Source organism: Flavobacterium nackdongense (assembly GCF_004355225.1).
Classification (GTDB): Bacteria; Bacteroidota; Bacteroidia; order Flavobacteriales; family Flavobacteriaceae; genus Flavobacterium; species Flavobacterium nackdongense.
The window spans coordinates 634386-749728 of the sequence record NZ_CP037933.1 but is presented as its reverse complement, the minus strand read 5'-3'; the positions used below and the strand labels follow the sequence as shown (position 1 = coordinate 749728).

100 protein-coding genes (1 of these 100 only partly in view) are annotated in these 115343 nt (G+C 36.1%); 23 read left to right on the top strand and 77 right to left on the bottom strand.

Going from position 1 to position 115343, the window contains the following annotated elements; translation table 11 throughout:
- Positions 1-2146 precede the first annotated feature (2146 nt).
- The 5 genes from E1750_RS03010 to E1750_RS02990 all read right to left on the bottom strand — a co-directional run bounded on the left by E1750_RS03010 (position 2147) and on the right by E1750_RS02990 (position 7779).
- Positions 2147-5557 (bottom strand): transglutaminase family protein, encoded by a 3411-nt coding sequence (locus E1750_RS03010; RefSeq protein WP_133275342.1) that lies wholly within the window; start codon positions 5555-5557, stop codon positions 2147-2149.
- 341 nt (positions 5558-5898) lie between these two features.
- Positions 5899-6114 (bottom strand): Fic family protein, encoded by a 216-nt coding sequence (locus E1750_RS17885; RefSeq protein WP_227873947.1) that lies wholly within the window; start codon positions 6112-6114, stop codon positions 5899-5901.
- Positions 6111-6425, bottom strand: a complete 315-nt coding sequence (locus E1750_RS17880) for a hypothetical protein (RefSeq protein WP_133275340.1) — start codon at positions 6423-6425, stop codon at positions 6111-6113. Before E1750_RS17880 ends, E1750_RS17885 begins: the two co-directional genes overlap by 4 nt.
- Positions 6425-6598: a RhuM family protein gene (gene rhuM, locus E1750_RS02995; RefSeq protein ID WP_133275339.1), complete on the bottom strand. Its 174-nt coding sequence runs from the start codon at positions 6596-6598 to the stop codon at positions 6425-6427. Before rhuM ends, E1750_RS17880 begins: the two co-directional genes overlap by 1 nt.
- A gap of 461 nt (positions 6599-7059) precedes the next feature.
- A complete protein-coding gene (locus E1750_RS02990; RefSeq protein ID WP_133275338.1) occupies positions 7060-7779 on the bottom strand; it encodes a DUF4339 domain-containing protein in 720 nt (239 codons plus the stop codon).
- Between the two features lie 822 nt (positions 7780-8601).
- Here E1750_RS02990 and E1750_RS02985 point away from each other — a divergent pair.
- Positions 8602-9300 (top strand): DUF1826 domain-containing protein, encoded by a 699-nt coding sequence (locus E1750_RS02985; protein ID WP_133275337.1) that lies wholly within the window; start codon positions 8602-8604, stop codon positions 9298-9300.
- A 430-nt stretch (positions 9301-9730) separates the two neighbouring features.
- On the opposite strand, the gene E1750_RS02980 is transcribed toward E1750_RS02985, so the two are convergent.
- The 9 genes from E1750_RS02980 to E1750_RS17705 all read right to left on the bottom strand — a co-directional run bounded on the left by E1750_RS02980 (position 9731) and on the right by E1750_RS17705 (position 17677).
- On the bottom strand, positions 9731-10528 hold the full coding sequence (locus tag E1750_RS02980; protein WP_133275336.1) for an endonuclease/exonuclease/phosphatase family protein: 798 nt from the start codon (positions 10526-10528) through the stop codon (positions 9731-9733).
- Positions 10529-10570: 42 nt separating this feature from the next.
- On the bottom strand, positions 10571-10786 hold the full coding sequence (locus E1750_RS02975) for a hypothetical protein (protein WP_133275335.1): 216 nt from the start codon (positions 10784-10786) through the stop codon (positions 10571-10573).
- A gap of 23 nt (positions 10787-10809) precedes the next feature.
- Positions 10810-11319: a hypothetical protein gene (locus E1750_RS02970; RefSeq protein ID WP_133275334.1), complete on the bottom strand. Its 510-nt coding sequence runs from the start codon at positions 11317-11319 to the stop codon at positions 10810-10812.
- A gap of 1 nt (position 11320) precedes the next feature.
- Positions 11321-13069 (bottom strand): paraquat-inducible protein A, encoded by a 1749-nt coding sequence (locus E1750_RS02965; RefSeq protein WP_133275333.1) that lies wholly within the window; start codon positions 13067-13069, stop codon positions 11321-11323.
- A 9-nt stretch (positions 13070-13078) separates the two neighbouring features.
- Complete coding sequence (locus tag E1750_RS02960) at positions 13079-14626, bottom strand: DUF4407 domain-containing protein (RefSeq protein WP_133275332.1); 1548 nt, start codon at positions 14624-14626, stop codon at positions 13079-13081.
- Positions 14610-15872 (bottom strand): DUF4407 domain-containing protein, encoded by a 1263-nt coding sequence (locus E1750_RS02955; RefSeq protein WP_133275331.1) that lies wholly within the window; start codon positions 15870-15872, stop codon positions 14610-14612. The genes E1750_RS02960 and E1750_RS02955 overlap by 17 nt, the downstream gene beginning before the upstream one ends.
- Positions 15869-16336 (bottom strand): hypothetical protein, encoded by a 468-nt coding sequence (locus E1750_RS02950; protein ID WP_133275330.1) that lies wholly within the window; start codon positions 16334-16336, stop codon positions 15869-15871. Before E1750_RS02950 ends, E1750_RS02955 begins: the two co-directional genes overlap by 4 nt.
- Before the next feature lie 100 nt (positions 16337-16436).
- Positions 16437-16796: a DUF4359 domain-containing protein gene (locus E1750_RS02945; RefSeq protein ID WP_133275329.1), complete on the bottom strand. Its 360-nt coding sequence runs from the start codon at positions 16794-16796 to the stop codon at positions 16437-16439.
- Between the two features lie 722 nt (positions 16797-17518).
- Complete coding sequence (locus E1750_RS17705) at positions 17519-17677, bottom strand: hypothetical protein (RefSeq protein ID WP_165697998.1); 159 nt, start codon at positions 17675-17677, stop codon at positions 17519-17521.
- Positions 17678-18012: 335 nt separating this feature from the next.
- Here E1750_RS17705 and E1750_RS02940 point away from each other — a divergent pair, with 335 nt between their 5' ends.
- A complete protein-coding gene (locus E1750_RS02940) occupies positions 18013-18873 on the top strand; it encodes a hypothetical protein (RefSeq protein ID WP_133275328.1) in 861 nt (286 codons plus the stop codon).
- A 472-nt stretch (positions 18874-19345) separates the two neighbouring features.
- Here the strand turns inward: E1750_RS02940 and tnpA are convergent, their stop codons facing one another.
- The 17 genes from tnpA to E1750_RS02850 all read right to left on the bottom strand — a co-directional run bounded on the left by tnpA (position 19346) and on the right by E1750_RS02850 (position 44467).
- Positions 19346-19786: an IS200/IS605 family transposase gene (gene tnpA / locus E1750_RS02935; RefSeq protein WP_133275327.1), complete on the bottom strand. Its 441-nt coding sequence runs from the start codon at positions 19784-19786 to the stop codon at positions 19346-19348.
- A 181-nt stretch (positions 19787-19967) separates the two neighbouring features.
- Positions 19968-21038, bottom strand: coding sequence for a PorP/SprF family type IX secretion system membrane protein (locus tag E1750_RS02930; protein ID WP_165697997.1), 1071 nt, complete (start codon positions 21036-21038; stop codon positions 19968-19970).
- Positions 21039-21049: 11 nt separating this feature from the next.
- Positions 21050-29311: a PKD-like domain-containing protein gene (locus E1750_RS02925; protein ID WP_133275325.1), complete on the bottom strand. Its 8262-nt coding sequence runs from the start codon at positions 29309-29311 to the stop codon at positions 21050-21052.
- 221 nt (positions 29312-29532) lie between these two features.
- Positions 29533-29937 carry a 5-fold beta-flower protein gene (locus E1750_RS02920; RefSeq protein WP_133275324.1) on the bottom strand — a complete coding sequence of 135 codons (405 nt, stop codon included), beginning with the start codon at positions 29935-29937 and terminating at the stop codon, positions 29533-29535.
- 454 nt (positions 29938-30391) lie between these two features.
- Positions 30392-31210 (bottom strand): DUF7192 family protein, encoded by an 819-nt coding sequence (locus E1750_RS02915; protein WP_133275323.1) that lies wholly within the window; start codon positions 31208-31210, stop codon positions 30392-30394.
- A gap of 1 nt (position 31211) precedes the next feature.
- The gene (locus tag E1750_RS02910) at positions 31212-32282 is read right to left on the bottom strand and encodes an AAA family ATPase (RefSeq protein ID WP_165697996.1); all 1071 of its coding nucleotides are present in this window, start codon (positions 32280-32282) and stop codon (positions 31212-31214) included.
- Between the two features lie 117 nt (positions 32283-32399).
- On the bottom strand, positions 32400-33158 hold the full coding sequence (locus E1750_RS02905; protein ID WP_133275322.1) for a LytR/AlgR family response regulator transcription factor: 759 nt from the start codon (positions 33156-33158) through the stop codon (positions 32400-32402).
- A gap of 149 nt (positions 33159-33307) precedes the next feature.
- A complete protein-coding gene (locus E1750_RS02900; protein WP_133275321.1) occupies positions 33308-34801 on the bottom strand; it encodes a class I SAM-dependent DNA methyltransferase in 1494 nt (497 codons plus the stop codon).
- A gap of 2 nt (positions 34802-34803) precedes the next feature.
- Positions 34804-35808, bottom strand: a complete 1005-nt coding sequence (locus E1750_RS02895; protein WP_133275320.1) for a type II toxin-antitoxin system antitoxin SocA domain-containing protein — start codon at positions 35806-35808, stop codon at positions 34804-34806.
- A gap of 104 nt (positions 35809-35912) precedes the next feature.
- Positions 35913-36263 carry a toxin gene (locus E1750_RS02890; RefSeq protein ID WP_133275319.1) on the bottom strand — a complete coding sequence of 117 codons (351 nt, stop codon included), beginning with the start codon at positions 36261-36263 and terminating at the stop codon, positions 35913-35915.
- Positions 36264-36455: 192 nt separating this feature from the next.
- A complete protein-coding gene (locus tag E1750_RS02885; protein ID WP_133275318.1) occupies positions 36456-37127 on the bottom strand; it encodes a hypothetical protein in 672 nt (223 codons plus the stop codon).
- Between the two features lie 9 nt (positions 37128-37136).
- A complete protein-coding gene (locus E1750_RS17875) occupies positions 37137-38219 on the bottom strand; it encodes a restriction endonuclease subunit S (protein ID WP_227873946.1) in 1083 nt (360 codons plus the stop codon).
- 17 nt (positions 38220-38236) lie between these two features.
- Positions 38237-40201 (bottom strand): AAA family ATPase, encoded by a 1965-nt coding sequence (locus E1750_RS02870; RefSeq protein WP_227873945.1) that lies wholly within the window; start codon positions 40199-40201, stop codon positions 38237-38239.
- Positions 40179-40697 carry an ABC-three component system middle component 5 gene (locus E1750_RS02865; protein ID WP_133275317.1) on the bottom strand — a complete coding sequence of 173 codons (519 nt, stop codon included), beginning with the start codon at positions 40695-40697 and terminating at the stop codon, positions 40179-40181. Before E1750_RS02865 ends, E1750_RS02870 begins: the two co-directional genes overlap by 23 nt.
- A complete protein-coding gene (locus E1750_RS02860) occupies positions 40684-41262 on the bottom strand; it encodes an ABC-three component system protein (RefSeq protein WP_133275316.1) in 579 nt (192 codons plus the stop codon). Before E1750_RS02860 ends, E1750_RS02865 begins: the two co-directional genes overlap by 14 nt.
- Positions 41262-41624 carry a hypothetical protein gene (locus E1750_RS02855; protein ID WP_133275315.1) on the bottom strand — a complete coding sequence of 121 codons (363 nt, stop codon included), beginning with the start codon at positions 41622-41624 and terminating at the stop codon, positions 41262-41264. The genes E1750_RS02860 and E1750_RS02855 overlap by 1 nt, the downstream gene beginning before the upstream one ends.
- Positions 41625-41680: 56 nt before the next feature.
- A complete protein-coding gene (locus E1750_RS02850) occupies positions 41681-44467 on the bottom strand; it encodes a type I restriction endonuclease subunit R (protein ID WP_133275314.1) in 2787 nt (928 codons plus the stop codon).
- 399 nt (positions 44468-44866) lie between these two features.
- On the opposite strand from E1750_RS02850, the gene E1750_RS02845 reads away from it, so the two are divergent.
- Positions 44867-45250: an HU family DNA-binding protein gene (locus E1750_RS02845; RefSeq protein ID WP_133275313.1), complete on the top strand. Its 384-nt coding sequence runs from the start codon at positions 44867-44869 to the stop codon at positions 45248-45250.
- A gap of 6 nt (positions 45251-45256) precedes the next feature.
- On the opposite strand, the gene mnmE is transcribed toward E1750_RS02845, so the two are convergent.
- The gene (mnmE, locus tag E1750_RS02840) at positions 45257-46651 is read right to left on the bottom strand and encodes a tRNA uridine-5-carboxymethylaminomethyl(34) synthesis GTPase MnmE (protein ID WP_133278064.1); all 1395 of its coding nucleotides are present in this window, start codon (positions 46649-46651) and stop codon (positions 45257-45259) included.
- 296 nt (positions 46652-46947) lie between these two features.
- On the opposite strand from mnmE, the gene E1750_RS02835 reads away from it, so the two are divergent.
- Positions 46948-48720 (top strand): MutS-related protein, encoded by a 1773-nt coding sequence (locus E1750_RS02835; protein ID WP_133275312.1) that lies wholly within the window; start codon positions 46948-46950, stop codon positions 48718-48720.
- Positions 48721-49265: 545 nt separating this feature from the next.
- Entirely contained in the window at positions 49266-50096 is an 831-nt protein-coding gene (locus tag E1750_RS02830) for a universal stress protein (RefSeq protein WP_133275311.1), read from the top strand.
- A 244-nt stretch (positions 50097-50340) separates the two neighbouring features.
- Here E1750_RS02830 and dnaN read toward each other — a convergent pair whose 3' ends face one another.
- From dnaN to E1750_RS02795, 6 genes are all read right to left on the bottom strand, one after another.
- Positions 50341-51459 (bottom strand): DNA polymerase III subunit beta, encoded by a 1119-nt coding sequence (gene dnaN / locus E1750_RS02820; RefSeq protein WP_133275310.1) that lies wholly within the window; start codon positions 51457-51459, stop codon positions 50341-50343.
- Between the two features lie 102 nt (positions 51460-51561).
- Positions 51562-53247: a gliding motility-associated ABC transporter substrate-binding protein GldG gene (gldG, locus tag E1750_RS02815; protein WP_133275309.1), complete on the bottom strand. Its 1686-nt coding sequence runs from the start codon at positions 53245-53247 to the stop codon at positions 51562-51564.
- Positions 53247-53972 (bottom strand): gliding motility-associated ABC transporter permease subunit GldF, encoded by a 726-nt coding sequence (gene gldF, locus E1750_RS02810; protein ID WP_133275308.1) that lies wholly within the window; start codon positions 53970-53972, stop codon positions 53247-53249. The genes gldG and gldF overlap by 1 nt, the downstream gene beginning before the upstream one ends.
- A 99-nt stretch (positions 53973-54071) precedes the next feature.
- Complete coding sequence (locus tag E1750_RS02805) at positions 54072-54404, bottom strand: putative quinol monooxygenase (RefSeq protein ID WP_133275307.1); 333 nt, start codon at positions 54402-54404, stop codon at positions 54072-54074.
- Between the two features lie 48 nt (positions 54405-54452).
- Positions 54453-54929: a DUF1493 family protein gene (locus E1750_RS02800; protein ID WP_133275306.1), complete on the bottom strand. Its 477-nt coding sequence runs from the start codon at positions 54927-54929 to the stop codon at positions 54453-54455.
- 60 nt (positions 54930-54989) lie between these two features.
- Positions 54990-55817, bottom strand: coding sequence for an SAM hydrolase/SAM-dependent halogenase family protein (locus tag E1750_RS02795; protein ID WP_133275305.1), 828 nt, complete (start codon positions 55815-55817; stop codon positions 54990-54992).
- Positions 55818-55921: 104 nt separating this feature from the next.
- On the opposite strand from E1750_RS02795, the gene E1750_RS02790 reads away from it, so the two are divergent.
- The 4 genes from E1750_RS02790 (at position 55922) to E1750_RS02775 (ending at position 59884) form a co-directional block, all read left to right on the top strand.
- Positions 55922-56872: a PhoH family protein gene (locus E1750_RS02790; RefSeq protein WP_133275304.1), complete on the top strand. Its 951-nt coding sequence runs from the start codon at positions 55922-55924 to the stop codon at positions 56870-56872.
- A 576-nt stretch (positions 56873-57448) separates the two neighbouring features.
- On the top strand, positions 57449-58258 hold the full coding sequence (locus E1750_RS02785; protein ID WP_133275303.1) for a Cof-type HAD-IIB family hydrolase: 810 nt from the start codon (positions 57449-57451) through the stop codon (positions 58256-58258).
- Between the two features lie 25 nt (positions 58259-58283).
- On the top strand, positions 58284-58862 hold the full coding sequence (locus E1750_RS02780; RefSeq protein ID WP_133275302.1) for a hypothetical protein: 579 nt from the start codon (positions 58284-58286) through the stop codon (positions 58860-58862).
- 71 nt (positions 58863-58933) lie between these two features.
- A complete protein-coding gene (locus E1750_RS02775; protein ID WP_133275301.1) occupies positions 58934-59884 on the top strand; it encodes a phosphoribosylaminoimidazolesuccinocarboxamide synthase in 951 nt (316 codons plus the stop codon).
- 276 nt (positions 59885-60160) lie between these two features.
- On the opposite strand, the gene E1750_RS02770 is transcribed toward E1750_RS02775, so the two are convergent.
- From E1750_RS02770 to E1750_RS02760, 3 genes are all read right to left on the bottom strand, one after another.
- Positions 60161-61486: an ammonium transporter gene (locus tag E1750_RS02770; RefSeq protein WP_133275300.1), complete on the bottom strand. Its 1326-nt coding sequence runs from the start codon at positions 61484-61486 to the stop codon at positions 60161-60163.
- A 184-nt stretch (positions 61487-61670) separates the two neighbouring features.
- Positions 61671-62675 (bottom strand): aminotransferase class I/II-fold pyridoxal phosphate-dependent enzyme, encoded by a 1005-nt coding sequence (locus E1750_RS02765; RefSeq protein WP_133275299.1) that lies wholly within the window; start codon positions 62673-62675, stop codon positions 61671-61673.
- A 3-nt stretch (positions 62676-62678) separates the two neighbouring features.
- On the bottom strand, positions 62679-63692 hold the full coding sequence (locus tag E1750_RS02760) for a dipeptide epimerase (protein ID WP_133275298.1): 1014 nt from the start codon (positions 63690-63692) through the stop codon (positions 62679-62681).
- A 269-nt stretch (positions 63693-63961) separates the two neighbouring features.
- On the opposite strand from E1750_RS02760, the gene E1750_RS02755 reads away from it, so the two are divergent.
- From E1750_RS02755 to E1750_RS02745, 3 genes are all read left to right on the top strand, one after another.
- Positions 63962-64942 (top strand): Gfo/Idh/MocA family protein, encoded by a 981-nt coding sequence (locus E1750_RS02755; RefSeq protein ID WP_133275297.1) that lies wholly within the window; start codon positions 63962-63964, stop codon positions 64940-64942.
- Positions 64943-65032: 90 nt separating this feature from the next.
- Positions 65033-66568: a YifB family Mg chelatase-like AAA ATPase gene (locus E1750_RS02750; protein WP_133275296.1), complete on the top strand. Its 1536-nt coding sequence runs from the start codon at positions 65033-65035 to the stop codon at positions 66566-66568.
- A 691-nt stretch (positions 66569-67259) separates the two neighbouring features.
- Positions 67260-67865 (top strand): REP-associated tyrosine transposase, encoded by a 606-nt coding sequence (locus E1750_RS02745; RefSeq protein WP_133275295.1) that lies wholly within the window; start codon positions 67260-67262, stop codon positions 67863-67865.
- A 58-nt stretch (positions 67866-67923) separates the two neighbouring features.
- Here the strand turns inward: E1750_RS02745 and E1750_RS02740 are convergent, their stop codons facing one another.
- The 13 genes from E1750_RS02740 to panB form a co-directional block, all read right to left on the bottom strand.
- Positions 67924-69213: a DEAD/DEAH box helicase gene (locus E1750_RS02740; RefSeq protein WP_133275294.1), complete on the bottom strand. Its 1290-nt coding sequence runs from the start codon at positions 69211-69213 to the stop codon at positions 67924-67926.
- A 43-nt stretch (positions 69214-69256) separates the two neighbouring features.
- Positions 69257-69412: a hypothetical protein gene (locus E1750_RS17700; RefSeq protein ID WP_165697983.1), complete on the bottom strand. Its 156-nt coding sequence runs from the start codon at positions 69410-69412 to the stop codon at positions 69257-69259.
- On the bottom strand, positions 69393-69899 hold the full coding sequence (locus E1750_RS02735) for a GNAT family N-acetyltransferase (RefSeq protein WP_133275293.1): 507 nt from the start codon (positions 69897-69899) through the stop codon (positions 69393-69395). The genes E1750_RS17700 and E1750_RS02735 overlap by 20 nt, the downstream gene beginning before the upstream one ends.
- A 9-nt stretch (positions 69900-69908) precedes the next feature.
- Positions 69909-70334 (bottom strand): putative toxin-antitoxin system toxin component, PIN family, encoded by a 426-nt coding sequence (locus E1750_RS02730; RefSeq protein WP_133275292.1) that lies wholly within the window; start codon positions 70332-70334, stop codon positions 69909-69911.
- Positions 70321-70536, bottom strand: coding sequence for a hypothetical protein (locus tag E1750_RS02725; RefSeq protein ID WP_133275291.1), 216 nt, complete (start codon positions 70534-70536; stop codon positions 70321-70323). Before E1750_RS02725 ends, E1750_RS02730 begins: the two co-directional genes overlap by 14 nt.
- A gap of 133 nt (positions 70537-70669) precedes the next feature.
- Positions 70670-71143: a hypothetical protein gene (locus E1750_RS02720; RefSeq protein WP_133275290.1), complete on the bottom strand. Its 474-nt coding sequence runs from the start codon at positions 71141-71143 to the stop codon at positions 70670-70672.
- A 73-nt stretch (positions 71144-71216) separates the two neighbouring features.
- Positions 71217-72074, bottom strand: coding sequence for a KPN_02809 family neutral zinc metallopeptidase (gene ypfJ, locus E1750_RS02715; protein ID WP_133275289.1), 858 nt, complete (start codon positions 72072-72074; stop codon positions 71217-71219).
- Positions 72075-72112: 38 nt separating this feature from the next.
- Positions 72113-72919, bottom strand: a complete 807-nt coding sequence (locus tag E1750_RS02710) for a hypothetical protein (RefSeq protein ID WP_133275288.1) — start codon at positions 72917-72919, stop codon at positions 72113-72115.
- Positions 72920-72965: 46 nt separating this feature from the next.
- Entirely contained in the window at positions 72966-74294 is a 1329-nt protein-coding gene (locus tag E1750_RS02705; RefSeq protein WP_133275287.1) for an aldehyde dehydrogenase, read from the bottom strand.
- Positions 74295-74338: 44 nt separating this feature from the next.
- Positions 74339-75028, bottom strand: coding sequence for an RluA family pseudouridine synthase (locus tag E1750_RS02700; RefSeq protein ID WP_133275286.1), 690 nt, complete (start codon positions 75026-75028; stop codon positions 74339-74341).
- Between the two features lie 14 nt (positions 75029-75042).
- The gene (locus tag E1750_RS02695; protein ID WP_133275285.1) at positions 75043-76464 is read right to left on the bottom strand and encodes an ArnT family glycosyltransferase; all 1422 of its coding nucleotides are present in this window, start codon (positions 76462-76464) and stop codon (positions 75043-75045) included.
- On the bottom strand, positions 76464-77237 hold the full coding sequence (locus tag E1750_RS02690; RefSeq protein WP_133275284.1) for a glycosyltransferase: 774 nt from the start codon (positions 77235-77237) through the stop codon (positions 76464-76466). The genes E1750_RS02695 and E1750_RS02690 overlap by 1 nt, the downstream gene beginning before the upstream one ends.
- 44 nt (positions 77238-77281) lie before the next feature.
- Positions 77282-78100: a 3-methyl-2-oxobutanoate hydroxymethyltransferase gene (gene panB / locus E1750_RS02685; protein ID WP_133275283.1), complete on the bottom strand. Its 819-nt coding sequence runs from the start codon at positions 78098-78100 to the stop codon at positions 77282-77284.
- A gap of 155 nt (positions 78101-78255) precedes the next feature.
- On the opposite strand from panB, the gene E1750_RS02680 reads away from it, so the two are divergent.
- From E1750_RS02680 to E1750_RS02670, 3 genes are all read left to right on the top strand, one after another.
- Positions 78256-79368, top strand: a complete 1113-nt coding sequence (locus tag E1750_RS02680) for a sensor histidine kinase (protein ID WP_133275282.1) — start codon at positions 78256-78258, stop codon at positions 79366-79368.
- Positions 79361-80047, top strand: coding sequence for a response regulator (locus E1750_RS02675; RefSeq protein ID WP_133275281.1), 687 nt, complete (start codon positions 79361-79363; stop codon positions 80045-80047). The genes E1750_RS02680 and E1750_RS02675 overlap by 8 nt, the downstream gene beginning before the upstream one ends.
- Positions 80048-80148: 101 nt before the next feature.
- Positions 80149-82083, top strand: coding sequence for a KUP/HAK/KT family potassium transporter (locus E1750_RS02670; protein ID WP_133275280.1), 1935 nt, complete (start codon positions 80149-80151; stop codon positions 82081-82083).
- Positions 82084-82148: 65 nt separating this feature from the next.
- Here E1750_RS02670 and E1750_RS02665 read toward each other — a convergent pair whose 3' ends face one another.
- From E1750_RS02665 to E1750_RS02655, 3 genes are all read right to left on the bottom strand, one after another.
- On the bottom strand, positions 82149-82532 hold the full coding sequence (locus E1750_RS02665; RefSeq protein ID WP_133275279.1) for a ribosomal maturation YjgA family protein: 384 nt from the start codon (positions 82530-82532) through the stop codon (positions 82149-82151).
- A 13-nt stretch (positions 82533-82545) separates the two neighbouring features.
- The gene (locus E1750_RS02660; RefSeq protein ID WP_133275278.1) at positions 82546-83517 is read right to left on the bottom strand and encodes a YeiH family protein; all 972 of its coding nucleotides are present in this window, start codon (positions 83515-83517) and stop codon (positions 82546-82548) included.
- A 104-nt stretch (positions 83518-83621) separates the two neighbouring features.
- Positions 83622-85049, bottom strand: coding sequence for an L-serine ammonia-lyase (locus E1750_RS02655; protein WP_133275277.1), 1428 nt, complete (start codon positions 85047-85049; stop codon positions 83622-83624).
- Positions 85050-85147: 98 nt separating this feature from the next.
- On the opposite strand from E1750_RS02655, the gene E1750_RS02650 reads away from it, so the two are divergent.
- Positions 85148-86215 (top strand): AI-2E family transporter, encoded by a 1068-nt coding sequence (locus tag E1750_RS02650; protein ID WP_133275276.1) that lies wholly within the window; start codon positions 85148-85150, stop codon positions 86213-86215.
- Between the two features lie 267 nt (positions 86216-86482).
- Positions 86483-87268: a sulfite exporter TauE/SafE family protein gene (locus tag E1750_RS02645; RefSeq protein ID WP_176582349.1), complete on the top strand. Its 786-nt coding sequence runs from the start codon at positions 86483-86485 to the stop codon at positions 87266-87268.
- Positions 87269-87474: 206 nt separating this feature from the next.
- Here E1750_RS02645 and E1750_RS02640 read toward each other — a convergent pair whose 3' ends face one another.
- The 10 genes from E1750_RS02640 to E1750_RS02595 form a co-directional block, all read right to left on the bottom strand.
- Entirely contained in the window at positions 87475-89046 is a 1572-nt protein-coding gene (locus tag E1750_RS02640; protein WP_227873944.1) for a SulP family inorganic anion transporter, read from the bottom strand.
- A 156-nt stretch (positions 89047-89202) separates the two neighbouring features.
- Positions 89203-89586: a DUF1398 domain-containing protein gene (locus tag E1750_RS02635; RefSeq protein ID WP_133275275.1), complete on the bottom strand. Its 384-nt coding sequence runs from the start codon at positions 89584-89586 to the stop codon at positions 89203-89205.
- A gap of 232 nt (positions 89587-89818) precedes the next feature.
- Positions 89819-91546, bottom strand: a complete 1728-nt coding sequence (locus E1750_RS02630; RefSeq protein ID WP_133275274.1) for a tetratricopeptide repeat protein — start codon at positions 91544-91546, stop codon at positions 89819-89821.
- 281 nt (positions 91547-91827) lie between these two features.
- Complete coding sequence (locus tag E1750_RS02625) at positions 91828-92040, bottom strand: helix-turn-helix domain-containing protein (protein WP_133275273.1); 213 nt, start codon at positions 92038-92040, stop codon at positions 91828-91830.
- A gap of 2 nt (positions 92041-92042) precedes the next feature.
- Positions 92043-92579 (bottom strand): DUF2975 domain-containing protein, encoded by a 537-nt coding sequence (locus tag E1750_RS02620; RefSeq protein ID WP_133275272.1) that lies wholly within the window; start codon positions 92577-92579, stop codon positions 92043-92045.
- A 251-nt stretch (positions 92580-92830) separates the two neighbouring features.
- A complete protein-coding gene (locus E1750_RS02615) occupies positions 92831-93892 on the bottom strand; it encodes an EFR1 family ferrodoxin (RefSeq protein WP_133275271.1) in 1062 nt (353 codons plus the stop codon).
- A gap of 11 nt (positions 93893-93903) precedes the next feature.
- Complete coding sequence (locus E1750_RS02610; RefSeq protein WP_133275270.1) at positions 93904-94701, bottom strand: DUF6544 family protein; 798 nt, start codon at positions 94699-94701, stop codon at positions 93904-93906.
- Between the two features lie 86 nt (positions 94702-94787).
- Entirely contained in the window at positions 94788-95393 is a 606-nt protein-coding gene (locus E1750_RS02605; protein WP_133275269.1) for a hypothetical protein, read from the bottom strand.
- An 82-nt stretch (positions 95394-95475) separates the two neighbouring features.
- Complete coding sequence (locus E1750_RS02600) at positions 95476-96057, bottom strand: Crp/Fnr family transcriptional regulator (RefSeq protein WP_133275268.1); 582 nt, start codon at positions 96055-96057, stop codon at positions 95476-95478.
- Positions 96058-96480: 423 nt separating this feature from the next.
- The gene (locus tag E1750_RS02595; protein WP_133275267.1) at positions 96481-96864 is read right to left on the bottom strand and encodes an HU family DNA-binding protein; all 384 of its coding nucleotides are present in this window, start codon (positions 96862-96864) and stop codon (positions 96481-96483) included.
- 462 nt (positions 96865-97326) lie between these two features.
- Here E1750_RS02595 and E1750_RS02590 point away from each other — a divergent pair, with 462 nt between their 5' ends.
- Positions 97327-97809, top strand: a complete 483-nt coding sequence (locus E1750_RS02590; RefSeq protein ID WP_133275266.1) for a DNA N-6-adenine-methyltransferase — start codon at positions 97327-97329, stop codon at positions 97807-97809.
- Here the strand turns inward: E1750_RS02590 and E1750_RS02585 are convergent.
- Genes E1750_RS02585 through E1750_RS17695 form a run of 3 tightly spaced genes read right to left on the bottom strand, consistent with a single transcriptional unit; the run spans position 97804 to position 98927 of the window.
- Entirely contained in the window at positions 97804-98007 is a 204-nt protein-coding gene (locus tag E1750_RS02585) for a hypothetical protein (protein ID WP_133275265.1), read from the bottom strand. The two genes, E1750_RS02590 and E1750_RS02585, sit on opposite strands and share 6 nt — an antisense overlap.
- Positions 98008-98025: 18 nt before the next feature.
- Positions 98026-98769: a hypothetical protein gene (locus E1750_RS02580; RefSeq protein ID WP_133275264.1), complete on the bottom strand. Its 744-nt coding sequence runs from the start codon at positions 98767-98769 to the stop codon at positions 98026-98028.
- Positions 98766-98927, bottom strand: a complete 162-nt coding sequence (locus E1750_RS17695; RefSeq protein ID WP_165697982.1) for a hypothetical protein — start codon at positions 98925-98927, stop codon at positions 98766-98768. Before E1750_RS17695 ends, E1750_RS02580 begins: the two co-directional genes overlap by 4 nt.
- Before the next feature lie 486 nt (positions 98928-99413).
- On the opposite strand from E1750_RS17695, the gene dnaK reads away from it, so the two are divergent.
- The 4 genes from dnaK (at position 99414) to E1750_RS02560 (ending at position 106314) form a co-directional block, all read left to right on the top strand.
- Entirely contained in the window at positions 99414-101303 is a 1890-nt protein-coding gene (dnaK, locus tag E1750_RS02575; RefSeq protein ID WP_133275263.1) for a molecular chaperone DnaK, read from the top strand.
- A 500-nt stretch (positions 101304-101803) separates the two neighbouring features.
- Positions 101804-102874, top strand: coding sequence for a magnesium/cobalt transporter CorA (corA, locus tag E1750_RS02570; RefSeq protein ID WP_133275262.1), 1071 nt, complete (start codon positions 101804-101806; stop codon positions 102872-102874).
- Positions 102875-102941: 67 nt separating this feature from the next.
- Positions 102942-105035, top strand: a complete 2094-nt coding sequence (gene pta / locus E1750_RS02565) for a phosphate acetyltransferase (RefSeq protein ID WP_133275261.1) — start codon at positions 102942-102944, stop codon at positions 105033-105035.
- Between the two features lie 94 nt (positions 105036-105129).
- Positions 105130-106314, top strand: a complete 1185-nt coding sequence (locus tag E1750_RS02560) for an acetate/propionate family kinase (RefSeq protein WP_133275260.1) — start codon at positions 105130-105132, stop codon at positions 106312-106314.
- A 113-nt stretch (positions 106315-106427) separates the two neighbouring features.
- Here the strand turns inward: E1750_RS02560 and E1750_RS02555 are convergent, their stop codons facing one another.
- From E1750_RS02555 to E1750_RS02540, 4 genes are all read right to left on the bottom strand, one after another.
- A complete protein-coding gene (locus tag E1750_RS02555; protein ID WP_133275259.1) occupies positions 106428-107519 on the bottom strand; it encodes a DUF6515 family protein in 1092 nt (363 codons plus the stop codon).
- A 12-nt stretch (positions 107520-107531) separates the two neighbouring features.
- Positions 107532-108266, bottom strand: coding sequence for a DUF2092 domain-containing protein (locus tag E1750_RS02550; RefSeq protein ID WP_133275258.1), 735 nt, complete (start codon positions 108264-108266; stop codon positions 107532-107534).
- A 27-nt stretch (positions 108267-108293) separates the two neighbouring features.
- A complete protein-coding gene (locus tag E1750_RS02545; protein ID WP_133275257.1) occupies positions 108294-109613 on the bottom strand; it encodes a metal-dependent hydrolase family protein in 1320 nt (439 codons plus the stop codon).
- A gap of 179 nt (positions 109614-109792) precedes the next feature.
- Positions 109793-111082: a helix-turn-helix domain-containing protein gene (locus tag E1750_RS02540; RefSeq protein WP_133275256.1), complete on the bottom strand. Its 1290-nt coding sequence runs from the start codon at positions 111080-111082 to the stop codon at positions 109793-109795.
- Between the two features lie 198 nt (positions 111083-111280).
- Here E1750_RS02540 and E1750_RS17690 point away from each other — a divergent pair, with 198 nt between their 5' ends.
- Complete coding sequence (locus tag E1750_RS17690; protein ID WP_165697995.1) at positions 111281-111451, top strand: hypothetical protein; 171 nt, start codon at positions 111281-111283, stop codon at positions 111449-111451.
- A 293-nt stretch (positions 111452-111744) separates the two neighbouring features.
- On the opposite strand, the gene E1750_RS02535 is transcribed toward E1750_RS17690, so the two are convergent.
- From E1750_RS02535 to E1750_RS02525, 3 genes are all read right to left on the bottom strand, one after another.
- The gene (locus tag E1750_RS02535; RefSeq protein WP_133275255.1) at positions 111745-113181 is read right to left on the bottom strand and encodes an MFS transporter; all 1437 of its coding nucleotides are present in this window, start codon (positions 113179-113181) and stop codon (positions 111745-111747) included.
- A gap of 390 nt (positions 113182-113571) precedes the next feature.
- On the bottom strand, positions 113572-114963 hold the full coding sequence (locus E1750_RS02530; RefSeq protein ID WP_133275254.1) for a radical SAM protein: 1392 nt from the start codon (positions 114961-114963) through the stop codon (positions 113572-113574).
- A 5-nt stretch (positions 114964-114968) separates the two neighbouring features.
- Positions 114969-115343: the 3' portion of a prolipoprotein diacylglyceryl transferase gene (locus E1750_RS02525; RefSeq protein WP_133275253.1), read on the bottom strand. Its footprint extends 360 nt past the window's final position; 375 of the gene's 735 nt are visible here — the last part of the coding sequence; the start codon falls outside the window, past its right edge — the gene reads right to left on this strand; the stop codon is at positions 114969-114971.

Below are 115343 nucleotides of genomic sequence, written 5' to 3'. Positions count from 1 at the left end.
CTTAACTGCCTTAATGGTTTAAATTGATATGTTTCGTTTCAACCTGTCAGGTCCACCATTCTTCAATCCGTGTCCAAACTTTTTAAACCACTTATAATTGCTCAATTCCAATCTATGTTTTGCTCAAACAAAGTGAAACGCCTTTTCAATAGTTATACAATCTATGTTTCTATGCGTTTCATTTTTTTTAAATTATCTCTAGCGGAATTATACTTTCAATCCGTTTCTATCTGTGCCATCTGTGGCCCAACTTTTTAATTCATTGATAATTGCTCAATTCCAATCTATGTTTTGCTCAAACAAAGTGAAACGCCTTTTCAATAGTTATACAATCTATGTTTCTATGCGTTTCATTTTTTTTAAATTATCTCTAGCGGAATTATACTTTCAATCCGTTTCAATCTGTGCCATCCGTGGCCCAACTTTTTAAACCACTTATAATTGCTCAATTCCAATCTATGTTTTGCTCAAACAAAGTGAAACGCCTTTTCAATAGTTATACAATCTATGTTTCTATGCGTTTCATTTTTTTTAAATTATCTCTAGCGGAATTATACTTTTAATCCGTTTCTATCTGTGCCATCTGTGGCCCAACTTTTTAATTCATTTATAATTGCTCAATTCCAATCTATGTTTTGCTCAAACAAAGTGAAACGCCTTTTCAATAGTTATACAATCTATGTTTCTATGCGTTTCATATTTTTTAAATTATCTCTAGCGGAATTATACTTTTAATCCGTTTCTATCTGTGCCATCCGTGTCCAAACTTTTTAAACCACTTATAATTGCTCAATTCCGATCTATGTTTTGCTCAAACAAAGTGAAACGCCTTTTCAATAGTTATACAATCTATGTTTCTATGCGTTTCATTTTTTTTAAATTATCTCTAGTGGAATTATACTTTTAATCCGTTTCAATCTGTGCCATCTGTGGCCCAACTTTTTAATTCATTGATAATTGCTCAATTCCAATCTATGTTTTGCTCAAACAAAGTGAAACGCCTTTTCAATAGTTATACAATCTATGTTTCTATGCGTTTCATTTTTTTTAAATTATCTCTAGCGGAATTATACTTTTAATCCGTTTCAATCTGTGCCATCTGTGGCCCAACTTTTTAATTCATTGATAATTGCTCAATTCCAATCTATGTTTTGCTCAAAAAAAGTGTAACGCCTTTTCAATAGTTATACAATCTATGTTTCTATGCGTTTCATTTTTTTTAAATTATCTCTAGCGGAATTATACTTTCAATCCGTTTCCATCTGTGCCATCTGTGGCCCAACTTTTTAATTCATTGATAATTGCTCAATTCCAATCTATGTTTTGCTCAAACAAAGTGAAACGCCTTTTCAATAGTTATACAATCTATGTTTCTATGCGTTTCATTTTTTTTAAATTATCTCTAGCGGAATTATACTTTCAATCCGTTTCAATCTGTGCCATCTGCGGCCCAACTTTTTAATTCATTGATAATTGCTCAATTCCAATCTATGTTTTGCTCAAACAAAGTGAAACGCCTTTTCAATAGTTATACAATCTATGTTTCTATGCGTTTCATTTTTTTTAAATTATCTCTAGCGGAATTATACTTTCAATCCGTTTCCATCTGTGCCATCTGTGGCCCAACTTTTTAATTCATTGATAATTGCTCAATTCCAATCTATGTTTTGCTCAAACAAAGTGAAACGCCTTTTCAATAGTTATACAATCTATGTTTCTATGCGTTTCATTTTTTTTAAATTATCTCTAGCGGAATTATACTTTCAATCCGTTTCAATCTGTGCCATCTGTGGCCCAACTTTTTAATTCATTGATAATTGCTCAATTCCAATCTATGTTTTGCTCAAACAAAGTGAAACGCCTTTTCAATAGTTATACAATCTATGTTTCTATGCGTTTCATTTTTTTTAAATTATCTCTAGCGGAATTATACTTTCAATCCGTTTCCATCTGTGCCATCCGTGGCCCAACTTTTTAATTCATTTATAATTGCTCAATTCCAATCTATGTTTTGCTCAAACAAAGTGAAACGCCTTTTCAATAGTTATACAATCTATGTTTCTATGCGTTTCATTTTTTTTAAATTATCTCTAGCGGAATTATACTTTTAATCCGTTTCAATCTGTGCCATCTGTGGCCCAAACAGTTACTTCTTCGCCACCCAATAATGCCTTAAATCCAAAGTATTCGGATATTCTGGATTAACCAATTCTATAGGCGTATCCGGCTTTAAATTGGTTTTATTCTGAGCCACAAACCGCGAAACCGTCGGCGTATCAAAAACAGGCGCAGTTTGTTCTGTGGTAGCAGAAGGCGTATGTCCAAAATCCCAAAAACGACTGATTTTCCGCGACTCGGCTTCATAACTATTCACCGGATAGGTATCGAAACTTCGTCCTCCGGGATGCGAAACAAAATAAGTACAACCCCCAATTACTTTGTTATTCCAAGTATCGACAATATCAAAAACCAAAGGTACATCCACCCCTATATTGGGATGCAAGGCCGAAGGCGGATTCCAGGCTTTATACCGAATGCCGGCTACATATTCGCCTTTGGTTCCCGTACTGCGTAGCGGAATTCTACAGCCTTTGCACAATAAAATATGGCGGTCTGGAATGATGCCCGATACTTTCACTTGCAAACGTTCCAAGGAAGAATCCACAAAACGAGCGGTGCCGTTACTCGATAATTCCTCGCCCAAAACGTGCCAAGGCTCAATACCCAAACGGATTTCCAGTTGAATATTGTCCACCGTAATCCCCCCGTGATGCGGATATCTAAATTCAAAAAACGGGTCAAACCACGAGATGTCAAAATCATAGCCCGCTTCTTTCAAATCATTGACGACATCAATCATATCGAGATAGGCAAAATGAGGCAACAAGAATTTATCGTGCAATTCGGTGCCCCAACGTACTAATTTTTTCTCGTACGGGTTTTTCCAAAACTTGGCGACCAAAGCGCGCACCAATAGGTTTTGCACTAAGTTCATATGTTTGTGAGGCGGCATATCAAAAGCGCGAAGTTCTAAGATGCCCAATCTTCCTGTCGAGGAATCGGGGGAATACAATTTGTCGATGCAAAACTCGGTTCTGTGCGTATTTCCGGTAATGTCGGTGAGTAAATTTCTAAAAATGCGATCCACCATCCAAAAAGGAAGTTCCTTGCCTTTCGGAATTTGTTCAAAGGCAATTTCCATTTCATACAAACGCTCGTCACGACCTTCGTCAATGCGGGGAGCTTGACTCGTAGGCCCAATAAAAGGCCCGGCAAAAAGATAACTCAACACCGGATGATGTTGCCAATAGGTAATCAGACTGCGCAACAAATCGGGTCTTCGCAACAGCGGACTGTCCTCGGGTTTGGCAGCTCCCAAAGTCACATGATTGCCACCACCGGTTCCGGTATGACGGCCATCGACCATAAATTTGTCGGTGCCCAATCGCGACAGAAAAGCTTCTTCATACAAAGCGGTCGTGTGGTCTACAATTTCTTGCCAAGACTTGGCAGGATGCACATTCACCTCGATAACACCGGGGTCTGGAGTCACCATCATTTTCTCGATGCGGTAATCGGATTGGGGTTGGTAACCTTCAATGCGCACAGGCATTTGTAGTTTTTCGGCAGTGGCTTCCACCGAAGCAATCAGGTCGAGATAGGTTTCCAGATAATCGGTGGGCGGCAAGAAAACATAGATAATGCCATCCCGTTCTTCAACACACAATGCCGTCGAAAAGGTATCTACTTCAAATAGTAAAGCTTCCTTTTCTTGCTCTTCTTCTTTTTCGTCTTCTAATTTTGGAGCAACGGTCGCTTTATAAGCTGCTGATGCAGTGCCATAGCGTTCTTCCAAAGATTGATGGTAATCACCCAAAGGAGGTAATTCTTCGAATAAACTTCGGGCAATGGGTTGCTCTCTTTTGTTTTTAGACACTTTGGGCAAGGATTCTAGAGGCAAACGCAAGCCAATAGGGGAGTTCCCAGGTATCAAATAGCATTGCCCTCTTCGGAATTCCCAAACACAGCTCACCCAATGATGGGATTCATGAATCCATTTCAATGGCAACACAAAACCCGAAGGATTGTTCAGGCCTTTTTCCAATAATTTAGCCAACGTATGACGCTGCACCGAATCTTTGAGATTAACTGCTAGCGGGTCTAAATTCACGGGCAATTTTCCTTCTTCCAAAGCCCAGTAAATTGGGTCTTCATAGGTAGGATTGATGTTTTTGGTGTCAATGCCCAAGTATTTGGTGAGTTCAATGGCAAAACGTTCGGCATCGTGAAAAGTATATTTTTTGCCGTCCTCTTTGGCAATCAAACCATCGTTTTTCCACATCGGTAAGCCGTCTTTTCTCCAATACAAAGCATATTGCCAACGCGGAAACAATTCGCCCGGATACCATTTGCCCTGACCAAAATGAAGCAATCCGCCGTGAGCAAAACGACCCTTCAGTCGGAGTGCCAAATCGTAAGCCAATTTGCGTTTCAAAGGCCCATCGGCAGTAGAATTCCACTCGGGAGATTCAAAATCATCGATGGAAACAAAGGTAGGTTCGCCCCCCATTGTCAAACGAACATCGCCTTCGATTAAGTCTTTTTCAACCACATTACCCACCTCCATAATGGCTTCCCATTGCTTTTCGGTATAGGGTTTGGTGACTCTCGGGTCTTCGTGAATCCGAGTGACCGTATTGTCAAATTCAAATGCCACCTGACAGATTTCAGTAGCACCCGTCACGGGAGCAGCACTCTCGTAATCGGGCGTACAGCTCAACGGAATATGACCTTCGCCGGCAAATAGCCCCGAAGTAGGGTCGAGTCCAATCCAGCCCGCTCCGGGCAAATATACTTCGACCCAAGCGTGCAAATCGGTAAAATCATTTTCGGGACCCGACGGCCCATCGAGCGATTTGACATCCGAAGTCAGTTGCACCAAATAACCCGACACAAATCGAGTTGCCAAGCCAATACTGCGCAAGGCCTGCACCAACAACCAAGCAAAATCACGACAGGAACCGCTTTGGAGCGCCAAGGTTTCTTCACTGCTTTGAACACCCACTTCGAGGCGGATATTGTAACTTAAAGTTTGAAATACCAATTGATTGGCGTACACCAAAAAATCGACTGTTTTCAAGTCCTTTAGCTGAGCCAATTGCGCCACAAAAGCATCAAATTTCGTTCCTGTATCTTTTACTTCTAAATAGGGAAATAACTCTTTGAACAAATTATTTTCATAACAAAAAGGAAAGGTTTCGGCGTATTCTTCGACAAAAAAGTCAAACGGATTGATGACTTTCAGCTTGGCAATCACTTCCACTTCCACCCGGAGTTCCGTAGATTTTTCGTTGAAAACGACTCTCGCTTGGTAATTGCCGAAAGGGTCTTGTTGCCAATTGATAAAATGATTTTCGGGATAAATCTTAAAAGAATAGCCTTCGATAACGGTTCTGGAATGGGCGGCTGGACGAAGTCGAAAGAGATGAGGAAACAATTTTACACTTCGATCAAATTTGTAAGCTGTTTTATGTGAAATGGCTATTTTTATGGACATAAGGAAGTGTTTTTTTGATAGTATTTGATAGATACAAATATTGCAAAAAAATCACTAAATATCGAATTTATATAATAATAATTAATTGAATTTAGATGTAAATTAGTCCAAATCGATAAAATCAGGTTTTTATTTTAAGAATAATGTAAATGGTGTATGGTTAATCGGTTAAACGGTTAATCGGTTAACTGAAAACTAACAACAAATAACGGATAACGGGCAACGGCTAACCGACAACAGGTAACCGACAACTAATTAACCCCTAAACTCTTAAACAATTAACCGATTAAACAATTAACCAATTAACCAATTAACCAATTAACCAATTAACCGACACCCCCTTATCTATTGTTAATCAAATTTATTATTACTTTAACCATCATGTCTTTATCATCCGGTTTCGACTCGGCTATCATCAAGGTTAATGCTACTAGGGCATTATCGTCAATTACTTTTTTTCCTTCGTTATACAGCAAAGCATTTCGCTCCAGAAACCAAACAAACAGAAAAGCAGCAATTCGCTTATTTCCATCTGAAAACGAATGGTTTTTGGTCACAAAATACAACAAATGCCCTGCTTTTTCCTGTACTGATATATGATAACATCGAGGTTATAATAATTACTGATTGCTTCTTGAGTTTTTCCTTTTACAGCACCATGTTGAGTGGTATGTGCAAATTTTGCACAGACCACTTTTTCTTCTAATTCACCTTCTTTAAATATATTACGGATATGTTTTGAAACTACAGTTCTATCTTTTTCAAATAACTCTGCTAATTGAGCTTGATTAAGCCAAACAGTTTCTTTTTGAAATAGTACTCGAACTTCAGTAGTATTTTCTTTTGTTTTATAGATTTCGATTTCCATTATCCTGCTATGATATAGTCGCAAAAATACGATTTTAAACCTTGACTTGCCCATTGACGAAATTGCGAACCTCGTTTGGAATTTACAAAGCAACCGACTGAAATAATTGCATCAAGAATATAATGCTTAATTTTTCTTTTAACTTGTCTTTTTCCTTCATTTTGAACTACCAATAAAAATGCGGTAGTGTTTTTATACTAAGAATAATGCAAATTCCATATAACCCCCATAACCCACAACTCTTAATCACTTAACCAATTAACCCACAACCGGGCCGAGCGTTAAAAAACAGTCCAGTGGACTGTTTTAGCGAAGGAGCCAGCCGGCGCACAGGCAAACAATTGTAATTAAAACCAACAACTCACACTATCCACCACAAAATAAATTTGTGCAAATTAGTGTAATTTGTGGTCAAAAACTCATCCTACCACAAACTCCTAATTCCATAAAAGAACCTATAAAGCTACATCTTTAGATGGGGCCAACAATCCGCGTTAATCGTTTCAACACCAACACGATAAAAAAAATCCGTTTTATCTGCGTCTTTACAAAGTAAATCCGTGTCATCCGTGTCCCAACATCGCACAACCCTTAAACAATTAACCGATTAACCGCTTAACCGATTAACCTCTCATCACGGTATTTTCTCCAAATCCAATTTCAACTGATTCGATTCAATTTTGAGTTGGTCAATATCTTTGTAGATGGAATCGATTTGCAGTTGCAGGGCATTGAGTTCCTCTTTCTTTTCCGTCGAACTTCTCAATATTTTGAAACCTGAGGCATTGTTCAATTTTCTTTTGCTCGCTTCAAGATTCGATTGCGAGATGGCGATTAATTTATCGATCTCGATAATTCTGTCGGTTTTGGCTTGTTTTTGTTGTTCAAGGGCTCTTTCCGCAGCGGCTTTTTCGGCCTCGGCCTGCATTTTCTTTTGCTCCTCAATTTCTTTTTCTTTCAGCTCTAGTTGGTAATTTTCGACTTCGGTTTTATGGTTTTTGATGCGCAATTCTCGGCTTCTGGTTTCTTCAAGGTTTTTCAAATAGGAGATGCCTGCCAAGAGCACAATGGCGGCACAAATGATAAAAAAAGTCGGGCGACTTAGGCTAAAGATTTGTTTTTTGGCTAGTTTAACCGCAGTTTTTTGGGGTATGGGTTCCTCCTTTTTGATATCCAATGGAGGAGGACTGACCTTAAAAATAGACTGCAATTCAGGGATTTCTCCCGCAAATTTCCATTTTTCCATTCCTTCGAACCACACAGGCGTTTTGGGGGTGATTTTTTGGGTAATTAATTCTTCAAAATCAAAAGGACCACTGCTTTCGGTACCGTCGTGAAGGAAATATTTTTTCATAAATAGGGGCTGTAATGGGGCTGATATATTGTTTTTTCAAAACTACAATCTTTTTTTGATAGGACAAAGGGTAAAATCCAAAATCCAAATTCCAAATACCAATATCTCTTTCAATTAAACTTTTAATTGGTTAATCGGTTAATCGGTTAATCGGTTAGCTGATAACTGACAACAAATAACGGATAACAAATAACGGATAACAGATAACCGACAACCCACAACTGACACCCCACAACTCACTGTCATCCTGAGCCTGTCGAAGGACACAACCGGGCCGAGCGTTAAAAAACAGTCCGGTGGACTATTTTAGCGAAGGAGCCAGCCGGTGCGGTGGCAAACAATAGCGATGAACACCCACAACTATAAACCATAAAACACAAACTACATCCCTCTTGCCAGTTCCCCCTTTAGGGGGTTAGGGGGTAGGGCAAGGAGCCAGGCGGCGCGCAGGCAAACAATTGTAATTAAAACCAACAACTCACACTTTCCACCACAAAATAAATTTGTGCAAATTCGTGTAATTTGTGGTCAAAAACTCATCCTACCACAAACTCCCAATACCATAAAAGAAACTATAAAGCCACATCTTTAGATGGGGCCAACAATCCGCGTTAATCGTTTCAACACCAACACGATAAAAAAAATCCGTTTTATCTGTGTCTTTACAAGGTAAATCCGTGTCATCCGTGTCCCAACATCCCCCAACCCTTAAACAATTAACCGATTAACCAATTAACCGACACCCCACAACCGACACCCCACAACTCATAACAATTCCCTACTTTTGTACCACAGTAAGAAACAGCCTTTTTCATCACCACTATGACCCATCCATTTTCCAACAACAGCCAAATTGGACTAGTCTCCACTTTTTCAGAATTGGTAAACACGGATTTTAAAGGAGAACGAAATGCCCTCTGCTGGTACCGCCATTTGGAAGGCGATTTTGCTGCCATTGTCAACCAACTCCAACTCAAAGGAAACATCACCGTAGTACAGCCAGAAGACTTATTGGCACTCCAACTTTCGGAACAGGGGAGTGTAGCGAGAGATATCATCTTAAACGATTGGCAATTGTTAACTGATTTTGGGGCTTCGCCCTCGCTCAATTTATTGAAATGTTACGAACGGGATGAGGAGTTCGATTTCATCTCGACCGATGTGTATTCCTTTCATGTGGATCGTTCGCCCATAGCCACAGATACTTTTTTGTGTACCTATCACGGAGCGGCTAGTGATATTATTGCAAATGCCCAAGCGGAGCAAAAAATCCTAATTCCTGAAATTAGAGAAAAGTTGGCAGCCCTGCACAACGGCCCAGCGGAAGAATTGGAAGACTTTTTTAAAGAAAACTACTTCGATTTGCATTATCAGGCGCAACCCAATGCCACGCCTGTCAATTTAGGACTAGGACACCTCTGGCGCCTGGCGGTGGATCATCCGGAACAACAAGTGCTGCCTTGCATTCACAGAGCTCCCGTAGAAAAGGAAGGGGAATATCGGTTGTTGTTGATTTGTTAAAGAGGGGGTAAAGCGGTTATGATTTAGAATTGCAGTACTTCGATAACCTCGTGGCAGTGCGTAATTGAGAAAAAAATCCGAAGTCGTGAGACTCTGCATCGCAGAAAAACAATCCCAAAACGCTTTTCATCCTAATCCTTTCTAAGGATCACAACCCGCAAATCACAACTCACAAACGACAACTTCCTCCAAGTAACCGATGAATCATTTAGCCGTCACTTCGAGTGGTTTTTACTAGTAATGCAACAGCTTTACTATTAAAAATGGTATCGAGAAGCCTAGTAAAAATAGTTTCAATACTATGCCTAACGTTGTTTGTTCGGTGTGGAAGCACATTGGAGGGTAGAGGTTAGAAGCTCATGCACTTTTTAAATTTAGGGAATTATTTGATTTGGTTTAAATCAGTCCCCTTTTCACTGATGATGTACACTCAGTTTACAGAAAAGGCAAACCAAATTGGGATATGATCAGAAATCATTCGGGCTTCCTTCAAAGAATTGAAATCTTTGTAAAAAGGAAGAACTCCAGAATTTAGTTTCGTAATTTTTGTATCGTAAAAAATATTGTCAAATTCCGATGCTAGGCAATCTCCGGTAACACATTCTTTTTTCAAAGAGGTCTTCTGATTCATAAAAATAGGTTGATAACCCATCTTCTTCAAAGGATTGAAAACCGTGTGCGATTGGGGACAGTTGAAATCGCCAACAAAAATCAGATTCAAACTGGGATATGCACTAGGTAAAAATTTAAAATATTTGATCTCTGTTTCCGGTTGCATTTTCTTGGTTATGGCGTGAAAATTGACGACCGTAAATTGTTTGTTTTCATATTGAAAAGTGCAGAGGTAAGGCTCTCTGTCAATCTCTAAATGGTAGTTTACTTCTAGCCACGCTTTCCCTATCTTTTTTACCCGATTCGTTTTCCATAAAAAAGCATACCGCTCCGTTTTATAGGCACTACTACTAGTAGGGTCACTGATAGTATAATCCCATTTCGCTCCTTTTCTGTTGAGTTCATCAGCGAGTTTCGCCACCGCTTGCGCACCACCATCACCTGCCACGACTTCCTGTATAGCTACAATGTCATAATCTTTGACTGTGTTGGCTATAAAACTGATTTCGCCGTTTGATTTCGATTGCCCCAAATTTTCTATGTTCCAGGAAAGGAGTTTGACTTGGGAGAATAGGGTAGAGGTGAATAGGAAAATACAGTAAATAAACTTTTTCAATATTTTTGATTTTAGTACTTAAAATGCTAGATGTTAAATTTATTAATCTTCCCAGCCACAAAGCGCTAAGCCTAAGGAAATAGCTTTTTCTTTGGAAACTTCATTTATCTGATGTTTGCATGCACTTAAACCTCTACAATAACTTGAATGATGATATTTTTTTGCACCTAGTGGTCCACAAATATAAACTGTAGTTTTATTGGGAGAAAAAGCTGTTATAAATATAAAAGTAATTATTGTCAATGTTTTTTTTATCATAATTATTGAAATTATTTATTTGCCTAATGATAAAAAGGGGTATCTACTTTAATAACAAACCATCCTAAAAAATGTTCAAAAATTGTAATTAAAGAAAATACTAAGAGAATTAATAATGCTCCTTTGATAAAAAAATAACCTATATTTTCTTTTTCCATTTCTATGCCATCATTCCTTTTTCCAATGGTGAAAGTCAGTAAAACATGAACTATATAATAGGCTAAAAATGTAAAAAGAAATGTGAATCCAGAGAAAACAGCAATTTTTTGCATTACAGCAATAAAGGCATTATCAATAGTTTTAGAATATATTATTAGTTCAATAGAGTTTTCAACTAACCCTAAAGCTACTTTTAAAAACATAAAGAAAGCGATCATTATGGATGATGTCCAAATGGAATAACAAATCGAAATTTTTTGTTCGTTTTCTGATTTAATGTTTAGTTTTTTAGCGAGAAATTGAATTCCCATTAATAAAAGTACCGTTGCTACAATTGCCACAATAGAAGTAAAAAATAAGCTTTGTTTGTCCATATTATTTAGATTTTAAGGAGATTCTCCAGTTATTTAAATTTGAAATTTCATTTGGTATTATTCCAGGTTCACAATTTGGAGCAGTGGTTTCCCATAGCACATACTTTTGATTATTGTAAATATATGCAATTCCGTTTATTGGAAGATTTATTCCAATAATCGAATGACCATAAAATTCGCTACTCATTAAGGCTACATCGTAATCGTAATGAGAAAATATTGTATAAAGCAATAATGTTCTTGTATCACAATCACCTTTTAAATTGGTTAAAAATTCTACTGGAGTATTTATTCCAAAACGTTGGTTGCCATCACACTCCCCTTGACGATTTAGTATATAATTCCTAGTAAATTTGTCATTATATAGGCTCGCATCACAACCATCATTTAACACTATTACATATGGAATGTCCTGAACAAAAGTAACAATCATTTCTGCAAACTTAATTTTACTTAATTGGTTTGCTTTACCAATGCTATCAAAAAGATTATAAACACTATTGAATCTATTTTTATCAAATTCTTTTAAACTAAAAACTACTTTGTCATATGAATTGATGGATCTTTGGTTTAAATTCAAATTATTTTTATAATAACGGGCTTTATTAAAATCGCTTACTCTTATTTGATACTTTCCTTCATAATTTTTGCCGCTATAATCTTTCCATCTTCTAAATCGCGTTATTATACTGTCTAATTTTGGTTTTTGAAGAGTGTCAATCGCGTTAGTAGTTGTTGTATCTACAATTGGCTCGATAACTGGATTTACCTCTCTGGGAGTATCAACAATAAGGGGAGTTGGACTATAATGCTGGGATGAACCAGAACAAGTTTTAACTAATGAACCAAGAAAAACAATCAAGAATAAAATTCCTAATATTCTAAAAATCCATTTAAAATATGGTGCAAGAAAACCTATTAAAAATAACACCAAATAGAAACCTACAAAAATTAGTAGAAACGGAAATAATTGTATCAAAAAGAATAGTCCTATCAAAACAGCTATGATGGCAAAAATTTGACTAAAGCAACCCATACAACCAAAAGGCTCTTCTTTATTGTATTTCCAGTCTCCCCATACATTGTCATTATGGTTTTTGCATTTAAATTCTTTTCTAATGTAATCTCCTTTTGTTTCTGTTTTTCCAGTTTCTATAGTGCTACATTTACAAGAAGTAGGTTTAATGGGTTTAATAGGTACATTAATAACTGGTGCCTTAACAATTGGCCCAACAACTTCTTCAATTTCTTCTCTTTCATAATCAAGAACGTAACCCGTTATAAAAGCATCGAATGTACCAAAAACCTCGTCTCCATTAGTTTGATGTAATTTGTGGATAATATCAAATTCGAACAGTTGTGGTTCCAAGACATTTACTCCAAATGACTTCTCATTTGCTTTGATTAAAACCGGCAATGTCTTTGGAAGTTTATCTTTAGGAAAAACTGTTCCTTTTATTTTAGTTTCATTTGAAAGATTTTTAAAATCATTGGGGAAAATAAAAGCTTGGTTCTTTCTGAAATCATCTAAAGAATTACATAAAACCTCGGCTTCATATATTTCAAAATCAAATAATTCGGATTTATCATTTTCATCGGGTAATTTACTTCCTCTATATTTTCCTGTAATCGTTCCTTTTAAATACGTTTTGCGAGGTGTTAAAATCTCCTTGGTAATTTTGATATAGGACAAACCATCTTTTCCTATGAAAGGTTCTTCATGTATGATATTTGTTATTTTATCAATCATAAGAAATGGTTATTGTTTTTCTGCTTCATTAGTATTATTGTAAACGAAATTTAAAAGACCAATTTCATTATTAATAATTAATGGTGTATGAATTTTTTTGGTTCTAAAAGGGCAATCTAACCAATATTCATATTTTATCATTTCTTCATCAACATATTCTTCAAAAATTTGTTTGGAGATTTCGTTGTATTTGGCAAGATTCACCTGTTTTAGTTTTTCCAATAATGGAAGTAATTTTTTCAATGAATTCCTATTGTACTGTATAACATTAGCCGTAAGGGTTTGGGAAAATTTCTTTTTAGCAATATCGTATTCTTCCAATATTATTTTATGCTCAATTAGCATTCTTTGAAAATAATAATCTGAGGTTCTTATATTTTTAATGTTGGTTGATTTTATCTTTTTTTCTAACCAATTGAAATTAGTAGTATTTATTAATTCTTCTCTCAATCTAATAATTTCCGGTTCATTTAGTTCTTGTGTTTTAAAAATAGCTGCTGATACATCACGAACCTTATATTTAAAGTAAATGGGTAATAAAAACACCAAACATACCAGTAAAGTAACTATCCAAGAAACTGGATTTTCAGCCAATAGCAATTGAATTGTTTTGACATAGAAATTACTTTTATTCAATAATTCATTTAAAACAGTATAGTTGTTTATTTTTTCAGTTACTAATGCTATTAAATTAGTTTTGAATTTATAAAAATCATCTTCCAAACTTCCATTTATTGTAATAGAATCGATAGAAGTTATAAAATCATTGTCAGATTGTACTTCATTATTTAGCAAACTATCTAAATTTTCTAAAATCCCCTCTTTTTTGGCTATCTCTTGAGGAATTAGAAATGATTTTTCTTCGATTAAGTTAAGTTGTTTTAAGAGTTTTGATGTGTTAACAATAAACAAACTATCTTTATAAATCTTGTCATTAATTGTTTGTATTCTTTCTAATAATTTTGGAGCTATTTGACTATTTATTCTATTTTTTATTTTATTAACAAACTCTTTTTGATCTAAAAGTTCATTTTTTATTAATTCTTTATTTGTAAAGGAATATAACTTTACTCTTTCTTGAATTTTGTGTTTATCAATGCTTGTTGCAACTGTTGAAGAAAGTAAACGAACGTTTAGTGGTTGGGCTATTATGATTGCCAATAACACCATAAAACTCATTCGGAGCAGCATAGATAAGTTTAAAAAAGTATTTTGAACCTTTGGTTCTTCTAAATCATTTATTTTTCTTTTTTTCTTTTTAGATGATAAGGGAATAATGGCGGGTGAAATAGTGTGTAGCAAAAGTAAATACATATTGACTATTATTGTACCCCAGATGATTCCCACTGGAATACTCATCAATTTTGCTCCTCCGTCAAATAATGAATAAGTGAAAAAGGTAGCGCTGAAAAAACATCCTACAAAGATTAGCAACACAAAAAAGCCTAAAAGAGCAAATCGTTTCTGAATTTCTCCTTTACATCTTTTTAGTATGAAGTTATCTTCACCAGAACAGGTAAATAAAAAAAGCCTTATGCTGTTATACGTCTTGTTCATTTTTGTCGATAGACTTTATATAAGTATCTAAATTTTCATCTATTTTTTTCTTTTCACGTTCTTTATACTTTTGAATTGCATAGTCAGTTAACTCCTTTTGAATTTCGGTAACTTTTATCTTTTCATAAATTAATTTTTCAGCTTCGTGATTAATAGTTAAATGTTTTTCAATACCCTGCTTGTCTTTGTAATAATCATATTTCACTTCTATTCCATAATCAGCTTTAATTAATTCATCTCTGTTTTCTGCGAGATAATCATAAGTAGTTTTGGTTAACATTAATTTGAAAAATATGGGTGTTAATTCTATTGCCATAAACAGTAAAGTAATAAAAATTGTTATAGTCCAACCTGCTTCTTGATGTGCTTTTCTTATTCTAATCAAAAGACCATCTAATGAGGCTAGTTCTTTGTCAATATTTTTTATTTTTTTTTGTTTTTCAACTTCAGCAGCTCTTAAATCAATTGAAACAGACTTGTATAGGCTGTTGTTTTTTAATTCTATGAGTTTATTTTCAGCTATGCTTTTTAATCTTTCCAAATTTTTTGCTCTATCTCCATAGCCTGGTCTATCGCCTGATATTTCGATTCGAAGAGTATTTTCATATTCTGAGATTAATTTTTCGTTATCGTCAATCCCAGTTTGTATTCTACCTAAATTCTTTTTTAGTTCAGAAACTGATTTTTCATAATTAGTCTGAATTTGATCAATCCTTACTCCTTTAAGACTATCTTGTTCTGCTTTTACGGCAATATTGATTTCAGATTGAAACATTCGTATTTCAATTGGTTTCGAAATCGTAATTGCTATTATCATACCCATAATGATTCTTGGAATAGCTCCTATTATTTCATCTTTTGTGATTTTTTCAGTGCCATCTCCTTTACCTGTACTAGTAACAATGAAGCGGTCTATATTAAAAATTATTAATCCCCAAATAACACCAAAAATTAATGCCATTATTACACTTGGTATATCGGTCGGGATTAAATCTGGATTATCAATTACAGTTACGACTTTATCTAATACATTTGCAGACTTAGGAGAAAAAATGGTATAAAAAGCATATCCGCCAGCCAAACCAGCCATAGCACCTGTTGCAAAAACGATTCCTCCTAAACACATATACTTAATTTGGTCAGAATACGTTGCTCTTTCTAAAAGATAGCGATCTCCACCTGCGCATTTCCATAGAAATCGCATTACTGAACTTGATTTTGGTAATTCGTAGTAATCTCGTGTCATATAAATTCGTTTTGGTTAAAGGAATTGGTTTTTATTTGTAATGAATGGTTTGTTATCTTAATTTTTTTAGACATAATATTTGGTTTTTCTATGCCTAGATAAATAAATGGATATGCTAGTTTAGGAACGTTTTGTTCCTTTAGTTTTAGGGAAAGATTAGAAATAGTGGTTTTAAAACTATTGCTATTTAAAGTCAGTTGTGGTTCAAATTGTATTTTATATGTTTTCTTCCTAAAGAATCCATAAACAATTAAATCAAACTCATTGTCAAAGTTTTCTATATTAAAAATTTTGATTTGTTTTTCTAGCGTTTTATGATTACCAAATCGATAATAAATGGCATTTTTAAAACGGTAATTGATAACTATGAAACTATTGTCAAAGAGGTGCTTAGTGTCATAGTCTAAATGCAACAATTCAATATTTCTTCTTTTTCTAAAAAGAATTACAAAAAACCGAGCCATCACAACTTTTACAAATTGGAGCTTTATTAGTAGATATTTTAGATATTGTGAGAACAAATTTTATGCTATAATAATTATATAATTTTTAATTGTTAAATACTTATTGTTTCTTTCTAAAAGCATCTTCTATTTTGCTTGAAAGAAAAACTTTCCCCAATAAACCATAACCAATTGATTTTTCTTGACCTTCATATGTAAATTTTGTAATGGAAAAAAGAATATAATTGTCACAGCTAACCCCATTTTCAACTATTGTATTAATTAGAGAAGTGCCTAATAAACTTCCTAAGGCCTGAAAACTATTATTTGATTCAGTTTCATTTTCTTTCAATTGTTTTTGGAACAACGATGTAATTGTAGTTTTTACTTTTTCTTTATGTGCAGTTTGATTTGGATTTGTGAAAATTGCTATTATTAAAATAATACTCACTGCAATTAAAGCTATTTGTTTTGTTTTCATATTTTACTGTGGTTAATTGATTAATTCAATTTTTTACTTCATCACTAATTTTTGAATTTCATTCGTAATAATTTATAAAGGTCATTGATTTAATTTTTCAAATTATTATTCTCCAAACTTACATCCATTAAAAATCACTTCCTACCAGGAAACCTCATTTTGAGGTTTTTTTTAAAATATTTTAAAAGTAATTGATTGTGAATTTTTTAACAATGATATTTATCATAAAATCAATTAATATTTAAAAACTATAAAGCAATTTTAACGAATCCTACTGCAACCCAGTTGCAGTCATTAGCTTTTTATTAACAATCTTTAAGGTGTTAAAAATTATTAATTCAAACCTACGGCCGTTAAAATTCATTTCCTTACGGAAAACCTCATTTTGGGTCATTTTTTTATTATTTTTTTAGTAAGAGACCAAAAAATATTTTACGCGAAGACTTTAACCCTTGGTTTTGTTGGGTTAAATCAATATTTAGGAAGGAATTAAAAAGTGTTTTGTTGTGATAATATTTAGTGCTATTATGCTGTGCTAACTCAAAATACTGGCCAATAAGAATTATGAGGCGACCAATTTAGACTAGATTAATCGTTTCAGCAGGGGTAATATATTCGGCTAAAAAAGTAAAATCGGGAAAGGAATCTTTTTGATGACCATTTCCCGAAATCACAGAAATTTAATAAATAAACTAAATTGGTTTACTTAGATTCAAAAGGGACTATGGTTTTGGAGGAGGAATAAGCAAGGGGTCTCCGCTCTCGGTCGCTACCACGGTCGCTTTAGTGTTGCTTTGTGTAGTTGGTGCTGTATCATCTGTGCAAGAAATCATTACAATACTGGCGATGACATAAATCGATAATAAAAGTATTCTTTTCATTTTTTTGGAATTAAAAATTAGACATAGTTTGGGCCGTCCGATAGTAAAATCGAATCATTGCCTGTGGGTAAACCCTTGTAAAAGGATCACTCTGATGGTTTTTTGGGAAGTGAAGTGTGTTGCAAAGAATAACAGGAGGTATACTTCCCGAATACTCATGTTATTCTTTTTGGCTACACTTTTTTAGAACTAGTTTTGTACATTTGCTTCTAATGCATTTCAAAGCAGAAACTAATTCTGTTGCAAAGAACTATCGGTATTGTTGGAGTTTTGATATGGAATTCCGGTATTTCCGATACTTCCGATGAATTCCGTTTAATATTTAAAACTGATGAATGAAAAATACTTTTGAAGGATTTGTTGCAGGGGTAAAACAACAATATGAGGTTGCTAAAAATGGGATGTATTCCGGTTATTTATTGAATCCTTCACCGGCACAACTCAGGAATTTATGTTTGTTGCTTTTAGAAAATAATTGGACCAAGAGTGATGAAGAAATAGTTAAGATTTTCTTTCAAGTTAAAGAAGGAGTGATGCTCAGAAAAGCGATTGATAATTTTGATATTGAAAAATTCAGACCCATATGTAACTTTTTAAAAGGAAAGTCAGAGAAGACCAATCCTGTAGGTTTAAATCTAATTGCCATTTTAGTAGATTATCAGCCAAGACCTTTTAATAAATATTTAAAAGTGAATGTTAATGGTAATTTAGAAGTACGGCCCGAAGAGAAGGAAGAAATGCAAAGCATTAAAACTTTTGATTTTGGATGGACTGAACCTTCTGCGAAAGAGGATATTTCGATCAAAAGTATTTTTAATGGAAAGTGGAGTAGGATTGGAGCGGTTTTACTTTTTGTTTTGGGTTCCGGTTACTTACTAAACCAAAAGTTCTTTCCAGAAAAAGAATGTATGCAATGGCAAAAGGACCATTATGAGAGGGTGGATTGTAGTAGGGTACAACAAGGAATAATTTCTTCAAATGAAATAATGCCCATCGATAATAGGCTAATAAATCTCCAAAAAATAGAAGTAAATCAACAAACGCAATTCTTCAAAAATGGAGAACCTCTGGTGTGGTATAGTAAATCGAATGGAAAAGTGTCCTTTTTTAATTCCTATGGAATCAATCCCGAAACGGGCAAACCCTTGAAACCTATTACAAAATACATGATTGATAAATATGTTTTGAACCAATAGATTGCATCAGACAACTTGCTCTGCGTTGATGCTTACATAGGATTTCGCTAATTAGTATGGTCAGCTAATAAAATAATTATTGATTTCAAACTCCAGCGATGGCATGCAATACCAGCTTTATATTTTAGTCTTTGAATTGCCCCCTGCCTTGAATTGCCTCCTGCCTTGAATTGCCCCCAGCCTTGAATTGCCCCCAGCCTTGAATTGCCCCCAGCCTTGAATTGCCCCCAGCCTTGAATTGCCCCCAGCCTTGAATTGCCCTCAGCCTTGAATTGCCCTCAGCCTTGAATTGCCCCCAGCCTTGAATTGCCCTCAGCCTTGAATTGCCCTCAGCCTTGAATTGCCCTCAGCCTTGAATTGCCCCCAGCCTTGAATTGCCCCCAGCCTTGAATTGCCCTCAGCCTTGAATTGCCCCCAGCTTCAGCTGGGGGGGGGGAGGAAAATAAATCCAAATTGGCTTTAGCCAAAACATTTATTCATCAACAAATTTTTGAAACCCATATTTGATGATAAATTCATTATATTCTTCATCAAATGTTTTTTTGCTATGGTGCTGCTCTTGATTTTTGATATAATTCCGCACTCTGTCTAATACAGATTCACTAACAGAAACAGCAAAATACTCATCCTGCCATTCGAATCTATCCAAGATTAATTTTTGTTTATTCATCCAAAAGGAAGATTCACCTTTTATTAATTGCATTACTTTTTGAATGGTTTGATCTGCCCCAAGAGAAATCAAGCAATGACAATGATCAGAATATCCATTGATAAAATCAATATGAATTCCTTTTTCTGTTGCATTTTTGCGGATGTAATTCCACATCATTTGTCTTATTTCTCTGGTTTCCAGAAATGGAACTCTGTTTTTTGTGGACCACACAAAATGAATGTATACTTTTATGAATGACATACTTTATGAATTTTAATTTGATTGCTAATTTGCATAACAAATTTTGGCTAAAGCCTGATTAACATCCAATTTTCATATTCCTCCAGCTAAAGCTGGAGGCAATTCAAATCTATTCAATTCAAACTGCCTCAAGATTGAATTTTGATAACAGTAGTTCTAGAGAACCTGAACAAATGCACCCTTAATAATTCCTCCCCCAAGGCCTTCTCACCAAATAATTGTTGCAACTATGGCATTCTCTTCCAATTTGCCAGGTTAGTGAAAATTCGTGTACACCTTGAGTATTATCTATTTTTGAAGTGCTGATGTCATAAGAATAACCAAAAGTGAAGTTGTTGATTTGGATAGAACCAATCAGATTGATGGAAGTAAGAAGATGACTTTGATCACTTTTTGGCATAGGGTTGGTAGCTGCAATAACTCCTAGAATAAAAGGGTTAAAATGTAAAGCACTACCAAAATCCAAGCGATTGTATTCCCCTTGTTTCATAAAATTAGAAGTGAGGACAAACTTCGAATAATCAGGCAAGAACGTAAAATTAGGGTTCCTGTCAAGATCAAAGGAATAGCCACTTTGAATGGACAAATTCATATCCAAAGGGACTTCGCCTTCCGATTCGAAGGCAATATTGGGGGTGTTGAGATGCTTTAAAGAAATACCTAGCCAAAAATCTTCGTCATAGAGCAAAAAGCCAGAAGAAATATCTAAGAAATTGACTTTGTTCCTGAGGTAAAATTGACTGGGGTCGTTAGTTCCGCCATTGATACTACCATTATCGGTGTTGATTTGGTCTTCATACAAAAGACTTTTGAAATTGAAATTTTTCAAACCATAGCCCGCTTCTAAACCTAAAATCAATCGTAAGTTCGAAGAAAAATTGTCTAAATCAAGATTCAACGAAGTTACCCCATTGATTTGAGTATAATTATAATTGGTAAAAACTTCGTGCTGATTGAGAATGGTAAGACCAATACCAATATTTTGCAGATTGGAATCATATGGACGAGAATCCTCGGATAAATTCCCCACGGACCCATTGATAAAGGCATATTCGGTATCGAGTCGTCGGGCACCATCCGGCCACTGGGTTCTATGCAATATGCCTGTATGGAGAGTGTTGACAGCTCCGGTAAAAGCACCGTTCTGGGTCTCAGGAACAAAATAGTATTGCGTAAAAACAGGGTCTTGGGCCTTCACTTCAAGTGTAGTGAGGGTGGCAACTAGTATATATAAAACAAGTTTTAAATTCATTCGCATAGGGCTTATTTTAGTAATACAAATGGGGTGTTTTCATTGACAGTAGTTCCATAAAAAGTTAGGCCACTCACTTTAGAATAATAATTGCCATTTTCAGCATTACCACCTTTAATTTTGCCATCCCAACCCCTTATTACGTCTCCAGTTTCAGAATAAATCAAAGATCCCCAAGTGTCATAAATATCCAGACGTACTTTTTTCAAGCCCTTTGTCACAGGTCTAAAAGTATCATTTAAACTATCATTGTTGGGAGTGAAAGCCGTTGGAACCACCAATACATACCCTTTTTCTACTGAAAGGGTAATTTTCTGTACATAGACACAACCAAAAGGATAAGTGACTGTTTGGGTGACGACGTAATCCTTTGGATTGACGAAAGTATGCACGGGATTAAGTTCGGTAGAGGTAGCGCCATCGCCAAAATCCCAAATCATACTGATAAAATTACCAGTGGCTGTATTAGTAAATTGAATAGGGTCATTGATAGAATAAGCTCCATAGTTGGTATTAGCCGTCGAACTGACATCGAAAGAAGGGGAACCTAATACGGGAATGTCAACCGTAAAAGTATAATTGGCTTTACAGCCAAGGGCATCGGTCACGTTTAAAATGACAGTTCCATTTTGATTGGTAGTCATCATTTCATTATTGGCGCCACTTACCGTACCACTAGACCAAATCAGTTGATATGGAGGAACGCCACCCGAAACTTTGGATATGAACGTTTGTTTGACGTATTTGGTTTCGCAATTAAAATCCGTTTTGGTTTCCACACTAATCGTGATAGGAGGTGGGCGATTGATACTGTATTGCGCTTGTTGGCTACAACCATTGGCGTCTTTTACAGTAACCAAATAATTTCCCGCGGGAACATTAGTTAAATCCTCTGTTGTTGCTCCATTCGACCACGAATAAGTAAAGGGAGCAGAACCTCCAGAAACGAGTAGATTTATCGCACCACTATTGGCATCGTTGCAATCAAGGGCATTCGTGATATTTCCTTGCAACACTAGTAATTGAGGTTCCAATATGATAAAGGTTCGTTTGATGGTGCAGGGTTTACCATCGATGATGGTGACGGTGTACGAGCCTGGCCCGAGATTATTTCGAGTGGTTCCCGCCACGGCACTATCATCCCAAACCAGTTTTACAAGAGGAATGCCACCTACCAAATTAAGATTGATACTGCCGTTTTTAGCGCCAAAACAACTAATGTTTTTTACCACTGGATTTATCGTGAAAATGGGTGCCTCGGGAATATTGACATTCAAGGTCGAGGTACAATTATTAGCATCGGTAACCGTCACTAGATAATCTCCCGCCGATAGATTGTCCTGAAAACTGCCGCTTCCTAAGTTGCTCCAAACGATGGCATAAGGCGCAACACCTCCTGTGATGGTTAAGCTGATCGAAGCGTCATTTCCTCCATAACAAATAATGGGAGTGGTAGCTGCGGTAATTGTAATGGCGGTCGGTTGTGTCAAGCTAACACTTAGGGTTTTGATGCAACCTGAATTGTCGGTAACTGTCAAAGCATACGATCCCGCGACGACATTCGTTAAGTTTTGACTTGAACTTGTAAAACCATTGGGCCCTGACCAAGCATAGTTATAAGGCAAAGTACCCCCTGTAATGTTGACATTTATCGCTCCTGTAGCTGCTCCAAAACACAAAATATCGGCTTTATTATTCAAATTCACAGCTAAAATAGGAGGTTGGGTAATGGTAAACGAAGCTGTTTTTGGACCGCAACTATTGGCGTCTGAAACTGTTACAGTATAAATTCCAGGGCTTAAATTCGATACATCTTCGGCAGTACTAAAAGGAAGTCCATCTTTTGTCCAAGCATAAGTATAAGGAATGCTGCCTCCAGTAATCGTGATTTTGATTTCACCATTGGCAGCATTAAAGCAAGTGATGTCTTTTTCTAAATCGGTGGTGATGACAATATCTTGGGGTTCGGTGATGGTTACGGTTTGCACTTTGGTACAATTGTTCGAATCAGTTACAGTCAAATGATATACTCCTGCGAGTAAACCCGTTAAAGAAGGGGTGGTTTGTACCGGATTGGTATCCCAAGCATAAGTCAAAGTTCCTGCACCTCCACTAGCTAAAACAGTTACAGCTCCTGTGCTATTTCCAAAACAATCTACATTGGTTTGTGAAGCGATGGAAGTGACAATGCCGTTGGGTTCTGTTATAATGGCTTGTGCTGTTGTGGTACAACCTTTGGCATCGGTGACAGTTGCAGTATAGGTTCCAATGGGTAAATTGACTGCCACATCGGTCGTTTGAGCCGGTATTGTATTCCAAGAATAAGTATAAGGAAGAGTACCGCCACTGGCAGAAACGGTTGCCGAACCGGTGCTGTGTCCAGAACAGAATACATTAGTTTGAGCACTAATACTGGCTACCATTCCGATAGGTTCGTTGATAGTAACAGAGGTTGAGGTGCTGCAACCATTGACGTCAGATATTGAAACACTGTAAGTTCCAGCTTTTAATCCTGTGGCTGTCGCCAATGTTTGGGCCGGAATCGTATTCCAAATATAGGAATAAGGTGCTGTTCCGCCAGAAACGGTGGCAGTGGCACTTCCATCATTTCCTCCAAAGCAACTAACATCTGATGAATTCGAAATCGTCGAACTGAGTCCTGCCGGTGGTTGGGTAATGATTACCGACTGAATGGTAGAACATCCATTGGCATCAGTAACGGTTAAATGATAATTGCCTGCCGCTAATCCACTAACAGTCGCTGTGGTTTGTACTGGAACGGTATCCCAAGAATAGGATAAAATTCCTGTTCCTCCGCTAGCAGATACCGTCGCGGAACCAGTAGTATTGCCAAAACATAAGACATTGGTTTGAGCACTTATGGTAGTAAGAATGGCATTAGGCTCGGTAATTAGGACTTGTTTTTGAACGGAACAACCATTGGTATCGGTTATAGTAACAATATACGTTCCTGCCTTCAATCCTGCAGCTGTTGTTGAGGTTTGAACGGGAATCGTATTCCAAGAATAGGTTAAAGTGCCGACTCCGCCACTAGCCGTAACCGTGGCTGAACCGGTGGCATCTCCGGCACAACCGACATTGGTTTGAGAGGTTATGGAAGCAGTTACTCCACTAGGTTGACTGATTAGGATGCCAGCAATAGTTTTTACACTGCCATTCGCATCGGTAACTTTAATATCATAAATCCCTGCAGCCAAATTGATAAAAGTATAACTTATGGCTGCCGAATCCAAAACGCTTGTAATAGTACCTCCGCCTTGTAGGGTCAAAAAATAATCATAGGGGCCAACAGATTCTTGTGTGATATCCAATTTTAGGACTCCCGTCTTATTATCAAAACACTTCACATCAATATGGGCCGAAAGATCTTCTTGAATTATCAAAGGTTGGGGCGAAGTCAAAGTAAAATTCAATACCCTAGCACTGCAAACCCCGTCATTTATTGTTAAGGAATATACTCCCGCAGGCACATTGGTGATGTCTTGGGTTGTTGCCGAAAAGGAACCTGGACCTGACCATAAATAGCTGTACGTTCCAGAGCCTCCTGTAACTGTAATATCAATTGATCCATCCGAGGCACCAACAGCACTTACATTGAAACCACTATAATTAGACAAAACACTCGATGTTGTAATAGCTGGATTCACGGTTATTTTATAATCGAAACTTGGACCGGTACACGAAATACCGTTGGTAAGTATAGTTGCTGTTGCTTTATAAAGTACTGTCAGTGGACTAGCAGTGGTATTGGTTAAAGATTGGACAGGAATTGTGTCGGTTCCTGTTGCAGTTGCTCCAGATATTCCAGCTGGTATTGTTGCCGTCCAATTGAAACTAATAGCGCCTGTTGTTGGACTCGATAACGTTATGGCTGAACTTGTTGAACTACTGCAAATCGTTTGATTGGCTCCTGAAAATTGCACCTTTGGCAACGGATTAACGGTAATCGCTACCGTAAAGGGACTGCCTGTACAACTGCCTGCTTTTGGAATTACGGTATAAGTTGCTGTTTGTACTGTATCTGTCGGATTGGTTAATGTACCACTAATAGTTGCTTGATTGTTTGACGCTATGCCTCCAATAATTCCTCCGGTAACTACCGGTGCTGCCCAAGAATAAGTGGTTCCAACTGGAATACTATTGCTACCACCATCAACTGGAATGATGGAAAAAGCAGTTGCAGAACAGATGGTTTGAGCTAGGGCAGAGGTGATGGAGGGAACAGGATTAACAGTTATGGTATAAGGATATGAAATTCCTTGACAACTTACCCCACTAGTCGATTCGGCTGTTGCCAAATAGGTAACCACAATCGGGAGATGGGTCGAATTGGTTAAAGTTTGCACAGGAATAGTATTGGTACCACTCGTGATGACTCCCGTAATTCCAACGGGTTCCACCGCTGTCCATGCAAAAGTAGTTCCCGCTGCTGCGCTACTCAAATTGACTAAAGCAGAGGCCGAACCCGAACATATAATTTGATTGGAAGGCGTAAAGAGGACTGCAGGCGATGGGTTTACTGTAATAGTAAAATTTCGAGCAGTTCCAGTACAACCATTCAAAATAGGGGTCACTGTAATCGTGGCAACAACCGGATTAGTTCCGTTATTTAGGGCTGTAAATGCAGGGATATCTCCCACACCAGAGGCTCCTAGACCAATACTTGTATTATTGTTGGTCCAATTATAAAGGGTATTGATAAGGGATCCTGTAAAGGCAACGGCAGTAGTTTGTTGTCCGTTGCAAACCGTTTGATTGGAAGGCAAATCCACCGTTGGACTAGGATTAACGGTAATGGTAAAAGTTCTAACTGTTCCGGTACAACCATTTGCTTTTGGGGTGACTGTGATGTTGGCAATTTGAGGGCTAGCACCACCATTTATAGCTGTAAATGAAGCGATGTTCCCGCTTCCGCTTGCTGCCAAACCTATGCTTGTGTTGTCGTTTGTCCATTCAAAACTAGTTCCTGAAACAGTTCCTGTAAAGTTAATAAGACCAGTTGCTGAGCCATTACATCGTATAATACTACTTATAGGATTTACCGTAGGTGTTGGATTTACAGTGATGGTAAAGGTTTTCGAAGTCCCCGGACATCCATTCGCTGTTGGTGTTACAGTAATAGTTGCGACAATTGGAGTTGTCCCCGTATTTAGAGCCGAAAAGGAAGGAATAGTGTTGATGCCGGTAGCTGGAATTCCAATGCTTGTGATATTGGAATTCCAATTGAAAGTCGCCCCGGACACCGACCCAGTAAAATTGATTGCTGTACTAGTTTCTCCGGCACAAAGAACAAGGTTTGGCGTTGCATTTACATCAGGTTTTGGATGCACGGTGACAACCACATCAAAGGGTAAGCCTGAACAACCATTCAACAATGGAGTTACAGTATAAGTAGCGGTTTGCGAACTATTACTGGGATTGGTCAAAGTGCCTGTAATAGCGGTTTGATTCGTTCCGGCAGCTCCACCAGTCAAACCACCGGTTACAAGGGGTATTCCCCAAGAGTAAGTCGTTCCGATGGGAATAGTATTTCCAGCACCATTAGTTGGTGTAACGGCAAATAAGTTGCCACTACACGTTGTAGCAGTCATATTGGTGGCAATAAAGGGTTTCGGTTTTACCGTAATGGTATAAGGGAATGGGACTCCAGAACAAGTGGCGCCGCCGGTTACAGTTGCTGTGGCATTGTAAGTGACCACGATATTAGCATTGGTGCTATTAATCAAGGTTTGAGCAGGAAGGGTTGTGGTGCCACTTAGTACAACCCCTGATATTCCTGCAGGCTGCACAGCTGTCCAATTAATAGTTGCTCCCACAACACTGCTTAAGTTTACTGCAGTCGATGTATCGCCGGAACAAAGAATCTGGTTTGGAATCGAAAAACTAACGGTAGGGGTCGGGTTGACTGTAAAGAGTTCGGTTGATTTACATCCAAGACTATTGGTATAGATAATGGTTGTCGTTCCTGCTGCAATTCCTTTCACTAATCCGGCAGAACTCACTGTAGCAACTGCCGGTGCAGAGGAGATCCAAGGATTTGTTGCAGCTGCGGTTGCCGAACCCGTTAATTGGGAAGTAGAACCAATACACGAAAACAAGGTACCAGTTATAGTTGGCGAAGCGCTTATGGTAAAAGTTTGATTTGTTGCCGTAGTTGTACCACATTCATTGGTAACGGTTAATGATACTGTAAAAGTACCAGTCGTACTGTAACTAATGGGACCGGGAACGGCTAAATTTGAAGTTGCTGGCGAACCTCCGGGAAAACTCCAAGCATAACTCAAAGGGTTTTGCGTTCCGCAGTTAACAACCGTAGCGGCTGGACTTATTGTGGTGGTTGGCAAACTTTGACAAAGGGAAGCAATTGGAGTTATACTTACTGTTGGTGGTTTTTTGACTGTAACCGTTTGAATTGCTGATGTAACAGAACCGCATGAATTGGTAGTAGTTAAAGTTATAGAATAGGTTCCAGAATTTATAAAATTAAATTCGGGCTCAAAAGAGGTCAAGCTTGTTCCGTTTAATAAAGTATAATTTGAACTAGTTCCACAATTTGAAGCAGTATAAGTAACATTCCATTGGTATGTTGGAGGCGAACAAGAATTTGCAGTAGCAGTAGTGTTAGTAGTTCCAACAGCCAACGGACTACAACCACTGATGTGGCTAAGAGTGAATGCTGGTACTAGTGGGGGTTCAATGCAAATAGTTTTGGTAATTTGATCAGATGGACACGAATTTCCACCTACTTTTAATGTAATTGTATAAATACCTGGCAAATTGAAAACGGGACAAATATCATTTGTACCCGATGTCCAAGTATTTGTATTTGAAGAGCCACTGTTATCGTTGCCCAAAGTTCCACTGCTAAGTGTAAAACCTGTCGACGGAGAAATTGACCATATCAATTTTGGATTTCCACAAGTTGTATTTGTTGGTATTGCTCCTCCTATTGTTGTGTTGGTTAAACAGATTGGGGTATTAGTACAAGTTATAGGTTTTGGTATTGTAAAATTAACAATTGGAGACACTGAAACACGTATAGGAACAACGCTTCCTGCCGAAGTATCACAAGGATTTGAGGCTTCAATATTTGCTGAAAATGAATTTTGATAAATTGTTGAACCATTATTACTAGTAATACCGCATGAAGTTTTTAAAAAAGTATGTGTTACAGAGGCAGGGGGGGGATGATTAAAAGTTAAAGGTGCTGAACCATCATTAAAAGTAATTGTGTAAATCGTTCCAGGAGGATTGTTTTCTGTTCCGGTAATCGGAAATGTAAGAGGTGTTGAACTACAAATATTTGTATTACCAGGATTTCCAATACCTACTGCTGGATTATTACCAACAAACACTTTATATATCCTTGAAATGGAACATCCATTTTGTCCTTTCACCGTGTAGGTTAATGTCCATAATCCAACAGAATAAGTATGAGAAGTTGTTGAAAATGTATTTGAAGTAAAATCAGGAGTTGAATCTCCCCAATTGATACTGTAATTACTGTTTGTCGCTAAAGTTGTAGAGGCATTAATAAATTGGATTTCAGAGACGGTATTAGAACAAACTCTAAAAGTTTTATATCCATTATAAATATCTGAAACCGCATCTGAATTTAAAGTAGTATCTGGATTTTGAATAGTGATAACTTTTGTCGTTTTATTAGTACATCCATTGACATCAGTAACTGTTAAAGTTACATTAAATGATTGCGTTGAATTTCCATTAGTATTATTAAATACATGAGTAGGATTCTGACTAGTTGAGGTAGATCCATCTCCAAAATTCCAAGCATAGGAACTGCCAACACTTGTTGTGGTAAATTGTACCGAGCTTCCCGAACACTGATTATCAGTAAAAGCAAAATCAACTACTGGTAATGGGTTTACAGTTACAGTTACACTATCAGAAAGTGCTTGAGTTCCGGATGAATCTTTAACACTTACTACAGTATAAGTGAGTGGTCCAGCAACAGATGTGGAAACAGGAATAGTGGCAATATCACCGCTCGAAACTATACTGATATTGGGTCCTGTTCCTATTTTATATTCAAAGGTGTAGGGTGCAGCTCCATTTTTTCCAGTCAAAGTAATAATAGGACTTGTACCTCCAAGACAAACAGACGAAGCATTTGTTGTTATTGTTGCAGTTGGCAGCGCCAAATAATCTACACAATCTTTATTTTTAGCATTTAACTTGAATCCGGTATTCAATAAAACAAACAGAAAAATTATTTTATATAGGCTTCTCATAGATTTTTTAACGGCTATTTGGGGATTATAGGGCTTTCAATAAATTAGTAATTCAAGGGGAATAAACATAAAGCTCCAAAATTACACATAATAAAAGTCAATTGCTTACGGCTTTCCACATTTGAGGTTAATTTTAATTGAAAATAAATTAGATACGAAATGATATTATTTTTCTAATAAGCAAACACAATCGGTTCGTAAAAAGGAAAGAAACAACTGCCTCATTTAAAAAAGAAAAACCGTACCGCTGCCCATGCTTTACTTATTCCTTTTGCATATCCTATCGTAGAATGGTTTTCGTCCTGAACTGTTCCATCCTCTTTTATATAACCTATAGTGGAATGATTACTGTCTTGAACCGTTCCATCACTTTTTAAATATCCTAAAGTAGCATGATTTTTATCCTGAATAGTGCCATCATTTTTGATATAACCCAAAGTGGAATGGTTACGGTCTTGAATCGTGCCATCCTCTTTTATATAGCCAACGGTACCATGATATGAATTTTCAATCCTACCATCATTTTTGATATACCCAGTGTTCGAGTGATTTTTCGATTGGATGGCTTGGCCTCTTGCGAAAATGCTGCACAAGAAGATTACAAGAAATGGAATGTTTTTTTTCATTTATTTACTTACTTAAAACAAATATATGTAGTTTAAAAATAGTTTCTTTACGTATTCCCTCATTGGAGTGGAATATTTTTTCAAAATATTTAATAGTATGTTTTAATGATTCAGTTCTAGAAATTATTTTGAACGAAATCGTGTTTAGTGGACTTAAGTTGGCTTAAAGAAAAATCCGAAGTGATGAGGCTTCGGATAGTTGGGTGTTGGCAAAAAATAGGCATTAGAAATGAAATACCTCTCCTTTTAAACTAATTGTATTTTACTGCTTTTTTGGTTTTGGAGGATTGTTACCCCTGTTTCCTCCCGAAGGGTTCCCTGTTTTGCTTGGCCATTGTGGATTTGGTTTTTGGGTTGGTTTTGGATTGCTCATTTTGAATAAATTATTGTTTTTTACCTACTCTATTTGCTTTTCGGTTTCCGCATTTTAATTATTTTTTAATTTTTTACTTTTTTACTTTTTTTCTATTGTAATGCCTAAATTTTGCAACTCTGTTACGATCCAATGTATCGCTTTATTGTCTGAAACCACGCCAGTAAACACTTCTTCTATATAGATGTCACCTTTATTTGTTGCTTTTGAAGGATAACCGTAATTTGTTGCGTAATCGGACCATCCTTCAATTTCTGCTATTGAAAACATTAATTTTCTTAGCATCGCAGGATGTGCCAAACAAAAAGCCAATTCAATCCTATTAAGTGGCTGGTTTGCTTTCTTTATTGTAACATCTATTTCAAACCATCCGACTTCTTTATTGTTTCCGTCTCTATCCCAAGGGCTATTTGAAGATGCGTCATTACATACGACTTCTGCTCTGTAGCCCGCATACTCAATAGCATCTACTAAAGCACAAATCATAGCACCTCTTTGAATTATTATTTCTGGACTAATACCAGCTGAAAAGCTTATGGAGCATACTATTGTAATGATCTTTCCTTGTTGATTATTTTCGTCATACTCTTTCGTAATGAAACATTCTGGATCATTTGATAGGTAATTTCCAATATCAATATAATTTCCTGCTACTGCATAAACTGGTTTGTGTCTTATAATTTTACTGGTAATTAACTCATTTACTCTGGCCTGAAATTTATCAACTTCAACTAAACCATCTTGCCATCCTGTTAAAGCTAATTTTTTTGATTCTTTCCAATCTAAACCACCGCTCCAACTTGTAGCATATCCTCTTGATGATCTTATTCTGGCATTACTTTGTCTAAAAGCATAACTCTGAAAATCATATAAATCATCAAATATTAAATGCTTATTCATTTTACAAGTTGTTTTTTATTTGTTGTACTGTTGCTAAGTCTAAACCTTTCCACAACACATTTTTCTCCACTTCTTTTCTTTCGATACCAGCTTCTAATAAAGTTGCTCCATAAAATGACGCTCGTGGACTGATTACAAAGCGAATTCCTAATTTCTTAGCCGCCTTTCTTACGCTCTGAACATAGTTTACCCACGTATCGTTTTTAGCCAACTCTCTTTCTAAATCTTCATCGATATTCCAATCAAAAAACACGAACCGGTCTAAAGATGCAGCATCTAATTGGTTTCTTCCAATGTATTCTCTATCGGCACCAGAACCATAAGTATTAGCTGCTGCGAGGCAATAAAAATCTTTATGACGTTCTATTTTTTTATCAGGAAAATCCATAAAATCATTCGCTAAAGCAGCATTAAAAGCTAAAATAGCTTGCGGATAGCTGGCATCAATTTCATCAAATAAAAACAATCCACCATTTTCGTAGGCTCTTCTAAATTCTGTAGAAACGATTGTTCCTTGTGCGTTGATAAAACCCGTTAGTTTGAATTCACTTGCAATTGCTCCAGTGAAATAAAAAGGAATATCTAATGCTTTGGCAATGTTTTTCGCCGCTGTTGTTTTACCAGAACCTGCAGATCCTACTAAATATACATTGACTTTGGCTTGCACATATTTTAATAAATTTTCAAATTGAATATGCTGCGTTCCTAAATCAACGGATTTGTTTCCTTTTTTGATTATGATATCAATTGTTTTTTTATTCTTTTTTGTGTCAATTTCTTCCTTCAATTTCTTTAGTTCCGCTTTTAAATTTCCTTCAGCACTTCCCATACGTCTGTTTAGCGCAATCAGTTTATCACTTAACAATTTGTTGTTATTGTTTTGATTGTTTTCTTGTTGTACGAAATCTTTTTTTATTCTTTCTTTAATGTCGGCATAGAGTTTTTTTTCGACGTCTTTTTCAATAACAGCAATGTTATTTTTTATCAATTTGATTACGTAATCCTCTAATGAAGTTTTGCCAAAAGAGGTAGTGCTTTGACGGTTGTTTTTGGTTTGTTTAGCTTGTATCATTTTAGTTTTTAGATTTTGATACAGCAAATCTCAAAAGAAAGTTAGCCCAAATATAATGTAGGATAATATTACCTTATTGTTAGTAACAAAAGGTTTTAAAAGAGTAACAAGAGCGGTTTATTTTTTTAACTGTTTTACCAAAGGTTGGTAATTTTCGGAAACTTGAAGGTATTTTGATTCCAATTTGCCCTGTGCGGTAAAAACTTCCACCTCAATAGATTCGGTGCTTTTGTGGTAGGCTTTAATGTGTTTTGCATTTACACGAAACGATTTGTGAATGGTAATGAATTGGGATTTTAGCAATCCTTTATCTTCCATTTTTGTGAAGGAGAAATCTATTAAGTTTTCTGGTTTACGATTGGTAAAGTGAATTTGTTTGTTATTGGATTCAGCTCCTTTGTTTTTATCAGTAGATAGATATACGATGGTATTGATTGCAATTTTATTTCGTTTGGACATACCAAAATCTAAATGTATGAATTCTTCTTTTTTGAACAGTTCTATTTCTTTTAAAAAACGTTGTGTTGTTTTCAAAAATTCTTGTTCGGTAAAAGGTTTGGTAATGTGATCTACACAAATATCATAATCTCTTTTTAGTTTTTCAATTTCCTTGATGTATTGTGCTGTATTACTGCTCACAAATAACACAGGTAATTTTAATTGAAATGCTACTTCCATTCCGGTCATATAAGAATCTCCGAGGTTAAGGTCAAGAAATAATACTTCAGGTTGTGTAGTTTTAACATCCTCCAAAAAAACTTTTGCCGAAGCGCAAGATGATACTACTGATACCATTCCAAAGCTTTCTAACATTTGCTGGTTTAGTAGTAATTGTTCTTTGTTGTCGTCGAGTAATGCGGCTTTTAATTTGGACATAATTATTGTTGATTTTTATTTTTTGTAAATATATTTGGAGTTAGGAAAATGAAGCAAACGGCAGCCGTGAGTTTAGGAATACCTAAAACAAAGCTAGGCCACAACCCAAAACCTCTTTCAATTAACTAATAACCCACAACCGACAACCCCTACTTCAAACTAGCAATTATCGCCCTAAAACTATCCAAACTCGCTTCAATATTCTCCACTATCTCCAAAGCCAAAACATCAGGATCTGGCAGGTTATCCAAATCAGCCAGAGATTTATCTTTCAACCAAGTAATATCCAAACTCGTTTTGTCTCTAGCAATGATTTCATCATAACTGAACTTCCTCCAACGTCCTTCAGGATTGGTCTCAGCATGATACGCTTCAGTCCGTTTGTGTCGGTTCTCTGGGTTGTAAAGCGTGATGAAATCCCTCAAATCATTCAGTTTCAAAGGATTTTTCTTTAGCGTATGATGCACATTGGTTCTGTAATCATAAACCCAAACTTCTTTAGTCCAAGGATCTTTGCTGGAAGGTTTGCCATCAAAAAACAAAACATTAGCTTTTACACCATTAGCATAGAAAATCCCTGTTGGCAAACGCAATATCGTATGTAAATCCGTGGTGTCCAATAGTTTTTTACGCACTGTTTCGCCAACGCCTCCCTCAAACAAAACATTATCAGGCAAAACCACTGCGGCCAATCCAGTCGTTTTAAGCATCGTGCGAATGTGTTGCACAAAGTTCAACTGCTTGTTGCTCGTAGTCACCCAGAAATCCTGACGGTTATAAGTCAAATCTTCTTTCTCCTGTTCGCCATCTTGATTGGTAAAGGTCATACTGCTCTTTTTACCAAAAGGTGGATTGGCCAAAATATAATCATAACGAGTACCCGAATCCGTAATCAGGGAATCATTAGGAGAAATAAAATTATCCGAATCAATATCACCTATATTATGCAAAAACAAATTCATCAAAGCCAACCGTCTAGTACTGGCGACAATCTCATTCCCGAAAAACGTTTCATATTTCAAGAACTGTTTGGCTTCTTTGTCCAAATCTCTATTTCCTACAATCCAATCATAAGCAGCTAGGAAAAAGCCTCCCGTGCCACAAGCTGGGTCCGCAATGGTCTTCAAGGGCTCTGGTCGCAAACATTCCACCATCGCCTTAATCAATGGGCGAGGGGTGAAGTACTGTCCGGCACCACTTTTGGTGTCCTCGGCGTTCTTTTCCAACAAACCTTCATAGATGTCGCCTTTGTCTTTCACACCCATCAAAATCCAGTTCTCGGCATTGATGAGCGCAATGAGTTTATACAACTTGGCAGGGTCTTGTATTTTGTTTTGACTTTTGACAAAGATTTGCCCCAAGATGCCTTTCTCTTTAGCCAATTCCCGCAACATAATATTATAATGCGTCTCCAACTCAGTCCCACTTTTGGTAGTCAAAGTCTCCCACGAAAACTCCATAGGAATGGGCATTTCTCGGTTGTGGGGCGGTTTGCTGTATTCGTCTGCCATTTTCAGGAACAGCAAATAAGTCAATTGCTCTAAGTAGTCACCATAACCTACACCATCGTCTCTTAGGGTTTGACAAAACGCCCATACTTTACTGACGATACTCGAGGTATTCGCTGAATTTTCTTTGCTCATAGTTATATTTGACTTAATTCAAAAGCATATTCATAACTGATGATGCTTTTATTTTGTTCATTCTTTTGCCACCCTTTTTCTAAATGACTCAACTCAATAATATCATTAGTGCTCGTAGTTTTAAAGGCTGTGGAAACTTTATTTAAAACAGCTAATTCATATTCTGAAAAAAGGCTGGCGTTGAAAGGTCTGTCTTTTCTGGATTGAAACTGCTCACCAGTATTGCCATCGGGGAATTTAGTGTAACACACATCAATTACATCTTGATTCGCCAAATATTCAAAAATACTATGAAAGTTATGCGGAACAGGTCCCATATTGATGGCGTTATAACGAACGCCACTTATAGAAAAACAACTTTGTTTAAACATCAAAAAATCAGCATAAAACAACAGTTTGTTCATTTTGGTTTTAAAGGGCTGAACAGTATCAGAAAAATAAACGACCATTTCGGCAAATTTCTCAAAATTAGGGTTTCTATAGCCCGAATAAATATCAGCCAAATGCTTACCTAGTAAATAATCTTTAAGATTGACATTAAAACTATTTCTGTTTTGTGCCTCTATTAAATGTTGGGTAGTTTTAAGATATTTGGCCTTACTCTTTTCATCAGTGGAATCCCAGAGCTGAATCATTTCAATAAATTTCTTAGGATCACTCGCCATCTGAATCAAACGGGCGTTCGAAGTATTGGGCATTTCTCCTGCTTCATACTGACGATAACTATGAGTGCCAAAACCCAGTATGGCCGACATCTTAGAAGCAGAAATGTCATACTGCGTTCTAATCTTTATGATTTCATCAGGAAACGGGATATTAAATTTATCGCGGTATTGATTATACACCTGATTGATATTCAACTCATCCAAGGCCGTGGTTGTAAATTGCTCTTGGCTGGCTTCGCATTTATAAAAATGAAATACAACCGGAAAATCTTCTTTTCTAAAAGTGATTGTCCTTTTTTCTTTAGACAATAGCATTTCTTTTCCTGTAAAGGGACTTTTCATATATGTAAATTTTTATTTTTCATTGGTCATATATGGTATCGCCTTTTTACTTATTGGTGTTTGTTTGCAACAAACTCGTTGTTAGTGGCGATTTCATACGCTGTTTATTTTAATGGATAAGACATTTTGTGCTCTGCCAAATGAAAAGAGATGCAAATAACAGCACTTCCTGGAGCACCCATAGTAATTTTAATATAGATTTCTCTTTTCTTTACTATTTTTCCAAATACCCACATTGCCGAACCGCCATATAACTTTTCTTCAACGGGACCTTCACTATAGTCCAATGCTTCTAAGGACTCTAAAACTTTCTTTCGCTCGATGGGACGAAGTTCTAAACTAGTCAATGTAGTGGTGTTTTTTCCTCGGTCATCTCTAAAAAGGACATCCCAAATAGACATTTTAAATTTAAAATCTTTTAAAAATCGGGCTACCGTTTCTGTAGTTGTTGGCATAGCTTTGCGATTGCAAAATTAATATATTATTTCAGATATACTACTTTATAGTTAGTTTTTTTATATTTTTTAATCAAGTATTTTACTTTATAGTTTTGGTTTGTAATAACTCCCCACTAAACGCCTTCTTCAAGATACTCTGTATTAATGCCTCAGTCCGTAATAAAGTTTGAGCAATACTTTTGTTTACTATTACTCACTTTTATTAATAATATCAAATGGTCTAGCTATAAAATACTCCATATCAAAAGGGTTTTGAAATCCTCTATTCTTATAATAGTTAAATAATTGGTATTGTGATTTTTCAAAATCTAATTCCATTTTTGGATATTCCATTTTTCTATTCCAATCACTCCAATTTTCTTCCTTTTCGTTCTTAATTGCAATATCATGCTGCATTGGGAATGCTTTCAAAACCCATAATCCACAAGAGGAATAAAACCGCTCCATCAAATTATTGATTATTTTTTCACCCAAACCGATGCCTCTGTATTTTGCGATTATTTCTAATGTTTCTAGAAAAAAGACATCATAATTGTCGAGTGGATGATAGTCAAAATAGGTGTCAATTTTATCCCAAAAGTCTTTGTCCTCGTCCCATTCAAATAAGACTCCTGACATTTGGCAAATAGAATGTGTAGCATCCATAACATCACTTAGTGGAAACCCACAATCCATTGCCAAAGAAAAAAGGATTTGACTAATTTTCCCTTTTCCTACTTGCTCCTGTAAATGTCCTGTTTCGTCTGTAAGATATACTTCAAAGTCTATCTCATTGACAAATTCTGTTGGATCTTCTCCAACGGGGTAATCTTTTAAAAAGCTTGAAAATGAATATTTTATTGTAAAATCCTGTTCTTCCATAACTGTATTTTATTTAACCAACTCCCCACTAAATGCCTTTTTCAATATACTCTGCCGCAAAGCCTCAGCTTGCAATAAACTTTGCCCAATACTTTCCTCCATTTTATCCGCGACACTCAAACGACTTTCGATTTCTTGAACGATGCGGTGTTGTTCTGTGTTTTGAGGAACTGGAATATCAATAGATAAAATATCGCTTTTTGCTAAACTCGGTATTGTTGTACTTTTATCTAATTTTTTAAAATTAAAACCTGAACAGAAGTAGAATAATAATTTACTATCATAATTCTCATTTGTACATAAACCAAAAGCAGTATCTACATTCCAAAATTTGGTAGTAACATAAAGAGGACTATTTATATTACCTTTTCTACCAACGATTGTTGTATTCTCATCACATATATATTCATCAGCATAGCCAAATATTCCACTACTCCCATATATTGGGTATTTTCCTTGTGGGTTAATCACTTTCGATTGATTTTTACCACCTTTAATTTCACAAATATCCTTAATTTTTTTCCATTCCCATCGCTTCGGTAACTCCCCATTCTTTACTTTTTTATTGGTCAATTTCCCTTCAAAAGCATATTTCAGCACACTTTGTCTATAGGTTTTAAGCTGTTGTTGTGAAGTTTTTAAATCCTCGATTCCTTTGTCTAACTCGCTAAAAAGCTCTTCTATTTTGGAAACGATGAGAGTTTGGGTTTCTAGTGGTGGAATTGGAAGTTCAATGGAAAGTAAATCCCCTTTAGAAAGACTTGGAATTGTGGTACTCTTGTCTAATTCTTTAAAATTAAAGCCTAAACAGAAATAATATAAGAATTTACTATTTAAAGTTTCTTTTACACAAAGACCAAAAGCTGTATCAACATTCCAAAACTTTGTAGTTACATAAATAGGACTATTAATTGTTCCTTTCCGTCCAATTATTGTTGTATTTTCATCACAAATATATTCATCAGCATAACCAAATATTCCACTACTTCCATAAATTGGATATTTACCATTTGGATTAATTACTTTTTTTTGGTTTTTGCCACTCTTTATTTCACAGACTTCTCCAAGTGGTTTGATTTGCCATTTTTTCATTTAGCCTAGGTAGTTGATTAAATTAAGTTTATATTTTTTAAACTTGGATTTTCTTTAGTGTAGTATTCACCTACAACTAGATCACTATTATTTAATTCATTTGTTATATATGAAGTAGTATAAATCATTTGAAAACTATTTTGATTGTATTCGCTTACTCTATCTATTAGTAGCTTTTGTAGATTTTGAGCTCTCAATACTTCAATACCTTTATCTTCCATATTATCTGCGAAAATAAATCTTGGAAATCTCATTTTATCAACAGCTAATGATGCTAAAAAAATAGCAAAGCGTCCAGTAACTTTCAAATAAAAATTAGAACTTGCTGAAAATTTTTGATATACTTTTTGAATTTCTGAATTTTTGCTTCTTAAATAAACTAAATTATTTGAAAAATCTATTATAAAATCATTAGCATTTTTAAATTCATCTTGTCTATCTAAATCATTATTTAATAAATAAAGACCTTCTTTTTTTATTGATTCTTTAATAACTTCTTTTAATTTTGTTTGTTCTCCTTCAGTCTTGTTAATATACCAATATAGATAGCCAATTTCTTTTTTTAATTCCTCTTTTCTTTTAACTAATTTTTCATATTTTTCTGCATTTTCAAGCATAGTCCTATATTGTAAGATCTCACCTTCAATAAATCCTTTTTGACTATTTAAATTGTCTACAGTTTCTTCATTAAAAGATTTTACATCCTCTAGAGAAGAATTTACTTGTTTTTGTAAATCATGTAATTTACCCAATTCTGAAGTGTATTTTGATTCTAAATCAATCAAATTACGTTTATTTAGTTCTAGTAATTTTTGTGATTCGTTAATTTGGAAACTTATTTCTAACTCCATTCTTCTAGCTTGTACAACACCAAACGATCCGTCAATTGGTTCTTTGCATAATTTGCAATTTGTATTGTCTTTGTTATGTGTTATCTTAGTGAGGCAATCAGGGCAATATTCTAAAGGTAAATTACCCAAAAACTCTCTAGTGTGAATGGAATTTTTTAGAGCTTTTATCTTTTTGTTTAATGTTTCAACAAAATATGCAGAGTCTTCAATTTCATTATTTAAAAATGATATCTGTTCATCTAAATCCAATACTACTTTTCTTTGAAGAATCGATTCTTCAGTTAGTTTTTGAAATGACAATTTCGAATCTTCTCTATAATTTAACTTTTTATTCTTACTTCTAATTGATACAATTTCATCTTGAATAGCTGATATTTCTTTTTCTTTATTCTCGATAGAGGTAATTAAGTGGCCAGGATTTAATGATAATGGATCTGAAAAAAAATGCGAAGTTGCTTTTATTTCGCTCTTAATGCCTTCAAATTCTTTTTCAGCTGATATTAAACGTTTTTTATTTTCATATAATTCTTCATTATATACACCAAGTAATAAATCGGATACAGTTTCTCTTGTTAATTGACTATCAAAATGTTCATAGTAGAATAGTGAACTAGTTGGTGAATCTTGGTCTATATAAAGCAAACGTAAAATTTGGTGGAATGTAATGTTATTATCCCCTTTAACAATCGGTAAACCTAGATTGTCGAATAAAACATTTGAAAAACTTTTTCTAGTATCTGTTGTATTATATCCAAATTTTTGCCAAGTTTTTTCAATAGGAGGGCTAAAACTTTCATCCATATTTCCCCAATAAAAATAAATTGGTGTTTGAGTAGAAATATTTTCTTGTTCATCTTTTATAATTTCTCTCTTTATGGTATAAATTTCATTGTTCATTTCTATTTCAGCAATGACTAATGAACATTTTCTCGCCTCTGGAACAAAATCATTAAAAGCTCCACCTAAAACATAAAAAATGAAATGTGTTATAGTTGATTTCCCACTACTATTGTCCCCTCTAATTATATTAACTCCTTTGTGAAAAATTTCATCATAAGCAATTTTGTTATTTTCAGTTATGATTTGAAGTCTATTTATGAACAGATTATTACGCATCGTATTTACTTTCAATTAAGTTTGTTCTATTTTTTAAGCCATCAGTACCAAATAATGATACTTGATTAAAATGAGCTGTCATTAATGCAATTACATTTTTTTCTTTTGGAGTTAATTCCTGAAATTTATTAACAAAATCAACAAGTATTTCTTTATTAATAATTAAAATTCTTTGTTGATTTAATAAGGCTTTATCGATTATACCATAAGATGCAATGCAATTTAAAGCTGATAATTGAAAGGGTTTTATTTTTTCAAAAATCTTTCTATTTCCAGTGATTCTCTCATATGGATTATTCGAATCTTTAATAAATTCTTTTCTTATCTTTCTTATATCTGTCTCATTCTGTTTGAGCCTAATGTTATGAATCTCGCTTGGGAAAAGCAAATAAAAGTCCCAAATTCTAACTCTTTCTATTTCTAAAACATCATTTTTTTCAAATTTGTTTAAAAAATGTAGTAACCTAAAAATTGTATGATATAAGTCTAAAGCTTGATTATATACTATCATAATTTTTCCAATTTAAATGACATTGACCAGTTAAATAATAAACCATTCCAAAAATATCATCAGCATTATAATTCAAAACTTCGTCATTTTCCCCTTCTAAATTTATTAAATCAAGTACTGGTTCTACTACTTTTAAAACCAATTCTCTCATAATCTCATGCTTTGCGGAATTATTATTAATTAATGGTAAGACAAAAGTTTCAAAATTCATTTTTATTTTTGCAAAAAGCTGACTATCTATCCATTGTGCAGATTCGTAAAATTTATTTAACTCTAATCTTTTTGCAAATCTTTCCTTCTTTTTCATTGCCTCAATTACTTCTGGTTCTTTAAAACCTCCATCTTTAAGTTTAGTTGGAGCATCGATTCCATCTAGTCTTGTAAGGTAGTATTTTAATGATTCCATGATACCTTCATATCTTTCATCACTAACGACCTCCTGATTTAATTTTTCAAATCTTTTGGCAAACCTAGTCTGTTTAGTTAAATAGATTGGTGCCTGATTTTCACCAATATTTAATTGATTATGGATTTGATTTTCATTATTATCTACATTTTGCCTCATTACATTTGAATATTTCCATTATTATGTTGAATATTAATTTGTTTTTCAATATTTCCATTATTATTTATATTCTGTTGATAATATGCATTTAACTGTTTTTCACCTTTTTCAACGGCTGTTTGAAGTTCTATTTTAAAATCAATATCTTTTTCAATTTCTTCAGATAAAAGATTTATCAATTTGTCTTTTTCTTCTTGTTGTGTAATGTCAATAGCAAGTACACTTTCATCTTTTTTAGTGAATGGCTTTTTGATTAAATTCCAAATTTCTTCTCCAATTCCTTCAGCTATTTTTTCACCTGATTTAATTAAATAAGGTGTTGCTAATGTTATAGCAGATGTAATTAATGTTATTGGTTCCATTTTTTTAATTTTTAAATATTACTCTAATGTTTATTTTTTATAATTTATGAATTAAGTTACGCTGCTAACACTTCATTTAATTCATTAATAATCACATCTGTTTCTTCTCCAAACAACTGCCACATTTTGCTCAAACCGCCTTCGGCATTAAAAGGGCTCAAATCAAAATCGTCTCGGTCTATATGAAAACTGTTGGCTACATAGTCCTTCATCATGCGCAACCACTGCATTTGGGCTTCGGTAAAGGCATTGTGTTGCCCGGCATTTTTCTTAAAAATCCAATCCTGAAAATTCTTGTCCACTGTTTTGTCATAAGCCGTCAAAGTAGTATCAATACCACTTACACGACGTATCAAGGAAACCAAGGCAATCAGTTCACTTTTGGTAGAACCGTTAGTTTTTTCCAATTGTTCATAAGCACGCCAAACGGTCAAGGGAGCCAATAAGGGTTTATCGGTTTTTAGTTTTTCGCTTAGGTCTTTGATCATTTTGTAGGTAAAAGTGCGATGGCGGTAGTCCTGTGCATAGAAAATTTGCAAAGCCGTAATTTCGTCTTTGTGGCTTTCTATCCAGTTTTTAAAATCGGTTATGGTAGTGGTGGCTGCCTCGTCTTGGTCTTTGACCCAACCAATTTTGGTAATCGTGTCCAAATTGACCACATCAATAATCTGGTCGTACTGCTTGCGAATATCCACAATAAAATCCCGCAATTCAGGATTGTGAAAAACTTCAACAGCATCTTCTATTATCTTTTGTTTTTCCTTTTCAATTTCGGCTTCAATGGCAATAGGAGGCATTCCTGCCATCTTACCTCTAACTTCTAACCTCGTACTTTCCAATGCATCTGGATCGTAGGCGTGTAGCAATTGTTTCACAATATGATGAATCGTAAAACCATTGGCTTGTTCGGCAAATTTCAATTTATCTTTCTCAGAAAGTTGGCGTTCCAAACGAATCAAACGATTGGCAAGCGTGGTCAACATATCTTCGGAGGTGTTTCCCAAAGCGATATTGGTCAACACATCTTTTAACGAAACACCAGGTGCTTTTTCCAAAGGTCGGCTATCGGTTTTCTGTGAATTCTCGACCCCAATGGCATCAATAATCACAAAATGGTCTTTGCTGAATCGGGCAGAAGGAGTTCCTTTAGCTCTCAATTCTTCCACAGAACAAGTTCGAGTGCCACGCCCTTTCATCTGTTCGTAGTACGAACGGCTTTTCACATCGCGCATAAACAACAAAACTTCGAGCGGTCGAATGTCAGTTCCCGTAGCAATCATATCTACAGTAACAGCAATACGAGGGTAATAATCATTTCGAAACTGCTGCAAGACCGATTTAGGGTCTTCGTCACTTTTATAGGTTATCTTTTTACAAAATTTATTTTCTTCGCCAAATTCCTCTCGTACCATTTCGATAATATCTTCGGCATGCGAATCGGTTTTGGCAAAGATCAATAGTTTAGGCACTTCAAAAACGCCCTTTTCATCCAAACGATCGGGGAACATAGCGGGCAAATTCTCTTTCACCGCTCGGATAATGGTGCGAATGGTACTCGGGTTTACAATGTCATTATCCAATTGTTTCCCACTATACACTTCATCTTCATCCAAAGATTCCCAGAATTTCTTGCGGGTAAGGCGTTTGCGTTTATCTACTTTTTCACCCAGTTTAATGACACTGCCTTCTTTGGTAATTTGGGTTTCAACGGTAAACACATTGTAGGGAACCAAAACACCATCAATCACGGCTTTTTCATACCCATAATCGCAAACCAGGTTTTGGTTGAAATAACCAAAGGTTCTATTATCAGGAGTTGCGGTTAATCCGATTTGAAACACATCAAAATAGTCTAAAACTTGTTTCCACAAATTGTAAATACTGCGATGGCATTCGTCAATAACGATGAAATCAAAGAATTCTATAGGCACTTTCTCATTATAGCCAACAGGAACTGCCGTTTTAACTTCAAAAGTTTGTTCATTGGGGTTTTCTTCTTCGGCACTTTCATCCAATTCCGTTTCCTTTAAAATGGAATACATCCTTTGAATCGTACTGATATACACCTGACTATCATTGGGAATAAAGGAACTACTCAATCGTGTCACTCCATACAATTCCGTAAATAAACGATTGTCTTCACTGGCAGTATAGGAACGAAATTCACCTTCGGCTTGTTCGCCCAAGTTTTTGGTATCGACCAAAAAGAGAATGCGTTTGGCTTTGGCATATTTTAGCAAACGATAGACAAAGGAAATCGCGGTAAAGGTTTTGCCGGAACCCGTCGCCATCTGAATCAGGGCTTTTGGTTTTTGCTCTTTGAAAGACTGCTCTAAATTCGTAATGGCTGTAATTTGGCAATCCCGCAAACCATCAACAGGCAAAGCAGGAATATCATGCAAACGTGCTCGCATCGTTTTGGTTTCCCTTGACCATTGCATAAAAGTTTCTGGACGATGAAACGTAAATACATTGCGAGAACGGGGTTTAGGATCTCTATAATCGGTAAAGCGAGTGACTTCGCCAGTGCTTTCATACACAAACGGCAAAGGATCGTTATTTAATAATCGGAGTTTGGCATTAGCATACTGAGAAGATTGTTCTTCGACAGAAGTTAAATGAACCCCTTCCTCTTCACGTTTGGCTTCAATAATACCAACGGCTTTTTTATCGACAAACAACACATAATCCGCTGGCCCAATATCAGTTTGGAATTCCCTTATAGCAATTCCCAACCCAGCCGCAAGATTGAATTTCTTCTTATCTTGTATAAGCCACCCACAAGCTAAAAGTTGCTTGTCAATGTGATCTCTGGCAATTTGTTCGGGGTTTTGGTTAAGCATAAAATTAACAGCGAATTTTATTTGGGTTAAAGATAAAAAAAATGTGGTTCACAATAAATATATTTATAAATAAAATTCTTTCAAAAGCAATAGTACGGCATATTTCAAACATAATTTTACGGCTTTCCTCATTCTGCCTTATTTTTTCAAAAAAATAAAATCTCACTAATGATCTGCCGCATCGAGCCTGCCATCCCCAGACTTGAAGTCGCTATAACCGCCTACTAACTAAAGTTTGGAAAGCTCTTGTTTAGCATGTGAAACTACCGCGGTTGTTTTATTTAAACTACCGCCGTAGGTTGTGAAAACTACCGTGGTAGTTTTGTTAGTTCAGCAGTTTTATTCCCTATCTTTGTCAATAACAAAAAACAAAATTGTGAACTCTAATCTAGTTTAAGTATGGCCATACCATTTACACCCTCAGGAAAAACCAATCCTAACGATGCTTCGGCACCAATGAAATATTATCCACGCGCCTGCAACTATGGCGAAATTGATTTAGAAGAGTTGGCAGAGCAAGTTTCTTTCAGTTGTTCAGCGACTCCAGCCGATTGTTATTTAGTCATAATGAGTTTGGTGGAAGAGGTTTCCAATTCATTAGAAAAAGGAAAAATTGTGCGTTTAGGAAATTTGGGCTCGTTTCAAGTGAGTATCAAAGGGAGTAGTAGTGATACGCCAGAATCCGTTAGGTCACAAAATGTGACCAGTTCCTCGATTCTTTTTCGCCCTGGTAAAAAATTGAAAACGATGTTGAAACGATTGGTTTTTGTGCCTAAAAAGTAAATAGCACTATTTCCCGATACAAAAGTTAGCAAATATATTTCCAAGTAGCTCATCATTAGTTACTTGACCCGTAATCAGCCCAAAATGGTACAATGCTTCGCGAATATCGAGTGCCATCAAGTCGCTCGAGAGGTTGGTTTCCAATCCAAACTTCACTTTCTGGATTTCGTCTAAGGCTTTCAGTAAAGAATCGTAATGTCTTGTATTGGTGATAATTGTTTCGTTATTCCGTAGCGCACCCGTATTCACAAACGAGAGCAGCTGGTTTTTGAGTTGGTCAACGCCAATGTTCTGTTTAGCGGAAATTAAGTTCAGATTGCTGATTTCAGATTTCAGATTACCAGCTTCTTTTTCAGAAAGCAAATCCGATTTATTTCCAACAACAAGTAAGGGTTTCAAAGGAAACTGATTCTTGATTTTTTCAATTTCAATTTGATTCATTTGTAAACTGCCGTCTGCCGACTGCAAACTGCTATCTAATAAATAAATCACCACCTGTGCTTGTTCTATTTTCTCGAACGTCTTGCGAATACCGATACTTTCGACGTGATCCTCTGTTTCCCGAATTCCGGCAGTATCAATAAATCGGAATCCGATGCCACCAATTACCAATTCGTCTTCAATCGTGTCCCGAGTCGTTCCGGCAATGTGAGAAACGATGGCGCGTTCTTCGTTGAGCAAAGCGTTCAATAGCGTCGATTTTCCTACATTGGGTTCACCCACAATCGCCACGGGAATCCCGTTTTTGATGACATTCCCTACCGCAAACGAATCGATGAGGCGTTTCAGCACCAACTCAATCCGGTTCAGTAGTTCGTGAAATTGACTTCGGTCGGCAAATTCTACATCTTCCTCGGCAAAGTCCAATTCGAGTTCAATCAGGGAAGCAAAGTTCAATAACTCTTCGCGCAGTTTGGCAATCTCGTTCGAAAAACCACCGCGCATTTGCTGCATCGCGATTTGGTGCGAGGCTTCATTATCCGAAGAGATTAAGTCGGCAACGGCTTCGGCTTGGGATAAATCGAGTTTGCCGTTCAAAAATGCCCGTAAGGTAAATTCACCAGGATCGGCCATTCGGCAACCCTTGCGAAGCAACAACTGAATAATTTGCTGTTGGATATAGGTAGAACCGTGACAGGAAATCTCGATGGTATTTTCGCCGGTATAGGAGTTCGGCCCTTTGAAAATGGAAACCAAAACTTCGTCTAGGGTTTTGTTCTGATCTACAATATGGCCTAAATGCAGGGTATGCGATTTTTGTTTCGTCAAATCCTTGCCTTTAATCGATTGAAAAACAGCATTGCCAATGCTAATGGCTTCCTCTCCAGAAATCCGAATGATGGCAATGGCTCCAGCTCCTGAGGGTGTGGCAAGCGCCACTATAGAATCGTTGTTCAGCATAGTATTTGTTCTTGTTGGCAAAGGTACTAAATCTGTTGAAGTTTCTGTTTTAAAATTTGTCAAAGCGAGACACCTGCATTAAAATTTTCAGCCACAAATTGCACTAATCAACACAAATCTTAATGAATAATAAAATTGAATGGCACAATTTCTGAACGTTGAAGGAATTTGTGTAATTTAAAAAGTTTGTAATTCGTGTTATTCGTGAAATTCGTGGCTGCTTTTTTAGCGATTGACTTGCTTGTAAGTGTGAACTTATACCGCTCAATCCCTATATTTGTCCTTTATTAAAAAAAATGGAAGCCTACCAATCAAGAAGCCTAAAATATTCGCAGGAATTAACCAAAACCAAAACCCAATACAATACCATCAGTTTGCTGCGCTTAGCGAGTATTCTGCTCTTTTTAATTTTAGGCTATTACTATCTTAAAGAAAGTAAAATGTGGTTTTTAGGGCTTTCGATTTTCTTTTTGATTGCTTTTTTCCTCCTGATGCGATGGCACACTAAGTTGCAATTCCAACTAAAAATGGGGGAGGCCTTACGCTCCATCAATACCAACGAAATAGCCTATCTGGAAAACAACCAACTTCCTTTCGAAAAAGGCGAGGAGTTTATCGATTTCCATCATCCTTATGCCTATGATTTGGATGTTTTTGGCAACCATTCGTTGTTTCAGAATATCAATCGAACCGCGACTTATATTGGTAAGAAAACCTTAGCTCAACAATGCGTCCGATTGCTGCCGAATGAGGAAATCCTTCGCAATCAGGATGCCATAAAGGAATTGTCTGGCCAATTAGATTGGCGTCAGGAGTTTTTGGCTTTGGCCAAAATAAGTCAGGACAGCCAACAAGCCTACGAAACGATATTGAAATGGAGTACCTACAACAGCAAACCGTTATCGAAAATAAGTGTGGGGGTTTCAATGCTGTCGCCCCTCCTTTTTGTGGGTTTTGCCGTCGCCTATTGGAGTACATCGAATATGGTTTACTTAAATGTTTTGAGCTTTATTTTCGTATTTAATTTGGCTTTTTTAGGTCGGTTTATGAAACGAATGCAACTCGAAATGGCGCATTCCACGAATATTGACACCATCATTTCGCACTATGGATTATTGCTGCAAAAGATAGAAAAAGAAGACTTCAAAGCCGAGAAACTAATCGATTTACAAAAACAATTGATATATCAAAACGAAACGGCCAGTGTGCATCTAAAACAGTTAGCCAGTTTGTTTTCGAGTATGGACACCATTCAGAATTTGATTACCGGTGTGCTATTCAACGGAACCTTTTTATTCAATTTACATATTTTTAAGGCCTTAATCTTGTGGAAAAACCAACACGCAGCTGCACTTGAAGAGTGGTTGGCGGTAATGGGCGAATTTGAAATGCTCAACAGTTTGGCAAATGTTTCTTATAACAATCCCGACTTTGTTTTCCCAGAATTGAATACCAAGTATGAAATCTCGTTCTCGAATTTGAGCCATCCTTTGCTTTCTAAAAAAAATAGGGTCGGCAATGACATCGATTTTCAACCCCAATCTTTTATGATTCTAACGGGTTCCAATATGTCGGGCAAGAGTACTTTTCTGCGAAGTTTAGGCATCAATATGGTGCTGACGGGAATGGGAGCAGCGGTTTGTGCTACGAAAGCCAATGTGCATCCAATGCCCGTTTTAGTGTCGATGCGCTTGTCGGATTCTTTGTCGGATAGCGAGTCCTATTTCTTTGCCGAAATCAAGCGTCTGAAACAAATTAGGGACGAACTCGATCACCGACCTGCTTTTGTTTTACTAGACGAAATCTTAAGAGGCACCAATTCCGATGACAAGCGAAGCGGCACGATTGAAGTCATCAAAAAAGTAATTGCCAAAAACGCCCTAGGAGCGATTGCCACCCACGACATAGAAGTGTGCCTAACCACCAAAGAATTCCCTGATAGCTTAATCAATAAATGCTTTGAAGTTGAAATTAGAGACAACGACCTGCATTTTGACTTCATCTTACGTGATGGCATTTGTAAAAACAAGAGCGCCACTTTCTTGATGAAGAAAATGGGGGTTATTTAGGTTCTGTTGAAAACCTCTAAAACACACTTAATAAACACTATTTTGTCATTCCGTAGGAATCTCTTCAAGTATCTCCGTATTCAAAAGCACCAATTTTTTATTGATTTTATTTAGACGCTTCGCTTGACTATAGTAAATCATAGCTATGTGAACCCAAGAGCCGAGTACCGATTATTATTGGGACGAACAGGCGCAGTAATTGGGCTATCCAACTCTTTTTTTCTATGATACTAGCCTGCACTGAGCGAAGACGAAGTGCGTTTCAATTTTACTATTTCTATAAATTAATAATTGCATTAAATAGTGGGGATTTAAACCCTTAACCGATTAACCAGTTAACCAGTTAACCGATTAACCAAATAACGATTAACCGCTTAACCATAAACCACAAACTACAAACCATAAACCACAAACCACAAACCATAAACCACAAACCCCAAACAATTAACCAATTAAAATAATCATAAACATCTCATAATTAGTATTGTTAATTTATTTTTTATGTTTATCTTTAAGGTATAAAATCACTTTAAATTCATAAAAAAATGAAAAAGATTTTGTTTCCCACCGATTTTTCCGAAGCAGCTACTAATGCCTTTGTGCACGCTTTGGAGTTTGCAAAAATGGTGAATGGCGAACTCATTTTATTGCATACGTTTGAACTGCCCATTTACGACAATCAGTTTGTGCCGGTAAATTATAATTTGGTTTTTGATTCGCTGCAATTGACTGAATTTGATATGTTTAAAGACGAAATTCCAAAACTTCACGCTATTGCCGAAGCGCGGCATCTCGATCATATCAAGATGACCCACCGTTTGATGGATGGAAGTTTGCTTTTCAATATTAAAAAAGCAATCAAAGAAGATAAAATTGATTTTATTGTAATGGGAACCTCTGGCGCCACTGGTTGGGAAGCTTTCTTCTTGGGAACCAATACCGGCAATGTTTTGGCGGCAGTGGATGTGCCCGTTTTGAGTGTACCATCAGAATCAAAATTCACCAAAATTGAAACCATTGGATTCACCACTCGGTATCGAGATAAAGACAAAAAAGCACTCAAAGAGGTATTGAAAATTGCCAAAAAAACACACGCCAAAATAAACTGCTTATACGTTCGCACTGAAAAGTCTGATGTCTCACCATCGACTATTAAACAATGGGAAGAAGAATTTGTGGGCGAACCGATTCAGTTTTCTGTAATTCCTAGTGATGATGTGCAAGATACCATTGCCGACTTTATTTTATTCAAAGGCATCGACGTCTTGGCAATGCTCACCTACAAAAGAAACTTTTTCGTGGAATTGTTCCGACCCAGTTTGACTCAGAAATTTTCGAATAAACTGCATATTCCTGTTTTGGCTATGCACGAATAAAAAAAAGCCCCAATTTCACTGAAATTGGGGCTTTTCAAATATAAAATGGTTTGGTTAGTTATCTATAAAAATAGCTCGAAAACGATCAAGATTAAAATCTGCAATCTGCAATCTTCAACCTGCAATCTTCAATCTGCAATCTTCAACCTGCAATCTTCAATCTTCAATCTTTAATCTGCAACCTTCGACCTGCAATCTTCAATCTTCAATCTTCAACCTGCAATCTTCAATCTTCAACCTGCAATTAATTATTCAGCATTACAGGCATAACGAGCATCGTCACTGTTTCGCCATCTTCTAAGCCATCAATTGGAGTTAGGATTCCCGCTCTGTTAGGCAATGACATTTCCAGCATAATCATATCCGATTGTAAGTTGGTTAGCATTTCGGTCAAGAAACGAGAGTTGTACCCGATTTGCATATCGTCCCCTTGATAATCACAAGTCAAACGCTCTTCGGCTTTGTTGGAGTAATCAATATCTTCGGCAGAAATATTCAATTCGGCACCCGCAATTTTCAAACGGATTTGGTGGGTAGTTTTGTTCGAGAAAATCGCAACACGACGAACAGAATTCAAAAACTGTGTTCTATCAATCATCAATTTATTTGGATTTTCTTTTGGAATCACCGCTTCATAGTTTGGATATTTTCCGTCAATCAAACGACACAATAAAATATAATTATCGAAAGAGAAAGTCGCATTCGAATCGTTGTATTCTATTTTTACTTCAGCATCAGAAGCGCCTAAAATATTTTTAAGAATAGTCAAAGGTTTCTTTGGCATAATGAAATCGGCCACTTCGGAAGCTACCACATCAGTACGAGCGTATTTTACCAATTTATGAGCGTCCGTAGCTACGAATATCAATCCTTGCGGAGAAAACTGGAAGAAAACACCCGACATTACAGGGCGTAAATCATCGTTTCCTGCAGCAAATATGGTTTTGCTGATGGCGGTAGCCAACACATCGGCAGGTACTAAAGTTACTGAAGGTTCCTCTAGGTTTACTGATTTTGGGAACTCTTCTCCCGGAGCATAGGCCAAGGCATATTTCCCAGAATTGGAACTGATTTCGATCGTACTATTTTCTTCAACAGTGAAAGTCAAAGGTTGTTCAGGAAAAGTTTTTAGGATTTCCAAAAGCAATTTGGCAGGAACGGCAACGCTCCCTTTGCTGGTGGAATCGATGTCTAAAGTGGCCGACATCGTGGTCTCTAAATCGGAAGCCGAAACGGTCAAAGTGTTGTGGTCCAATTCAAAAAGAAAGTTGTCCAAAATAGGCAATGTATTGCTACTGTTGATTACATTTCCTAAAACCTGTAATTGTTTTAATAAGTACGAACTCGATACTATAAATTTCATCTCTGTTATTTTATGGGTATATTATTTTATCGATTTATGCTATACGATAGGGATACAAATATATCGTAAACTATCGTAAGAATAAAACTTTTTTTATTAACATTAATTAGCGTACTTTTTCTTTCTCCAAAGCGTAAAAACCACGCCAAAAATCCCCAAAATAAGCAGTGGTAGTCCGATAGTTAGGATTTGTGTCCTGGTATAACTTTCGTAAACTTTCTCTTTATCCAATAATGGCAAATCGAGGTCTTTGCTTCGAATGTTAATAAGTCCGCTGTCATCCAATAGATAATTGACACAATTCATCAGGAAATCTTTGTTGTCATACAAATTTCCGGAGCGTTGATCGTAGCCCAATTCTACCGGTTGGAAGTTTTTATCCAATTGATTTCGAACCAAATCGCCATCCGAAATCACAATCATTTTATTGGCTTTGCCGAGAGGCTGAAACGATTTTTGGTCAAAAGGCAGCACCCGATTTTCGTACATCGAATGAAAGGAACCTTCGAGCAAAACCGAAAGTGGAATATTTCCTGTATTCAGATAATGATTCGGCGAGGTTTCTTCTTCGACTATTTTTAAATTGATTTCCACAGGAGCGCCAATTCGTTTCGAATATTTTGACGATTGCAACAATACGGTTTTCTTGATTCCGTTCTTCAAGGTGTCGATTCCACTGGCAAAATCGAACTTGATGCCCCCCAAGTTTTTTACAATAGGATGGGTACTTGTTGCATACACTTGCGGCGCAAATTTCCAATTGAATTCCTGATATTGTGTAGCACTTCCTTGTTCACCAGTTGCTAATTTGATAGGACTTCCTTGCTCGTCTTTGACCAAATCAGGATTGATTCGGAACCCGTATTTGAAAAACATATCGTTCAAATTCAAATCTCTTGGAAAGGCCAAAGTAGCCCCATATTCATTATACAAACTGTCCATTTCAATATTGACTTGATCGACCAACCACAAGGTTTTTCCACCATTGACGATGAATTGGTCTAAGACTTGTTTCTCGGCATCGCTGAAGGTTTCGGTTGGTTTGGCAATAATGGCCAAGTCGTATTTTTGCAAAGCGTCCAGACTTCCTGTTGGATTTTTGGCCACCGAATCTAAAGTAAATGGACCAATGTGGTAACTTTCTCGAACCTGCATCAGGAATTTGGCAATTTGCACATCTTGCAATTCGCCATTGCCTTTGATTACAGCTACTTTCTTTTGTCTTTCTTTGCTGATTTTGTTGATGGCATCGGCAATAGAATATTCCAAATGTTGCACCGAACCCACCACTTTTTGGGTAGTCGAAGCGCCCATCCTATTTTTCAACAAAGGGATATTGACTTCCTTGTTGTTGTAAACGGCAATCGCCCAAGGAAAAACCATTTCCTGCGATTGTTTTCCTTTGTCGTCAACGGTGATGTTGATTGGCGTAAGCCCTTTTAGATACAACTCTTTGATGTTGTCCATACTTTCGTCTTCGTTTTCCAAAGGATCGACGAATTCGAAAACTATATTCTTGTTATACGCCTGAAATTCTTCGAATAAATCGCGGGTTTCGCTTTGCAAACGCTTGAATTCAGCAGGTAAATCACCTTGCAAATAGATTTTTACGTACAACGGATTTTGCACTTGTTTGATGATATTCAAAGAAGTGGCCGAAAGGGTGTATCTTTTGTCTTTGGTTAAATCAAAACGGTGGAAAAAATAGTTGCTAACTACGTTCAGAACCAAAAGAACGGCAACGACAATCAACAGGGATTTGATATTGTTTTTAATGGGAGTGGTCATTACGATTTAATGGATTTTAGGTTATAAACGGTAAAGGAAAGAAACAAGAAAGTGATGCTCACAAAATACACCACATCGCGAGTGTCTATCACGCCACGACTCATACTTTTGAAATGATCCTGCATTCCGATACTGGAAATGAGCCCTTGAAAACCGGGAACAATCGTTGCCACACTTTCGAAACCAAAATAAAAGAAGAAACACAAAAACACCGCTACGATAAACGCCACAATTTGATTTTCGGATAGGGTAGAAGTGAAGATTCCAATCGCGGAATAGGCTGAAATTAGGAATAACAGTCCAAAATAAGAACCCATCGTGCTGCCCATATCGATATTCCCTTCGGGCGAATCCAAACCAGAAATCACCCAAACATAAATAAAAGTTGGAATAATCGCCATGACAATTAGCAACATCGAACCGAGGAATTTTCCGTTCACAATTTGCCAAATGCTTAAGGGTTTGGTCAGCAATAATTCCAAGGTTCCCTGTTTTTTCTCATCCGAAAAACTGCGCATCGTCACGGCAGGAATCAGGAAAATCAGAATCCAAGGCGCCAAGCTAAAAAACGGACTCAAATCGGCAAAACCGCTGTTCAAAATATTATATTCTCCTTCGAAAACCCAAAGGAATAATCCATTCCCAATCAGGAAAACGGCAATCACCAAATACCCAATTGGCGAACCAAAAAAGGATTTTATTTCTCTTACTACTATTGATTTCATTTAAAAGCCCCACCCTAACCCTCCCCGAAGGGAAGGGAACCGATAGTGGAAATTGGGTTCAATTTATTTATATTTTAAAAATTCAATATGTTTTGCTGCTCATTCCTTGTTGCAAAGCCCTCCCTTCGGGAGGGTTGGGAGGGCTTGGCTTATTTTATCCACGCTCCAAGCCTCAGGTTTGTCATTGAATAACTTTTTTGTAAATGCCCACACTTCATTAAAAAGCTCTGATTGTCTGTAATTTTCCAAGTCTTCTTCGGTTTCCCAATAACTGTAGGTAAAGAAAATACATGAATTGTTTTTGTCCTGATACAGTTCCAATAAACGGTTTCCGGGCGCGTTTCGTATTTTCTCTTTTATAATTTCGAAGTTTTCCAGAAATGCTGGAATGTTTTCTTCGGCGAAGGACATTTTTACTATTCGTATGAACATTTTGATTTAGGATTGAGGATTAATGATTTTTGATTTCGGATTTAATATTTAGTCAAAAACAAATTTGACATTTTCTCTCAACAAAAACTTTCCTTTAATTTTTGATGTAATTAAATCTCCCATTGTTAAATCAATTCTGTCTGATTTGTATTCTCTTAAAAAGAAATTGAAACTATCGATTTTGTCTGAATATTTTTTTGAATATAAGTAAATGACATAAGATAAAATTCCTTTAAGGATAAATAATGGAATAAAAAAAACTGATAGTATTGACCATATGCTCATAGTCAATTCTCCTTCGCTTTCAAAATGCTCAGCATAATTGAAATTAGAAAAATCTAAATTATATTTTGTAATAAAACTATCTAATAAATAATAATTATCATCACCCACTAGACTTAAATCATTTGCTATTTTTGATTTAATACAAATATTTTTTTCTCCAGATTTTTCTTCAAGTAATTGTTGCACTTCAAGATAATTCTGTTTTAAATTTTTAAAACTTATTTTTATAATTGTTTTCATTTTATGTTGCTTTACATCTGAAATCAGAAATCGTTAATCTTCAATCTAAAATCAATTTTTCTAACTGAACACTATATTAATAACATCCCTATAATTCAACCCCAACAAGCTATTGGCTGAGCCAAATTTGGTTGGATTACTCTTGAAAATAGCAATTTCTAAATAACCGGCTTCATTGAAAATAGCTAGTCTTTCGCCTTCATAATTCTTGAGCGGATATTTTTCAGAACTCGCAATCGCAGAATAATTGGGCAGAATGGTTTTGACCACTTTATTCTTAAACTGAATTTCATACGGTCTTCCTTTGGCCACTTCCAGGAATTGTTTTTTGGAAATATTGGTCACGACATTGCCAAAATGGTCAATATAAATCACATATCCTTTTATCGAACTGCCGTCAGTAGCAGTGACCGCTTGTAATTCGGTGACTTGTTTGATGGTTTTTGTTTCTTTTCCAATCACGTTCAGCAAACCGCCTTTGGCAATGTGACACGCCACTTTGACGAAAACATCCAAGTCGGTCGCATCAGTAGGGAAGCGATCGTGAATGTTGATGGTCACTATTTTTTGAGGAACAATTTTTTGCGAAAGCATACTCAAAATACCATTATCGGCGGCAATGAAGTAATGATCGTTCCATTGCATCACAATATGTTGGTTTTCTTTGTTGAATTCCATATCCACACCAATAAGATGAACAGTACCTTTTGGAAAACTCGAATATGCCGCTCCAATTATGTAACTCGCTTCTACTGTGTTGAATGCGTCGATGTAGTGTGAAATATCAATAATTGTCGCCTCGGAATACTCGGATAAAATCTTACCTTTCAAAGCACCTACAAAGTGGTCTTTCAAGCCGTAATCGGTGGTAAGGGTAATTATTGACATAAAATTGTTTATAAATAAAATGCGAATGCAAGCTAAAACTCATTAAATTTGAGAAATGCAAAGCTACTAATAATAACCTTATTTATAAACTAAAACTACCGCTTTTGAACGAAAGAATCATCGAGCTCATAGACATCGCTCCAAAAGATTTTTGGGGCGCTCAAGACACTCATCTTGAAATGATTAAAAAGTATTATCCCAAACTGAAAATTGTCGCTCGAGGAACCACCCTGAAGGCTTTTGGCGAAAAAGAAGTCTTAGATGAGTTTGAAAACCGCTTCAACCGCTTGATGCTTCATTTTACTCGCTACAACAACATTGATGATAATGTCATTGAACGCGTTTTAGAAAGTACCATTCAGGATGACGCCAAAGCGTTTGGACACGACAAAATTTTGGTACACGGTGTGGGTGGAAAAATCATCAAAGCGATGACACCCAATCAGCAATTGTTAGTCGACACGATGGCTAAAAACGATATGGTTTTTGCCGTGGGTCCCGCTGGAACTGGGAAAACCTATACCGGTGTTGCTATGGCCGTCAAAGCGTTGAAAGAAAAACAAGTCAAACGAATTATTTTAACGCGTCCCGCTGTCGAAGCTGGCGAGAATCTTGGTTTTCTGCCGGGTGATATGAAGGAAAAACTCGATCCGTATATGCAACCCTTATACGACGCCTTGCGCGATATGTTGCCCAACGAAAAGCTGGAAGACCATATTGCTAAAGGAATTATCCAAATTGCACCTTTGGCATTTATGCGTGGACGAACCTTAGACAATGCCTTCGTAATTCTAGATGAAGCTCAAAATACTACGCATTCGCAAATGAAAATGTTCCTGACGCGGATGGGAAAAAACGCCAAGTTTATGATTACGGGCGATCCAGGTCAAGTCGATTTACCAAGACGAACTATTTCGGGCTTGAAAGAAGCCATTTTGGTTTTGAAAGATGTAGACGGAATCGGAATCATTTATCTCGACGACAAAGATATCGTGCGCCATCGCTTGGTCAAAAAAGTGATTGATGCGTATAAGCAAATTGAGAATCACGATTAGGAGTATGAAATATAAAGGTTATATATTTTTTGCTGTCTTTTTTATTGTATTGATTTCGATATTTTATAATATAGATTTTTACAGTTCTCTAATACCGGGATGGCATACGACTATATATCCTTTATGGAAAGTACTTTTATCTATTGTTGCTTTGTTGATATTTCTTTTATTAGCAATTATAAATTTTTTGAAATTATTAAAAATTGTGATTAGATTTTTTTCACAATTATAACAATGTCGATTTTTTACATTCCGCAAATTCTGTTTTCAAAGTATCAATTGCCTCCAGCTTTAGCTGGAGGGATAAAATTGGTTTGGTTTTTTAATGGCTTTAGCCAAACAGAATACTGTTTTTGGCTAAAGTCATTTCTGAATTAATTCCATATTTCTCTAGTTGAAGCTGGAGGCAATTTAAATTTATGAATTTGATGAATCTGATTTGTTTTATTATCCTTTTGGAATGTTAATTTAATAATAAACTTGCTTAACAACTGCTAGTTTGACTCCTGATTATTTGTGCTTTCAACTCTAAAACCTTAAATTTGTCATTCTTAAAACGGTGATTTAAAAACGAGTATGAAAGATAAATTTAAAGTAATAATAACTGATTTAGACGGGACATTACTCAATAACAATCACCAAGTTTCCGACTATACCAAGACCGTTTTCCGCAAACTTTCCAAGGAAAACTACTTAATAATTGTTGCTACAGGTCGACATCATTTGGATGCGATGCCGCTATTGAAAAATTTAGGTTGCCCGTTTTATTTGGTGACTTCGAATGGAGGCCGGATTCATTCCCCTAAAAAAGAATTGATTTATTCGTTTGATATAAAAAGTGAGGCCATAAAATCGATTTTGGATTTAGAAATTAGCCCAGAGTTTACCACCGTACTATTTCAAGAAAATGTTTGGTTGTCTAATAAAGTAAACGAAAAATTGAATAGCTTTCAGGAAGAAATGAATTATCCGAATGAAATTGTTAATTTTGATGAAGTTACTGACTTGAGTGCGATAAAATTATTTTTCACTCACGACCATCATCACAAGTTGGTTGAACTAAAAGACCGGATAATGCAAGACCATTCCGATGATTTTCATTTCGCCTTTAGTCTACCATTTTGTTTGGAATTTATGGATAAATCGGTCGATAAGAGTGTGGCGATTGCTAAAATTCTAGAAATAGAAAATCACAGTTTCGAGCAATCTATAGCTTTTGGCGATGGGTTTAATGATGAAAAAATGCTACTTTCGGCGGGTAAAGCTTTGATTATGCAAAATGCTGTCGAAAGTTTGAAAAACAAACTGCCACATTTAGAAGTGATTTCGTCTAACGAGGAAGATGGGGTGGCAACATATTTAGCGAATAGTATAGCCTGTTTTTGAGAATTAATTTTTAAAAAGTAAATCTATGAATATCTATTTTCAAAAAATCAAACAAAATTGTATTTCAGGTATTTTATTCTTAATGCCTGTTTTGATTGTATTGGTTTTAATTCAAAAAGTGTTTGGTATTTTCGCCAAATTTGGTAAGGATATTTCCAAAATATTTGGTTTGGACGGAATCCTGGGTCCTAATGCTGCAAATTTTGTTGGGGCATTGATTTTGTTGGTGTTTGTTTATATCTGTGGGTATCTGGTTCGACTTACATTTTTAAAAAGGTTAAGCGATGGAATAGATGAAAAACTGAAAGAGATCATTCCAGGATATGAAAAGCATAAAGAAACCGCTAAAAGCCAACTTATTAAAAAGCCAAAAATAGAAACGGATGTGCCAGTTTTGGTCCAATTCGAAGAGTATCGGCAACCGGGTTTTTTGATCGAGCAAGATGATCTCGATAATGCAGTTGTTGCTATAGAATCCAATTCAGGTAGTCGTGAAATTTTTATTTTTCCCATTCAAAAAGTGCAATTGCTAAAAGAAACTTCTTTGACTGCATTGAAAGGGACTATCAAATCATCTGGAAAAGGGCTTTTGAATTGTAAATAGAACCAGGCTTTTTTCCTTGCGTTCTGTATTATTTAATTCTAAATTTGCATTCTTAAAACAACCCAACAACAATGAACACAATCACTACAACGCATTTCAATTTTCCCAACCAAAAGTCAGTATATAGAGGTAAAGTAAGAGAAGTTTACAATATCAATGATGAACTTTTGGTGATGGTGGCTACCGATAGGCTTTCGGCTTTTGATGTGGTTTTACCAAAGGGGATTCCCTATAAAGGTCAAATCCTGAATCAAATTGCTACGCAATTTATGGAAATGACTCAAGATATTGTTCCCAATTGGTTAATTGCTACTCCAGATCCAAACGTGGCTGTTGGTCATTTGTGTGAGCCTTTTAAGGTGGAAATGGTGATTCGGGGCTATGTTTCAGGTCACGCTGCTCGGGAATACGCTGCAGGAAGAAGACAAATTTGTGGTGTAACTATGGCCGAAGGATTGAAGGAAAACGACAAATTTCCAGAGCCTATCATCACACCTACTACCAAAGCCGATAATGGTTCGCACGATGAGGATATTTCACGTGAGGATATATTATCGAAAGGGATTGTTACAGAAGAAGATTATTTGGTTTTAGAAAAATATACGCGCGCTTTATTTCAAAGAGGAACCGAAATTGCAGCCAGTCGCGGATTGATTTTGGTAGATACCAAATATGAATTTGGCAAAACCAAAGACGGTGTTATTGTGCTGATTGATGAAATTCACACGCCGGATTCTTCTCGTTATTTCTATTCAGAGGGCTATCAAGAAAGACAAGATCGAGCTGAAGAGCAAAAACAATTGTCGAAAGAATTTGTACGTCGTTGGTTGATCGAAAATGGTTTTCAAGGACAGGAAGGGCAACAAATCCCGAATATGACGGACGAATATATCGAAACCGTTTCGGAAAGATATATCGAATTATACGAAAACATCTTAGGAGAAAAATTTGTAAAAGCTGATATTTCTAATATCAACGAACGAATCGAAAAAAATGTTTTGGAGTATCTCGCGAATAGATAGTTACCAAAATTTATAATAAGAAAGCCGCAATTCTAGTTTGAATATGCGGCTTTTTCTTTTAAGATTCCTTTGAAGATATACCGCTGTAAACGAATTGAAGGCTAAAATTCTAAAGGGAATAGTCACTATTTAAAGCGATTACCAGTCGGATGTTCTACAATTTTTAATGCTGGCTATATTAGTATGATTTGGCACTATCACAGCAATTTATTATATAAAAAAAACACGCTAAAAACGAATTCCTAGCGTGTTTCAAAAATTAATTAAATGGTTTTATTATAGGTATTCTCCGTGTTGAGAAATGTCTAATCCTAATTCTTCTTTTTCTTCAGAAACTCGTAATGGAGTAATTTTGTTTACAATGAAGAATAAAGCATAAGAAGCACAGAAAGCGAATATAGATACGATAACTAATGCTTTCAATTGAATTAAAAACAAAGTGGCATCACCGTAGATTAAACCTTGGTTGTCACCTACAATTGCGTTTACTGATTTTGAGGCAAAAACACCAGTCAAAAGCATACCCACCATACCGCCAACACCGTGACAAGCGAATACATCCAAAGCATCATCAATTTTTCCTTTAGGGAATTTACTCACTACAAGGTTGCTCACGATACTGGCAATAAGACCAATCGCTAAAGCAGAAGGGATTGTTACAAAACCTGCAGCAGGAGTTACAGCAACCAAACCTACAACAGCTCCGATACAAGCTCCCATAGCGGATAATTTGTGTCCTAAAATTTTATCCAAGAATACCCAACCCATTGCAGCAGCAGCAGCGGCCACAGTTGTTGTTCCTAACGCTTGAGCAGCTAGGCCGTTTGAACCAACAGCAGAACCTGCATTGAAACCAAACCAGCCGAACCATAATAAACCTGTGCCTAATAATACATAAGTAATACGAGCAGGATTTGTTTTTTGAACTTTTCTTTTTCCTAAGAACATCGCTCCTGCAAGAGCAGCCCAACCAGCACTCATGTGTACTACTGTTCCTCCAGCGAAATCCAATACTCCCCATCCGAAGAATAAACCATCAGGATGCCAAGTCATATGACATAATGGTGAATAAATGAAAATAATGAACAAAACCATAAACAACATATAGGCCCAGAAACGAACACGTTCTGCAAAGGCTCCTGTAATTAATGCAGGTGTAATGATGGCGAATTTTGCTTGAAATAAAGCAAAGAGAATAAAAGGAATAGTTGGGGCTAATTCCCAAGCTGTGGTGGAGTTTACTCCGTTAAAAAACATATTTGATGTGGGATCTCCAATAATATTGCCTACAGTTGGGCCAAAACACAATCCGAATCCAACAACAACCCATAGAACAGTAACGATGACCATTGCTATAAAACTTTGAAGAACGGTACTAATTACATTTTTTTTACCTACCATTCCACCGTAGAAGAATCCTAAACCTGGTGTCATTAACAAAACCAGACCGGTAGCGCACAACATCCAAGCGGTATCGCCAGTGTCTAATTTTAGCTCGACTACGTGAGCACCCAGCGCTGTAGATTCAGGGAATAAATAAATTGAAAAAACGGATAGTACCAGAATTGTGATGAGAATCACACTTAAAATAATCTTTCGCATAATTTTAGTTTTTTTAGTTATAATTTTCGATAAAAGTATTAAATCTTGTAATACCCCCCATAAAAAATATAACTTTGAATATCATTTTTATCAAATATGTATTTTAACCCCTAAAAAATTAAGGGTAAAAGATAAAATTTAATTTTAATTTATGATTTGTTAACGATAGATTTAAATTAAAATACTATAAAATAGCCATAAGTTGAGTCAAATCTTCGATTGTATGATTGGAAGTTATCACAATGCGACTGAGTATTCCGGACTCATTGGTGTATTTGAAAGAAGTCGTAATGATTTTATTCGAAAATAATTTTTTTGATAGCAGGGCGTCATCAAAATAAATTATCGGATAGGAGGGATGAAACGTAAAGGCTTCGTTATTCCAAAAATAATTCTTAATATAGTTCAGGTTTTGTTCTAATTTTTGCTTTTGCGAATGATAAATGGCTTGCGCCTTCACATAGGTTTCCAAAAAGGCGGGATTCATTCCTGCCGCGCCAATAAAACAATCTTGGTTCCGAATTTCGCTAACAAATGATTGGTTTCCGGCTATCACACCACCTGAAATCCCAATGGCTTTTCCTAAAGATGCCACTTTGATGATATTGATATTTTCTTTCTTTAAAGCGTTTTGCCAATGGTTTTCAAGGATTCCAAAACTATTTGATTCGTCTATGACTAATTCAATTTGAATTTCTTTCGGAACGTTAAGCAAAATATCCAAATCGATGGGTTCGACATATTGTGAAGGTACCGCATCTGTTAAAATAGTGATTTTTGAAAAGCTTTTATCGAATAGTTGAGCGTTCAATTCGCCGTTAACCAGTAGAGGCAAACTCGACGGATGCATTAATGCCGGATGTGCATCGGGAAAATGAAAGAGGGCGTCGGTGGTTTTCGATAGATATTCCACCACTAATTTTCCCGCCAACATTCCCGACGAAACTGCCAACGCGGCCTCGGAATTTAAATTTTTTGCTAATAATTTTTCGGCAGTTTCATAAATAGACAGTTTAATATTTGAATTGCGTGAACTTCCATATCCGGTTCCCCATTTTTGGATGCTTTCGAATAAAATAGTTTGAAACTCAGCATTGGTAGTCATTCCCAAATAATTGGTTCCACCAAAATAGAGATATTCAACCCCGTTTACTAGTATTTTTCGGTCTGGAAATGCATCTACAACCATTATTTAGGAGATTAAAGTTACTCCTGTGCCGTGCAAGTCCGAGTATTGAATTACCCCATCGTTTAGCGTAATTCCCGTGGCAATGTCTTCGGCCAATAATAATCCGCCATCCATATCGACAAAGTCTAATTCGGGTAATAAATGGGCAATGGCTGAAATTCCTACGGTAGATTCGGTCATACAACCCACCATCGTTTTCATTCCCAGTTTTTTGGCTTGCGAAATCATTCTTCTGGCTGGAGTCAGTCCGCCGCATTTTACTAATTTGACATTGACACCGTGAAAATGGTTATGACATTTGGCCACATCTTCTTCCACAATACAACTTTCATCAGCGATAATAGGTAAAACTGAATTTTCGAATAATTGTTTGTGACCTTCCCAATTGTCCGCTTTCAGTGGCTGTTCTAAGAATTCAACGCCTAATTTTTTCAATTCAATTGCATTATGTAGTGCTTCATCGACCGTCCAACCGCAATTGGCATCAATTCTAAAAATAGCGTTGGTGTGCTTCCTTAGTTCGGTAACAATGGCGATATCTTCTTTGGTTCCCAACTTGATTTTATAGATTGGCCAGGGCAATTCTTTCATCTTCGACACCATTTTCTCGATGCTGTCTATTCCAATTGTATAATCGGTCATTGGGTTTTTATCGGTTGAATAACCCCATAATTCGTATAGTTTTTTGGCTTGTTTTCTGGCATACCAATCATTGTACGCCAAATCTAAAGCACAAAGCGCGAACATATCGTGCTGCAAAAATTGATGCGCTTTTTGCCAAAATTCTTCAGGAGTTTCATTGGTAACACTTTCGATGAATGGAATGATTTTTTCTAAATTGGCCTTCATCGAATCCACTGTAATTTTATAATAGGGATTGGAGGTGGCTTCGCCAAAGCCGGAATAGCCTTCGCTCTGTAATTCGACTATTAACGACGGTTGTATGGTATGCGTTTCACGAGAAATGGTAAATGGATGTTTTAATTTAAGGTTGTAGGTTCGGATAATTAATTTCATTTTTATGACTTATTGTTAGCTAATTGTTAAATTTATAACAAAGTAAATTAATATTTATGGGAATACAAACATATACTCGAAGTAATTTTCATTTGGGGCAAATTTTTACGAATTAGTAAAAATTGCGCTATTTTAGCGGTTATTTTTATCTTTTTTTCAATTTGCTTTGCACTTATAAATTAACAGAAAATGTATATTTGAAAGGAATTGCTAATTTTGAGTTGTAGCGGTAAAAAAGTAAATAAGCTCTGTTGTTTAAATTAAATAAAATGAAAGATAAAATAAAATGGGGGATCATCGGTTTGGGCAATATTGCTCATAAATTTGCCAACGATTTAATGTTAATTGAAGCTGCCGAACTTTTCGCTGTAGCATCAAGAGATGCTGAGAAATCAAAAGAATTTGCCAAAAGATACCAATGCAAAAAAGCGTATTCTACATATGACGCCATAATCAACGACCCTGAAATTGATATTTTATATATTGCCACACCACATTCTTCCCACGCGGACTTGACGATACAAGCCTTGCAAAATAATAAGCACATACTTTGCGAAAAACCAATTGCCTTGAATTATGGCGATGCTTTTCAAATGATTACTGCCTCGAAGGTCAATACTAAATTTTTTATGGAAGCTTTTTGGACCCGATTTAATCCTTCTTTTCGGGAAGCTTTTTCAATAATTAAAAAGGGTGAAATAGGCGAAGTGAAATACATCAATGCTGATTTTGCTTTTTATGCTGACAACCTTGATGGCATTGGCAACAGAAAAACCGATATGAATCTTGGTGGAGGTTCTCTATTGGATATTGGCGTTTATCCCTTGTTTCTGTGTTATATGGTTTTGGGAATTCCTATTGAAATTTTGGCTAAATCTAATTTTCATCAAACAGGTGCCGATTTGCAAACTTCGATGATTTTGCAATACGAAAATGCACAAGCTATTTTGCATTCGAGTTTTGTGTCGACATCCAATATTGAAGCTACTATAAATGGTACCAAAGGGAGAATTAATTTGAATACGCTTTGGCATGAAGCTCAATCCTATACTTTAAATGTCGGGGATCAAGAAGAAGAAATTTTATTGCCTACCAAAGGCAAAGGTTTTACTTATGAAATTGAAGAATGTCATCAGTGTATTAAAGAAAACAGAATAGAGAGTTCTCTTTGGTCACACCAAAACAGTTTGGATCTTATTAAAATAGTGGATCAGGTTCGAAATCAAATCGGTTTGGAATATCCTAGGTAAAGGAGTTAAAGGCTAAATTGTTTTATTCTTAAAAGATTTTTTATTTTGAAAGGAAATTTAGATTAAATTTAGATTTTTAATTTTACAATTATGCTAGTCAAAGTTTTTGGAAGTGCCGTTTTTGGGGTCGAAGCCACCACCATTACTGTAGAAGTCAATATAGATAAAGGAATTGGTTATCATTTAGTGGGATTGCCCGACAATGCGATTAAAGAAAGTAGTTATCGAATTGCTGCTGCTCTTAAGAATAATAGTTATGAGCTTCCAGGCAAGAAGATTACCATCAATATGGCACCAGCCGATTTACGAAAAGAAGGTTCGGCTTATGATTTGACTCTCGCCATTGGAATTCTTATAGCTTCAGGGCAAATTAAAGGCGATGACATTGACAAATATGTCATTATGGGCGAACTTTCGTTGGACGGCAGTTTGCAACCCATTCGTGGGGCTTTGCCGATTGCTATTAAAGCCAAAGAAGAAGGTTTCAAAGGTTTTTTTCTTCCCATCCAAAATGTAAAAGAAGCTGCCATTGTTACAGGTTTAGATGTTTATGGTGTCGAGAATATTCAGCAAGTGATAGATTTTTTTGAAGGAAAAGGAACTTTAGAACCCACAATAATTGACACTAGAGCCGAATTTTATAAAACTTTAGACTTTCCAGAATTCGATTTTAGCGATGTGAAAGGGCAGGAGTCTATAAAAAGGTGTATGGAAATTGCCGCAGCTGGCGGTCATAACATCATATTGATTGGTCCACCAGGAGCAGGAAAAACAATGCTTGCCAAACGTTTACCAAGCATTTTACCGCCAATGACTTTGCGAGAAGCATTAGAAACTACAAAAATTCATAGTGTTGCCGGAAAATTGAAAGAAGTGGGTTTAATGAATCAACGCCCTTTTAGAAGTCCTCACCATACCATCTCGAACGTAGCGCTCGTTGGTGGCGGAAGTTATCCGCAACCGGGTGAAATTTCGATGGCACACAATGGGGTTTTGTTTCTAGACGAATTGCCAGAATTCAAACGAGAGGTTCTAGAAGTGATGCGTCAACCTTTGGAAGATCGAGAGGTGACCATTTCGAGAGCCAAGTTTACGGTGACCTATCCTTCGTCTTTTATGTTAGTAGCGAGTATGAATCCAAGCCCAAGTGGTTTTTTTAATGATCCTGATTCGCCACAAACTTCTTCGCCACACGAAATGCAACGCTATTTGAGTAAGATTTCTGGTCCTTTATTGGATAGAATCGACATTCATATTGAAGTAACGCCCGTTCCTTTCGAAAAACTCTCCGAAGAACAAAAAGCCGAAAGCAGTGTCGATATTCGAAAACGAGTAACTGCTGCAAGAGAAATTCAATCGGAACGTTTTGTACAAATGGAAAACATTCATTACAATGCCCAAATGAATACCAAACACATTCGGGAATATTGCGTTCTTGATGATGTTTCGAAACAATTATTAAAAACTGCAATGGAACGCTTGAATCTTTCTGCTCGTGCTTATGATAGAATACTGAAAGTTGCTAGAACCATCGCCGATTTAGAAGCTGCTCCAAATGTTATTTCCTCCCACATTGCTGAAGCGATTCAGTATCGAAGTTTGGATCGTGATGGTTGGTTGGGGTAGTTTCAGTTTATTTGCTCCGCAAAGTCTGCGACTTTGAGGTAGTGATTTTCGGTTTTTAACCGCTCTAATACGAATTTTTATGTCAGTCACAGACTGACGAATGCATCCTCAAAGTCGGAGACTTTGCGGAGCAGGGCACCTATAAATTAATGACAGATTAATAAAAAATGTAAAATAAAAAAAATAATAATAGGTTTGGTTCTTTTCTTTGTTATTTCGTTTTTCTACAATCACTTTTTTTTTAAAAGTATGATAACTGGAGTTTACGTTAATATAAACTATGATAAAGATTACCCTATCGCAGAAGTGCCTGACAGTGCTGATACACTAGTGCTGTTTGATAACAATACTTATACGAGCGGATATTATGGCAAAGGAAAGTATAAATTAGATTAGTCGTTTGGAGGCACAAGAATTTTATTAATTTCAGATAACTTTTCGGAAGGAGGGTTTGGCTCTTCTTTTACTAAATTATATTCATTTGGGAATATTAAGATAGACCTTTTTAAAGATCTTGATCAATATTATGGAAAAATAGATTAAGAATAACTTAAAACAAATACGTTGAGTACCCAGTTATGTGAAGTGTTCCATAAAAAGAACATATCAACAAAACTAGTTGTGCTCCGAAAAGTCTCCGACTTTGAGGTAGTGATTTTCAGTCTCAGACTGACCTTAAAAAAAGACAAAAATGAAAGAAAAAGAAGGATTTATAATTCGAGATCAATCCAAAGCGCATTTTATAACCGCAACGGTTGTGGACTGGGTTGATGTTTTTTCTAGAAAAACATACAAAGATTGCGTCATCGAAAGTCTGGATTTTTGTGTAAAAAACAAAGGAATGATTTTGTATGGATTTGTAATTATGTCCAATCACATTCATTTAATCATTCAGTCAGAAAACAGTAAATTATCCGATTTGATTCGGGATTTCAAGAAGTTTACCGCAAAGACCATTTTGAATAAAATAGAAACAGAACCAGAAAGTAGAGCCGATTGGATGCTGAAACGTTTTGAATTTGCTTGTAAAAGTCATAGCCGAAATGAAAAATATCAGTTTTGGCAATATGGAAATCATCCTGAAGAAATTTTTTCAGAAAAGTTCTTTTGGTCGAAATTAGATTATATTCATTTGAATCCTGTTCGAGCAGGAATTGTTGCTAAAGCTTCTCATTATATGTATTCCAGTGCTTCAAATTATGTCGAAGATTCTGGAATAATAGAAATCACAAAAGTCGATAATCCGGTAATAGATGTTTTGAATCCACAATCGATTAGTACTATTTATAATTGGTAAGAAAGGTCGGAGACCTTTTATCACATCCTCAAAGTCGGAGACTTTGCGGAGCGTGGAACTATCTATTAGACCGTCTATCATTATTTTGACGCGGACGTCTTGGGCCAAAGCTGTTATTGCTGCTTCGATTTGTAGTATCTGTTTTGGGTTGGCGAGGAGTTGAATTGCGTTGCACTCTTCCTTGCCCTTGTTTTATGGGTTCGGTTGAAGCATTGGGATCTGGCTCAAAACCTCTGATGTTTTCTTTTGGCAATTTCAAACCCACCAATTTTTCGATATCACGTAGAAAAATAGTTTCGTCTGGACTAAACAACGAAATGGCTTCTCCACTGGCTCCAGCACGACCAGTACGACCAATTCGGTGTACGTAATCTTCGGGAATATTGGGCAATTCAAAATTAACCACGTGAGGCAATAATGGAATATCCAAACCTCGAGCGGCAATATCTGTGGCGACTAAAGCGGTTAGGCTTCCGTTTTTGAAACTGGCTAAGGCCTTGGTTCTTGCACCTTGCCCTTTGTTTCCGTGAATCGCAGCGGCTTTGATGCCGGCACCAATCATCGCTTCGGTTAGTTTGTTGGCGCCTTGTTTGGTTCGCGTAAAAACCAAAATCTGTTTCCAGTTGCCTTCCGTAATCAGTTTGATGATTAGTTCGGTTTTTTTCTCTTTGGCACAAGGATATACTTTTTGGATAATGGCGTCAACGGTTGTGTTTTCGGGAGTGGCTTCGACCTGAACGGGATGGTGTAAAATACCCATTGCCAATTTCTTGATGTCTTTGGAAAAAGTGGCCGAGAACATCAAGTTTTGTCTTTTGGATGGCAATACTTTCAGGATGCGTTCGATATCTCGTAAAAATCCCATATCTAGCATTCGGTCGGCTTCGTCTAAAACTAGGATTTCAACTTTGGAAAGCGATACCAAACCTTGATTTTGCAAATCGATTAATCGACCTGGAGTTGCTACCAAAATATCGACACCTTGGCGCAATTGGCTAACTTGAGGATTTTGATTTACACCACCAAAAATCACGGCGCTGCGCATATCTACATACTCACTGTATTCTTTTATATTGGCTAATATTTGAGCAGCTAGTTCTCGTGTAGGAGTTAATATCAAGGCGCGAATGGGGCTGTGGCTCAAGTGTTTTCCTTGCGATAAAATTTGTAAAATCGGTAAAGTGAAACCCGCTGTTTTACCTGTTCCAGTTTGTGCAGAAGCCAAAACATCTTTGCCTTCCAAGATAGGTGGAATTGCTTTTTGTTGTATTGGAGAGGGAGTTGTGTATCCTTTTTTGCTGATGGCTTTTAGTAAAGCATCCGATAATCCTAATGAATTGAATGACATAAATGGTGTTTCTGAAGTAAACACTATCTATTTGGAGTGCTTCTTAAATTGGGTGCAAAGGTACAGTAAATTTTTTGATTGTTGGATTTAGTTGAAATCCGTGATTATCAAAATATACATTTCCTCTAACTTCCACCTCCCAACTTCCATCTTCCAACTTCCAACTTCCAACTTCTTTTTTACAAAAGCACTTTTTCATAGGCTCTTCTTGGGCTTCCTCTGAAATGAACGATGCCACAGAAAGTAAAACCTGTCTTTTCGAAAATTTTCAGCATAGCGAAATTGTCGTGGTTGGTGTCCACTTTGATGCTGTAGATATTTCTTGTTTTTGCAAAATCCTCGACAAATTCAATGATCGTTTTGGATAATCCTTGACCGAGATAATTTTCAGCAATAGCAATTCGATGTATGACAACAAAATCTGAATTCGTGAGCCATTTCCCTTCGATTTTTTCATATTCTGGTTCGTAATTGATTACAATGGCGCAATATCCAATGATGGTTTTTCCCTCTTTTAAAACATAACCATATTCATTATCGATATCCTTTTTGACAACTTCCGGGTTGGGATAACCGTCTTGCCATTGGTTGCTGCCATCATTATTTCTGCGAAGGATTGCGTTTTCTAAAATAACCCATATATCAGGAATATCTGTGGAATCAGCTTTATGGAAAGTGTAATTCATTTCGGGAAATTATTGAGTTTTACTTTGCTCGATGAAATCAAAAATTTTTATAATTATTGTTTTTTCGTATTTTCCGATATCCAATAAGTCATTATCACCTGTCAGTAGATAATTTGCTTCTCCATCTTTAGCTAAAGCTAATAAGAAGTTGTCATTGGGGTCTCGACAAATTGAAACGGTACTTTTCACAGTAATAAAATCGATATAAGGATCAAATACGGCTAACATTTCTTCTAAAGCATTCTCGGAAAAATATTTTTTAAGCTTGGGTTTGGTAATTGTTGCTTGAAGTTCTTCGACCAGTTCGCTGCAAAATAAGATTCTAGTATTGTCGGTTAAAAGTATAGTTTCAAGTAGGTTGAGTTTTTTTGAAATGATGAAGCTAATCCAAAGATTTGTGTCAATAACCAGTCTAAGTGATTTATTTTGTGCCATATCTTTCAGCTCGAACTTCGGCAACAATATTTGCAATTTCCTCTAAACTTGGAGCAGTACTGGCATTTTTTCTCATCTTTTTTAGATAAGACTGAAGTTTGGAAACAGGCGCGTCAGTGACTTTGATATAATTCAAATCTTGCATTTCTTTGATAAGTTGCAAAGCTTTCGGATTTAGTATTTCAATTTTTAGTGCTTCCATAATGTCAAAGTTAAGGAAATGTTTTTATATAGCAAGATGCTCTTTATGCTTTATCTATTTTCGAGCGACTGGGTTTTATTTATTTACTTTCGTTTGTTGTAACGAGCCAGAGGCATCGCGCTAGCCGATGAGATTATTTTATCTTTGACCAGTTTAATTTAAAAAAGGCAACTATTTCATTACTAATTAACACATTTGATTTTAATCTTAAATTTTTATTATAAAGAGTAGCTTTTTTAACTTTCAAAGTGTCTTTTTGAATTTTTTCAGCTTTATTTATTTTGAACGTTCTATATGTAGTTTTGTATTCACACACAATAACATTATCTATTATTTTCCAAGTTCCTTGTTTTAATATTATTCCTGGTTCTCCCCAAGTTAAAGAGTCTTGATCTCGTAGAAATGAATTGCAAAATATTTTTAATGTATTTTTCTTTCCAAAACACCTTATTTCCCCCGAACCATAGGTATTCATATTAGAATTATCCCAAGATATTGAAGATGTATAGAATTGATTTTTTGAAATAATATCCTCAATTGGAGATTCTCTACGACAACTGCTAATTATTATTGCTGTCAGAATGATTGTAAATAATATTTTTTTCATCTCTATAATGAGTAATACTAATGTTTGAGCCTCTGTTGGTATAACTGAATTCAGAGTGAACCGTTTAATTTATCTAATCCACCTCCGCAAAAGTATCTCCTTTTCGAATATCACCCGATTTGAAACCGCGATTGAACCAATACATTCTTTGCTCAGAAGTTCCGTGGGTGAAGGAATCGGGAACGACTTGTCCCTGCATTTTTTTCTGGATGGCATCGTCACCTACAGCATTGGCAGCGCTTAAGGCTTCTTCGATATCGCCGGGTTCTAACATTGCATTTTTATTTTCGTTGTAATGGGTCCAAAGTCCTGCATAGAAATCGGCTTGCAATTCTAGGGCGACGGATAATTTATTGGCTTCAGCTTCACTTTTTCCTTGTTGTAATTGACGCATTTTTGAAGAAGTGCCTAAAATAGTTTGAATGTGATGTCCAAATTCGTGTGCCAAAACATAAGCTACGGCAAAATCGCCACCTTCGGCACCAAATTTTGTTCTCAATTCTTCAAAGAAAGACATATCCATATAAATAATTTTGTCACCGGGACAATAAAAAGGTCCTGAAGCGGAACTCGCGCCACCACAAGCCGTTTGCACTTGACCACTAAATAAAACGAGTTTTGGAGCTTCAAATTCAAGGTTGTTTTCTTGGAATATTTTGGTCCAAATGTCTTCATTGTCTGCCAAAAGGGTTTTTATAAATTCCTGTTCTTTCAATTCTTCGGGAGTTAAGGCTCTTTCTTCAGTTGGTGCTGCTTGTCCTTGGGTTTGCTGCAGAATATTGCCAATCATTTGGCCGTTTTCGCCACCAAAAGCATTCAATAGTAAGATCACTATTCCCAAAACACCGCCACCAAGAATGGCTTTTCCACCACCCGACATTCCTCTTCTGTCATCGACATTGTCACTTTGACGTCTTCCTATCCATTTCATAATTTATCTTTATTTAGTTAGTATTACTATTTTAAAAATTAATTTTCAGATTCTGTTATTTCTTCTATTTCAATGACTTCATCTATACCAAAGATGGTCTTGTAGATTACATAAGTCATCGAATACATAAATGGCCAAGTAAAAAAGATCCCAAAACAAAAGCCAAATATTCCCAATAGGGCCCCAATTCCAGCGACAATCAGCAGTCCTAAAAGTACCAGTGGTTGTTTTGATACAATAATAATACTGGATTTAATGGCTTCGGAAACATTTAGGTTTCCAAAAACAATCAGCGGAATAGTCAAAAATGTGAGAAAGGAAACCAACATCGTTGTTACAGTTCCAACAAAACTTAAGCCTGCATATTCAAGCAGCATTGCTAGCCCAGTTCCCACTAAAGAAATAATAAATACTGAAACCACAATGGGTAAAAAATAGGGTGATTTATAATACGAAAACATAGTCGATACGTGAAATTCTTCCCCTTTTTCGCCACAATAAGCCATTTTTAAAAATCCTGACATAAATGGCGTTATGAGGGCAGAATACAAAATTAATCCTGCATTGAGTGGTAAAGCTACCTCTAAAGGCATCACTTTCAATTGAGAAAATTCTTTTAATGTATTGGCAAAATGCTCTAGATTTTCAACTCCAATGTAGGAAACTAGTGCGGTCATCATACCAATTGCAGATAAAATAGAAAAAACTAAAAGTATCAAGCCCGCGTAGAGGGCTATTTTTTTATAATTTTCGAAAGCACTTTCGAAAACTGTTGCGAAATCAAGTTGGTATCCGTTGCGTTTTACTTCTTCCAGTCGGTCGTTCTTTGGTTTAGTGTTTTGCATTTTTTGGTTTTAAATTAAAGTTTGTTTTCGTTAATACCAGCTCAATTTAAAGCCAGCGCAATATTTTTTTAATTGTTCCTAATTTGTCTTGATAGGGTGCGTATCGAAACGGTAAATCTAAAAAGTTTGATTTTTTTAAAATACTTTTTTTATGCGAAAAGGTGTCAAAACTCAAAATTCCGTGATAGGCGCCAATTCCGCTATGTCCAACACCACCAAATGGTAATCTTTTATTCGAGAAATGGACCATCGTATCGTTGACACAACCGCCTCCAAACGAATATTTTTGAATCATATGTTTAGAGAAAATTCGGTTTTCGGTAAATATATAGAATGCCAATGGTTTTTCGAATTTGGAAATGATGTTTTCGATTTCAGCTTCGGTTGAGTAAGTCAAAATGGGTAGAATAGGGCCAAATATTTCGTCTTTCATAATCTCCGTGTCCAATGAAGTTTCCTCGATAATTGTAGGGGAGATGTAGCAATTTTCACTATCGCTTTTACCACCAAAAATTACTTTTTCGGGCTCAATCTTATCGACCAATCGCTGCCAGTTTTTGCGATTTACAATTCTTGCATAATCAGGTGATTTGCTCGGATCTTCGCCATACGCTTTGGTAATTTGTTTTTTTAAATAATCGACAAAATGACTTTTCATATCCTTTTGAATCAAAATGTAGTCGGGGGCAATGCACGTTTGGCCGGCATTCATAAATTTACCCCAAACTATTCTTTTGGCTGCGAGTTTCAAATTGGCCGTTTCGTCAATGATACAGGGGTTTTTACCACCCAATTCTAAGGTTACAGGCGTAAGATTTTCAGCAGCGGCTTTGGCAACAATTTTCCCCACGGCGACACTGCCTGTAAAAAAGATATAATCCCAACGCTTCGAAAGCAATTCCTGCGCCACTTCAATTCCGCCTTCGATGACATTGACATCTTTTTTGATGAAAACTTTAGCCATTATTTTTTCGATTATTTCCGAGGTTTTAGGCGTCAGTTCAGAAGGTTTTAGCACAACTTGATTACCCGCTGCAAAGGCTGAAATCACTGGGCAAAGCGCCAATTGAAAGGGATAATTCCAAGGTGAAATTATCAAAACTTTGCCGTAAGGTTCTTTATAAATATAATCTTTGGAAGGGAAATTGAGCAGGGAAGGGAATACTCTTTTGGGTTTTGCCCATTTGCTAAGGTTTTTTATGGTTTCTTTTAATTCAGCAATTACGTAACCTGTTTCAGAAATCACCGTTTCGAAGGCTGGTTTTTTGAAATCGAAATACAAAGCATCGATGATTTCTTTTTCGTGAATGATAATCTCATTCAGCAACTTAGTCAAAGTTTCTTTTCTGAAATTAATGTTGGTTTTGGGTTCCATAATCTAAGACTTAAATGAAGTCCTAAAGATACATTTTTTTCAAATTAAATGGCATTCCAAATCACATCATTTGGCACAGGAGCCACAATGATAACATTTTCTTTAGAAACGGGATGAATAAAAACCAGTTTCCGAGCGTGAAGATGAATTCCGCCATCAGGATTTGATCGGTCGAAACCGTATTTCAAATCGCCTTTTATAGGTGAACCAATAGCCGAAAGTTGCGCGCGAATTTGGTGGTGTCTTCCCGTATGAAGATTGATTTCCAAGGCAAAATAGTTGTTCAGCTCTTTGATAATTTTATAATCCAAACTGGCTAATTTGCTTTCGGGAACTTCTTTTGTATGCGCTTTTGAAGTATTGTTTTTTTCGTTCCTTTTCAGGTAATGAACAAGTTTGTCTTCGGAATTTTGAGGTTTATTTTTTACGATTGCCCAGTAGGTTTTCTGGGTTTCGCGATTGCTGAACAATTCGTTCATTCGAGTCAAAGCCTTGCTAGTTCTAGCAAAAACTACAATTCCTGTAGTGGGTCTGTCCAATCTGTGAACTACTCCCAAGAAAACTTCTCCGGGTTTGTTGTATTTGTCTTTGATGTATTCTTTGACCACATCTGACAAAGGTTTGTCGCCCGTTTTGTCGCCTTGCACCAAATCGCCCACACGCTTGTTCACCACTATTAAATGATTGTCCTCGTGCAGAATTTGTAGGTTATTTTTATTGGAAAGAGTTTTCATCAAATATAGACTTCTTATTTAGTGACAAAAATAGAAGTTTTGAAATTACTTTGGGTCAATGTCATCGTTTCCTGCTGTTTTTTTGAAATTTCTTTAATTTCTTTATTTTGAATTACAAAAAATAGCTTTTTATGTAACTTTTGAACCGAATCTAATTGCTTTTCCGTTTTTACCACTTGAACTTTCCCACGGGTATAAAATTGACCTGAATAATGCTTGTTTTTCCAATAATAAATGGGAATTTCGTTGTTTTCAGAGGTTGCTTTGATTTCTCTCAAAAGATATTTATCCGAATTCATTTGATGGTCTAATTTCCCTGTAGCAAATAAGGCAAAATAGGCAATAAAAACTACCGCTGGGAAAAATAATGCCGTATTGATTAGCAGTTTTTTTCGAGTAAAATCGTTCCAAAAATACACCACTAAAAACATAATTGGCATCGCAGATGGAAGCAAATACGTATGCAAAATATTACTGGAAATTGTAAAAAACAGTGGTGTCCAAAAGGCCCAAGCTATCAAAAAGGAAACCCAATTGTTTTTGAAAATGGTGGCTTTATTTTTCCATAATTTAAACAAAACAAGCAGAATCCACGGAAACATAAATCCAATCATTAGTAACCAAATCATTCCTTTGGGTTGCGAGTGGCCACTGCCGTATAAGTCCCCTTTCCAGCCGGGTTCAAGAAAGCGTTTGTAATGTTCGCCCACAATAAAATAATCCAGAAAACCGGGCGATTCTTGCTCGCAAAAGTAATACCAAGGAAGGGCGATTACCGCTGTAATACAAAGTCCAAATAGGATTGAAAATTTAGAAAAAACGGCTTTAAATCTTTGAATATCCAGGCAACACCATAAAAATAAAGGCGGAAAAGTAAGCACCGTAATTAGCGGTCCTTTAGCCAAAAATCCAAACCCTAGAGCGATAAAAAACAGATAATTCCAGTAGGTTTTGGTTTCGCTTTGCATCGTTTTCCAAAAGGAAATCATCATTAGGGTGATACAAAATTCAAGCGAAGTATCGGTTGAGACCACACCTGTATGTATCAGGAATTCAGGCATTGTTAGCAAAATAAAACCGGGAAGATAAAAGGAATATCCTTCTTTTTTGACCATTTTTCCGGCAATGATTATTAGGATGACACTCAATAAAAAAGAGGGAAATCGAGAGGCAAATTCGTTTACACCAAACACTTCAAAACTTCCCGCAGACAACCAAGTAGATAAAGGTGGTTTTGCCCAAAATGGTACTCCATAATCTATTTGCAAAACAATCCATTGCTGCGTTTCTTGCATAATTCGAGCAATTTCGGCATAGCGCGATTCTGTTTTATCTAATAACGGAATAGTGATAGTGAGTAACAATCTAAAAATCAAGATGGCTATCACTGAAATCGATAGTATTTTAGAATTGTTTTTTAGCTTTTCTGAAATCATTAGTTGAGATTGGATTGGGATAAATTCTTTTCAATTTTTTTGTATTCCTGTCTAATTTGAAACAAATCAAACCAAAGTTTAAATCCGTAGCTCAGTTTTACTTTTGAATCGCCTTTTTCAACCCATAATTTTAATGGGATTTCGAGCATTTTTTGAATGGCTTTTTCTCTTCCAAAAAGTAGTATCATGCGGTAGAAAATTTCTACATCGAACAACCATTTTGAAATAAATTCTTTTTCAAAAAGTTGTTCTGAAATATCTCTGGTAAAAAGTTTTGAACCACATTGGGTGTCATACACTTTGATGTCGAGGATATTCGAAATGAAAGTTGCTATGACTCTTCCTATCAAAAATCGACTGTTTTCACGTTCAATAATAGAACCAATTTTCCGAATTCGAGAGCCAAAACTAAACACGATTTCGCCTTGCAAATAATTTCTAAGGTCGATAAATTCTTCTAAAGTCGTCGCTAAATCCGCATCGAGATAGCCAATGTACTGGTGTTTGAAATTGAAATTACAATACTGAATTCCAGCACGAACCGCCTCAGCCTTGCCCGAATTATTTTTTAAAGAAAGAATGTGAATTTGTGTGGGATGCTTTTCTTTCAATGCTTTCAAAACGCCAACAGTATTGTCTTTGGAACCATCATTCACAAAACAAATTAATACCTCGGGATTGTTATTCAAAAAATTAGAATATTCACTATTCGAAATTCCTTTTTCCTCGTTGTAACAGGGAATAACAATCGTGGTATTGAAAGATGTTGACATATAAAATAGTTTGGTTAAAAAGGAATTTGAATAAAAGCTACGTATTAATACTGCTCTTTTTCATTAGGAAAATCACAAGATTTCACATCGGCTACATATTGCCCAATAGCAGTAGTCATTTCTTCGTATAAATTCAAATAGCGACGCAAAAATCGAGGGCTAAATTCATTATTCATTCCCAACATATCGTGAATCACTAATACTTGGCCGTCAACGCCACCACCAGCGCCGATCCCAATTACAGGAATCGAAATGCTTTGGGCTACTTTTTGGGCCAATTCCGCGGGAACTTTTTCAATAACAATAGCAAAACAGCCTAGTTTTTCGAGGAGTTTAGCATCTTCAATCAGTTTTTCGGCTTCTTCTTCTTCTTTGGCACGAACGGTATAGGTTCCGAATTTATAAATAGACTGTGGGGTTAAACCCAAATGCCCCATTACTGGAATGCCAGCGTTCAATATTCGTTTGATGGATTCTTTGATTTCGCTTCCACCTTCTAGTTTTACAGCGTGTCCACCACTTTCTTTCATAATTCTGATGGCAGAACGCAAGGCTTCTTTCGGATCCGATTGGTAGCTTCCGAAAGGCAAATCAACCACGACCAAGGCGCGATAAATGGCGCGAACAACTCCAGAGGCGTGATAAATCATTTGGTCTAAAGTAATCGGCAAAGTAGTTTCGTGACCCGCCATCACATTCGAGGCGGAATCACCAACAAGAATGACATCGATACCAGCAGCATCAACAATTTTTGCCATAGAGAAATCGTAAGCCGTAAGCATCGAGATTTTCTGCCCATCGGCTTTCATTTCGATGAGTGACTTTGTGGTAATTCGCTTGTAATCTTTTTTGGCTACTGACATTTTTAAAGAAGTTTAATTTAGAGTGCAAAATTAGTTAAATTAAACATAAATCTGACAATCAAAAAATCTTTATAAAATCTTTATGTAATGGGTGTTTATATTATAAAATACTTACAGCATATCATTTAACTTTGCATTGTTAATAAGGAAGTATTATGAAAACTATTTTAAGTCCATTAAAAATAAAGAATCAATATTTGATTTGTATAGCATCAGTAGGTCTTGTAGCTTCTTTGTGTCTGTTTACACGAGATTTTTTAGATCATAAAATCGTAGGTTATCTTTTGTTGGTTGTGGTTTCTTTATTAGCTATGTTTTTGGATATTATCCCTGTGTTATTGAGTGCTGTTTTTAGCGCATTGATACTGAATTTCTTCTTCATTCAACCGTATTATACTCTTCATATTTACAGTACAGAGGATGCGTTACTACTGATTTTGTTTTTCATTATAGCACTTATAAATGGAGTTCTTACCCATAAAATTAGGAAAGCCGAAAAAAAATTACAGATCAAAGAAGTTCGAGTAAATACGATGAAATTGTACAATGCTTTGCTGGATTCCTTGTCACACGAATTGCGAACTCCAATTTCGGCTATTATGGGTGCAATTGATACCATTCAAAGTGAAACAGTTAGTATTTCTGAAGAAAATAAAGGAAAATTATATACAGAAATTGAGAAAGCATCGTTGCGATTGAATCATCAGGTTGAGAATTTGTTGAATATGTCCAGATTGGAATCAGGAGTGATTCAGCCCAAAATAGATTGGTGTGATTTGAAGGAATTAATTTATAAAGTATTGAATCATTTGAAAGAAGATTTACAGTTCCATAAAGTTATGGTCAATGTTGATGATACATTACCGCTTTTCAAATTGGACTATGGTTTGACGGAGCAAATTATTTACAACTTACTATTTAATGCTTCGCAATACACCCCGAAAGGAGCTCAAATAAATATTAAAGTCGAATACAATCCTGATGTAGAATTTGATTACAATCCAGAAAAAATAATGCCCTGTGTTATCACCATTTCCGATGATGGAATAGGTTTTCCACAAGAGGAAATAGAGAAAGTATTTGATAAATTTTACAGATTACAAAATTCAAAAACAGGTGGGACAGGATTAGGGTTATCAATCGTAAAAGGATTTGTAGAAGCACAAAACGGCACAATAAAATTAGAAAATAGGGAAGAAGGCGGTTCTGTCTTTACCATTAGTTTTCCAGCATTAGTTATGAATACCAAAGAAATATCAAATGAGTAATCAAGCCGAAATATTAGTCATTGACGATGAAGTTCAAATTCGAAAGTTGCTCGAAATCAACTTAGATTCCAATGGATATAAAACTTTTTTTGCCGCAAATGCAAAAGAAGGACTTTTAGCAGCAGCCAATTATCAACCCGATTTGATTATTTTGGATTTAGGTTTACCTGACGAAGATGGGCAGGTCGTTTTGAAGCGGTTAAGGGAATGGTTTACGAATCCAATTATCATTTTGACTGTAAAAAATTCCGAGGAAGAAATCGTCACCGCATTAGATAGTGGGGCAAATGATTATTTGACTAAACCATTTCGTACACAAGAGTTGTTGGCGAGGATTCGTACTGCTTTACGAAATTTAGTGCAGAAGGAAAATGAACCAATAATCCAATTTGGCGATGTTTCGATTGACTTTACTTCGAGGGTGGTGAAATTGAAAGCCGAAATTTTAAAACTCACCGTCACGGAATATAATTTGCTTTCCATTTTAGTCAAGAATGAAGGTCGAGTCTTGACACATCACTATTTGCTAAAAGAAGTTTGGGGTAACAGCTACTCGGACCAAACACAATACTTACGGGTTTTCGTTGCACAACTTCGCAAAAAAATTGAAGAAGATCCCAACCGACCCAAATTTATCATTACCGAATCAGGTGTGGGGTATCGCTTCAATACCAGCTAAAAATTAACCAATTTTATTAAAAAAAACTTCAATTGTAATGAACAAAATCATTGCGAAGAGGATTTCTATGTCTAAAAATTAATATCAAAATTTAAAATAAAATGAATAAATCAACCCTTCAAAAAGTTAGTGCAGCTTCACTTTTGGTTGCCTTGGGAATTATATACGGCGACATTGGGACGAGTCCGTTATATGTTATGAAAGCCATTATTGGCGAAAGAGAAATATCCGAATTGTTAGTCTATGGTGGTATTTCCTGTATTTTCTGGACGCTTACTTTTCAAACTACATTCAAATATATTTTGTTGACACTATCGGCGGATAATCACGGGGAAGGCGGTGTTTTTTCGCTCTACGCCTTGGTAAAACGATTTGGTAAAGGAAAATTAGTAATTCCAACCATTCTTGGTGCCACGACACTTTTGGCAGACGGAATTATTACACCACCCATTTCGGTAGCTTCTGCTGTGGAAGGTTTGGCGGCTGTCTTTCCTGAAATTCCAATACTTCCTATAGTGATTGCCATTTTATCGGCCTTGTTCTTTTTTCAACGATTTGGCACACAAAAAGTAGGTTTCTTTTTTGGACCTGCAATGGTAGTTTGGTTCTCGATGCTTTTTATATTGGGATTCGTCCAAATATTAGAACATCCGTCCATTTTAAAAGCTTTAAATCCTGTTTATGCTTATGAATTATTAGTCGAATATCCACACGGTTTTTGGTTGTTGGGAGCGGTATTTTTGTGTACAACAGGGGCAGAGGCTTTGTATTCTGACTTAGGACATTGCGGAAAAAACAACATTAGAATTACTTGGCTATTTGTCAAAATTGCTTTAGTTGTGAACTATTTAGGGCAAGCTTCTTGGCTGATGACGCAAGGAAATGCATTTCTCGAAGGGAGAAATCCTTTTTATACCATAATGCCACAATGGTTTTTACTTTCGGGAGTAATTATTGCCACTTTTGCTGCTATTATTGCCTCTCAAGCTTTGATTAGTGGTTCCTATACGTTAATAAATGAGGCGATGTCACTTAATTTTTGGCCCCGTGTGACGATGCGAAATCCAACTAATTTGAAGGGACAAATCTACATTCCATCAGTAAATACCATTCTTTGGATAGGTTGTATTTTGATGATTTTGTATTTCAAAAATTCTTCGAATATGGAAGCGGCTTATGGTTTTTCTATCACAATTGCTATGTTGATGACCACCGTCTTGCTAAATTATTATCTGATTTACATTCGAAAAATGAACCGAATTTTGATAACCTTGATTATAAGTGTTTTTGTTGTTATTGAAATTGCTTTCTTTATTGCCAATATTGTAAAAATAAAAGAACGATGGATGTTTTTGTTCTTTGAACTTTTTATTTTCTTGACGATGTATGCTTGGTTTTTTGCCAGAAAAATAAATAATAGGTTTTTGAAATTTACTAATTTGGCAGAACACACCCAACAACTTCAGGAACTAAGTAACGACGATACAATTCCAAAATATGCCACCCATTTAATTTACCTGTCAAAAGCAGATAAAAATTATGAGGTGGAAGAAAAAATTATGAAATCTATTTTCTCCAAAAAGCCAAAAAGAGCTGATGTTTACTGGTTTTTTCACATCAATAGGACCAATGAACCATTTACCTTGAATTATGAAGTAATCGAATTATTGGACGATAAAGTAATCAAAATTATCTTGAATATTGGTTTTAGAATCCAACCCAAAGTAGAATTGTATTTCAAAAAAATTGTTCAAAATTTGGTTAAAAATAAGGAGTTAAGTTTGCATATTCGCCCAGATGGCTCTACAAAATACAATGCAGAACCCGATTTTAAATTCATTATTTTGGAAAAATTCTTGTCTGTCGAAAATGAGTTTACCATTAAGGATTCTCTGTTGTTGAACTCTTATTATATGCTCAAAAATTGTTCGCTTTCAGACACAAGAGCATTCGGATTGGATAAAAGCGATGTAGAAATCGAAGAAGTCCCTTTCGTTTATCAACCCATTCAAAATTTGGAATTGGAGAGGAAGTAGATTTCAGGTGGCAGATTTCAGATTAAGAATATTTAAACATCTTAACTGGAATCTGTCCTATTTAATTAAGTTGTACTTTTAAGTTTATTAATCCAAGTAAAATCAATCAAAAACGCCATTATAACTCCAAGAGTATAATAACCCAAATCACTCCATAGAAAACCTTGCCCCAAGACATAATGTCCGAATGTGGTTCTTCTAATAGCCAACATCCAGTCGGCATTATAAAGTTGCAGAAACTCGATGGCAAAGCAAATCAGCAAAGAAAGAAATGCTGTCATTTTTAAACTTATATGTATGAGGAACATTCGCAGTCCAAAATAAACCATCACAGCATAAAGGATATCACCAAAAAACGCTGGAATTCCGTCTATTTTTCGGGAAGTTATGCCAAGAGCGATTACCACTAGCGTTAAGATGAAATAGGGTATTCGACTGTTTTTTTGCATTATTATTTTCAAATCAAATCAATGAAATTATTGCCCATAAAGTCCCGGCAGAGATAACCATCCAGAGCGCAATACCTTGCACTAAGGGTTTGAAACCCACCGAAACTAATACTTTTCGAGACAAACCACAGCCAATTAGAAACAGCGTTAGGGTCAAAGTGGCCTTTGCAAAACCTGTAATATAATGACTGAAATCTTGAATCAAGGGGACATACGTATTCGCTATCATTGCCAAAATAAACAGTCCGATGAAATAAGGTATTTTGATTTTAGTTTCTTTATTTTTGAAAATAAAGGTCGATAAAAGTGCAATAGGAATAATCCATAACGCTCGGGCTAATTTTACAGTTGTGGCCACTTCTAGCGCGTGAGTACCATATTTTCCAGCGGCTCCCACCACAGAACTCGTGTCGTGAATTGCGATGGCGCACCACAATCCAAACTGACTTTCAGATAAATTCAGGTAATGTCCAATAAATGGAAAAATAACCAAGGCCACCGAATTCAGGATGAAAATAGTTCCCAATGCCACCGATATTTGTTTTTCATTGGCTTTGATAACCGGTGAAATGGCAGCAATAGCACTTCCGCCACAAATAGCGGTTCCTGAGGCAATTAGAAAGGATATTTTTTCTTCTATTTTAAGGACTTTTCCCAAGAAAACACCTAGAATTAGAGTGCCGATAATCGAAATTATCGTCAGGGTGAAGCCTTCCTTACCAGCTTGCAGCGCACTGTGCACATTCATCCCAAAGCCCAGTCCCACAACTGAAACCTGCAATAAAATATGGGTTGCTTTGTGATTTAAATTCAAATAGGGGTGACCAATAAATTGAGCGATAACCAATCCCATCAATAACGCGATGGGCGGAGAAATTAAGGGCGACAAGCATAAAACTACAAAAAACATAAAGATAACCTCACGTGTGGTGATGGTTTTATCTAAGATGCTTTTTTTAGGGGGATTTTCATTGGGAGTCGTCATTTTCTTTCCGTTTTTTTAAAGGTACAAAGGACAGCAAAAATCGGTTAATGCAGCAATTGAATTTTTCAAAAAATAGTTTATTTGTGATTTTTTTGTATTATGCGCTAACAATCGGCCATATTCACGGCAACAGCTAAACCGCCTTCGGAAGTTTCTTTGTATTTGTTGTTCATATCTTTGGCGGTTTGCCACATCGTATCAATGACTTTGTCTAATGGCACTTTGGCATTTTTCGGGTCGGTTTCTAAAGCTAATTCGGCAGCGTTTATGGCTTTGATAGCGCCCATCGTATTTCTTTCGATGCACGGAATTTGAACTAAACCGCCAATAGGATCACAGGTCAATCCCAAATGATGTTCCATTGCAATTTCTGCAGCCATCAACACTTGCGCTGGTGTTCCGCCCATCAATTCGCAAAGTGCCGCAGCTGCCATAGCTGATGAAACGCCGATTTCTGCCTGACAACCACCCATTGCTGCCGAAATGGTTGACCCTTTTTTGAAAATACTGCCAATTTCTCCGGCAACCATCAGGAATTGTTTGATTTCCTTTTCGCCAGCCTTGTGATTTTCGATAACCAAATAATACATTAAAACGGCTGGAATAACTCCTGCACTTCCGTTAGTTGGAGCGGTTACGACACGTCCCAAGGCAGCATTGACTTCATTGACCGCCAAGGCAAAACACGAAACCCATTTCAGGATTTGTCTGAATTTCACTTCGGTCAGGCGAATTTGTTCCAACCAAGATTGTGGCGAATCGTAATGGGCTTCGCCAATGAGGTGTTGGTGCATATCGAAGGCTCTTCGGCGCACATTTAATCCGCCGGGAAGAATTCCTTCGGAATGGCAACCCGTGTACATACACTCGAGCATAGTGTTCCAAATGCGCATTAATTCCTGATGAATTTGGGCTTCGGTACGCATCGATTTTTCGTTTTCATAAACAATTTCCGAAATGCTTTTGTTTTGATCGATGGTATAACGTATCAATTCGTCGGCATTTTGAATCGGAAACGGAAAGGCACATTTTATTTGCAGTTTTTTCTTGGCATTGACACGCTCTTCTACTACAACAAATCCACCACCGATGGAGTAGTAGGTCGATGAATATTCAGTAGTATCAAGTAAATTAGCCGTAAAAGTCAATCCATTTGCGTGAAAAGGGAGGAAGTTTTTATTGAAAATGATATCTTCTTCAATTAGAAAGGGAATTTCTATTTCATTACCTAATTTTAGAATGTGTTTCTCTTTAATTGCTGTAATTATGGAGTCAATATTCTGAATTGGAATATATTCAGGGTCTTGACCCGAAAGCCCTAACATTATGGCTAGATCGGTAGCATGGCCTTTGCCGGTCAAGGAAAGTGAACCGTACAAATTTACTTTGATGAAATCTACAAGTTTAAATTTGTTAGTGCTTCGCAATTCTGACAAAAAACGTTCGGCTGCTCTCCAAGGGCCAAGAGTGTGTGAACTCGAGGGGCCAACACCAATTTTTAGCATATCAAAAACCGAAATACATTCTTCCATTAGAACCAATTTAGTGACACAAATATAGCAGATTGTACGCTATTATTTCCTTGTACTTTTATATATTTACATAATATTAATTCCAAAAATTTGTACAAATGGAACCGGATCAATCGAAGTCAGCAAAAATTAATTTTGAAAAAATAGTAGATACCCTCATTCGATTGGGTATTTTAGGTGTTTTATTGCTGTGGTGTTTTGATATTTTGAGACCGTTCTTTCTTATTTTAGTTTGGGCAGTTGTTATCGCGATTGCGATTTTTCCGGTGCATAATTTTTTTGTAAAAGTATTTAGAGGCAGGCGAATTTTTGCCGTAATTGTATTGACTTTATTGATGTTGAGCGTGATTATTGTGCCTAGCGGACTGATTATTTATTCTTTGTATGAAGGGATAAATCATTTTCGCGAATTGTTTAATTCAGGTGAGCATTTAATTCCACCTCCGGGAGGGACAACCGCTAATTGGCCAGATATTACTAAGCCAATCGTGGATATTTGGCAGTTGGCCTCCGACAATTTACAGGCCACAGTGTTGAAGTATTCGGAACAAATCAAAGAGTACGGTTCCATTTTTTTATCCGCATTAGCAGGAATTGGTCAAGGAATAATCTCCTTCGTTGCATCGATAATTATAGCCGGTGTTTTGTTAATTTATGCAGATTCTTCAGAAGCAGTAACCAAAAAAATATTTGTAAAATTAGTGGGCAAAAATAGCGATAATTTTGCTCAAATTACAGTGCTTACGATTCGAAATGTGGTCAAAGGTATTCTTGGCGTAGCAGTGATTCAAGCTTCAATGGCTGGAATTGGTTTTTTTATCGCAGGAGTTCCCTTTGCTGGTTTGTGGACCATTCTGTGTCTGATTTTGGCTATTGTACAAGTCGGAGTTGGACCGATCGCAATTCCAGTGGCTATTTATATGTTTTCGGTTTCAGATACGACTACAGCAGTGATTTTGGCGATTTGGTTGGGAATAACACTTTTGATGGATAATGTTCTTAAACCGATTCTTTTAGGGAGAAATGCACCCGCTCCGATGCTTGTTATTTTTATTGGTTCTATCGGAGGCTTTTTATACAATGGTTTTATAGGCTTGTTTCTTGGGGCGATTGTACTCACTATCGGATACACGCTTTTTATGTCTTGGTTGGATACCGAAAATTGATTTTTGTAAAAAAAAATTCTACTTGTGAATTTGTTAGAGTGCTGTAACCTAGTTTGGTTACAGCAGTATTTTTTTGTCTAATTACTTGCTGTTTTTATTCTTCTATTTCTCAAAATCTGAGATTATAGAGCTAGTCTCGTTCTTCTGATTTTCAAATCTAAGCTTTTGCTTTAATTTGTTTTTTATAAATTCAAAATCTATTTAAAAAATATTAATTTTTTTATTGTATTCTATTGCAATTACTATACATTTGCAAAAAATAATACAATGTCTATGGATTTAGTAGGGTTAATAATTGCAGGATTGGTAGTTGGCTTTATAGTGGGGATGACGGGAGTAGGTGGAGGTTCATTGATGACCCCAATTTTATTATGGTTTGGAATTCCCCCATCTACTGCGGTGGGCACTGATTTGTTGTACGCTGCCATTACAAAATCCGGCGGTATTTATGTTCATAATAAGAAAAAAAATATCAATTGGACGATTACAGCTTGGCTTACGCTAGGTAGCGTTCCTGCGGCTTTACTGACTTTGTGGCTACTGCATTATTTGAAAACTGATTTAGATGTTTTGAATAAAATCATTAAATACAGCTTAGGTTGGGCTTTATTATTTACCTCAATAGCCATTGTATTCAAAAAACGATTGTTGGCATTTTCGCAGAAACATGCCGGCGATAAATTTCACAGCGAAAGCAAAACACAAAATTTCTTGACAGTGGCAATCGGCGTGATGCTTGGGGCAACGGTCACACTCACTTCGATTGGCGCAGGCGCGTTGGGAACGGTTACTTTGTTTTTTCTTTATCCGCTTTTGCCGACCCCCAAATTGGTAGGAACGGAGATTGCGCACGCTGTTCCTTTGACCTTAGTGGCTGGATTGGGTCACGCCTCGATGGGAAATCTGGACTTTAATGTTTTAGGGCATTTATTGTTGGGGTCTTTACCAGGCATTTATTTAGGCAGTTTACTCAGTGGAAAATTGCCCGATTTATTGCTTAGAAATGCCATCGCAATGATGTTATTTTACGTTGGTTTCAAGTTGGTTGTTTAACCCAGAATCCGCATTAGAAATCTACTGCATTTGAATTCTTCTTCAAAACCAAGAACTTGCTCCTATTTTTAAATTCAAAATACAGAAGTATTATATCTTCAAAAATAGTCCGCGAGCTCTTGCTTTTATTGAATAATTCAACTTCGTCACGAAGTCTAATGCGGATTCTGGGTTTACGATTTAACAAGCAGAGACCGCGGGAATATTTATTTTTCGGACATTACTTTTACGCTGCTGATATTGATTAAATGTAAATCAATATGCCGATCGTGTGCTTTTCGTTTAAACTCACTTATAATTTCTAAAATATCATAGTCAATTTGGCGGCTTTCACTTCCGTCGATGGTCAAAACGCAATATTCTGGCACTTCGTCTAGGGCTTTTCTTAGTTTGACTTTATTCAAAAATGTGACGTTATTATTCAGCTTTATGTATTGTGTTTCGATGCCGTGATGCCGTGTAAGGCTAATTTTATACTCCACTTTGAAATTGCTGTGAATGATATAATAAATAGAAATAAGAAGTCCAATGCTTACCCCGATAAGCAAATCAGTCAAGAGAATTACCACAATGGTAATCATAAAAGGGATAAATTGTTTGCGACCCAAGCTCCACATATTGATGTACAAACTCGGTTTTGTCAGGTTATATCCAGTAATCAGAAGGACTGCAGCGAGCGAAGCGTATGGTATTTTGTTGAGCACAAACGGAATCAGCACGACGGCAAGCAGTAGAAATAATCCGTGCGTAAATGCCGAAAGTTTTGTTCTTGCGCCCGCTTGCACATTTGCAGCACCTCTTACGACTACGGCTGTCATCGGGATGGCACCGACTAATCCACAGGCCATATTGCCAATGCCTTGCGCAACAAGTTCCCTATTGACAGGCGTGATCCGGTTGCGTTTGTCTAATTTGTCAATGGCTTCAATGCAAAGCAAGGTTTCTAATGAGGCGAGTAAGCCAATGAGAATACCGTTTTTCCATATTTCAGCAGTAGAAAATAGTTTTGAAAAATCTGGAAAAGCAATACTGTCAAAAATATTTGAAGGTATAGCAACTAATTGCGTGGGTCTTAGCGAATAGTCGGAGGTGATTTTCGTAAAAATGATATTGGTTACTATGCCAATGACCACAACCAATAACGGTGCGGGAATCACTTTCCATTTTTTGGCAAAGGGTTGTTGCAGTACGATCAGCACCACTAGCGAAATCGTAGCTATTAGAATTGCTCCTCTAGTAATGTGATAATTGAAACTTCTTATATTTCCCAAAAAATTATCCGCAGAAAATAACTGAATAAAACCACTAGTCCAAAAGTCCGGTTTATCGTAGCCCAAAGCCAAAGGAATTTGTTTTGAAATTAAGATTATTCCAATGGCAGCCAGCATCCCTTTGATCACCGATGATGGAAAATAATTGGCGATGGTTCCTAATTTCAGCAATCCTAGCGCTAGTTGAAAGAAGCCAGCGACCATCACGGCTAGCATAAAAAGTTGAAAATCGCCCAAGGTAATAATTGCTGCGGCTACCATGGTCGATAATCCCGCGGCAGGGCCTGAAACCGCTAATTGCGAACCACTTGCCAATGAAACTACCAATCCGCCGATAATGCCTGAAAGAATACCGGAATAGAGTGGAGCACCTGATGCCAAGGCAATGCCCAAACAAAGTGGCAAAGCCACTAAAAAAACAGAAAGTCCAGCTGGTAAATCGTGTTTAAACCAAATAATGCGGTAATACTTTAGGGCGCGGTTCATGTTCCAAAAAAATATACCCAAAGGTACCATTTTTAGGCAAATATTTTCGTTTTAGTCTGAATTTTTTGAATCTTTTTGCTCTGCCTGTATGGATTAGCAAAAAACCTGCTTATAGATAAATTCGAACCTGATGAGCAGAGGATGTACTGGTAAATCTAGCAGTAAATGACAAAAAAATTAGATTTTTTCGATCAGAATTGCGGTGTCGGTTGGGTCAAAATAGGTGCAAGTCATCGCAATAATATTCACGCTCCATTTCGCAATGCCGCACTGTGCTGCCTGATGACAAAAACTTGGATAATCGCTTTGACCGTTTTGGTGCATCACCAGAAATTCGATAAAACGTTCCTTGTTTACGGATGCTGCAACTTCTAAAGCATCGTAATTTTTGGTTGTGGCAAGGCGGTAGTCCTCTGCTCCAAAATATTCTTCGTGACCATCGTGTACGAAAATGTCATAACCTTGAACGCCTAATGCTATTAAATCTTGAATGTAAACTGGGAAATCAGCACCGGATTTTACTTTGGAATGTGCTTCTTTTATTTGGTCAATGGTGAACATAATTTATGTTTAAGTGTTATCACGGTAAAATTAAAAAAAAGTTGTTCGAAATTCAGAAAACGTTCTAAAATTATGAGTCGAGTTTCCCCCGTAATTAACATGCAAACACCCTAAATTAGCACTTATAAATTAGAATTTTGGAATTTAGAGACTTCACAGCTAGGTATTTAGTAGTGGACAGATTTTCAAAGTAAAAAAACTTTATTCGTATTACTTTTTTAGGTACAATGCTTTACAGTATCCTAGAAGAAGTAATTTTTATATCAGCATATTTCCAAGCCTTTTCAAATCGGATTTTTGTTTCTTCATATTTCTTTTTGTCACCAAGATTTTTATAAGCATTCATTAGCCCTTTCAAAGCCCAACCGTTTTTAGGATAATTTCTTAAATCTTCTTCAAATACTTTTACAGCAGCTTTATATTCTCCTGCATCCAATAATATAGCGCCTAAATGATGACGAACAGAAAAAAACCAATCTGGTGGTTCATTATAGTTCAATCCATCTTCTATTGCAACCGCTTCCTTTAAAAGAGCAATGGCTTTAGTATAATTTTTTTCCTTACCATTTATTTCACCATCAAGTATTTTTGAAGCTATTGTACACAAATCAAACACACTATTACCTTCCCAAATGGTTAAATCTTTAATCTTGGTGTCCAACATTATTTTTTTCATACCATCGAGATGTTTTTTTGCATTGGCTATATTGTTTTGAGACAACATAGCCATGCCTTGCGCATAATGCCATACCACCATTGGATATTTCAAATCTTTTTCGGGTGCTTTTGAATTCATAATATCTTTCCACAAACCAAGTTTTACTTCTATATACCATGGAATGGAATAATAATGTTGTAATGTAGACCAATCGGGATCTCGAAACAATTTTTTATGAGCGTGATTGGCAGTTTTAATAGCACCATCTAGAGCTGCTTTGCTTTCGCCAGCAATCGTGGCGCATGCAGCTATGAAATGATAATTATGTGGATAATAGCCAAGAGGATAAGCACCTTGAGCATGACAAGCTTCAAGATATAAACTGTCAATTAATACTGCTTTTTGATTAGTTAAAACGCCATCATGATAACGACCCATTCTTATATAGGTATGCGAAGGCATGTGAACCAAATGACCTGAACCAGGAACTAAAGTGCGAAGTAAATCTGCGCTGGCTTCTGCCTCTTCTGAGTGTTGTGACATTTCTGTGGCATGAATATAGAAATGGTTTGCCCCAGCATGTTTGGGTTCTTGTTGGATGCATTTTTTTAGCACTGTCATAATCTCTGGTGTCCATGGTTGTGCAGTACCATCTTTATTCCACAAATTCCATGGATGCATATCCATGAGTGATTCGGCAAACAGTGAACCAATGGTTACATCATTGGAATACTTTTTATACACCTTTCGCATAGCAACAGCATAGGCAGAATCTAACTCAGCACGAACCGCAGTAGTATCAATTGAATACCGATGACTCAGTGCTTCTATCAAATCTTTTTCTTTCTGAGTACAAGAACTTGCATTTAATTTTGCTTTTTTCACGGCATCAAAAGCTCGTTGAAAATTATCTTTTTCCATGCCACCATTATAGTTTGGACCCAACACATAGGCAAAACCCCACCAACTCATAGCAGATTTTGGGTCTTGACGAGTGGCTTCAAAAAAAGAACGTGCCGCTTCGGCATGATTGAACCCAAAGGAAAGCATCAGTCCTTGGTCAAAATAGCGTTGTGTTTCTTTACTTATAGTAGTGATGGGAAAATGAATCCCTTCAAGTCCTTTAAACAAAGGAGCTTTTTTTCCTGTGGAATACCATAGTTTGTCCGTTACTTCGGGAGTGCTGCAGCTGTAGTTGGCAGAGACGGGTTTGACTTTTGAAGTTTCTTTTTTATTTTCTTCACGCTTGTTACAAGAAAAAAAAAGCATACTACAACAAAAGATATAAAGAATTGATTTCATAACAGTTCGTTTTTGCTACTGCTAATTTAAAAAATAATTTTATAAAATGTTGTAGAATAGTATTTTAGTTGAAGTTGGGAGACTTCGTAATCCTTAGTTTTCAAGAAGCACTTCGGGTAGCGGGGGCAGTTAATTTAGTATAAGTCTCCGCAAAGTCTCCGACTTTGAGGTAGTGATTTTCGGTTTTGAACCGACTTTATTTAGGATTAATTTTAGGTCAGTCACAGACTGACAAACGCATCCTCAAAGTCGGAGACTTTGCGGAGCGTGGCGTCGGTTTTTTATTCTTCTTCGGTATTGTATTCCAATATATCTCCCGGTTGGCAATTCAAGGCTTTGCATATGGCTTCCAGGGTGCTGAATCGAATGGCTTTGGCTTTTCCTGTTTTCAGAATAGAAAGGTTGGACAAGGTTAAATCTACCTTTGCCGAAAGATCATTTAGCGACATTTTACGTTTCGCCATCATAACATCTAGGTTTACTATAATTGCCATAATTAGATCGTTAATTCGTTTTCGGATTGAATTTCAATTCCTTTTTTGAAAATCAGAGCGATGACATAGACTACAGCTGCCATCAAAATAAAGGCTTGACTATCGACAAAAAATTTATTCAAGGGCTCGATTTCGTATCCGCGATGTTGCCAGTTTTTTCCAACCTCACGACCGATAAAGCTCACAAGCCCAATAGCAAGTGTCATATTACTCAAACGAGTAATTTTTGTAGAAACAAAAGTATTGAATGGTTTTTCAAGATCTAACTTGAGCAGTAGCTCAATAACAATATAAAATAAAATACATTTAAGAATCGAAATGAATAAAACAAAACTATACATTCCATAAAATACCCAGTGACTGCTATTGTACAAGGCGCTTAAATCCATTTTTTCGTATAAATTACCGACGACTTCAGGTTTGAAAATACTAAATGCAAAATTGACCAATAAGGCACCGGCTTCAATGCACAAGCCTACAAAAATAATCCAAGCCACAATGTGTAGCACAATAAATACAAAGTTGTTTTTTGCTTTCATAATTATTTCATAATTTAAAATTATTCAGCAAATATAATAAATATTTATTGAATAACAATAAATATATGTTAATAAATGGCAATAAATATTTGTGTTCGAAAAATAATAAAGGATAAAGTGAAGAGAAGAGAAGATTGTTACTTTAGTCAATAGCCCATTTTCAAGGATCTTTCACGCAACAAGAAACAATTTTTTTTTAATGGATAGTATTTAGCAGTGTTGGACTGTTTTCAATCTAAAATTTTTGTTTACTACATTGTCATCAAGGCTTTATAGCGCTTTCCCCACCATTTGTATTTGGTGAGCGAAGTATAAACTGTTAACCGTTCTAGCACTTTAAAGCGTAACAGCGAGTGAACCAATCTATACCAAATACCTATAAAAGCTATAAATAGTACTGACTCAGCGATAGTTATTAGCATTGCATTTTCAATCCAAGAAAAGTAAATATTGAAATAGTTGTAAAACAACACTAAAATTACTGAAAAGAAAATATGGACTCCAGCTATACTAAATCCATGCCCTGTTTCGATGGCTTTTTTTGGGCAATTGCTCATACACTTCATGCAACTTTCACAGTTGAAAGTCCAGAATGGGCGATTTTCAACCATTTTAACTCCTTTTACTGGACAAGTTTTAATACACAAACCACAATTATCGCAATCGGCTGAAGCAAAATAGGTTTTTGCTAAGAAGAACCTGCCAGACACATAGTAGGCAAGTGCAATGGGTGCAAAAAGAATGTCGTACACTTCTACAAAATGTTTAAAATACCTTTTGTGACGTATTACTTTATGTGTGAATTTCTCTACTCGGTCTTTGTTCTTTTCGTGTAGAAATTTTATTGTCCGATCGTTCAGTCCAGGGTGAATTGAAATCCAGTTTGAGGGCATATCAACCGCCAAAATTGCTTGTATCGAGAACCCTTTTAGTAATAATACTAAAGCCGAAAGGTAAAAAGCAATACCTGAAAGTCCGGGAGTTATAAATTTACCAATCAGCATACCAGCTCTCGTGTTCATAAGAACCACCTTGTTCTTCCCTTTTGGGAAATGCGTAATAAAATTGACCATTATGGGTGGGTAATTGAACCCGTGTACTGGAGACAAGAAGATAATGAGCGTGTCAGGTTCTGGAGTTACCACAGACTTTCTGTCAATATGAGCAATGTTTACAATGTGGCTTTTGATGCTGTTTTCCTTCGCCACCCCAGCCATCCATAGTGCCACGTTTCTTGAATTTCCAGTTCCCGAAAAATAGTAGATGATTATTTTCTGAAATGTCTTTTGTGAAATTGTTTTTGAAAGATCCATAGCACCAGAATTTATTTCTCCACATTATACTTTATACTTCTTAATTTAAAAACACCGTAAGTAAATTCACCTTCAGGATAATGCCAGATGGTTTTACCAACTGTAGGTATCATTCTCCCTTCTATTTCTTGATAATTTGAAACTGGAGTTGTCCATTTAATATTTTTCATTGTACAATCATCCTGCAAAGCAGACCTGTCATCTGACATAAAATTGATTAATTCGCCTAATTCATTAAAGTATACTATTGCCGAAACAATATACTTTCCATTGGTAAGTGTAACTTTTGTTGAAAGCGAATCAGAATCACTCCATGTTAAACGTTTGTCAATTAGGTTTCCTGGAGCAAAAATACACATATCGTTGAGCAGGGTTACGGTTTCGGCCCTAGACAATTCCTCTCCACCGATATCGACCACTTTGAAAAGGTTGGCTACTTTTACTTGAAAAATTGCGCTCTCATTTTTGTATATGTGCAATGCTTGAAAAGGAATACCCATTTTACTTGCCGACATCAGAAACAGACGGGAGAATTTCCCATAAAAGTTATGCTGGATGGAATATGCTTTCATAGGTTTGTCACCCGGCTTACGGTACATCTCTGCATCAAATTCGATGCAAACATTTTGAGGCTTGCTTTTGCCTATAGCACCTGCAAATTCCAAGTATTTTTGCACACAAGCAGGCAAATGAGCAGTTTCTTGTATACTAAGTACGCTTTCTGCCTTAATTGGCTGTGCAGCGAATTCTTCTGATTTCTTGAGTTGAAACATTTTTTTTGAAGAATTACAAGATAAAATAGTTGTCATTGCCTTTATAAAATTAGATTATTACAGTTTATATTAAAATTTATCTTCGTGAGTTTTTGATTTTAAAACGTGGAAATAATAAAATATTAATACTTGCTCCAAAGACGGTAACCTATTCGAATAACAGGGGCAAGATCCACATTGGGAATATTATATACGGTTCCATTGAAATCGGCACTGTTATCAGCCCGAAGGTAAATATGTACACCTGGTTGAAGATAGATATGGCGACCAATAAAAAACTGGTAACTTATTCCGCCACCGAAATCGGTACTGTGAATATCTTGCTTTAATCCAGTACTTACCTGTTCAATCTCGAAAGTGTGCAGCTCTACAAAAGAATAAACTTCGAGATTTCGCCATACATTGTATCCAAAGAAAAAACCAGGCGATGTTTTGTAGTAACGTTTAAATTCAGGAGATGAGTTTTTTGTACCTGCGGGTTCTGCATCATAAGTGCCACCGTTGATTAGACTCAACCTAAACCTAAATTTTTCGTAGCGATAACCTACACCTACATGGTATCCTCCACTAAAAAACATTGGAAAAAGGCTTTCTACTTCAACGGCCTGTTTCGCCTCATACATTCGGGGAACAGGTTTCCAGAAGGTGCCCTTAATAGAATCGGTTTGTGCAAAAACTCCTGGTGCTCCAAGCACCAAAAGTGTTAAAACAGTAAATAGTTTATTCATATCATAAAAGTTTTAAAAATTTATGATGCAAATATCCGGCGGAGAATCTGTTCAATTGCTCCACATTTGTTACCAAATCTTTCTAATCGAATAATTCTTTACGGATTCGGCTTAAGGACTTAGGAGCTATTCCTAAATAATTAGCAATATGGTACAATTGGACTTTTTGGAATATTTCCGGATGGTTTTTAAGTAGGTTCTCATAACGATCTTTTGCGGAAAGCGTTTGAAATTCCAATGTTTGCTGCACAAATTTTATAAAAGCCTGTTCTGTTAATATCCGCCCCAATCGTTCTATTTTTGGAATTTGAAGATATAAATTAGCTATAGCGGCTTGATTAATGACTAGGATCTCTGAATCCTTAATTGCTTTAATATTTATGGCTGATGGAGAGTTGTTTAATCGGCTTAAATTATTATTTACCCAGTCACCTTCAAACGCAAAGTGAACGGTTATTTCATCCCCGTTTTCTAAAGTTTTGAAATATATCATAACCCCAGAACTTAGTAAACCCATATAATCGCAAACCTGACCTTCTTTTAGAAAAAATTCGTTCTTTTTTAAGCTTTTATATTCAAAAGCATTACATAATATCGATAATTCATCTTCAGTTAAAGAAATTATTGGCTCGATACTTTTCTTTATTTTTTGAATTTTGTCCATTTGTTCATTACTCTAGCTTATCTATATATGGCTCAATTACTTATTGTCGAAACAATTTTTCGCATATACTTATTAAGGGGATAGGTCAAAGAAGTTTTGTTTTACATTTTATTACCTTCAAATATATTAATTTTTTCTTACTAATAATATCGTTTGAACACCGAAGGTTTCTATATAATACAAATCTTTTGGTTTACTCGATTGCCTGAGCCCAGATAGCGGATAGCGGGGATCGGGTGAAAGTTTGTATTGTACTCTAAGGATTTTAGTATAAGGCTCCCCAATTCCGATAGCTATCGGAACCGATTTTAAGGTTGTGAATGTCGATTTCCAACCGAATTTATTTTGCGTTTAATTTTACGTCAGTCGCAGACAGAGGAAGATACCCTCAAAGTTGGAGAGGTGGTGGAAGCGGGCCTCTTCTCACTTTTTCTTATAAAACTTCAATTGATTGAGCATTGTTTTTAATTTTTTTCCGGGTCGAAAAACAATAGAGCTTCTTGAAATATTTTTGGAAGTAAGTTCCTCAGGACTCGGGCTACTTGTGCCTTGAACACTCACCTGAAAGGAGCCCAATTGTCCTAAACGAACAATATTTCCTTGGTCAAGCGATTTTGAAATTTCGGTAACCAAACCAATAATAACGGCCGAACAGTCAGAGGGTGTTGCTGAGCAACTGGCCGATACGCGTTCTGACAATTCTTCTAAATCGACAACACCGCTTTGGGTGGCTCTTGGATAATACCGTAACGGATTTTTAGGTTGGCTGGGGTTCGTTCGCCCAACCGCTGTAAAAGGGACTGCCATAGCTTGCTTTATTTTGAATACGTACCAATTAAAATATTCTGTTAGACAAAGCTATGAATTATTCTTGAACTGACAAGAATTTGACCGCCCTCACTTTATAATCTGACGGCCCTCACTTAATAAGTTGAGGGCGGTCAATTGTATTACTCAGCCTGACCGTTTTGCAGATTTGTACTTATCTGAGTTTATACTGAATCCTAGTCACACTATTTGCTTTCCAAATTATTTCTAGAGTTTACTAATTCAGGACGCTAATTAGCACTAATACAAAATGATAGGTTTTTGCGTTTTTTAGTATTTTTTTTCAAATCTGTTCGGCGATACTTTGTGTATTTTGATAACTAAAAATATAACACGTTGTAATTCAATAGATTTTATTAATTTTTTATAATTTATTGAAAATGATCACATTACATTTGTAAAATCAAAATATTGATCTAATATTTGCACCAAATAAATCTTATGAATACATCGTTTGAACGTTGCGAAAACACAAAAGTGGAGTGGTTGACTCCTCCCAATTTAGTATTAAAATTAGGCGAATTTGATTTAGACCCTTGTAGTCCGATAGATGCTCCTTTTTTACACGCAAATAATAATTTTACGACTATTGATGATGGTTTATCTAAAGAATGGTTTGGTAGAGTTTATTTAAACCCACCCTATGGAAGGGGAATGGAATTGTGGATAGAAAAATTGAAAAATCACGGTAATGGAATAGCATTAATTTTTGCGAGAACCGAAACGAAATGTTTTTTTGAACATATTTGGAATGATGCCGATGCGCTATTATTTGTAAAAGGAAGAATTAGATTTTATCACGTAACTGGTGTTCAAGCAGGAACTCCTGGAGCACCAAGCGTATTTATTGCTTATGGAAGAGAGAATGCTTTAGCATTAAAAAATTCGGGAATAGATGGTAGATATTTGGATTTGAAGTTATAAGATTTCATAAACAATGAATTCGGCAACATTGAATTCTGCATCTATTATCCATTCATTTTCAATTAAAAGTTTTTGTAATGCTTGATCTTCATTAGCAACATTTTCCACAATTCCTATAACTTGCATATTATTTACTTCGTATAAATCGTTTGGTGCTTCGGTTGTGCCTTCGGCTGAAATAAATATGTATTTTTTCATATTTCAATTTTTTTAATTTTATAGCAAGAATTCATAATGCTGTTGCTCGATGACTGTTTCGTATTGTTTATTCAATGCTTCGTAATCCATAAAGGAAACTCTATTTTGATTTACTAAATTAGTAAAAGAGGAATATTTTAGTTTTTTCAAATATTCCTCTTTTCTTTTAGAATCTGCAACGATTACCATTCTTGAATAAAAGTCTTGTAATTCATTAAATTTAAGTAATGAATTTTGAATATCCGTTGAATGTTCAACTTCAAAAAAGGAGTGTGGCATTTCTCTTTCGTTAAACCAAATCACATCAACCGATGCACTTTTATTGACTAATTTAGGATAAGAATATTTCGGAATTTCATCTAAAGTTCGAATGTCCACAAGCTTTTCATTTAAAAACAATCTATTTTTATCTTGATTTGGAACAAAGGTTTTGAATCCTTTTAAATTTCCGACTTTCAATAATAAACCTTGAAAATAGGAATGATTAAAATCGATAGCTTCTTTTGAATTTTTGTTTTCATCAGTTATCTCAATAATTCCTTTACTTTCATTTTTTACTTTGTAATCTAATAGACCATATAAACCGGGTTTAATTTTATAGATGTTTTTATCTAATTGTACAATTCGCCTAATGCTAGCAAATGGGGTTTTTGTTTTCCATTCACAATCAGAGATTTTAAAAACTTCCTGGTTTAATTGTCCAAGTGTAGCCACTCCTCCAAGTTTTTCTATCGTTAAAATAACGGCTTCATTCTGTTTCATTGTGCTGCATTATTATAAAAATTCCTGTATTCTGTACTTACAATGTTGATAAACTTTTGAGAAACAACTTCTTTAGGTATGATTTTTTGAATGTCGTTGATTAACTGTGTTTTACCGCCAGCCCATTTCAAAAAGGGTTTTGCTATTGTGTTTGTCATTTGTATTGCAATTGTAAGTAGTGCAAATCTAAGTTATTTCTTCAAATTAAATTATCTAAATTATACAAATCATTTGGTTTACTCGATGTCCCTAGCCCAGATGGAAACGGCATCCTCTTGTGGCGGCGTTCGCCACAAGAAATATAGTGTACAGCTGGAAATAGCTCCTAGCAATGACAGGGTTAAAAATCCAATCCACAAGTTGAAACCTGCAATCTAAAATGCTTCGCCAGTTCGCTATCGCTCGGGTCAAAAAACGCTGTCTTTATGCAATGTTTTTTTGTTTGAAAAAGGCCGGTTTGACAATCTGCAATCTAAAATCTGCAATCTGCAATCCAAAATCTAAATGTCATCTTGTCATATTATTTTCCGCCAATTTTAGAATAAACTGACAATTTATTTGGGTTTTTTGTCTTGGCACAAAGATTGACTATTGCAACTCGAACCGTTAAAATGAGTATTCAATAAAAATTAAATATATTAAAAATGGGTAAAATAATCGGAATTGATTTAGGTACTACCAACTCTTGTGTTTCTGTAATGGAAGGTAGCGAGGCAGTAGTTATTCCTAATGCAGAAGGAAAAAGAACTACACCATCTATCATCGCTTTTGTTGAAGGTGGAGAAATTAAAGTAGGGGATCCTGCAAAAAGACAAGCAGTAACTAATCCAACTAAGACTATTGCTTCTATCAAACGTTTTATGGGGCATTCTTTTGCTGAAATCACTGAAGAAGCAAAAAGAGTTCCGTATTCAGTAGTAAAAGGGGACAACAATACACCACGTGTGGATATTGATGGTCGTTTGTACACTGCTCAAGAATTGTCAGCAATGACACTTCAAAAAATGAAAAAAACTGCCGAAGACTATTTGGGTCAAACAGTTACTGAAGCGGTTATCACCGTTCCTGCTTACTTTAATGATGCACAACGTCAGGCTACGAAAGAAGCTGGTGAAATTGCAGGTCTTAAAGTAATGCGTATTATCAACGAACCAACTGCTGCTGCACTAGCTTATGGTTTAGATAAAAAAGGTAAAGATCAAAAAATTGCTGTTTACGATTTAGGTGGAGGTACTTTTGATATCTCGGTTCTTGAATTAGGTGACGGAGTTTTCGAAGTATTATCTACTGATGGTGACACTCACTTAGGAGGAGATGATTTTGACCACCAAATTATTGACTGGTTGGCTGACGAATTCAAAGCGGAAGAAGGTATCGATTTGCGTTTAGACCCTATGTCTTTGCAACGTATCAAAGAAGCTGCTGAAAAAGCAAAAATTGAATTGTCATCTTCTGCTGAAACTGAAATCAACTTGCCTTACGTTACAGCTACTGCTTCTGGACCAAAACACTTGGTTAAAAAATTGACTAGAGCTAAATTCGAACAATTAACTGACTCTTTAGTAAAACGTTCTATGGCTCCTGTGGCTAAAGCGTTGAAAAATGCTAATTTATCAGTTTCTGATATCGACGAAGTGATCTTGGTAGGAGGTTCTACTCGTATCCCAAGAATCGTTGAAGAGGTGGAGAAATTCTTTGGTAAAAAAGCGTCTAAAGGTGTAAACCCTGATGAAGTTGTTGCTATTGGAGCAGCTATTCAAGGTGGAGTTCTTTCTGGAGATGTAAAAGATGTATTGTTATTAGACGTTACACCTTTATCTTTAGGTATCGAAACTATGGGTGGAGTGATGACTACATTAATCGAGTCTAACACAACTATTCCAACTAAAAAATCGCAAGTATTCTCTACGGCTGCAGATTCTCAACCAACAGTTGAAATCCACGTATTGCAAGGTGCTAGAGCAATGGCTGCTGATAATAAAACTATTGGTCGTTTCCACTTAGATGGTATTCCACCAGCACCGAGAGGTGTTCCACAAATTGAAGTAACTTTTGATATTGATGCTAATGGTATTATCAAAGTTTCTGCAACTGACAAAGGAACTGGTAAATCTCACGATATTCGTATCGAAGCTTCATCTGGATTGACAGCTGAAGAAATCGAAAGAATGAAAAAAGATGCTGAAGCGAACGCTGAGTCTGACAAAATCGCAAGAGAAAGAGCTGAAAAATTGAACGAAGCAGACGGAATGATCTTCCAAACTGAGTCTCAATTGAAAGAACTTGGCGAAAAATTGACAGACGAAAACAAAGTGGCTATCGAGTACGCTTTGACTGAATTGAGAATGGCTCACCAATCTCAAGACATTCCAGCTATCCAAACGGCGCTTGATAACATCAACGCAGCTTGGAAAAAAGCTACTGAAGCGATGTATGCACAAGGAGAACAAGCTCAAGGTGGTGCTCAACAACCACAAGGAGAGCAACCACAAGGAGACAACGTAGAAGACGTTGAATTCGAAGAGGTAAAATAGGGCGGAGCGTTAAAAAACAGTTCAGTGAACTGTTTTAGCGAACGAGCCAGGAGCCGCATTGGCCTCTGAATCGCTGATCCCAATTTTTATCGAGATCTATTTAAAAGTAAAACCGAGTCAGCAATGGCTCGGTTTTTTTTTATACAAAAACGCAAATATAATAGTCCAAAACACCAGGCTATTGGTCAGTCCGGAGGAGTCGCTATACCCGAGAGTAGGGACGCTTTGCAGCATGACAAACAGACTCCTCAGATTGGGTTAAATATAATTTTGTTTGGTATTAATAGGTCTCAGGTGTAATTTCTTTATAGGTTTATAACACTATTTTTATAATATCCAAATGATTATTCTCATAAAAGAAGTTTTAATTTCTATATACTTTTGTATTTTGAATAGTTATGCTACTAAATGTTATATTTTTATTACTATTTCCAACAAATCAAAAAAGTCAGGTATCATTTTAAAAGATTTTCGTAATATTACTACATTAATTTTTATAGATGAGAAAAATAAAATATAAAAAGGGCAGAAGACTTCAGCAGTTCAATTTAGAATATACTGGAATTCACAAACGGACCGATTCAGAAATGCAATTGTTTGTGTATGATCAATTTCATATTACTGAATATCAACAGCTTAATTTTTCTGATTTGGAAAATTCGATAGATGTTCAAAAAACAAATTGGATTAATGTTCACGGATTGAATGACTTAGATTTAATAAAAAATATGGGTCGCTTTTTCAAAGTTGAGGATTATATGCTCGCCGATATTTTGAATACCAATCGAAGAACTAAAATCGAAGAACAGCACGATTTGCTTTTTTTCAATATAAAATCCTTATTACCGGCAGGTGATTCGGAGACGATTAGCGCTGAGCAAATTAGTTTTTTGATAAAAGAAGGGGTTTTAATCTCGTTTCAAGAAAAAAGAAGTGATTTTTTTACTCATATTCGAGACCGATTGAGAGCACAATCGGGAATTATTCGAACCAAAAAAGCAGATTTTTTGTTGTACGTTCTTTTGGATGCGATTATGGAAAATTTTTACATCACCATCGAAAATGAAGAAGATAAAATCGATGAACTAATCAATCTTACTAAGAGCAATGCCGGTCCAATTGTATTAGAAAGAATTGAACAACACAGAGATAATTTTAACTTTTTGAAGCGGGCCATCACGCCACTTCGAGATTCATTATACGATATCAAAAGCATGAAAGATGACAATGTTTTTAATGCTATTGAGGAAGATAATTTTAGTTTTTTTGCGAGATTGCATCAAAAAAGTTTAGAGTTGTTAGAGCAAATAGAATCGGATATGAGTTCACTACACAGTGCTTCTGATTTTTATTTCTCGGCCCAAAACCATAATATGAATGAGATTATGAAGACCTTGACGGTCGTTTCGGCAATATTTATTCCCCTTACGTTTATTGTAGGAGTTTATGGGATGAATTTTGAATTTATGCCCGAATTAAAATACGAATACGGCTATTATACCGTGATTGGTGGGATGGCTTTGATTGTGCTCGGAATGCTCTATTATTTCAAAAAAAGGAATTGGTTTTGATTCCTAAAATTAGTATCTTAGGATGCCCAAATAAACATCAGATTAATAAAAAATAAAAATAAACACAATGAATAAAGCGATATATATCGCAACTAGCGAGGAAGATAGTGGTAAATCGATTGTTACTCTAGGTTTAATGAGTATGCTTATAGGCAAAACTGCTAAAGTAGCCTATTTTAGGCCAATAGTCGAGGATTTTGAAGAAGGTCAACAAGACAATCATATCGAAACTGTAATAGGACATTTTGCATTGGATATGTCATATACTGATGCTTTTGCTATTAAGAAAAGTAAATTAATCAAGAAGAAAAACAAAGGCAAACTTGGAGAGGTTCTCGATTTGATTATCGAAAAATACAAGCAACTCGAGGATAAATTTGATTTCGTTTTAGTAGAAGGCACCAGTTTTATGGGTGAAGGTACAGCAATCGAAATGGATTTGAATGTACTGATTGCTAAAAACCTTGGAATTCCTGCTATAATTGTGGGTACGGGTGTCGGAAAAACTTTAGATGAATTAGTGGACAGCCTGCGTTTAGCTTATGATTCATTCAAATTGAAAGACGTTGAAGTCTTATCGGTTATTGCCAATAAAGTACAAGCCGAAAATATCGACATGATTAAATCTGGATTGAAAAAAAGCCTTCCCGAAGGCGTTTTGGTCGATGCAATTCCAATGATTTTAAGTTTGAAAAACATCACGATTCAGGAAATCGTAAACGAATTGGAGGCTCAGGTTTTGTTCGGCGAAGCCTATCTCAACAATCAAATATCCAGTTTTAGCGTAGGTGCTATGCAACTCAGAAATTATTTGATGCATTTGAAAGAAGATGGATTAGTAATTACGCCTGGCGACAGAGCCGATATTATCTTAGGGGCATTACAAGCCAATGAATCGGTAAATTATCCTTCGATTTCAGGGATTGTGCTCACCGGAAATATTATCCCGGAAGAAACGATTCTGAAATTGATTGAAGGGCTTTCACCAGTGGTACCGATTATTGCGGTGCAAGAAGGCACGTATGTCATTACCAATAAAATTGGGGACATCAAACCTAAAATTTATGCCAATAACTTACAAAAAATTGAAACTTCGATTGATACGTTCGAAAAACATGTGGATTTAGACAGTTTAACTGAAAAATTCATTGAATTTGAAGTCGAAGGAATGACCCCGAAAATGTTTCAATACAATTTAGTGAAAAGAGCTAAAAAACACCGCAAACATATCGTGCTGCCCGAAGGAAATGATGATCGCATCCTCATTGCTGCCGAAAGATTATTGTTTATGGATGTAGTGGAAATCACTATTCTTGGCGACAAAAAACAAATTGCAAGTAGAGCTGTAGAATTAGGTTTAGACATTGATTTTGCTAAAGTAAACATCATCAATCCGAGAAAAGACAAAAATTACGATGATTACGTCAATACTTATTATGAGTTGCGAAAAGAAAAGAAAATGACCGTGGAAATCGCCAAAGATTTAATGCAAGACGGTTCTTATTTTGGAACGATGATGGTGTACAAAGGCCACGCAGATGGTATGGTTTCTGGGGCTGCACACACCACACAGCATACGATCTTACCCGCTTTGCAATTCATTAAAACCAAGCCAAATTCATCGGTAGTTTCTTCTATATTCTTTATGTGTTTAGAGGACAGAGTTTCTATTTTTGGCGATTGCGCCATCAATCCAAATCCAACAGCGGAACAATTAGCAGAAATAGCAATTTCATCAGCCGATTCGAGTTTGGCGTTCGGCATTGAGCCAAAAGTGGCGATGCTGTCGTATTCTTCAGGTTCTTCGGGCAAAGGAGACGAGGTAGATAAGGTAAGGACTGCCACCGAAATTGTAAAAAGCAAACGTCCTGATTTGAAAATTGAAGGGCCAATTCAATACGATGCCGCAGTAGATTTAGAAGTGGGTCAAAGCAAAATGCCAAATTCAGAAGTAGCAGGACACGCCAGCGTATTGGTTTTTCCTGATTTGAATACAGGAAACAATACTTACAAAGCAGTCCAAAGAGAAACTGGAGCTTTGGCTATTGGTCCAATGTTGCAAGGATTGAACAAACCGGTAAATGATTTGAGCCGTGGTTGTACGGTTGATGATATTATCAATACGGTTGTCATTACAGCTATTCAAGCACAAGGACTTTAGATTGCAGATTTCAGATTTCAAAAATTAAATACTAAAAAACTTTGCGACTTAGTCCTGATAGGTATCGGGATCGTGGCAAGAAAATAAATAAATAATGAAAATAGTTATAATAAACTCAGGAAGTTCCTCTATAAAATACCAATTAATCGAAATGCCCTCTAAGGAGATTATTTGTTCAGGAATGATCGACAGAATTGGCTTGGAAACATCGAATTTAAGTTATGTCACCCAAACCAATAAAATAGAAAAAACAATACCGATTGAAAATCATAAAATAGGCCTAAAAAAAATAGCCACCTTGTTGATGGACGAGACGGTGGGGGTCATACAATCTACAGACGAAATAACCGCAGTAGGTCATCGTGTGGTGCACGGAGGCAGCAGTTTTTCGAATACAACGATTATCAACAATGAGGTGAAAGAAAAGATAAAACAGCTTTTTGATTTGGCTCCCTTGCATAATCCTGCCAACTATGAAGGAATTGTGGTAGCTGAGGAGATTTTCGACAAAGCGACGCAAGTTGCCGTTTTTGACACTGCTTTTCATCAAACTATGCCAATTGAAGCCTACAAATATGCCATTCCAAATTATCTATTAACGGATAATAAAATACGAGTGTACGGTTTTCACGGCACAAGCCATAAATATGTATCTGAAAAAGCCATCAATTTTTTAGAGAAATCTTCGAAAATTATTACCATCCATTTAGGAAACGGTTGCAGTATGACGGCTATTAAAGATGGAAAAAGTATCGATACCAGTTTAGGTTTTGGTCCAATGAATGGATTGGTGATGGGAACCCGAAGTGGTGATGTGGATCAATCGGTGATTTTCCACATGGTAAATGCCTTGGGTTATTCCCTTGCCGAAGTAAACACGATGCTTCAAAAGCAAAGCGGAATGCTTGGTTTAACCGGCTTTAGTGATTTGAGAGATATTGAAGCAGAAGCTGAAAATGGAAATAAGGAGTGCCAATTGGCATTGTTGATGAATGCCTATCGAATCAAAAAATATATTGGCTCTTATGTGGCTGCTTTGGGCGGATTGGATGCTATTATTTTTACAGCAGGGGTAGGAGAGAATTCGTCGTACATCCGAAGTCTTGTTTGTAAGGATATGGAATTTTTTGGTATTGAATTGGATTCCGTAAAAAATGCGCCTCGTTCCAAAGAAATCAGAGAAATCAATACCCCGGAATCAAAAACTAAAATTTTGGTCATTCCAACCAATGAAGAAATTGAAATCGCCAATCAGGTTTTTGAATTGTTGTCGAGATAGTTAGACCAGTATTTATAACGTTAAAACCTCACTTTTTTTGATACAAGTGAGGTTTTTTGGTTTTTTAAATGAATTAGAACTATTTAAATTAGCGGTTGTAACGTGATGAAAACTTATTCTTTTTCTACAAGTGCAATTTCATATTTATCTTTACCATTTACTTGAACAGGTTGGTAATACGTTTCTCCAAATTGAACATAAGTGACATCTCCAATTTTGACTTCTTCACCACCTTCAGGTAACTGATCGACGATCGTTCCCGCTGAAGGTGCCACCACAGTATAGCCACCATCCGATTTTTCATAATAGGTTCCACCATAATAATAATTATTGACTGTTCCAGTATTAACTGTTTCAGCACCTTCAGGGATATTGACAACGGTTCCACCTACAGGCGCGGCAACTGCTGTATAACCGCCATTTCCTGCTTGATACCAAACGCCATTATCATAATGATAGGGTTCTGGCTGATTCGCTACATTTACTACGATGGCTGTTAAAGCCAGAGTTGTCATAAAAAATCCCCAAGGGTGCCAATGTGATCCATAATAATAAGGTCTGTAAGAATGGTAGCGATACGGATGATAGCAATTGTATCTATATCCTCCATAACGATATGGAGACCGATTGTAATGAATATTACTATTTCGTCTAACGGAAGTGTTGCGACTGTTATTAATTTTGATATTTTTACTTTTATCTACATTGATATTAATATTGTTATTGTTTCCTATATTAGGTTTTTTATTTGGTTTATTATTGCCCAGATTTGGACGATTATTGGAATTGTTATTATTTCCAAGACTAGGTCTGTTATTTGAATTATTATTTCCTAAATTAGGTCGGTTGCTGGAATTGTTATTGGGTCCAACACTGGGTCTGTTATTTGAATTATTATTTCCTAAATTGGGTCGTTGGTTTGAATTGTTATTTTGCCTATTTTGCTGTAATCTAGCCGATGATTTAACGCTTCCACCATTGATGCTTTTATTTCTTGTCTGTGAGCCAGATGCTGTAGGTCTAGATGCATTGGGTCTAGAAGCTGCTTGTCTTGATGGGGCTGATGGTCGTGACATTGAAGAAACCCCTCCTCCGCGATTTCCTCCTCCGTGTTTTCCTCTTTGTGCCGTTGATTGAGCCGAAGTTAATAAAAGAGATATGAGGAATATCAATAAAGATGCGATATGATATCTTTTTGTTTTCATAGTTGCCAAGTTTTAGTTTAGTGATTTAGATGCTATTCTGATTTGTATTGCTTGAGGAGGAGGAAGAAAATTAAACATTGAATCTGGAAAAACGGGGTTAATTTTCCATTCACTAAAAGTACCTTCATACTGTGGAGAACCTTTTTTGTTTTTGTAAACATATACAAATTTCATTGGTAAGTTAAAGGCATCATTACTGATCCAAAATTGAAAATCAAAATCTGTTCCTATGGCCAGCAATTGAAAACATTCCGTATCGTTTACCATAGATTTTCCTATGTATTTAATTTGACTACTATTTTCAATTAAATCATCTGTAAATGCCGGATAAAAGAAATCAGCTGCAGGAAATTCTATATCATAATCTGAATTCACTTTTTCTATAGTTTCGATAATATTGTCTGGTGCATCAATAATTCCAAAATTATTTTCGTCATGTGAATAATAAGCCAATTGGGTTCCATTGTATAAATAACTTTGCTGCCCTTTACTACCCTTTTTACTTACTAACATCTTATCAGGGCCAACCATGTAAACCAGATCTTCACTAAATTTTTTCAGCATAAAGTTGTCTTCTCCACTAAAGTCTTCACCAACATTTAGTTTATAACTACATGATTGTAGTTCGCCAATAAAATCACTCATACGATCCATAAGCAGAACTGCAACAGAATCACATTTAGCTGGCTGAGCGACAGAAACCAAAGAAATAAGTGATAATCCCAAAAGTAAAATTTGTTTTTTCATAATATTTATATTTAGAAACAATAAAGTTTATTGATTTAAGGTGTTTTTATATATAGCCCCATCTTTGACTATTAACAGAAAATTTTTATCGTAATCTACCATTATATTGATATCCTGCAACGGGTTACCGTCCACTAAGATCATGTCGGCATAAGCACCTTCTTCTATAACGCCTAGTTTACCTTCTTTGTACGGGCTTCTGTTGCCAGATAATGTAAGGAGTTGGGCATTATCTGAGGTAATTAGTTTGAGTACTTCAAAAGGGGTAAACCAGTTACTCATTTTAGCAATGTAGGTATTCTGATCTTTATTGATGGCCGGATTAAAAAAGACATCAGTTCCCCAGGCCATTTTCACCTTATATTTTTTTGCCATCTTAATTACCGCATCCGCTCCATTAGCGACTTCTGCTTTTTGTCGTTTTTGTTCTTCGCTAAAATCAGCTCGACCTTCTTCATCTAATGCCTGAATACTAAGCCAAATCCCTTTGTCGGCCATCAGTTTCATAGTGGCATCATCTAATAATTGACCGTGTTCAATGCATTTTACACCAGCAGCAATGGCCTTATTTACGGCTCGTGAAGTGAAAGCATGAACTGTTACATAAGTACCCCAATCCTCAGCAGCCTCAACAGCAGCGCGAATTTCCTCTTCTGTAAATTGACTTACATCTAAGGGGTCGAATGACGATGAAATGCCACCACCAGCACAAAGTTTAATTTGCGAAGCACCTCTTTTTAGAGTTTCTCGTACGGCAACGAGCACAGCATCTTTACCATCTGCAATTAGACAAGCGTCAATAATTTCAGAATGATCCAAACTTCCACCTAGGCCAACTGGGCGTTGATTTATACCTCTAAAGTCACCATGACCTGCTGTTTGTGAAATCATAGGGCCACTTGGCCAAATTCTTGGACCGGATATTGCCCCATCATCAATTGTTTTTTTAACCCCAAAAATAGGACCCCCTAAATCGCGAATAGAGGTAAAGCCACGTTGCAAAATGTTACCAGCTTCAACTCCTGCTCGGATAAATGCAGCACCAACTTCACCATTTTGCATTTGTGATAAAGTAGAAGCAGACAACATTTCGTGCATGTGAATATCAATTAATCCGGGCATCAGAAATTTACCTTTACCATCAATGATTTTAGTATTACCGCTCTTATCAGTCATAATAGGACTTGACGAAATTTTGGTAATAAGGTTATTTTCAATCAGCACATTTCCACTGACCGTCTTGTTGTCTTTTCCGTTAAAAATTTGAACATTATTAATTAAAATTTTGCTTTGAGCTTGAACGAGTACTGCTAGAAAAAACAATGCAGAAGTAATAAAATGTTTCATAATGATACGATTTTAAAGGATGGTTTGATTAGTATGGGATGATAATGAGATAGGAAGTGTTGTAACTAATTAACAAAGTTGCTACTAATACAGAAAAAAAGACTCGGTTTAGGCGTTTCAATGTTTCGTTTTGTAATAATATTTGTTTCAAAACGTAAAATAATTAGCCTTAACGGAGTTTATCCAGCAATAAATAAGGTTAACAAACAAGTGGTTAGTAGGTTTGCTAATTTTATTTTTTCACTGTTTTTCAGAAATTCAGATGGGGTTTTCCCTGTTATCTCTTTGAAGTTTTTTATAAAAGTTTTTCGGCTAGTATATCCACATTCCGTTGCAATAGCTTCAATTGTAAATTTCTCCCACTCGGGTTTATCAAGATTATTAATCATATAATCAATCCTTTGGTGATTAAGAAACAAACGGAAGTTCATTCCGTATTCTCGATTAATAAATGCGGATAGAATGTGACGAGGAATTTTTAGATCATAAACAAATTGATTAAGAGAATAATCTGCTCGAAGAAATGGCTTTTCCCTTTGAAAATAGTTTGCAATTGAATTTTTATAGTTGCACTGAATAGATTGTTCAAAATTTAGTTTTCCAATTTTAGTGGAAGTTTTTCCTGAAAAATCATTTATAGAAACAAACCCGGTTTCATTATTATGATTTGTTTGAAATTGTATAGTTTCAATTAGATTACTTTTATTACTTGTCGATATAGGTAAATATAGACCATATAATATTTGCGGACTCGTAAAAAGTTTTAAACAGATATATAGAAAAGTTGCGCCAAGTATAATATCGGCAATTGTAATATGAGTATTATTTATAGTTGGAACAAAAACTTTCAAAATGGCCACTATTAAAATTGTGGATACTAAACTATTGAAGGTAAAAAGCCATTTGAGAAGTATCTTGTTTTGATCTAGTAATTCATTTGTTTTGCTTTTCCAGAATTGATAAATTAATTTGAATGCGCTAAATATGAAATAGCCAGACCAGCAAATTCTTAGGCAATAATATAGTATGTTAGGCAAAATACCTTCACCTATATCTTGAATTCCTATTTTACTATAATAATTTTTATTTAAGTATTCAATTTTTTCAACACTCGGCAATAAATAAAAAGGTATAAAATTAATAAAGACTAAAATTGCTGGAATAAGTAAGATCCAATCAAGCCTTTTAAATTTTAATTCATCATTCAAAATGGAACGAATATAAACAAAAACTAATGGGCCTAATAGAAATGAAAATGGAGCAAAAACCCTCAATAACCAGGGGGTGATCAAAATAATTCTAGAATAAAATAAAATCTGCATCAGGCTTTGTAAAGAAAAAATAATTAGGACGAAAGCTAGAAGTCGGTTATTGTGTTTTCTTTCCTGATTTACCCATAAAAGCAAAGATGCTGAAAGTAAAGCCAACAGCAAGGAAAAGATATGAAAAGTTATGTTTAGATATTCCATTAATAGAAATTAATACCACAAAGCTTATACTTAAATCATAGCAAATATAACAAAAGGAATGAATGCCCTTAATGAAATGAAATTCAAATGTTTTGATTATTATAATTTAATCCGAATTATTAAATATTATCAACATTTTATTGCTAAGAAAAAATATTAAACATACATTTGTACCTACATTCAAAAATTCCGGAAAAAATGTTTGATTTTACACAGTATTTAGGCTTTTTACTTTTCTTGACCGTTCTTACCATCGGATTCTGGTTGATGTTTTTCTTAGTTGGTTTCGTTTCCTACTGGGTAGGTGGAGCAACTTGGGAAGCTTACAAGGAGAAAAAAGCAAAAAAAGAAGCAGAAGAATCAATCTAGGTTGTTTCTCAAATAAAAAAAGGACTCGTTTTCGAGTCCTTTTTTTATGCTTTATAGTCAAAGTTATGGTCTTACTGGAAATGTTGTGAAGTTTTTTTTACCACATAGTTTTTATTATGCTTCCGGTAGCTATCAGAATATAGTTTTTGTTTTTAGAAAGCTTCGCTTTTGCATAGTATTCATAGTCCTATGTGCAAAAATAATTTTCTATGACAATCTTTTTTAACAATTTCGACTACTTTTCTATGTGGTTTAAATTAATTCTCACACAAAACCCAATAGAACCAAATTTATTAATGTCCTCCACTAATTTTTTGGTCAAAATCAATACCTTGAGTTCTCAAGATTCCACTCACTTTCCAAGCATAGAATGCTAAATAGGCAAAGCAAATAACACCGACAATATAACTACTTTGAATGCCAACGCTATCAGAAACAAAACCTTGTAACCAACTTACAATTCCACCACCCATAATCATCATAATCAAGAAACTACTTCCTTGACTGGTGTGTTTTCCTAAACCGCTCACCGCCAAAGTGAAAATACAAGGCCAAAGCGTGCTACAAAACAAACCTACACTAGTAAAGGCATAAACGCTAATCATTCCACTAGTAGCCATTCCTGTAAATAAGGCAACAATTCCAAGGGAAGAAAAAATAAGTAACATTCGAGCAGGATTTCCTTTACTTGCCATATCAGCGGCAATAAGTACTAAAATGATTAATCCATAAACATAGAAGGGAGTTAAGTCATGTTTGGCAATAGCATTGACCAATAGAAAAACACCAAAGGCTAAATAAGGAGCAATGAAACGTAGTATTTTTTGAGTGCTCATATTGTCCGTAAATGCCTCTACAGCTCCCGTCCAACGACCAATCATCAAACTCGCCCAATACAAGGAAATATAAGGTGCAATGTCGCCAATAGCAAAACCTAATTTGGTCTCCATATAAGCAGGCAGATTACTAGCAGTTGACACTTCAACGCCCACATAAAGGAAAATAGCGATCATTCCCATAACCAATTGCGGATATTGCAGCGCAGAATTTTTAGACGAACTGCCTTCTTCCACTGTTTCTTCGATCGTTTCCGGATGCTCCGGTAAAGAGGAAAATTTCAACAAAACAGCCACTAATAAAAAAGCCAATCCTAAAATCAAATAGGGGATTTTTACACTTTCGATACTCATATCTGTATTGCCTGAAGCGGCGGCGCCAAATATGGCAAAACTCACAATTAGTGGGCCTATAGTGGTTCCAAAATTATTAATTCCACCGGCTAAAGTTAATCGTTGTGAACCTGTTTTTATTGGGCCTAAAGCAATAGCTAGCGGATTAGCAACGGTTTGTTGTAATGAAAATCCTAAACCAACGGTGAATAAACCCGCAAGCATTAATGGGTATGAACCCGTATTGGCTGCAGGATAAAATAATAAAGTACCTAAAGCCGAAATGACCAATCCTAAGGCAAGACCGTTCTTGTAGCCTATTTTATTGACTAAATCTTTCCCAATCAATAAGGAAACACCCATATATAATAAGGAGCCGACTGTGTATGAGATGTAAAAAGCAATGGAGACAAACTGGCTTTGTCCTTGAGTTAAATCAAAGGCTTTTTTGAAAACTGGAATTAAGATGTCGTTACTTGCGGCAACAAATCCCCAAAAGAAGAAAACGGTTACTAGGGGTATAAATTGCCCCCAATTGGTTTTTGAACTGTCTGAAGTCATGGTAAATTTGGTTTTAAAAAATGATATAGTTATTAAAAAATTTTATAATCGTAAAAGTAGGGTTAATAAGAAAGAAAAAAAAATTTAAAAGAACAATTGTTGTGAAAATTAAACCAACTACTTCTTTTGGTCAACAAACCGTAATTTTCTTAAATTGGACTATATTTCTTTTTGTCAAATTCTATAATTAATTTAATGAGAAAGTTGCAAAACAAGTTCCAAAACCAATTACGAATGCAATCAAAGAATAGAGGATCAATTGCAATCCAAATTTTTTATTCTTTTCAGAAAATTGCATAAAAAAACCAATCATAAAAGTGAATGCACTTAGTAAAGTCACTAATGCACTTATTGTCCATATAATACCCATATCTATTATTTTTAAGTTTGTTAAACAAGATTCATTTTTTCTCGAATATCGTCAATTTTATGGTCTCTGTAAAACAGATTCATTGTCTCAAAAGGTATTATTTTCATTTTATCACTAACAATATGCACACAGGATTTTTTGACTGCACGAACATCAAAATCGTGAGCATCCATAAAATTCATAATCAGAATTCGAAATAAATTGTCATAATGCAGTGAATCCGATTGGACCCTTGGCAAACAACACATTAATTCGTTGAATTCACCTTCGGCACAATCTACCGAAATACCAGTGCTAAAGAGATTTAACATATGCGTCTTAAGTTTTTCATCGTGTTCAAAAACAATGGTATTTTTTGAATTATTCAGTAAATCTTCCGGATTTATCAAATGTGTCATCGGAAAAACATCGCCATCCACTTTCAATGCATACGCCATACATAAAGCATCAGGATTACAGGGAACGGGAATTAAATCTTCGGGTTTGAAAAGTGGATATTGCTCGTAGATTTTCCTTCGAACTTCTGTCAGCGTTATTCTTCCCGAAGTATCGTCATAATTGTCATTTCTTCCCGCCACTTGTGTGGGTTGAAAAGTTATGCCTCGTACACATTTTTGCTGTAAAGCATAGTCAATTAGTTGTCCAATTTCGTCATCGTTTTCCCCTTTTTGAATTGTTATTACTAGCGTTGTCGAAATATTAAATTGATTCAAATGTTCGATGGCTTTTTTACGAACATAAGTTAAATCTTCTCCTCGCAATTTTTGTAACACTTCAGGTTTGAAACTGTCAAATTGCAAATAAATCTCGAAATCAGGCATATAAGAGGCCAGTTTTTCCACAAAATGGATGTCTTTGGCGATTCGAATGCCATTAGTATTTAACATCAAATGTTTGATAGGTTTGCTTTTGGCAATATCCAAAATCTTGAAAAAATCTGGATGTACGGTTGGTTCTCCTCCTGAAATCTGAACCACATCGGGCTCTCCTTCATTGGCTACAACAACATCAAACATTTTATCGATTTCATGCAAAGTTCGGTGTCTGCCATAATTGGGAGACGAATTGGCATAACAAGTTGGGCATGTAAGGTTACATCTATCGGTAACTTCTATTACTGTCAAGCAAGAATGCTGTTCGTGATCGGTGCACAAACCACAATCATAAGGACAACCATAATGTACTTTAGTATTGAATTTCAAAGGCATTTCCGATTGCTTATTATAGTTTCTAATTTGCTTATAATAATTGATATCATCTGCAATCATCGCTTTCATTTCGCCGTGTTCTTTGCAGTGTTTTAACATATAAACTTTACCGTCTTGAAAGACTATTTTGGCATCAATAAGTGCCAAGCAGTTTGGGCAAAGGCTCTTGGTGTAATCGTAATAGATGTAATCTCGGGTTTTCATTAATTTTATTTTAGGTTTTTTAAGCGCAATATAAACTTCCAATAATATCCAAATATTAATAAGCAACTCCATTGAATGCTGCTCAAATGTAAGTATAAAGAATGATAAGGCTTTATAAATTCTACTGAAAATCGAAATAAAAAGTACAAAACCATAAACAATTTGAATCGGTCACCATTGATTAATGATTTGCCCTTAAGCAGTTGAAAAAGGATCAAAAGTATAACCATAAATGCCATTTCGTATAAGGCTACAGGATGTCTTTTTAAACCGTCTCCCAAATTCATTCCTGTAAAAAAAGTAGTTTCGATGCCATAAGTGGGTTCAGCAATTCCCATTAAAAAGCAACCCATTCTGCCTATAAATAGCGCGACGACAAT

What these genes read in the sequence shown, in the direction of transcription:
- E1750_RS02850 (WP_133275314.1), bottom strand. Translation starts at nt 44,467, where the DNA reads ATGCTTAACCAAAACCCCGAACAAATTGCCAGAGATCACATTGACAAG.
- E1750_RS02680 (WP_133275282.1), top strand. Translation starts at nt 78,256, where the DNA reads ATGAAAACTATTTTAAGTCCATTAAAAATAAAGAATCAATATTTGATT.
- E1750_RS02770 (WP_133275300.1), bottom strand. Translation starts at nt 61,486, where the DNA reads ATGCGAAAGATTATTTTAAGTGTGATTCTCATCACAATTCTGGTACTA.
- E1750_RS02615 (WP_133275271.1), bottom strand. Translation starts at nt 93,892, where the DNA reads ATGGATCTTTCAAAAACAATTTCACAAAAGACATTTCAGAAAATAATC.
- E1750_RS03010 (WP_133275342.1), bottom strand. Translation starts at nt 5,557, where the DNA reads ATGTCCATAAAAATAGCCATTTCACATAAAACAGCTTACAAATTTGAT.
- E1750_RS02965 (WP_133275333.1), bottom strand. Translation starts at nt 13,069, where the DNA reads ATGATTGATAAAATAACAAATATCATACATGAAGAACCTTTCATAGGA.
- E1750_RS02665 (WP_133275279.1), bottom strand. Translation starts at nt 82,532, where the DNA reads ATGCAAAAAAACAGTCGAATACCCTATTTCATCTTAACGCTAGTGGTA.
- mnmE (WP_133278064.1), bottom strand. Translation starts at nt 46,651, where the DNA reads ATGCTGAACAACGATTCTATAGTGGCGCTTGCCACACCCTCAGGAGCT.
- E1750_RS02750 (WP_133275296.1), top strand. Translation starts at nt 65,033, where the DNA reads ATGCTAGTCAAAGTTTTTGGAAGTGCCGTTTTTGGGGTCGAAGCCACC.
- dnaN (WP_133275310.1), bottom strand. Translation starts at nt 51,459, where the DNA reads ATGAAATTTATAGTATCGAGTTCGTACTTATTAAAACAATTACAGGTT.
- E1750_RS02895 (WP_133275320.1), bottom strand. Translation starts at nt 35,808, where the DNA reads ATGAAAAGTCCCTTTACAGGAAAAGAAATGCTATTGTCTAAAGAAAAA.
- ypfJ (WP_133275289.1), bottom strand. Translation starts at nt 72,074, where the DNA reads ATGAAATGGATAGGAAGACGTCAAAGTGACAATGTCGATGACAGAAGA.
- E1750_RS02540 (WP_133275256.1), bottom strand. Translation starts at nt 111,082, where the DNA reads ATGGAATATCTAAACATAACTTTTCATATCTTTTCCTTGCTGTTGGCT.
- E1750_RS02735 (WP_133275293.1), bottom strand. Translation starts at nt 69,899, where the DNA reads ATGAATTACACTTTCCATAAAGCTGATTCCACAGATATTCCTGATATA.
- E1750_RS02975 (WP_133275335.1), bottom strand. Translation starts at nt 10,786, where the DNA reads ATGATAAAAAAAACATTGACAATAATTACTTTTATATTTATAACAGCT.
- E1750_RS02690 (WP_133275284.1), bottom strand. Translation starts at nt 77,237, where the DNA reads ATGTCAACATCTTTCAATACCACGATTGTTATTCCCTGTTACAACGAG.
- E1750_RS02655 (WP_133275277.1), bottom strand. Translation starts at nt 85,049, where the DNA reads ATGGAAGAATGTATTTCGGTTTTTGATATGCTAAAAATTGGTGTTGGC.
- E1750_RS02595 (WP_133275267.1), bottom strand. Translation starts at nt 96,864, where the DNA reads ATGGCAGTCCCTTTTACAGCGGTTGGGCGAACGAACCCCAGCCAACCT.
- E1750_RS02675 (WP_133275281.1), top strand. Translation starts at nt 79,361, where the DNA reads ATGAGTAATCAAGCCGAAATATTAGTCATTGACGATGAAGTTCAAATT.
- E1750_RS02785 (WP_133275303.1), top strand. Translation starts at nt 57,449, where the DNA reads ATGAAAGATAAATTTAAAGTAATAATAACTGATTTAGACGGGACATTA.
- E1750_RS02730 (WP_133275292.1), bottom strand. Translation starts at nt 70,334, where the DNA reads ATGGCACAAAATAAATCACTTAGACTGGTTATTGACACAAATCTTTGG.
- E1750_RS02695 (WP_133275285.1), bottom strand. Translation starts at nt 76,464, where the DNA reads ATGATTTCAGAAAAGCTAAAAAACAATTCTAAAATACTATCGATTTCA.
- E1750_RS02760 (WP_133275298.1), bottom strand. Translation starts at nt 63,692, where the DNA reads ATGAAATTAATTATCCGAACCTACAACCTTAAATTAAAACATCCATTT.
- E1750_RS17695 (WP_165697982.1), bottom strand. Translation starts at nt 98,927, where the DNA reads ATGACAAACACAATAGCAAAACCCTTTTTGAAATGGGCTGGCGGTAAA.
- E1750_RS02530 (WP_133275254.1), bottom strand. Translation starts at nt 114,963, where the DNA reads ATGAAAACCCGAGATTACATCTATTACGATTACACCAAGAGCCTTTGC.
- E1750_RS02720 (WP_133275290.1), bottom strand. Translation starts at nt 71,143, where the DNA reads ATGAAAAAAATATTATTTACAATCATTCTGACAGCAATAATAATTAGC.
- E1750_RS02940 (WP_133275328.1), top strand. Translation starts at nt 18,013, where the DNA reads ATGAAAAATACTTTTGAAGGATTTGTTGCAGGGGTAAAACAACAATAT.
- E1750_RS02795 (WP_133275305.1), bottom strand. Translation starts at nt 55,817, where the DNA reads ATGTCAATAATTACCCTTACCACCGATTACGGCTTGAAAGACCACTTT.
- E1750_RS02755 (WP_133275297.1), top strand. Translation starts at nt 63,962, where the DNA reads ATGAAAGATAAAATAAAATGGGGGATCATCGGTTTGGGCAATATTGCT.
- E1750_RS02930 (WP_165697997.1), bottom strand. Translation starts at nt 21,038, where the DNA reads ATGAATTTAAAACTTGTTTTATATATACTAGTTGCCACCCTCACTACA.
- E1750_RS17700 (WP_165697983.1), bottom strand. Translation starts at nt 69,412, where the DNA reads ATGAAAAAGTGCTTTTGTAAAAAAGAAGTTGGAAGTTGGAAGTTGGAA.
- E1750_RS02960 (WP_133275332.1), bottom strand. Translation starts at nt 14,626, where the DNA reads ATGAACAAGACGTATAACAGCATAAGGCTTTTTTTATTTACCTGTTCT.
- E1750_RS02700 (WP_133275286.1), bottom strand. Translation starts at nt 75,028, where the DNA reads ATGAAAACTCTTTCCAATAAAAATAACCTACAAATTCTGCACGAGGAC.
- E1750_RS17705 (WP_165697998.1), bottom strand. Translation starts at nt 17,677, where the DNA reads ATGAAAAGAATACTTTTATTATCGATTTATGTCATCGCCAGTATTGTA.
- E1750_RS02955 (WP_133275331.1), bottom strand. Translation starts at nt 15,872, where the DNA reads ATGACACGAGATTACTACGAATTACCAAAATCAAGTTCAGTAATGCGA.
- E1750_RS02775 (WP_133275301.1), top strand. Translation starts at nt 58,934, where the DNA reads ATGAACACAATCACTACAACGCATTTCAATTTTCCCAACCAAAAGTCA.
- E1750_RS02650 (WP_133275276.1), top strand. Translation starts at nt 85,148, where the DNA reads ATGGAACCGGATCAATCGAAGTCAGCAAAAATTAATTTTGAAAAAATA.
- E1750_RS02560 (WP_133275260.1), top strand. Translation starts at nt 105,130, where the DNA reads ATGAAAATAGTTATAATAAACTCAGGAAGTTCCTCTATAAAATACCAA.
- E1750_RS02555 (WP_133275259.1), bottom strand. Translation starts at nt 107,519, where the DNA reads ATGAAAACAAAAAGATATCATATCGCATCTTTATTGATATTCCTCATA.
- E1750_RS02625 (WP_133275273.1), bottom strand. Translation starts at nt 92,040, where the DNA reads ATGGCAATTATAGTAAACCTAGATGTTATGATGGCGAAACGTAAAATG.
- E1750_RS02970 (WP_133275334.1), bottom strand. Translation starts at nt 11,319, where the DNA reads ATGGACAAACAAAGCTTATTTTTTACTTCTATTGTGGCAATTGTAGCA.
- E1750_RS17880 (WP_133275340.1), bottom strand. Translation starts at nt 6,425, where the DNA reads ATGGAAATCGAAATCTATAAAACAAAAGAAAATACTACTGAAGTTCGA.
- E1750_RS02835 (WP_133275312.1), top strand. Translation starts at nt 46,948, where the DNA reads ATGGAAGCCTACCAATCAAGAAGCCTAAAATATTCGCAGGAATTAACC.
- E1750_RS02535 (WP_133275255.1), bottom strand. Translation starts at nt 113,181, where the DNA reads ATGACTTCAGACAGTTCAAAAACCAATTGGGGGCAATTTATACCCCTA.
- E1750_RS02610 (WP_133275270.1), bottom strand. Translation starts at nt 94,701, where the DNA reads ATGACAACTATTTTATCTTGTAATTCTTCAAAAAAAATGTTTCAACTC.
- E1750_RS02765 (WP_133275299.1), bottom strand. Translation starts at nt 62,675, where the DNA reads ATGGTTGTAGATGCATTTCCAGACCGAAAAATACTAGTAAACGGGGTT.
- E1750_RS02865 (WP_133275317.1), bottom strand. Translation starts at nt 40,697, where the DNA reads ATGATAGTATATAATCAAGCTTTAGACTTATATCATACAATTTTTAGG.
- E1750_RS02550 (WP_133275258.1), bottom strand. Translation starts at nt 108,266, where the DNA reads ATGAAAAAACAAATTTTACTTTTGGGATTATCACTTATTTCTTTGGTT.
- E1750_RS02945 (WP_133275329.1), bottom strand. Translation starts at nt 16,796, where the DNA reads ATGAAAACAAAACAAATAGCTTTAATTGCAGTGAGTATTATTTTAATA.
- gldF (WP_133275308.1), bottom strand. Translation starts at nt 53,972, where the DNA reads ATGAAATCAATAGTAGTAAGAGAAATAAAATCCTTTTTTGGTTCGCCA.
- corA (WP_133275262.1), top strand. Translation starts at nt 101,804, where the DNA reads ATGAGAAAAATAAAATATAAAAAGGGCAGAAGACTTCAGCAGTTCAAT.
- E1750_RS02910 (WP_165697996.1), bottom strand. Translation starts at nt 32,282, where the DNA reads ATGATACAAGCTAAACAAACCAAAAACAACCGTCAAAGCACTACCTCT.
- E1750_RS02740 (WP_133275294.1), bottom strand. Translation starts at nt 69,213, where the DNA reads ATGTCATTCAATTCATTAGGATTATCGGATGCTTTACTAAAAGCCATC.
- E1750_RS02925 (WP_133275325.1), bottom strand. Translation starts at nt 29,311, where the DNA reads ATGAGAAGCCTATATAAAATAATTTTTCTGTTTGTTTTATTGAATACC.
- E1750_RS02905 (WP_133275322.1), bottom strand. Translation starts at nt 33,158, where the DNA reads ATGTCCAAATTAAAAGCCGCATTACTCGACGACAACAAAGAACAATTA.
- E1750_RS02670 (WP_133275280.1), top strand. Translation starts at nt 80,149, where the DNA reads ATGAATAAATCAACCCTTCAAAAAGTTAGTGCAGCTTCACTTTTGGTT.
- E1750_RS02890 (WP_133275319.1), bottom strand. Translation starts at nt 36,263, where the DNA reads ATGCCAACAACTACAGAAACGGTAGCCCGATTTTTAAAAGATTTTAAA.
- tnpA (WP_133275327.1), bottom strand. Translation starts at nt 19,786, where the DNA reads ATGTCATTCATAAAAGTATACATTCATTTTGTGTGGTCCACAAAAAAC.
- E1750_RS02630 (WP_133275274.1), bottom strand. Translation starts at nt 91,546, where the DNA reads ATGAAATCAATTCTTTATATCTTTTGTTGTAGTATGCTTTTTTTTTCT.
- dnaK (WP_133275263.1), top strand. Translation starts at nt 99,414, where the DNA reads ATGGGTAAAATAATCGGAATTGATTTAGGTACTACCAACTCTTGTGTT.
- E1750_RS02605 (WP_133275269.1), bottom strand. Translation starts at nt 95,393, where the DNA reads ATGAATAAACTATTTACTGTTTTAACACTTTTGGTGCTTGGAGCACCA.
- E1750_RS02830 (WP_133275311.1), top strand. Translation starts at nt 49,266, where the DNA reads ATGAAAAAGATTTTGTTTCCCACCGATTTTTCCGAAGCAGCTACTAAT.
- E1750_RS17875 (WP_227873946.1), bottom strand. Translation starts at nt 38,219, where the DNA reads ATGAAAAAATGGCAAATCAAACCACTTGGAGAAGTCTGTGAAATAAAG.
- E1750_RS02590 (WP_133275266.1), top strand. Translation starts at nt 97,327, where the DNA reads ATGAATACATCGTTTGAACGTTGCGAAAACACAAAAGTGGAGTGGTTG.
- E1750_RS02950 (WP_133275330.1), bottom strand. Translation starts at nt 16,336, where the DNA reads ATGGCTCGGTTTTTTGTAATTCTTTTTAGAAAAAGAAGAAATATTGAA.
- E1750_RS02915 (WP_133275323.1), bottom strand. Translation starts at nt 31,210, where the DNA reads ATGAATAAGCATTTAATATTTGATGATTTATATGATTTTCAGAGTTAT.
- E1750_RS02985 (WP_133275337.1), top strand. Translation starts at nt 8,602, where the DNA reads ATGACCCATCCATTTTCCAACAACAGCCAAATTGGACTAGTCTCCACT.
- E1750_RS02660 (WP_133275278.1), bottom strand. Translation starts at nt 83,517, where the DNA reads ATGACGACTCCCAATGAAAATCCCCCTAAAAAAAGCATCTTAGATAAA.
- E1750_RS02580 (WP_133275264.1), bottom strand. Translation starts at nt 98,769, where the DNA reads ATGAAACAGAATGAAGCCGTTATTTTAACGATAGAAAAACTTGGAGGA.
- pta (WP_133275261.1), top strand. Translation starts at nt 102,942, where the DNA reads ATGAATAAAGCGATATATATCGCAACTAGCGAGGAAGATAGTGGTAAA.
- E1750_RS02990 (WP_133275338.1), bottom strand. Translation starts at nt 7,779, where the DNA reads ATGAAAAAATATTTCCTTCACGACGGTACCGAAAGCAGTGGTCCTTTT.
- E1750_RS02800 (WP_133275306.1), bottom strand. Translation starts at nt 54,929, where the DNA reads ATGAAAACAATTATAAAAATAAGTTTTAAAAATTTAAAACAGAATTAT.
- panB (WP_133275283.1), bottom strand. Translation starts at nt 78,100, where the DNA reads ATGTCAGTAGCCAAAAAAGATTACAAGCGAATTACCACAAAGTCACTC.
- E1750_RS02710 (WP_133275288.1), bottom strand. Translation starts at nt 72,919, where the DNA reads ATGCAAAACACTAAACCAAAGAACGACCGACTGGAAGAAGTAAAACGC.
- E1750_RS02805 (WP_133275307.1), bottom strand. Translation starts at nt 54,404, where the DNA reads ATGTTCATACGAATAGTAAAAATGTCCTTCGCCGAAGAAAACATTCCA.
- E1750_RS02845 (WP_133275313.1), top strand. Translation starts at nt 44,867, where the DNA reads ATGGCCATACCATTTACACCCTCAGGAAAAACCAATCCTAACGATGCT.
- E1750_RS02645 (WP_176582349.1), top strand. Translation starts at nt 86,483, where the DNA reads ATGTCTATGGATTTAGTAGGGTTAATAATTGCAGGATTGGTAGTTGGC.
- E1750_RS02780 (WP_133275302.1), top strand. Translation starts at nt 58,284, where the DNA reads ATGAATATCTATTTTCAAAAAATCAAACAAAATTGTATTTCAGGTATT.
- E1750_RS02705 (WP_133275287.1), bottom strand. Translation starts at nt 74,294, where the DNA reads ATGGAACCCAAAACCAACATTAATTTCAGAAAAGAAACTTTGACTAAG.
- E1750_RS02545 (WP_133275257.1), bottom strand. Translation starts at nt 109,613, where the DNA reads ATGAAACATTTTATTACTTCTGCATTGTTTTTTCTAGCAGTACTCGTT.
- gldG (WP_133275309.1), bottom strand. Translation starts at nt 53,247, where the DNA reads ATGACCACTCCCATTAAAAACAATATCAAATCCCTGTTGATTGTCGTT.
- E1750_RS02745 (WP_133275295.1), top strand. Translation starts at nt 67,260, where the DNA reads ATGAAAGAAAAAGAAGGATTTATAATTCGAGATCAATCCAAAGCGCAT.
- E1750_RS02600 (WP_133275268.1), bottom strand. Translation starts at nt 96,057, where the DNA reads ATGGACAAAATTCAAAAAATAAAGAAAAGTATCGAGCCAATAATTTCT.
- E1750_RS02855 (WP_133275315.1), bottom strand. Translation starts at nt 41,624, where the DNA reads ATGGAACCAATAACATTAATTACATCTGCTATAACATTAGCAACACCT.
- E1750_RS02900 (WP_133275321.1), bottom strand. Translation starts at nt 34,801, where the DNA reads ATGAGCAAAGAAAATTCAGCGAATACCTCGAGTATCGTCAGTAAAGTA.
- E1750_RS02885 (WP_133275318.1), bottom strand. Translation starts at nt 37,127, where the DNA reads ATGGAAGAACAGGATTTTACAATAAAATATTCATTTTCAAGCTTTTTA.
- E1750_RS02920 (WP_133275324.1), bottom strand. Translation starts at nt 29,937, where the DNA reads ATGAAAAAAAACATTCCATTTCTTGTAATCTTCTTGTGCAGCATTTTC.
- E1750_RS02585 (WP_133275265.1), bottom strand. Translation starts at nt 98,007, where the DNA reads ATGAAAAAATACATATTTATTTCAGCCGAAGGCACAACCGAAGCACCA.
- E1750_RS02860 (WP_133275316.1), bottom strand. Translation starts at nt 41,262, where the DNA reads ATGAGGCAAAATGTAGATAATAATGAAAATCAAATCCATAATCAATTA.
- E1750_RS02620 (WP_133275272.1), bottom strand. Translation starts at nt 92,579, where the DNA reads ATGAAAGCAAAAAACAACTTTGTATTTATTGTGCTACACATTGTGGCT.
- E1750_RS02725 (WP_133275291.1), bottom strand. Translation starts at nt 70,536, where the DNA reads ATGGAAGCACTAAAAATTGAAATACTAAATCCGAAAGCTTTGCAACTT.
- E1750_RS02635 (WP_133275275.1), bottom strand. Translation starts at nt 89,586, where the DNA reads ATGTTCACCATTGACCAAATAAAAGAAGCACATTCCAAAGTAAAATCC.
- E1750_RS17690 (WP_165697995.1), top strand. Translation starts at nt 111,281, where the DNA reads ATGTTTGATTTTACACAGTATTTAGGCTTTTTACTTTTCTTGACCGTT.